The sequence below is a fragment of the Pseudoduganella sp. LjRoot289 genome, assembly GCF_964252925.1.
In the GTDB taxonomy this organism is placed as follows: domain Bacteria; phylum Pseudomonadota; class Gammaproteobacteria; order Burkholderiales; family Burkholderiaceae_D; genus Rugamonas.
Genome location: NZ_CAXUPN020000001.1, coordinates 3,526,166 through 3,637,387 on the forward strand (window position 1 = coordinate 3,526,166; position 111,222 = coordinate 3,637,387).

General features: G+C 65.4%; 106 protein-coding genes, 1 tRNA gene, 1 other RNA gene and 1 pseudogene (2 of these 109 only partly in view). 50 read left to right on the forward strand and 59 right to left on the reverse strand.

All coding sequences use genetic code 11. The features are described 5' to 3' along the window. The 5 genes from ACSQ8Y_RS15000 to ACSQ8Y_RS15020 all read right to left on the reverse strand — a co-directional run. A protein-coding gene (locus ACSQ8Y_RS15000) for an EAL domain-containing protein (protein WP_436267256.1) crosses the window boundary here: on the reverse strand, positions 1-760 show its 5' portion. Its footprint begins 2,873 nt before the window's first position; 760 of the gene's 3,633 nt are visible here — the first part of the coding sequence; it begins with the start codon at positions 758-760; its stop codon lies beyond the left edge, outside the window. Positions 761-789: 29 nt separating this feature from the next. Then, positions 790-1,962 carry an ATP-binding protein gene (locus ACSQ8Y_RS15005; RefSeq protein WP_436267257.1) on the reverse strand — a complete coding sequence of 391 codons (1,173 nt, stop codon included), beginning with the start codon at positions 1,960-1,962 and terminating at the stop codon, positions 790-792. 96 nt (positions 1,963-2,058) lie between these two features. Next, positions 2,059-2,985 carry an esterase/lipase family protein gene (locus ACSQ8Y_RS15010; protein ID WP_436267258.1) on the reverse strand — a complete coding sequence of 309 codons (927 nt, stop codon included), beginning with the start codon at positions 2,983-2,985 and terminating at the stop codon, positions 2,059-2,061. A 7-nt stretch (positions 2,986-2,992) separates the two neighbouring features. Beyond that, positions 2,993-4,756 carry a GMC family oxidoreductase N-terminal domain-containing protein gene (locus tag ACSQ8Y_RS15015; RefSeq protein ID WP_436267259.1) on the reverse strand — a complete coding sequence of 588 codons (1,764 nt, stop codon included), beginning with the start codon at positions 4,754-4,756 and terminating at the stop codon, positions 2,993-2,995. Then, positions 4,756-5,274, reverse strand: a complete 519-nt coding sequence (locus ACSQ8Y_RS15020) for a hypothetical protein (RefSeq protein WP_436267260.1) — start codon at positions 5,272-5,274, stop codon at positions 4,756-4,758. Before ACSQ8Y_RS15020 ends, ACSQ8Y_RS15015 begins: the two co-directional genes overlap by 1 nt. Positions 5,275-5,380: 106 nt before the next feature. On the opposite strand from ACSQ8Y_RS15020, the gene ACSQ8Y_RS15025 reads away from it, so the two are divergent. Beyond that, entirely contained in the window at positions 5,381-6,079 is a 699-nt protein-coding gene (locus ACSQ8Y_RS15025) for an FFLEELY motif protein (RefSeq protein WP_436267261.1), read from the forward strand. Between the two features lie 4 nt (positions 6,080-6,083). Here the strand turns inward: ACSQ8Y_RS15025 and ACSQ8Y_RS15030 are convergent, their stop codons facing one another. Continuing rightward, entirely contained in the window at positions 6,084-6,872 is a 789-nt protein-coding gene (locus ACSQ8Y_RS15030; protein WP_436267262.1) for an RNA methyltransferase, read from the reverse strand. A gap of 169 nt (positions 6,873-7,041) precedes the next feature. On the opposite strand from ACSQ8Y_RS15030, the gene ACSQ8Y_RS15035 reads away from it, so the two are divergent. The 6 genes from ACSQ8Y_RS15035 to ACSQ8Y_RS15060 all read left to right on the forward strand — a co-directional run bounded on the left by ACSQ8Y_RS15035 (position 7,042) and on the right by ACSQ8Y_RS15060 (position 12,806). Then, on the forward strand, positions 7,042-7,824 hold the full coding sequence (locus ACSQ8Y_RS15035) for an inositol monophosphatase family protein (RefSeq protein ID WP_436269830.1): 783 nt from the start codon (positions 7,042-7,044) through the stop codon (positions 7,822-7,824). 208 nt (positions 7,825-8,032) lie between these two features. After that, a complete protein-coding gene (locus tag ACSQ8Y_RS15040) occupies positions 8,033-9,652 on the forward strand; it encodes a DEAD/DEAH box helicase (protein WP_436267263.1) in 1,620 nt (539 codons plus the stop codon). Continuing rightward, on the forward strand, positions 9,544-10,302 hold the full coding sequence (gene hyi / locus ACSQ8Y_RS15045; protein WP_436269831.1) for a hydroxypyruvate isomerase: 759 nt from the start codon (positions 9,544-9,546) through the stop codon (positions 10,300-10,302). Before ACSQ8Y_RS15040 ends, hyi begins: the two co-directional genes overlap by 109 nt. A 99-nt stretch (positions 10,303-10,401) precedes the next feature. Further along, positions 10,402-11,289, forward strand: a complete 888-nt coding sequence (locus ACSQ8Y_RS15050) for a hypothetical protein (protein WP_436267264.1) — start codon at positions 10,402-10,404, stop codon at positions 11,287-11,289. A gap of 10 nt (positions 11,290-11,299) precedes the next feature. Beyond that, on the forward strand, positions 11,300-11,851 hold the full coding sequence (locus ACSQ8Y_RS15055; protein WP_436267265.1) for a hypothetical protein: 552 nt from the start codon (positions 11,300-11,302) through the stop codon (positions 11,849-11,851). A 76-nt stretch (positions 11,852-11,927) separates the two neighbouring features. Beyond that, positions 11,928-12,806 (forward strand): universal stress protein, encoded by an 879-nt coding sequence (locus tag ACSQ8Y_RS15060; protein ID WP_436267266.1) that lies wholly within the window; start codon positions 11,928-11,930, stop codon positions 12,804-12,806. A 21-nt stretch (positions 12,807-12,827) separates the two neighbouring features. Here ACSQ8Y_RS15060 and ACSQ8Y_RS15065 read toward each other — a convergent pair whose 3' ends face one another. Beyond that, the gene (locus ACSQ8Y_RS15065) at positions 12,828-13,190 is read right to left on the reverse strand and encodes a hypothetical protein (protein WP_436267267.1); all 363 of its coding nucleotides are present in this window, start codon (positions 13,188-13,190) and stop codon (positions 12,828-12,830) included. A gap of 242 nt (positions 13,191-13,432) precedes the next feature. Further along, a complete protein-coding gene (locus tag ACSQ8Y_RS15070) occupies positions 13,433-13,999 on the reverse strand; it encodes a hypothetical protein (RefSeq protein WP_436269832.1) in 567 nt (188 codons plus the stop codon). A gap of 143 nt (positions 14,000-14,142) precedes the next feature. Here ACSQ8Y_RS15070 and ACSQ8Y_RS15075 point away from each other — a divergent pair, with 143 nt between their 5' ends. Genes ACSQ8Y_RS15075 through ACSQ8Y_RS15100 form a run of 6 tightly spaced genes read left to right on the forward strand, consistent with a single transcriptional unit; the run spans position 14,143 to position 21,242 of the window. Further along, on the forward strand, positions 14,143-16,725 hold the full coding sequence (locus ACSQ8Y_RS15075; RefSeq protein ID WP_436267268.1) for an EAL domain-containing protein: 2,583 nt from the start codon (positions 14,143-14,145) through the stop codon (positions 16,723-16,725). After that, positions 16,722-17,039, forward strand: a complete 318-nt coding sequence (locus ACSQ8Y_RS15080) for a hypothetical protein (RefSeq protein ID WP_436267269.1) — start codon at positions 16,722-16,724, stop codon at positions 17,037-17,039. The genes ACSQ8Y_RS15075 and ACSQ8Y_RS15080 overlap by 4 nt, the downstream gene beginning before the upstream one ends. A 3-nt stretch (positions 17,040-17,042) precedes the next feature. Then, positions 17,043-17,879, forward strand: coding sequence for an HDOD domain-containing protein (locus tag ACSQ8Y_RS15085; RefSeq protein ID WP_436267270.1), 837 nt, complete (start codon positions 17,043-17,045; stop codon positions 17,877-17,879). 20 nt (positions 17,880-17,899) lie between these two features. Beyond that, positions 17,900-19,360: an ATP-binding protein gene (locus tag ACSQ8Y_RS15090; protein ID WP_436267271.1), complete on the forward strand. Its 1,461-nt coding sequence runs from the start codon at positions 17,900-17,902 to the stop codon at positions 19,358-19,360. Then, positions 19,357-20,724 (forward strand): HD domain-containing phosphohydrolase, encoded by a 1,368-nt coding sequence (locus ACSQ8Y_RS15095; protein WP_436267272.1) that lies wholly within the window; start codon positions 19,357-19,359, stop codon positions 20,722-20,724. Before ACSQ8Y_RS15090 ends, ACSQ8Y_RS15095 begins: the two co-directional genes overlap by 4 nt. Continuing rightward, entirely contained in the window at positions 20,721-21,242 is a 522-nt protein-coding gene (locus ACSQ8Y_RS15100; RefSeq protein ID WP_436267273.1) for a response regulator, read from the forward strand. The genes ACSQ8Y_RS15095 and ACSQ8Y_RS15100 overlap by 4 nt, the downstream gene beginning before the upstream one ends. Positions 21,243-21,257: 15 nt before the next feature. Here ACSQ8Y_RS15100 and ACSQ8Y_RS15105 read toward each other — a convergent pair whose 3' ends face one another. The 3 genes from ACSQ8Y_RS15105 to ACSQ8Y_RS15115 form a co-directional block, all read right to left on the reverse strand. Beyond that, positions 21,258-22,556, reverse strand: a complete 1,299-nt coding sequence (locus ACSQ8Y_RS15105; RefSeq protein ID WP_436267274.1) for an ATP-binding protein — start codon at positions 22,554-22,556, stop codon at positions 21,258-21,260. An 80-nt stretch (positions 22,557-22,636) separates the two neighbouring features. Then, positions 22,637-23,536, reverse strand: coding sequence for a zinc-dependent peptidase (locus ACSQ8Y_RS15110; protein ID WP_436267275.1), 900 nt, complete (start codon positions 23,534-23,536; stop codon positions 22,637-22,639). 112 nt (positions 23,537-23,648) lie between these two features. Beyond that, a complete protein-coding gene (locus ACSQ8Y_RS15115; RefSeq protein ID WP_436269833.1) occupies positions 23,649-24,227 on the reverse strand; it encodes a winged helix-turn-helix domain-containing protein in 579 nt (192 codons plus the stop codon). A 266-nt stretch (positions 24,228-24,493) separates the two neighbouring features. Between ACSQ8Y_RS15115 and ACSQ8Y_RS15120 the strand changes: the two genes are divergently transcribed. The 3 genes from ACSQ8Y_RS15120 (at position 24,494) to ACSQ8Y_RS15130 (ending at position 27,097) form a co-directional block, all read left to right on the forward strand. Next, positions 24,494-24,751: a hypothetical protein gene (locus tag ACSQ8Y_RS15120; RefSeq protein WP_436267276.1), complete on the forward strand. Its 258-nt coding sequence runs from the start codon at positions 24,494-24,496 to the stop codon at positions 24,749-24,751. 308 nt (positions 24,752-25,059) lie between these two features. Then, complete coding sequence (locus ACSQ8Y_RS15125) at positions 25,060-26,106, forward strand: OmpA family protein (protein ID WP_436267277.1); 1,047 nt, start codon at positions 25,060-25,062, stop codon at positions 26,104-26,106. A gap of 85 nt (positions 26,107-26,191) precedes the next feature. Continuing rightward, complete coding sequence (locus ACSQ8Y_RS15130; RefSeq protein WP_436267278.1) at positions 26,192-27,097, forward strand: YihY/virulence factor BrkB family protein; 906 nt, start codon at positions 26,192-26,194, stop codon at positions 27,095-27,097. A gap of 33 nt (positions 27,098-27,130) precedes the next feature. On the opposite strand, the gene ACSQ8Y_RS15135 is transcribed toward ACSQ8Y_RS15130, so the two are convergent. From ACSQ8Y_RS15135 to ACSQ8Y_RS15145, 3 genes are all read right to left on the reverse strand, one after another. Next, positions 27,131-27,718, reverse strand: coding sequence for a hypothetical protein (locus ACSQ8Y_RS15135; protein ID WP_436267279.1), 588 nt, complete (start codon positions 27,716-27,718; stop codon positions 27,131-27,133). Positions 27,719-27,811: 93 nt separating this feature from the next. Beyond that, a complete protein-coding gene (locus tag ACSQ8Y_RS15140) occupies positions 27,812-29,161 on the reverse strand; it encodes an AI-2E family transporter (protein ID WP_436267280.1) in 1,350 nt (449 codons plus the stop codon). A 55-nt stretch (positions 29,162-29,216) separates the two neighbouring features. After that, positions 29,217-29,531: a BON domain-containing protein gene (locus ACSQ8Y_RS15145; RefSeq protein WP_436267281.1), complete on the reverse strand. Its 315-nt coding sequence runs from the start codon at positions 29,529-29,531 to the stop codon at positions 29,217-29,219. Positions 29,532-29,736: 205 nt separating this feature from the next. Between ACSQ8Y_RS15145 and ACSQ8Y_RS15150 the strand changes: the two genes are divergently transcribed. Genes ACSQ8Y_RS15150 through ACSQ8Y_RS15160 form a run of 3 tightly spaced genes read left to right on the forward strand, consistent with a single transcriptional unit; the run spans position 29,737 to position 30,740 of the window. Continuing rightward, positions 29,737-30,180 carry a glycine zipper 2TM domain-containing protein gene (locus tag ACSQ8Y_RS15150; RefSeq protein WP_436267282.1) on the forward strand — a complete coding sequence of 148 codons (444 nt, stop codon included), beginning with the start codon at positions 29,737-29,739 and terminating at the stop codon, positions 30,178-30,180. Between the two features lie 31 nt (positions 30,181-30,211). Beyond that, positions 30,212-30,364: a DUF3309 domain-containing protein gene (locus tag ACSQ8Y_RS15155; RefSeq protein ID WP_436267283.1), complete on the forward strand. Its 153-nt coding sequence runs from the start codon at positions 30,212-30,214 to the stop codon at positions 30,362-30,364. 25 nt (positions 30,365-30,389) lie between these two features. Next, entirely contained in the window at positions 30,390-30,740 is a 351-nt protein-coding gene (locus tag ACSQ8Y_RS15160) for a hypothetical protein (protein ID WP_436267284.1), read from the forward strand. A 69-nt stretch (positions 30,741-30,809) separates the two neighbouring features. Here ACSQ8Y_RS15160 and ACSQ8Y_RS15165 read toward each other — a convergent pair whose 3' ends face one another. From ACSQ8Y_RS15165 to ACSQ8Y_RS15190, 6 genes are all read right to left on the reverse strand, one after another. After that, entirely contained in the window at positions 30,810-31,208 is a 399-nt protein-coding gene (locus ACSQ8Y_RS15165) for a hypothetical protein (protein WP_436267285.1), read from the reverse strand. Positions 31,209-31,221: 13 nt separating this feature from the next. After that, positions 31,222-31,602, reverse strand: a complete 381-nt coding sequence (locus ACSQ8Y_RS15170) for a phage holin family protein (protein WP_436267286.1) — start codon at positions 31,600-31,602, stop codon at positions 31,222-31,224. Between the two features lie 21 nt (positions 31,603-31,623). After that, positions 31,624-31,926 (reverse strand): DUF883 family protein, encoded by a 303-nt coding sequence (locus tag ACSQ8Y_RS15175; protein WP_436267287.1) that lies wholly within the window; start codon positions 31,924-31,926, stop codon positions 31,624-31,626. Between the two features lie 61 nt (positions 31,927-31,987). Beyond that, positions 31,988-32,524: a ferritin-like domain-containing protein gene (locus tag ACSQ8Y_RS15180; RefSeq protein ID WP_436267288.1), complete on the reverse strand. Its 537-nt coding sequence runs from the start codon at positions 32,522-32,524 to the stop codon at positions 31,988-31,990. Between the two features lie 21 nt (positions 32,525-32,545). After that, positions 32,546-33,460 (reverse strand): OmpA family protein, encoded by a 915-nt coding sequence (locus ACSQ8Y_RS15185; RefSeq protein WP_436267289.1) that lies wholly within the window; start codon positions 33,458-33,460, stop codon positions 32,546-32,548. A 65-nt stretch (positions 33,461-33,525) separates the two neighbouring features. Continuing rightward, the gene (locus ACSQ8Y_RS15190) at positions 33,526-33,918 is read right to left on the reverse strand and encodes a DUF4398 domain-containing protein (RefSeq protein ID WP_436267290.1); all 393 of its coding nucleotides are present in this window, start codon (positions 33,916-33,918) and stop codon (positions 33,526-33,528) included. A 140-nt stretch (positions 33,919-34,058) separates the two neighbouring features. On the opposite strand from ACSQ8Y_RS15190, the gene ACSQ8Y_RS15195 reads away from it, so the two are divergent. The 3 genes from ACSQ8Y_RS15195 to ACSQ8Y_RS15205 all read left to right on the forward strand — a co-directional run bounded on the left by ACSQ8Y_RS15195 (position 34,059) and on the right by ACSQ8Y_RS15205 (position 36,780). Continuing rightward, positions 34,059-36,110, forward strand: a complete 2,052-nt coding sequence (locus tag ACSQ8Y_RS15195) for an AsmA family protein (protein WP_436267291.1) — start codon at positions 34,059-34,061, stop codon at positions 36,108-36,110. Positions 36,111-36,224: 114 nt separating this feature from the next. Further along, on the forward strand, positions 36,225-36,536 hold the full coding sequence (locus ACSQ8Y_RS15200; RefSeq protein ID WP_436267292.1) for a BON domain-containing protein: 312 nt from the start codon (positions 36,225-36,227) through the stop codon (positions 36,534-36,536). Positions 36,537-36,567: 31 nt separating this feature from the next. Continuing rightward, the gene (locus tag ACSQ8Y_RS15205) at positions 36,568-36,780 is read left to right on the forward strand and encodes a glycine zipper 2TM domain-containing protein (RefSeq protein ID WP_436267293.1); all 213 of its coding nucleotides are present in this window, start codon (positions 36,568-36,570) and stop codon (positions 36,778-36,780) included. A gap of 94 nt (positions 36,781-36,874) precedes the next feature. Here the strand turns inward: ACSQ8Y_RS15205 and ACSQ8Y_RS15210 are convergent, their stop codons facing one another. Beyond that, the gene (locus ACSQ8Y_RS15210; protein ID WP_436267294.1) at positions 36,875-37,621 is read right to left on the reverse strand and encodes a Crp/Fnr family transcriptional regulator; all 747 of its coding nucleotides are present in this window, start codon (positions 37,619-37,621) and stop codon (positions 36,875-36,877) included. A gap of 136 nt (positions 37,622-37,757) precedes the next feature. Here ACSQ8Y_RS15210 and ACSQ8Y_RS15215 point away from each other — a divergent pair, with 136 nt between their 5' ends. Genes ACSQ8Y_RS15215 through ACSQ8Y_RS15235 form a run of 5 tightly spaced genes read left to right on the forward strand, consistent with a single transcriptional unit; the run spans position 37,758 to position 40,185 of the window. Next, positions 37,758-38,420, forward strand: coding sequence for a glycine zipper 2TM domain-containing protein (locus ACSQ8Y_RS15215; protein ID WP_436267295.1), 663 nt, complete (start codon positions 37,758-37,760; stop codon positions 38,418-38,420). A 37-nt stretch (positions 38,421-38,457) separates the two neighbouring features. Continuing rightward, positions 38,458-38,709 carry a hypothetical protein gene (locus ACSQ8Y_RS15220; RefSeq protein ID WP_436267296.1) on the forward strand — a complete coding sequence of 84 codons (252 nt, stop codon included), beginning with the start codon at positions 38,458-38,460 and terminating at the stop codon, positions 38,707-38,709. A 40-nt stretch (positions 38,710-38,749) separates the two neighbouring features. Further along, positions 38,750-38,896, forward strand: a complete 147-nt coding sequence (locus ACSQ8Y_RS15225) for a lmo0937 family membrane protein (RefSeq protein WP_436267297.1) — start codon at positions 38,750-38,752, stop codon at positions 38,894-38,896. A gap of 14 nt (positions 38,897-38,910) precedes the next feature. Beyond that, entirely contained in the window at positions 38,911-39,588 is a 678-nt protein-coding gene (locus ACSQ8Y_RS15230) for an OmpA family protein (protein WP_436267298.1), read from the forward strand. A gap of 51 nt (positions 39,589-39,639) precedes the next feature. Then, on the forward strand, positions 39,640-40,185 hold the full coding sequence (locus ACSQ8Y_RS15235; protein WP_436267299.1) for a DUF3617 domain-containing protein: 546 nt from the start codon (positions 39,640-39,642) through the stop codon (positions 40,183-40,185). Here ACSQ8Y_RS15235 and ACSQ8Y_RS15240 read toward each other — a convergent pair whose 3' ends face one another. Beyond that, on the reverse strand, positions 40,186-41,022 hold the full coding sequence (locus tag ACSQ8Y_RS15240) for a branched-chain amino acid aminotransferase (protein WP_436267300.1): 837 nt from the start codon (positions 41,020-41,022) through the stop codon (positions 40,186-40,188). 73 nt (positions 41,023-41,095) lie between these two features. Then, on the reverse strand, positions 41,096-42,193 hold the full coding sequence (locus ACSQ8Y_RS15245; RefSeq protein ID WP_436267301.1) for a porin: 1,098 nt from the start codon (positions 42,191-42,193) through the stop codon (positions 41,096-41,098). Between the two features lie 174 nt (positions 42,194-42,367). Between ACSQ8Y_RS15245 and ACSQ8Y_RS15250 the strand changes: the two genes are divergently transcribed. The 3 genes from ACSQ8Y_RS15250 (at position 42,368) to cls (ending at position 47,353) form a co-directional block, all read left to right on the forward strand. Then, on the forward strand, positions 42,368-43,684 hold the full coding sequence (locus ACSQ8Y_RS15250) for an acetyl-CoA hydrolase/transferase family protein (RefSeq protein ID WP_436267302.1): 1,317 nt from the start codon (positions 42,368-42,370) through the stop codon (positions 43,682-43,684). Positions 43,685-43,879: 195 nt separating this feature from the next. Beyond that, entirely contained in the window at positions 43,880-45,955 is a 2,076-nt protein-coding gene (locus ACSQ8Y_RS15255; protein ID WP_436267303.1) for a site-specific recombinase, read from the forward strand. Positions 45,956-45,958: 3 nt separating this feature from the next. Next, a complete protein-coding gene (gene cls, locus ACSQ8Y_RS15260) occupies positions 45,959-47,353 on the forward strand; it encodes a cardiolipin synthase (protein ID WP_436267304.1) in 1,395 nt (464 codons plus the stop codon). Here cls and ACSQ8Y_RS15265 read toward each other — a convergent pair. Genes ACSQ8Y_RS15265 through ACSQ8Y_RS15285 form a run of 5 tightly spaced genes read right to left on the reverse strand, consistent with a single transcriptional unit; the run spans position 47,341 to position 54,907 of the window. After that, entirely contained in the window at positions 47,341-48,588 is a 1,248-nt protein-coding gene (locus ACSQ8Y_RS15265; RefSeq protein ID WP_436267305.1) for a type III PLP-dependent enzyme, read from the reverse strand. The genes cls and ACSQ8Y_RS15265 overlap by 13 nt on opposite strands. Then, positions 48,579-50,417 carry an IucA/IucC family protein gene (locus tag ACSQ8Y_RS15270; RefSeq protein WP_436267306.1) on the reverse strand — a complete coding sequence of 613 codons (1,839 nt, stop codon included), beginning with the start codon at positions 50,415-50,417 and terminating at the stop codon, positions 48,579-48,581. The genes ACSQ8Y_RS15265 and ACSQ8Y_RS15270 overlap by 10 nt, the downstream gene beginning before the upstream one ends. Then, positions 50,404-51,834 carry an MFS transporter gene (locus ACSQ8Y_RS15275; protein ID WP_436267307.1) on the reverse strand — a complete coding sequence of 477 codons (1,431 nt, stop codon included), beginning with the start codon at positions 51,832-51,834 and terminating at the stop codon, positions 50,404-50,406. Before ACSQ8Y_RS15275 ends, ACSQ8Y_RS15270 begins: the two co-directional genes overlap by 14 nt. Further along, on the reverse strand, positions 51,831-53,699 hold the full coding sequence (locus ACSQ8Y_RS15280; RefSeq protein ID WP_436267308.1) for an IucA/IucC family protein: 1,869 nt from the start codon (positions 53,697-53,699) through the stop codon (positions 51,831-51,833). The genes ACSQ8Y_RS15275 and ACSQ8Y_RS15280 overlap by 4 nt, the downstream gene beginning before the upstream one ends. Next, positions 53,696-54,907 carry an ATP-grasp domain-containing protein gene (locus tag ACSQ8Y_RS15285; protein ID WP_436267309.1) on the reverse strand — a complete coding sequence of 404 codons (1,212 nt, stop codon included), beginning with the start codon at positions 54,905-54,907 and terminating at the stop codon, positions 53,696-53,698. Before ACSQ8Y_RS15285 ends, ACSQ8Y_RS15280 begins: the two co-directional genes overlap by 4 nt. A 233-nt stretch (positions 54,908-55,140) precedes the next feature. Here ACSQ8Y_RS15285 and ACSQ8Y_RS15290 point away from each other — a divergent pair, with 233 nt between their 5' ends. Next, complete coding sequence (locus ACSQ8Y_RS15290) at positions 55,141-57,246, forward strand: TonB-dependent receptor (protein ID WP_436267310.1); 2,106 nt, start codon at positions 55,141-55,143, stop codon at positions 57,244-57,246. Between the two features lie 12 nt (positions 57,247-57,258). On the opposite strand, the gene ACSQ8Y_RS15295 is transcribed toward ACSQ8Y_RS15290, so the two are convergent. The 3 genes from ACSQ8Y_RS15295 to ACSQ8Y_RS15305 are packed head-to-tail and all read right to left on the reverse strand — an operon-like array spanning position 57,259 to position 59,742. Continuing rightward, positions 57,259-58,071, reverse strand: a complete 813-nt coding sequence (locus ACSQ8Y_RS15295) for a metallophosphoesterase family protein (protein WP_436267311.1) — start codon at positions 58,069-58,071, stop codon at positions 57,259-57,261. Between the two features lie 11 nt (positions 58,072-58,082). Further along, a complete protein-coding gene (locus ACSQ8Y_RS15300) occupies positions 58,083-58,976 on the reverse strand; it encodes a diacylglycerol/lipid kinase family protein (RefSeq protein ID WP_436267312.1) in 894 nt (297 codons plus the stop codon). A gap of 10 nt (positions 58,977-58,986) precedes the next feature. Continuing rightward, positions 58,987-59,742, reverse strand: a complete 756-nt coding sequence (locus tag ACSQ8Y_RS15305) for a phosphatase PAP2 family protein (protein WP_436267313.1) — start codon at positions 59,740-59,742, stop codon at positions 58,987-58,989. 189 nt (positions 59,743-59,931) lie between these two features. Between ACSQ8Y_RS15305 and ACSQ8Y_RS15310 the strand changes: the two genes are divergently transcribed. Next, positions 59,932-60,156, forward strand: coding sequence for a hypothetical protein (locus ACSQ8Y_RS15310; protein ID WP_436267314.1), 225 nt, complete (start codon positions 59,932-59,934; stop codon positions 60,154-60,156). Positions 60,157-60,169: 13 nt separating this feature from the next. On the opposite strand, the gene ACSQ8Y_RS15315 is transcribed toward ACSQ8Y_RS15310, so the two are convergent. Continuing rightward, positions 60,170-61,069: a LysR family transcriptional regulator gene (locus ACSQ8Y_RS15315; protein ID WP_436267315.1), complete on the reverse strand. Its 900-nt coding sequence runs from the start codon at positions 61,067-61,069 to the stop codon at positions 60,170-60,172. A 104-nt stretch (positions 61,070-61,173) separates the two neighbouring features. Between ACSQ8Y_RS15315 and ACSQ8Y_RS15320 the strand changes: the two genes are divergently transcribed. Further along, on the forward strand, positions 61,174-62,187 hold the full coding sequence (locus ACSQ8Y_RS15320) for a zinc-binding alcohol dehydrogenase family protein (RefSeq protein ID WP_436267316.1): 1,014 nt from the start codon (positions 61,174-61,176) through the stop codon (positions 62,185-62,187). Here ACSQ8Y_RS15320 and ACSQ8Y_RS15325 read toward each other — a convergent pair. After that, the gene (locus ACSQ8Y_RS15325) at positions 62,184-62,747 is read right to left on the reverse strand and encodes a hypothetical protein (protein ID WP_436267317.1); all 564 of its coding nucleotides are present in this window, start codon (positions 62,745-62,747) and stop codon (positions 62,184-62,186) included. The two genes, ACSQ8Y_RS15320 and ACSQ8Y_RS15325, sit on opposite strands and share 4 nt — an antisense overlap. Positions 62,748-62,869: 122 nt before the next feature. Beyond that, on the reverse strand, positions 62,870-63,232 hold the full coding sequence (locus tag ACSQ8Y_RS15330; RefSeq protein WP_436267318.1) for a hypothetical protein: 363 nt from the start codon (positions 63,230-63,232) through the stop codon (positions 62,870-62,872). Positions 63,233-63,381: 149 nt separating this feature from the next. Here ACSQ8Y_RS15330 and ACSQ8Y_RS15335 point away from each other — a divergent pair, with 149 nt between their 5' ends. Together ACSQ8Y_RS15335 and ACSQ8Y_RS15340 are read left to right on the forward strand one after the other, a co-directional pair. Further along, the gene (locus tag ACSQ8Y_RS15335) at positions 63,382-64,059 is read left to right on the forward strand and encodes a LexA family transcriptional regulator (RefSeq protein ID WP_436267319.1); all 678 of its coding nucleotides are present in this window, start codon (positions 63,382-63,384) and stop codon (positions 64,057-64,059) included. Between the two features lie 124 nt (positions 64,060-64,183). Then, complete coding sequence (locus tag ACSQ8Y_RS15340; RefSeq protein ID WP_436269834.1) at positions 64,184-66,199, forward strand: methyl-accepting chemotaxis protein; 2,016 nt, start codon at positions 64,184-64,186, stop codon at positions 66,197-66,199. A gap of 54 nt (positions 66,200-66,253) precedes the next feature. Here the strand turns inward: ACSQ8Y_RS15340 and ACSQ8Y_RS15345 are convergent, their stop codons facing one another. After that, positions 66,254-67,261 (reverse strand): 2-hydroxyacid dehydrogenase, encoded by a 1,008-nt coding sequence (locus ACSQ8Y_RS15345; RefSeq protein ID WP_436267320.1) that lies wholly within the window; start codon positions 67,259-67,261, stop codon positions 66,254-66,256. A gap of 126 nt (positions 67,262-67,387) precedes the next feature. Between ACSQ8Y_RS15345 and ACSQ8Y_RS15350 the strand changes: the two genes are divergently transcribed. Beyond that, entirely contained in the window at positions 67,388-67,831 is a 444-nt protein-coding gene (locus ACSQ8Y_RS15350) for a hypothetical protein (protein WP_436267321.1), read from the forward strand. Between the two features lie 102 nt (positions 67,832-67,933). Continuing rightward, on the forward strand, positions 67,934-68,452 hold the full coding sequence (locus ACSQ8Y_RS15355; protein WP_436267322.1) for a pyridoxamine 5'-phosphate oxidase family protein: 519 nt from the start codon (positions 67,934-67,936) through the stop codon (positions 68,450-68,452). A 7-nt stretch (positions 68,453-68,459) separates the two neighbouring features. Here the strand turns inward: ACSQ8Y_RS15355 and ACSQ8Y_RS15360 are convergent, their stop codons facing one another. Beyond that, positions 68,460-68,804 (reverse strand): YggL family protein, encoded by a 345-nt coding sequence (locus tag ACSQ8Y_RS15360; protein ID WP_436267323.1) that lies wholly within the window; start codon positions 68,802-68,804, stop codon positions 68,460-68,462. A gap of 131 nt (positions 68,805-68,935) precedes the next feature. On the opposite strand from ACSQ8Y_RS15360, the gene ACSQ8Y_RS15365 reads away from it, so the two are divergent. The 3 genes from ACSQ8Y_RS15365 (at position 68,936) to ACSQ8Y_RS15375 (ending at position 72,208) form a co-directional block, all read left to right on the forward strand. Then, positions 68,936-69,184 carry a DUF2158 domain-containing protein gene (locus ACSQ8Y_RS15365; RefSeq protein ID WP_436267324.1) on the forward strand — a complete coding sequence of 83 codons (249 nt, stop codon included), beginning with the start codon at positions 68,936-68,938 and terminating at the stop codon, positions 69,182-69,184. A gap of 389 nt (positions 69,185-69,573) precedes the next feature. Beyond that, on the forward strand, positions 69,574-70,260 hold the full coding sequence (locus ACSQ8Y_RS15370; protein ID WP_436267325.1) for a sensor histidine kinase: 687 nt from the start codon (positions 69,574-69,576) through the stop codon (positions 70,258-70,260). 682 nt (positions 70,261-70,942) lie between these two features. Next, on the forward strand, positions 70,943-72,208 hold the full coding sequence (locus tag ACSQ8Y_RS15375) for a glycosyltransferase (protein WP_436267326.1): 1,266 nt from the start codon (positions 70,943-70,945) through the stop codon (positions 72,206-72,208). 5 nt (positions 72,209-72,213) lie between these two features. On the opposite strand, the gene ACSQ8Y_RS15380 is transcribed toward ACSQ8Y_RS15375, so the two are convergent. From ACSQ8Y_RS15380 to ACSQ8Y_RS15410, 7 genes are all read right to left on the reverse strand, one after another. Further along, on the reverse strand, positions 72,214-73,728 hold the full coding sequence (locus ACSQ8Y_RS15380; protein ID WP_436267327.1) for a tryptophan halogenase family protein: 1,515 nt from the start codon (positions 73,726-73,728) through the stop codon (positions 72,214-72,216). After that, complete coding sequence (locus tag ACSQ8Y_RS15385; RefSeq protein ID WP_436267328.1) at positions 73,725-75,257, reverse strand: tryptophan halogenase family protein; 1,533 nt, start codon at positions 75,255-75,257, stop codon at positions 73,725-73,727. Before ACSQ8Y_RS15385 ends, ACSQ8Y_RS15380 begins: the two co-directional genes overlap by 4 nt. 104 nt (positions 75,258-75,361) lie before the next feature. Beyond that, complete coding sequence (locus ACSQ8Y_RS15390; RefSeq protein ID WP_436269835.1) at positions 75,362-78,811, reverse strand: TonB-dependent receptor; 3,450 nt, start codon at positions 78,809-78,811, stop codon at positions 75,362-75,364. A 119-nt stretch (positions 78,812-78,930) separates the two neighbouring features. Next, positions 78,931-79,947, reverse strand: a complete 1,017-nt coding sequence (locus tag ACSQ8Y_RS15395) for a FecR family protein (RefSeq protein WP_436267329.1) — start codon at positions 79,945-79,947, stop codon at positions 78,931-78,933. Continuing rightward, positions 79,934-80,512 carry an RNA polymerase sigma factor gene (locus ACSQ8Y_RS15400; RefSeq protein WP_436267330.1) on the reverse strand — a complete coding sequence of 193 codons (579 nt, stop codon included), beginning with the start codon at positions 80,510-80,512 and terminating at the stop codon, positions 79,934-79,936. The genes ACSQ8Y_RS15395 and ACSQ8Y_RS15400 overlap by 14 nt, the downstream gene beginning before the upstream one ends. 156 nt (positions 80,513-80,668) lie before the next feature. Further along, the gene (locus ACSQ8Y_RS15405; RefSeq protein ID WP_436267331.1) at positions 80,669-81,082 is read right to left on the reverse strand and encodes a type II toxin-antitoxin system VapC family toxin; all 414 of its coding nucleotides are present in this window, start codon (positions 81,080-81,082) and stop codon (positions 80,669-80,671) included. After that, complete coding sequence (locus ACSQ8Y_RS15410) at positions 81,079-81,330, reverse strand: type II toxin-antitoxin system Phd/YefM family antitoxin (protein WP_436267332.1); 252 nt, start codon at positions 81,328-81,330, stop codon at positions 81,079-81,081. The genes ACSQ8Y_RS15405 and ACSQ8Y_RS15410 overlap by 4 nt, the downstream gene beginning before the upstream one ends. A gap of 374 nt (positions 81,331-81,704) precedes the next feature. On the opposite strand from ACSQ8Y_RS15410, the gene ACSQ8Y_RS15415 reads away from it, so the two are divergent. The 3 genes and pseudogenes from ACSQ8Y_RS15415 to ACSQ8Y_RS15425 all read left to right on the forward strand — a co-directional run bounded on the left by ACSQ8Y_RS15415 (position 81,705) and on the right by ACSQ8Y_RS15425 (position 83,804). Next, a protein-coding gene (locus tag ACSQ8Y_RS15415) for an IS3 family transposase (protein ID WP_436264818.1) occupies positions 81,705-82,957 on the forward strand; the annotation gives its coding sequence in 2 pieces (ribosomal slippage) (positions 81,705-81,984 and positions 81,984-82,957; 1,254 coding nt in all). Between the two features lie 63 nt (positions 82,958-83,020). Next, positions 83,021-83,712, forward strand: a pseudogene (locus ACSQ8Y_RS15420) (IS4/Tn5 family transposase DNA-binding protein); the annotation flags it as partial. Between the two features lie 23 nt (positions 83,713-83,735). Next, positions 83,736-83,804: a hypothetical protein gene (locus ACSQ8Y_RS15425; protein ID WP_436269836.1), complete on the forward strand. Its 69-nt coding sequence runs from the start codon at positions 83,736-83,738 to the stop codon at positions 83,802-83,804. A 103-nt stretch (positions 83,805-83,907) separates the two neighbouring features. Here the strand turns inward: ACSQ8Y_RS15425 and ACSQ8Y_RS15430 are convergent, their stop codons facing one another. The 7 genes from ACSQ8Y_RS15430 to ACSQ8Y_RS15460 form a co-directional block, all read right to left on the reverse strand. Beyond that, entirely contained in the window at positions 83,908-85,089 is a 1,182-nt protein-coding gene (locus tag ACSQ8Y_RS15430) for a hypothetical protein (protein ID WP_436267333.1), read from the reverse strand. After that, a complete protein-coding gene (locus ACSQ8Y_RS15435) occupies positions 85,082-86,233 on the reverse strand; it encodes a nucleoid-associated protein (RefSeq protein WP_436267334.1) in 1,152 nt (383 codons plus the stop codon). The genes ACSQ8Y_RS15430 and ACSQ8Y_RS15435 overlap by 8 nt, the downstream gene beginning before the upstream one ends. A 410-nt stretch (positions 86,234-86,643) precedes the next feature. Next, positions 86,644-86,733 (reverse strand) — tRNA-Ser (locus ACSQ8Y_RS15440). Positions 86,734-86,779: 46 nt separating this feature from the next. Next, positions 86,780-88,807, reverse strand: coding sequence for a putative bifunctional diguanylate cyclase/phosphodiesterase (locus tag ACSQ8Y_RS15445; RefSeq protein ID WP_436267335.1), 2,028 nt, complete (start codon positions 88,805-88,807; stop codon positions 86,780-86,782). A 2-nt stretch (positions 88,808-88,809) separates the two neighbouring features. After that, positions 88,810-89,940 (reverse strand): HDOD domain-containing protein, encoded by a 1,131-nt coding sequence (locus tag ACSQ8Y_RS15450; RefSeq protein WP_436267336.1) that lies wholly within the window; start codon positions 89,938-89,940, stop codon positions 88,810-88,812. Between the two features lie 276 nt (positions 89,941-90,216). Continuing rightward, positions 90,217-90,834: a response regulator transcription factor gene (locus ACSQ8Y_RS15455; protein WP_436267337.1), complete on the reverse strand. Its 618-nt coding sequence runs from the start codon at positions 90,832-90,834 to the stop codon at positions 90,217-90,219. Positions 90,835-90,837: 3 nt separating this feature from the next. Beyond that, positions 90,838-92,232, reverse strand: a complete 1,395-nt coding sequence (locus ACSQ8Y_RS15460) for a cache domain-containing protein (protein WP_436267338.1) — start codon at positions 92,230-92,232, stop codon at positions 90,838-90,840. A 222-nt stretch (positions 92,233-92,454) separates the two neighbouring features. Between ACSQ8Y_RS15460 and ACSQ8Y_RS15465 the strand changes: the two genes are divergently transcribed. The 5 genes from ACSQ8Y_RS15465 (at position 92,455) to ACSQ8Y_RS15485 (ending at position 100,858) form a co-directional block, all read left to right on the forward strand. After that, a complete protein-coding gene (locus tag ACSQ8Y_RS15465) occupies positions 92,455-94,515 on the forward strand; it encodes a carbon starvation CstA family protein (RefSeq protein WP_436267339.1) in 2,061 nt (686 codons plus the stop codon). Further along, positions 94,515-94,715, forward strand: coding sequence for a YbdD/YjiX family protein (locus ACSQ8Y_RS15470; RefSeq protein WP_056405157.1), 201 nt, complete (start codon positions 94,515-94,517; stop codon positions 94,713-94,715). Before ACSQ8Y_RS15465 ends, ACSQ8Y_RS15470 begins: the two co-directional genes overlap by 1 nt. Positions 94,716-94,872: 157 nt before the next feature. Next, complete coding sequence (locus ACSQ8Y_RS15475; RefSeq protein WP_436267340.1) at positions 94,873-97,869, forward strand: response regulator; 2,997 nt, start codon at positions 94,873-94,875, stop codon at positions 97,867-97,869. Between the two features lies 1 nt (position 97,870). Further along, positions 97,871-99,973, forward strand: a complete 2,103-nt coding sequence (locus ACSQ8Y_RS15480; protein ID WP_436267341.1) for a putative bifunctional diguanylate cyclase/phosphodiesterase — start codon at positions 97,871-97,873, stop codon at positions 99,971-99,973. 126 nt (positions 99,974-100,099) lie between these two features. Beyond that, on the forward strand, positions 100,100-100,858 hold the full coding sequence (locus tag ACSQ8Y_RS15485; protein WP_436267342.1) for a hypothetical protein: 759 nt from the start codon (positions 100,100-100,102) through the stop codon (positions 100,856-100,858). Positions 100,859-101,018: 160 nt separating this feature from the next. Here the strand turns inward: ACSQ8Y_RS15485 and ACSQ8Y_RS15490 are convergent, their stop codons facing one another. Genes ACSQ8Y_RS15490 through dnaX form a run of 5 tightly spaced genes read right to left on the reverse strand, consistent with a single transcriptional unit; the run spans position 101,019 to position 106,223 of the window. Beyond that, entirely contained in the window at positions 101,019-102,248 is a 1,230-nt protein-coding gene (locus tag ACSQ8Y_RS15490; protein ID WP_436267343.1) for a CaiB/BaiF CoA transferase family protein, read from the reverse strand. Then, complete coding sequence (recR, locus tag ACSQ8Y_RS15495; RefSeq protein ID WP_436267344.1) at positions 102,248-102,838, reverse strand: recombination mediator RecR; 591 nt, start codon at positions 102,836-102,838, stop codon at positions 102,248-102,250. The genes ACSQ8Y_RS15490 and recR overlap by 1 nt, the downstream gene beginning before the upstream one ends. 3 nt (positions 102,839-102,841) lie before the next feature. Then, on the reverse strand, positions 102,842-103,132 hold the full coding sequence (locus ACSQ8Y_RS15500) for a YciI family protein (protein ID WP_436267345.1): 291 nt from the start codon (positions 103,130-103,132) through the stop codon (positions 102,842-102,844). 1 nt (position 103,133) lies between these two features. Continuing rightward, positions 103,134-103,460: a YbaB/EbfC family nucleoid-associated protein gene (locus ACSQ8Y_RS15505; RefSeq protein ID WP_436267346.1), complete on the reverse strand. Its 327-nt coding sequence runs from the start codon at positions 103,458-103,460 to the stop codon at positions 103,134-103,136. Positions 103,461-103,499: 39 nt separating this feature from the next. Then, on the reverse strand, positions 103,500-106,223 hold the full coding sequence (dnaX, locus tag ACSQ8Y_RS15510; RefSeq protein ID WP_436267347.1) for a DNA polymerase III subunit gamma/tau: 2,724 nt from the start codon (positions 106,221-106,223) through the stop codon (positions 103,500-103,502). Between the two features lie 97 nt (positions 106,224-106,320). On the opposite strand from dnaX, the gene ACSQ8Y_RS15515 reads away from it, so the two are divergent. Further along, positions 106,321-106,983, forward strand: coding sequence for a hypothetical protein (locus ACSQ8Y_RS15515; protein WP_436267348.1), 663 nt, complete (start codon positions 106,321-106,323; stop codon positions 106,981-106,983). Between the two features lie 43 nt (positions 106,984-107,026). Here ACSQ8Y_RS15515 and ffs read toward each other — a convergent pair. Both ffs and ubiD read right to left on the reverse strand, forming a co-directional pair. Continuing rightward, positions 107,027-107,125, reverse strand: an RNA gene (ffs, locus tag ACSQ8Y_RS15520) — signal recognition particle sRNA small type. Between the two features lie 148 nt (positions 107,126-107,273). Then, entirely contained in the window at positions 107,274-108,758 is a 1,485-nt protein-coding gene (gene ubiD, locus ACSQ8Y_RS15525; protein ID WP_436267349.1) for a 4-hydroxy-3-polyprenylbenzoate decarboxylase, read from the reverse strand. 515 nt (positions 108,759-109,273) lie between these two features. On the opposite strand from ubiD, the gene ACSQ8Y_RS15530 reads away from it, so the two are divergent. Then, entirely contained in the window at positions 109,274-110,173 is a 900-nt protein-coding gene (locus ACSQ8Y_RS15530) for a transglycosylase SLT domain-containing protein (protein ID WP_436267350.1), read from the forward strand. Positions 110,174-110,284: 111 nt separating this feature from the next. Here ACSQ8Y_RS15530 and nusB read toward each other — a convergent pair whose 3' ends face one another. After that, on the reverse strand, positions 110,285-110,755 hold the full coding sequence (nusB, locus tag ACSQ8Y_RS15535) for a transcription antitermination factor NusB (RefSeq protein ID WP_436267351.1): 471 nt from the start codon (positions 110,753-110,755) through the stop codon (positions 110,285-110,287). A gap of 28 nt (positions 110,756-110,783) precedes the next feature. Continuing rightward, a protein-coding gene (gene ribH, locus ACSQ8Y_RS15540; RefSeq protein WP_436267352.1) for a 6,7-dimethyl-8-ribityllumazine synthase crosses the window boundary here: on the reverse strand, positions 110,784-111,222 show its 3' portion. The gene runs 50 nt beyond the window's last position; the window shows 439 of its 489 coding nt (coding positions 51-489); the start codon falls outside the window, past its right edge; its stop codon occupies positions 110,784-110,786.

A 111,222-nucleotide genomic window follows, 5' to 3' on the forward strand; every position in this document is an offset into this window, starting at 1 on the left:
CCACGCCCAGCGCCTCGTGCACCGTGCGCAGGATCACGTCCGGGTCGGACGGCTTGGGCAGCACCCAGCGCACGCCGCAGGCCTCGGCCACGGCCATCGCCTCGCGCTCGCGGTAGGTGGCGGTGTAGAAGATGATGGGCACGTGCGCCGTGTCCGGATTGCTGTGCATGCGCGTGACGAACTCGTAGCCGTCCATGTTGGGCATCAGGATGTCCGAAATCACCAGGTCGGGCCGTTCGGCGTTGACCATCTTCAGCCCCTCGGCGCCGTTGGACGCTTCCAGCAGGCGGTGGCCGCCGTAGCCGAGCAAGGTCATCAGGAATTCGCGGTTCAGCACATGGTCGTCGACGATGAGGATGGTGGCGATGTCGGATTTAACCGGGGCCGACTCCTCCCCCGGCAGAAAAGACTCGATCTGGGCGACAAAAGTGTCCGGCTCGATGGGCTTGCCGATGTAGCCGTCGAAGCCGGCCGCCAGCAGCCGCTCGCGGTCGCCCACCATGGCCAGCGCCGTCACCGCCAGCGTGGGGATGGGGCGCAGCGCCGGGTCCTGCTTGAGCTGCGCCACCACGCCGTAGCCGTCCAGCTTGGGCAGGTGCACGTCGCAGATGATCAGGTCGGGCCGCTCGCGCCGCGCGGCGGCCACGCCCTCCTCCCCGTCATGCGCCATCAGCGGTGTATAGCCGAAGGCGTTGAGCAGGTACACCATCAACTCCATGTTGGTCGGGTTGTCTTCAATGATAAGGATGCGTGCGGACACGTTGGCACTCCCGAGTTAATTTAGCGGTACTACGCCTCCAGCGGCACGGCCAGCGTGAATACGCTGCCCGCCCCCTGGCGGCTTTCAAAACTGATCTGCCCGTGCAGCAGGTGGGCCAGGCGCTGGCTCAGATGCAAGCCCAGGCCGGTGCCCTCGAACTGCAGCGCCGGCCCCTCGCCGATCTGGCTGAAGGCCTGGCACAGCATCTGCTGGTGGTCCGGCGCGATGCCGACGCCGGTGTCGCACACGCTGACGGTGGCGCAGGCGCGCCCGTTCACGTCGGCGGTATCGAGTTCGATGCGCACGGCCCCGCTGTCGGTATATTTAATCGCGTTGGTCAACAGGTTCACCAGGATCTGCTGCATGGCGCGGCGGTCGCCGTGCACATTGATGTCGTCGTCGGGGGCGCTGAAGTCAAACTGCAATCCTTTCTGATGGGCTTGCGGCTGGAATACCGGAAGTAGCTCCGAAATGAGCGCGTGGCACTCCAGCGCCTCCATGTTCAACTCCACTTTACCCGAAGCGATCTTGGTCAGGTCAAGCAAATCGTTAATCAGCGCCAGCAACTGGCGCGCGCTGGCCTGCACGGTGCGCAGCTGGCGCTCCTGCTCCGGCGTCAGCGGGCCAGGCAGCCTCATCAGCAGCGTGCCGGCGAAGCCGATGATGGCGTTCAGCGGCGTGCGCAGTTCGTGCGACATGCTGGCCAGGAAACGGTCCTTGGCCAGGTGCGCGTCGCGCAGCTCGCGGTGGCTCTCGCTCAGCTGCTGTTTCAACTGCTGTGTCGATTGCTGTGCCGATTGCTGTGACGATTGCTGTTCCATGCGTTGGCGGCCGGTGGCGAAGCGCACCGCGCTCAGCACCAGCGCATCCCGCCCCGGCCCGGCGGCCACCGCCTTGGCCACGCAGTCCACCGGCAGCGGCGTGCCGTCTTTATGGTGCCACAGCGATTCGTAGTGCGCCTGGCCGTGTTCGAAGACGTGGCGCTCGATCGCGTCGCCGTCGTCGCACAGGCCGGGCGGCAGCAGCATGCCGAGGCGCCGCCCCAGCGCCTCCTGTTCGGTGTAGCCGAACATGGCCTGGGCGCCGCGCGTCCAGCCGACAATGGCGCCGCCCGGCGCGGTCAGGATGACGGCGTCGGGCGATTCTTCCGAAATGAGCTTGGCGAAGTCTATGGGCATCGTGTTGCCTTGGGCTGTGCGCATGCAATAACCATACAGCAAGTGATCGCGCCGATTCTCACCAATAGTCACGAAAATCGCATTGCGCTCGCTCCGCATGTTGCCGCTTACCAATCCAGTCTACCTAACGATACGGGCACTGTCCATTCTGTTGATTTCGTCGAGGATGAAGCGCAGCACGCGGGGGTGCGAACCGAGTTCGACATGGCCGATACCGCCGAATTCGACGTTCCCGGCGCCGCGCAGGCGGGCCGACTCTTGCGGTGCGACGATATTGTCGTGGTGCGACCACAGCGAGGTGATCAGGGCCCGCGTTTGCGGCGTTTCCGAGGCCGCCAGTTCGGCCAGCCAGGCCGAGCCGCGCTGCATCTGGCGCGCGTTCAGGCCCGGGCCGAAGTTGGCCAGCGCGGTGCCGTGGTGCGGCGCGCCGACCGTGATGACGTGCGCCACGCGGGCGTCGCCATAGCGGCGCAGATGGGCGCGCGCGGCCAGCCCGCCCATGCTGTGGCCGACCACGATGGCGCGCGGCTTGCCGCTGGCGGCGCACAGCCGCGCCAGGGCGGCCTCGATCAGCGGCGCGTAGTCGTCGATGCCGGCGCCGATCGGTTCCAGGTCCACTGCCAGCCAGCTCTTGCCGGCGGCGCTCAGGCGCATCGCGAGCCGGGTCCAGTAGCCGCCGTTGCAGCCGTAGCCGTGCACCAGCAGCACGGGCAGGCCCTGCTCGCCACTGGCGATGTGCAAGGTGGTGCGTGGACGCAACATCGTCCACGAGGAAGTCCCCATGGACGAGCTGAATTCGCCCCAGAACAGGCGCAGCCGCCCTCCCAGAGAGAGCGCATGGCCGGCCGGAACGGCGCTGCCGGCACGACGGGCCATGCGGAAATTGTTACTGGAAATTACCATTCTCACCAGCAAGACGCTGGCCAGCGCCAGCAGCAGTCCGGCCGGCCAGCCGCCGGCCGGCCACCAGCCTGCCACCGCGCGGGCGATCGCCAGCCCGGCGATCAGCTGCACCAGCATGATGAGCAGCAGGATGCGGCGGGCCATGGCAGCCTCAAGCTGCCCGCGTCAGCGGAAAGCGCGCCGGTCCGGCTGCCGCGCCAGGCGTCCCGGCATGCGCGGCGACCGGAGCACCGGCAGGCTCGGCGGTGGGCAAGGCGGCGGGCGCCGCCGGGCTGCCTGCCGGCGCCGGGCGCGGCGCCGCTTTGCCGGTCAGCCGCTCGGCCAGCCCGCTGGCCAGCCGCGCCGTGATGCCGTAGATCGACAATTGCGGGTTGGCGCCTATCGAGGTCGGGAACAGCGAGCCGTCGTGCACCGACAGGTTGGCCACGCCGTGATAGCGGCCATCGCCGTCCACCACGCCGCGCCGCGGATCGGCCGCCATGCCGCAGCCGCCCATCACGTGCGCCGACACGACCCGCATCAGCAAATTCTTGAACGGCAGCGCATTGATGGCCTGGCGCGCCCGCGTCCAGCTGGTGTAGCTCTGCGCCAGCTCGTGCACCGGCAGCACGCTGCGCGCCCCGGCCGCGAACTGGATCTCGGCCATGCTCAGCAGGCCGCGCCGCATGCCGTCCCACAGGAAAGGCGTGATGCGGTAGTCGAGCACCGGGGCGCCGCGGCTGTCGAGCGCCACGCTGCCGCCCTGCGCCTCGCCATGGAAGCCGTCGCGCAGCAGCGCCAGCAAGCCTTGCACGTGCGTGAACTGGCGCATCATGGCGGCGTGTTCCTCGCCGAAGCCGGCCATCGTGGTCGACAGGAGCAAGGGGTGCAGCGGCGGCGCCTCCAGCTTGTAGCCGGCCGCTCCGTCGATGGCCTGGGTTTCCAGGAAATGGTCGGAATAGATCGACTGCGGCGCGCCGGCATAGCCGTCCACGCGCTGCTCGAACAGGCCGGACGAGATGATGGTCGGGTGCAAAAAGGTGCGCTTGCCCAGCAGGCCGTACGGATCCGGCGCGCCCGAGCGCAGCAGCAGGCCGGGCGTGTTGATGGCGCCGCCCGCCACCACGTAATGGCGCGCACGCACGGTCACGCGGCGGCCGGTGGGCGCCAGGCCGTCCGCGCTCAGCGCCGTCGCGACGACATGGTCGACCCGGCCGTTCTTGAACACCAGCCGCTCGGCGCGGGCGCGCGTGAGCAAGGTCGCGCCGCGGTCCAGCGCGGACGGGATGGTGGTCACCAGCATCGACTGCTTGGCGTTCGTCGGGCAGCCCATGCCGCAATAGCCGAGGTTCCAGCAGCCGTTGACGTTGCGCCGGATGGCCGCGGTCGGAATGCCCAGCCTGGCGGCCCCGCGCCGCAGCAGATCGTTGTTCTCATTGGGCGGCACGTCCCAGGGCGCGATGTGCAGGCGCTGCTCCATCATGCCGAACCACGGCGCCAGCGCCTCCTGCGTGTAGTCCGCCAGGCCGAACTGGCGCTGCCAGTAGCCCAGCGTGGCCGGCGGCGTGCGGAAGCTGGAGGTCCAGTTGACGGTGGTCGAGCCGCCCACGGTGCGGCCCTGCAGGATGTTGATGCCCTTGTCGCGCGTCTTGCGCGCGCCCGCCTCCTGGTACAGCGCCGGGTAGGCGTCCGCCTCGCGCATCTTGAAGTCGCTGGAGGACTTCAGCGCGCCCTCCTCCATGATAATGACGGTCAGCCCGGCCAGGGCCAGCATCTCGGCCGTCACGCCGCCGCCCGCGCCGCTGCCGATGACGACGACGTCGGCCTCGAAACCGCGGTCCAGGTCCAGCGTGGCGCAGTCCACCACTTTCCAGCCGCGCGCCAGGCCGGCGACGATGGGGTCGGGAATCACATTGCTGCTCGTAGCGGCGTTCATCAGCTCAGCTCCTTGATCGGGCCGGGATAGCCGGTGGCGGCCCAGCTGGCCGGGTCGGCGTACCAGGCGCCCAGCACCAGGTCGTGCAGCGCATGGTAGGCCGTCTGCAGCATCTCGAACCGGTGCGTGCGCCAGCCTTGCAGGAAGGCCGATGCCTGCTCGGGCGTGGTGTCGCGCCAGGCGGGCACACCGGCCAGCAGGCGGCGCGCGGGCGCCAGCGCCAGCAGGCCGAACAGATCCTGCACTTCCTTCTGGGTGCCCAGCGGCAAACTGGCGATGGCCTGCTGCACGCCGTCCACGGTGCGCGCCACGGCGGCGCCGCGCGCGGCGGCCTCCCGCGGCAGCATGGGGCCGACGATGGCCGGCACGACGGCCGCCAGCACCGCGCGCGCCTCGCCGTCCAGCACGTAGCGTCCGAGCGGCGCGGCGCCTTGCACCGTGCGGTACAGCGCCCCGCCCGCCGCCAGCGCCAGCGCGCCCAGCACGCCCGTCTTCAAAAATGTCCTGCGCTTCAACATGTCTCTGATCTTCCCCTTGTTTTTTTCAGTGTACGACAGTCTCGCGCGCCCTTCCGCTGCAAAAAATAGAGCCACCTGTCTACTTCCATCTGGTAAAAATTCACCTATGACAAATGAAAAGACCCTGAGCCCGCTCGAACAGCAGTTGCGCGTAGCGCGGCTGGAGCGCCAGGTCGCCGAGCGCGACCCTGCCCTGCGTTCGGCGCGGCTGGCGCTGAAGGCCTTCCAGGCGGCCCGCCTCAAGCGCAGCCACGCCGACCTGCTGGACTCGCCCGACACCCACCATGCGGTCTTGTTTTTCCTGGAAGAGTTGTACGGCACGCACGACCTGAGCCAGCGCGACACCGACCTGGAGCGCATCGCCCCGACCATGCAGCGCGTGCTGCCGGCCGACGCCCTGCAAACCGTCACCGACGCCATGCAGCTCGACGCGCTGGCCGAGCGGCTGGACACGGCCATGGCCAAGCTGCTGGGCCCGGAGTTCACGGAAGCGGACTACATCGTCGCCTACCGCGCCGCGATGACCCCGGCCGACCGCGCGCGCCAGCTCGACCTGGTGCAGGCGCTGGGCGATTCCCTGAGCCAGCTGGTGCGCATCCGCATGCTGAACGCCACCCTGGTGCTGATGCGCGGTCCGGCCCGCATGGCCGGCCTGGGCGGGCTGCAGCAATTCCTGGAACGGGGATTTTCAGCCTTCAAGCGCATGCAGCGGCCCAAGGATTTCGTTGCCACCATCTGCCGCCGCGAGCGCGCCGTCATGGAGCGCATCTACCAGCGCCACGCGGCGCCGTTCGACCTGCTGTAGCGGTCTATTGGGGGTCTTTGCCCATGATCTTGCGCGCGATGCCGCGCAGGATGTTCACTTCCTCGGTCTCGAGCCGGGTGCGCGAGAACATGCGTTTGAGGCGCGGCATCAGCTTGCGCGGATTGCTCGCGTCGAGGAAGCCGATCGCCACCAGCGCCTGCTCCAGGTGCTCGTACATGGCGTCGATCTGGGTCAGGCTGGCCGCCTCGCCCTGGAAACCGATGCCCGCTGCGGCGGCTTCGGCAGGCTCGGCAGGCGTGGCAGCCATGGCAGGCGCGGCCAGGGCCGCCATGCGGCACTCATAGACCAGCACCTGCGCCGCCTGCGCCAGGTTCAGCGAGGAATAGTCGGGATTGGCCGGAATATTGATCAGCACATTGCACTTTTCCACGATCTCGTTGGGCAGGCCGAAGCGCTCGTTGCCGAAGATCAGGGCCGCGTGCAGCCCGCCGCCGGCCGCCTGCTCGGCGAACTGGCGCGGCGCCAGCACCGGCGGCGAATACTCGCGCAGCCGCGCCGACACGGCGGCCGCGAAGTGTATGCCCTCCAGCGCCTCGGCCATGCTGCCGACGATACGCGCCGAGGCCAGGATGTCCTGCGCGCCGCTGGCGAAAGCGACCGCCTCCTCGTGTTCGAGCGCGCCGTCGAAGCGCGGATTGACCAGCACCAGCTCGCCAAAACCCATGGTTTTCATCGCCCTCGCCACCGAGCCAATGTTGCCAGGACGGCTAGTTTCCACCAGAATTATTCGTAGCCGATGAAAAAGAGTCGCTGTATTTTGAGGCTGCTTCATTTAAAATAGCGCCATTACGCGCGTTCGAGATGGATTCCGGTGGCATTTTAACCAGTCCAACCCGTTCCCGCACCGCTCTTTCTTACAATCGTTCACATGCCAACCTGCCTGGATGCTACGCGCCCGGCGGGCAGCAGCGTTTTTTTAAACGGAAGCTACTATGCACCCAATGCTCAATACGGCGATCAAAGCCGCCCGTCGCGGCGCCGCCGTCATCAACCGCGCCAGTTTCGACCTCGACCGCGTCATCGTCAACGAGAAGCAACACAACGACTTCGTCACCGACGTCGACACCGCTGCCGAACAGGCCATCATCGAGGTGCTGAGCAAGGCCTACCCCGGCCACGGCTTCCTGGCCGAGGAATCCGGCGCATCGGCCAATGTGAACGACGAGAGCGAGTACGTGTGGATCATCGATCCGCTGGACGGCACCACCAACTTCATGCACGGCTTCCCGCAATATTGCATTTCGATCGCGCTGCAGCAGCGCGGCGTCGTCACGCAGGCGGTGATCTACGACCCGGTGCGCAACGACCTGTTCACCGCCACCAAGGGCGCCGGCGCCTACCTGAACGAAAAACGCATCCGGGTCGGCAAGCTGGACCGCATCAACAACGCCCTGCTGGGCACCGGCTACAAGGCCGGCAACCCGGGCGCGCTGACCGAATACCTGAAAATGTACGGCATCATGGCGGAACGCAGCCAGGGCGTGCGCCGCGCCGGTTCGGCCGCGCTGGACCTGGCTTACGTCGCCGCCGGCAAGCTCGACGGCTATTATGAAAAAGGCCTGCAGCCATGGGACATCGCGGCCGGCGCGCTGATGGTGTCCGAAGCGGGCGGCATCATCGCCGAGTTCAACGGCGAGTCCGACTATCTGCACAAGGGCAACGTCATTGCCGGCAGCCCGAAGGTGTTCGGCCAGATGATAGGCCTGCTGGCGGAGTTTGCTTAACTTATAGTCATCGTTTGCGTAACTTTGTTACAAATTAAAGGGGCGGATCGCCCCTTTTCCATTTCCGTATCGCAACTTCAGTGTCCCGAAGCTGTTATACTGCACGGTGCGGCAACTCAACCAGTCCACGGCCGCCACCCCGAGTAAAAACTGATTGCCTCCGACTGGCGCCCAAAAAGCGACGAGCCGATCTTAACTAAAAGTCATCATGTCATTTTCCACCCTTGGTCTGTCCGACGCCATCGTCCGCGCTGTCGCCGACAACGGTTACACCACGCCGACGCCTATCCAGACCCAAGCGATCCCGGCTGTTCTGAACGGCGGCGACCTGCTGGCCGGCGCGCAGACCGGTACCGGCAAGACCGCCGGCTTCACCCTGCCCATCCTGCACCGCCTGTCGACCGACGCCAACGGCGCCAAGCTGAGCAACCGCACCGCCGCCCGTCCGATCCGCGCGCTGATCCTGACCCCGACCCGCGAACTCGCGGCCCAGGTCGAGGAAAGCGTGCGCGTCTACGGCAAGTACACTCATCTGAACTCGGCCGTCATTTTCGGCGGCGTCAGCATCAACCCGCAGATCAAGCAGCTGCGCCACGGCGTCGACATCCTGGTGGCGACGCCGGGCCGGCTGCTCGACCACATGATGCAAAAGACCATAGACCTGAGCAAGGTCGAGATCCTGATCCTGGACGAAGCCGACCGCATGCTGGACATGGGCTTCATCCGCGACATCAAGAAAGTGCTGGCCGCCCTGCCGCCGAAGCGCCAGAACCTGCTGTTCTCGGCCACCTTCTCGGACGAGATCAAGGCCCTGGCCGACAACCTGCTGGACAGCCCGGCCACCATCGAAGTGGCGCGCCGCAACTCGACCGTGGAAGTGATCGCCCAGAAAGTGCACCCCGTCGACCGCGACAAGAAGCACCCCATGCTGTCGCATCTGATCCGCACCCACAAGTGGACCCAGGTGCTGGTGTTTACGCGCACCAAGCACGGCGCCAACAAGCTCGTTGAACAGCTGGGCGCGGACGGCATCGGCGCCATGGCCATCCACGGCAACAAGAGCCAGGCCGCCCGCACCCGCGCGCTGGCCGAGTTCAAGGACAACACGCTGCAAGTGCTGGTCGCCACCGACATCGCCGCGCGCGGCATCGACATCGACCAGCTGCCGCACGTGGTCAACTACGACCTGCCGAACGTGCCGGAAGACTATGTGCACCGCATCGGCCGCACCGGCCGCGCCGGCGCCACCGGCGAAGCCGTGTCGCTGGTCTGCGTGGACGAGCACACCATGCTCAAAGACATCGAGAAGCTGATCAAGCAGACGCTGACGCGTGAAGTGATCCCGGGCTTCGAGCCGGATCCGAACGCGCGCGCCCAGCCTATCCAGCTGCGCAGCGGCGGCGGCGGCCACCGCAATGCCCCGCGCCAGGGTGGCGGCGGCAACGGCGGCCGTGCCAAGCCGGCGGCCGGCGCTGCCGGCGCTGGCAAACCGCGCAGCGCGGGCGGCGGCAACGGCGGTGGCAACGGCGGCGGCGCAGGCCGTGCCCCGGCAGCCCCGGCGGCGGCCGCAGCGCCCCGCGCGCGGCGCCGCCGCACCGCTCGGGCGGCCGCGGCCGCTAAGCACGAAGTCTCGATAAAGGAGGCAGGGTCAATTAAAATATTGACTCTGCCTCCTTTTTTTATGGACGAGCCATGCCCAAGTTCGCTGCCAATCTGTCCATGCTGTTCACCGACCTGCCCTTCCTGGACCGCTTCGCGGCCGCGCGGCAGGCCGGCTTCGACGCCGTCGAATTCCTCTTTCCCTACGCCTACGATCCGGACCAGCTGAGCGAGCGCCTGCACCGCCACCAATTGCAGCTGGTGCTGCACAATATGCCGCCCGGCGACTGGAGCGCCGGCGACCGGGGCATGGCCTGCGATCCGCGCCGGTCCGACGAATTCCGCGTCGGCGTGCAGCAAGCCATCGCGTTCGCGACCGAGCTGGGGGTCACGCGACTGCACTGCATGGCGGGCAAACTGCCCGGCGGCCTGGCGCCGGAGCGCGCCCACGAAACCCTGGTGGCCAACCTGCAGTACGCGGCCGACCGCTGCCAGGAGCACGGCATCCGGGTGCTGATCGAACCCATCAACACCTACGACATCCCGGGCTACTTCCTCAACCGCAGCGGCCAGGCGCTCGACATCATCGACGCCTGCGCGCGCAGCAACGTCTGGCTGCAGTACGACATCTACCACATGCAACGCATGGAGGGCGAACTGGCCAACACCATCCGCGCCTGCCTGCCCCGCATCGGCCACATGCAGCTGGCCGACACGCCCGGCCGCCACGAGCCGGGCACCGGCGAAATCAACTATCCCTTCCTGTTCCAGCTGCTCGACGAGCTGGGCTACGACGGCTGGATAGGCTGCGAATACCATCCGCTGGCCGGCACCGCCGACGGCCTGGGCTGGCTGGCGCGCCAGGGCGCCGGCGGCTGATGCCGCCATCCAATCGCGCCCCTTTGCGCTAGCGCAAAGCCCCGGAATTTGCGCGGAGCAAGATAAGTCCTCACCCCTGGCTGACCGAGGAGAGGACCGATGAAACTGCCCCGCTTTTTTGCAAGCTCGCTTGCCGCCCTGCTGATCCTGCTGGCGATGGCCGTCCTGGGCGGCTGCGCCGGCAATCCCCGGCTGCAGGAGGCGCGCGAATTCGCCGCCGGCTCGGTCAAACTGGGCGGCTACGCCGACCTGACCCAGCGCTTCCGCGACACCTACCAGCGCGAACAGCCCTACCTGTCGGCCGCCGCCGACCAGCGCGAACGCGCGGCCGACGCCGCGCGCCGCGCCGCCTACCCGGACCTGATCGCCATCCACGAGGCGGTGCAGCTGTATATGCAGGCCCTGGGCCAGCTGGCCGACGGCACGCAGTTCGACCTGAAGGAGCCGATCAAGGCCATGGGCGCCGGCATCAAGGCCTGGCCGGACACCGGCCTGAGCGACCGCCACGTGAACGCCTACAGCGGCCTGGCGCGGCTGCTGGCGCGCGCCGCCACCAACGGCTACCAGGAGCGCGCGGTGCACAGCATGGTGCGCGACGGCGACGAGCAGCTGCAAGCACTGCTGGAGGCCATGCAGAACCTGCTGCGCTACTACGACAAGAGCAGCGACAACGAACGCGACATCGTGCTCGGCATGCTGGAGGTCGAGATCGCCTACGCCGACACGCCGCGCGACCGCCTGCTGGCGGCGCTGGCCAAGTCGCACCGCATCGCCAAGGCCAACGAGTACCGCCTGATCGGCCTGCGCCACACGCTGGCGGCCAAGCACGTGGCGGCGGTCGCGGCCGCCCACCGCGCGCTGGCGCAGCACCTGGCGCAGCCGGACAGCCCGGGCGCGCGCAACGCCCAGGCCCAGGCCGTCAGCGAACTGCGCGCCACCAGCGCCGCCCTGGCGGCCGCCTTCCATCATCTTGACCAAGCCGACTAAGGAGAGCGCCATGGATCAGCTGAATACGCAGCCCGGCAACACCCGCGACATCGAAGCGCTGGCCGACAGCCTGACCGCCTGCGCCAACGAGTTGCACGAGCGCATCATGAAAGCCATCCGCCGCAATCCGCCGGGCGGTCCCGGACGCGAGCCGCGGCCCGGCACCGGCGCCGCGGCCCCTGCCGCGGACACCGTCCCCGTCAACGGCACGCTGGAGCACGGCATTTCGCACGGCGCCGCGCAGGCGCTGTTCGAGAACGAGGTGGCGCTGCGCCAGCGCGCCAGCAGCCTGTACCTGGACGCCGCCGTGCTGGCCGCGGCCGGCCTGGGCGTGCCGCAACGCGAACTGCTCGACCTGGTGGCGCTGGCGCGCCGCCGCATCCGCCACGCCAATATCCTGAAGGACGTGATCGGCATCGCCGCCGACATGCTGGGCCTGGCCGCCGCCATCGCCGCCGGCAAGCCGGAGCACCTGGCCGCCGTGCTCGAGAGCATCAAGGAGCGCGGCGCCAGGCTGAAAGAGGAAGGCGGCGGCGAGCGCGGCGGCGAACCGGCCGGCTAGCACGGCCTTGCAGTGTGCCCGCCCGCGCCCGGCGCGGCTTATAATCGGGACCATGCCCCCTGTTTAGGAGCGCAGCATGGCTTTCCGATCGATACTGGTGCACGTGGACGAGGCGCCGCGCGTGGCCGAGCGCATCCGCCTCGCGGTGGAACTGGCGCTGCAGGACGACGGCCACCTGCTGGGCGTGGCCATGACGGGCGTGGCCCGCGCGCTGTACCAGAACGCCATCGTCGACGAGCAAGATCCCAACCTGGCCCTGCACCTGCAGTTCCTGCGCGAGCGCGCCAACCGCGCGCTGGAGCAGTTCGCCCCGCTGGTGCAGCGCCTGGGCCTGCGCTCCTTCGAGCAGCGCGTGGTGGACGACGACGCCGGCGCCGGCCTGAGCCTGATGGCGCGCCACGCCGACCTGGTGGTGATCGGCCAGGCCGATCCCGAACACGTGTCGACGGCCGCCGCCGGCGACTTCCCGGCCCAGGTGCTGACCAATTCCGGCCGTCCGGTGCTGGTGGTGCCCTACGCGGGAGCGCCTCGGCCGGCCTCGGCCGGCGCGCCGGCGCGGCGCATCATGCTGGCCTGGAACGCCAGCAAGGAGGCCGCGCGCGCGGTGCACGAGGCGCTGCCGCTGCTGAAACGGGCCGAGCGCGTGCAAATCGCCATCTTCGACGCCGACACCGAGCGCGCGCTGCACGGCGAGGCGCCGGGCGCGGAACTGCTGCGCTACCTGGGTCGCCACGGGATCGATGCGGAACTGCTGTTGCGCCAGTCGGCGCGCAGCGGCTTGCTGAAGCGGCCGTCGGGCACCGGCGAGGCGCTGCTGTCGCTGCTGGCCGAGGAGAATTGCGATTTGCTGGTGCTGGGCGCCTACGGCCATTCGCGCTTCCGCGAAACGCTGCTGGGCGGCGTCACCCGCACCGTGCTCGAATCGATGACGGTGCCGGTGCTGATGGCGCACTAGGGCGGGGCCGGGCCGGCGGCGTCAGCCGCCTTCCGACCAGGACTGGCTGCGGATCTTGGCCACCTGCCGCTGCGCCAGCCATTTCCACAATTGCAGCGCGTCGGCCTGGGGCGCGCCCGCCATGCGGCGCGGGCTGGCCAGGGCCAGTTCGCAATCGCGGTCCGACCATTCGGCGAAGCAGATGTGGCCGCCGCTGGCCACCTCCACCTCGTACATCAGGCCGTCGTCATAGCCGAAGCGCAACACGGCCGTGCCGGGACCGCCGTCCGGGGCGTGCACCGCCCCGCTGTAGATTTCCGCCAGGGCCGCAGCCAGCTGGGATTCGGTCGGTGCGGCCACGTCGCGGCCGTCCGGGCGAGTCAGCACTACCCATGCCTGTGTCATTGACGCTCCCCCTTCTCAACTCGTTAGCATTCTTCTGGCGAATCATGTACCGGCTTGGACGATCATGCCATGATCCATGTCTAGCATGGTGCTTGAGGACGGCTGTTTGGTATTTTTATTGTAGCAACTTTGGCGCAAGTAATTTGAATATGCGCGGAACAGGCGCGCATGAGGGGGGCAATAGGGGTGCAAGCAGCGCGGCGCAAGCGGGACAGGCTGGCGCCGGTTGTTGATTTGCAACATCAAGCCGGGGGATCGACCAGCGCGGGCAGCGACAAGGGGTTGAAATCGCGCCAGTCGCCGTTTTCGATGCTGCCCTCGGCGCGCTCGATGTGGCTGGCGCCCAGGCGCCGCAGCAGCGCCACCGCGCCGCTGCCGTCGTCGCCATCCGGCAGCGCCACCGCCACCATCATGCCCGACTCGCGCGGCACGAACTGGTTGGCCACGCTGCCCTCCTCCGGCTCGCCGGCCTCCTTCAGATGGCTGAAACTGTACAAGGAACCGACGTGGCCGCCAACCAGCGCGCCGACCACCGGCCCCAGCGGCCCGGCCACCGGGATGGCCGCCGCGCCGATGGCGGCGCCGAGCGCGCCGCCCGCGCTCATGCCCTTGGCCAGGCCGGCGTCGGTCTCCTTGGCGCCGGGCGACTTGTCCTGGTCGCCGCCCAGCGGCAGCACGCCGTGCTGGCCGGCGGGGTTGACGAAGAAGGTGCTGATGCGGTCGGCGGCGAAACCGGCCTCCTGCAGCGCGGCGCGCGCCGAGTCGGTTTCATCTTGCAATTGGAATTGTCCAGCGATAATTGTACTCATCATGTCCTCCTGTCAATGGCGGCGCCCCAGATTGCCGCACCCCGGACCACGCTTCCGTGCGCGCGCGCACACATCGCGCGGCGCGCCGTATAATCAAGCCAGCACCCCGCCGCAGCCGCTTCACTCTCAAGGACCACCGCCTGATGGAATTGGATGCCACGCCTTCGGCCATACTGAAAGACATGCCGGCACTGTCGGCCCGCGCGCTCGCCGCCAGCTCGAATGGCGTGCTGATCACCGACGCGCGCCGGCCCGGCTGCCCCATCATCTACGCCAACCCGGCCTTTTGCCGCATGACCGGTTACGCGGCCGAGGAAGTGCTGGGCCGCCAGTGCAGTTTCCTGCAGGGCGAGGACCGCGATCAGGCCGGCCTGCCCGCGCTGCGCCGCGCCATCGCCCAGCACGAGGACGCGCGCGTGGTGCTGCGCAACTACCGCAAGGACGGCTCGCTGTTCTGGAACGAGCTCTACGTGTCCCCGGTGCCGGACGAGCACGGCGAGATCACGCACCACGTCGGCATCGTCAACGACATCAGCGCGCTCAAGGAGCAGGAGGACCGGCTGGCCTTCCACAGCACGCACGACGGCTTGACCGGCCTGCCCAACCGCAACCTCTTCATCGACCGCCTGCAGCAGGCCGTGCTGCAGGCGCTGCGCCACGGCGACCAGCTGGCCCTGCTGTGCATCGGCATCGACAACCACGCCTTCGTCAACGAAAGCCTGGGCCACGCCGGCGGCGACGCACTGCTGGCCGCCGCCGCCCAGCGCCTGCGCGCCTGCGTGCGCAGCCACGACACCGTGGCCCTGCTGGGCGGCAACGAGTTCGTCGTCATCCTGGGCGAGGTGCAGGGCCCGGGCGATGTGATCCCCGTGTGCGAGAACATCTTCGCCGCGCTGGCGCCGGCCATCCCGCTCGACGGCCAGCAGGTGCACGCCAGCGCCAGCATCGGCATCACGCTGTGCCCGCAGGACGGCAAGGACGGCGCCACGCTGCTGCGCTACGCCGACATGGCGCTGAGCCGCGCACGTGAAATGGGCGGCTCGGCCTACCAGTTCTTTTCCTCCGAGATGAACCACCGCACGCTGGAGCGCATCGGCATGGAGGCGGCGCTGCGCCTGGCCGTGTTCCGCGACGAGCTGCAGCTGCGCTACCAGCCGCTGGCCGACCTGCAAAGCGGGGCCGTGGCCAGCCTGGAGGCGCTGGTGCGCTGGCAGCACCCGGCGCTGGGCCTGATCTCGGCGCAGCGCTTCGTGCCGGTGGCCGAGGAGGCCGGGCTGATCGGCGCGATCGGGGCCTGGGTGCTGCGCCGCGCCTGCCACGACATGCAAAGCTGGCGCGCCGCCGGCCTGGCGCCGGTGCGGGTGGCCGTCAACGTCTCGCCCAAGCAGTTCCGCGACCGCCAGTTCACCACGCTGGTGGCGGCCATCCTCGACGAGTACGGCCTGCCGCCGTCCTGCCTGGCGCTGGAAATCACCGAGGCCGCGCTGCCGCAGGACGCGGCCGCCAGCAGCCAGGTGCTGGCCCAGCTCAAGACGCTGGGCGTGGCGCTGGTGCTGGACGATTTCGGCACCGGCTATTCCTCGCTGAGCAATCTGAAGCGCTTCCCCTTCGACGCGGTCAAGATCGACTGCGCCTTCATCCGCGACATCGTCACCGACAGCGGCGACGCCGCGCTGTCGAAGACCATCATCTCGATGGCCCACCTGCTCGGCATGCAGGTGGTGGCCGAGGGCGTCGAAACGGAGGCCCAGTGCGACTTCCTGCGGCGCCACATGTGCGACCAGATCCAGGGCTATTTCTTCGCCGCCCCGCAAACCGCGGACGAGATGCAGGCGCTGCTGCGCGACGGCCGCGCGCTGCCGCAGCACTTGCTGCGCATCCAGAAGCAGAAGCGCTCGCTGCTGCTGGTGGACGACGAGCAGAACATCGTCTCGGCGCTGAAACGCCTGCTGCGCCGCGACGAGTACCAGATCTACACCGCCTGCAGCGGCCAGGAAGGGCTGGACCTGCTGGCGCGGCAAGAGGTCGACGTGATCGTGTCCGACCAGCGCATGCCCGGCATGCTGGGCGCGGACTTCCTACGCAAGGCCAAGGAACTGTATCCGGACACGATACGCATCATGCTGTCCGGCTACACCGAGCTGCAATCGGTGACGGACGCCGTCAACGAGGGCGCCATCTACAAATTCCTGACCAAGCCCTGGGAGGACGAGCTGCTGCGCGGCCATATCGCCGACGCCTTCCGCCTCAAGGAAATCGCCGACGACAACGAACGCCTGAACCTGGAGCTGCGCACCGTGAACCACGAACTGGCCTCGGCCAACCGGCGCCTGGAGGATGTGCTGCGCCAGAAACAGCAGCAGATCAGCCGCGACGAGATCAGCCTGAACATCGCGCGCGAACTGCTGCAGCACTTGCCGCTGCCGGTGATCGGCATGGACGACCGCGGCATGATCGCCTTCGTCAACGCCGCCGCCGACCACCTGTTCCGGCGCGCCGGCGACCTGCTCGGCAACGAGGCCTGCGTGGTGCTGCCCGAGCTGTTCCCGGAAGAGCAGGCCGCCCCGGCCGGCCTGGCGCCCCCGTCCCATGCGCAAGCCCATTCCCACACCCACCAGACCGACATCGACGGCACCCGCTACGCCGTCGAGGTCTACCCGATGGGCGAAAACTCGGCCTCGCGCGGCAGCCTGATCACCTTGCGCCGCTGCGAGGTGGCGCCATGAGCAGCCTGACCATCGCCATGGACGAGGCCCGCGCCGGCATGATGCTGGCCGAGGACCTGACCGACGGCCACGGCACGGTGCTGCTGCCCTCGGGCGCCGTGCTCAGCGACAGCATGCTGGCCTCGCTGCGCCGGCGCGGCGTGGAAAGCTGCGCCATCGCCGCTCCCGATGCCGGGGACGGGGACGGAGAAGACCCGGCCCAGGCCAGCGCGCGCGCGCTGGAACGCCTGCAGCGGCTGTTCCGCCACAGCGCCGAGACCGAAGCCACCGGCCAGCTGCTGCAACTGCTGGCCACTTACCGCGCACGGAGCTAAGCCATGCTGACCCAGGAAGACGTCGCCCGCAAGGTCCAGAACCTGCCCTCGCTGCCGGACGTGGTGTGCGAGCTGCTGGCCTGCATCGGCCAGGAGGGGCTGGACACGCAGGTGCTGGCCGGCAAGCTCGCGCTCGACCAGTCGCTGTCGGCCAAGACGCTGCGCCTGGCCAATTCCTCCTTCTACGGCATGCCCACGCGCGTGACCACCATCCAGCAGGCGGTGGCGGTGCTGGGGATGCACAACATCCGCACCCTGGTGACGGCGTGCTCGGTGACCGGCAGCTTCCAGGCCGTGGCCGGCAGCCGCTTCGACATGGCCGCTTTCTGGCGCCATTCGGTGGCCACCGCCGCCTGCGCCCGCGCGCTGGCGCGCCACCTGCGCCAGAATCCGGACACCGCCTTCATCGCCGGCCTGCTGCACGACCTGGGCACGCTGGTGCTGGCCACGCGCTATCCGGCCGAGTACGAGCGGGCCGAGGACTACCGGCTGGAGCACGATTGCTACCAGCAGGAGGCCGAGCAGGCCGTGTTCGGCTTCGACCACGCCGGCGTGGGCGGCGCGCTGGCCGCACACTGGCAATTCCCGCAACAGATCCAGCGCGCGGTGGCCTGCCACCACCGCCCGCTGGAACTGGACGCGCCCTCGCTGGCCATGACCGTCCACCTGGCCAACGCCTTCGCCCACGGCCTGGACCTGTCGGGGCGCGAGGACGACCTGGCGCCGCCGGTGACGCAGCAGGTGTGGGATGCCGCCGCGCTGGGCAAGGCGGTCTGCCTGGACGTGTTCGGCGAGAGCGAACGCACTTTCCGCGACCTGTGCCAGATCCTGGTCAATTGAGCAACCGAGACGGAGCCAGCATGCCCGACACCGAACGCCAGCAGAACCACGAGGCCCACGCGGCGGTGGCGCTGTCCGCCTTCCTCGACGGGCACCCGGTGGCCACCTTCGTGCTCGACACCGCCCACACCATCACGCACTGGAACAAGGCCTGCGAACACCTGCTGGGCTGGAGCACCGAGGAAATGGTGGGCACCAAGAACCATTGGCAAGCCTTCTACCCCAAACAACGCGACCTGCTGGCCGACCTCATCATCGCAGGCCTGGACCCGGCCGCCAGCGAGTACTACAAGGAAAAGCACACGCGCTCGGCGCTGATCCCCGGCGCCTACGAGGAGGAGGACTTCTTTCCCAACATCGGCGCCAGCGGCCACTGGCTGCACTTCACGGCCGCGCCGCTGCGCGACGGCAACGGCAGCGTGGTTGGCGCCATCCAGACGCTGCGCGACGTCACCGAGCGCCGCGTGGCCGAGAATGCGCTGCGCAAGGCGCACGACAACCTGGAGCACATCGTCGAGAAGCGCACCGCCCAGCTGGCCGAGGTCAACGAGCGGCTGGAGGACGACATCCGCCAGCGCGAACTGGCCGATGCCGAACTGCGCCGGCGCAACATCGAACTGACCGAACTGAACGCCCAGCTCGGCATGGCGCAGCAGCAGCTGGTGCAGTCGGAAAAGCTGGCCTCGATCGGCCAGCTGGCGGCCGGCGTGGCGCACGAGATCAACAATCCCATCGGCTACATCTTCTCCAATTTCGGCACCCTGCAAAGCTACCTGGGCAACCTGTTCGACATGCTGCAAGCCTACCAGGACGCCGAGCCCAGCGTGGCCGACCCGGCCGTGGCGGAGCGCCTGCGCGCCATGCGCGAGGAGCTGGACCTGGACTTCCTGCGCGGCGACATCCCCTCCCTGATGAGCGAATCGAAGGAAGGCATCGTGCGCGTGCGCCACATCGTGCAGGACCTGAAGGATTTCTCGCGGGTCGACGCCAACCAGGAATGGGTGTGGGCCAATCTGCACCAGGGCATCGATTCCACGCTCAACATCGTCAGCAACGAGGTCAAGTACAAGGCCGACGTGGTCAAGCAGTACGGCGCCATCCCGGACATCGAGTGCCTGCCGCTGCAGATCAACCAGGTGGTGATGAACCTGGTGGTCAACGCCGCCCATTCCATCGGCGGCGAGCGCGGCACGATCACCGTGCGCACCGGCACGGACGACGCCGAGCACGTCTGGCTGGAAGTGCAGGACAACGGCTGCGGCATCGCGGAGGACAATCTGTCGCGCATTTTCGACCCTTTTTTCACCACCAAGCCGGTCGGCAAGGGGACGGGCTTGGGTCTGTCGATGGCTTATGGTATCGTGCGCAAGCACAACGGCAGTATTACGGTGCAGTCCGCGCCCGGCGCAGGCACCACCTTCCGCATGCTGCTGCCGGTGCGACATGAAGACCGCCCTGCCAACAAAGAGTCCCCGCCATGACGCCAGTCCAGTCCTTTGCCGCCCCCGCCACCGCCACCGCCAGCCCCGCTGCGCCCGGCGCGGCGCCCGCCGCCCCACCCACCTTGCTGTGCGTCGACGACGAACCCAACATCCTGGCCTCGCTGCGGCGCCTGTTCCGCGGCAAGGGCTACCGCGTGCTGGTGGCCGAGAGCGGCGCCGAGGGCCTGCAGGTGCTGGAAAACGAGCAAGTCGACCTGGTCATCTCCGACATGCGCATGCCCGAGATGGACGGCGCCCGCTTCCTGGGCCAGGTGCGCGAGCGCTGGCCCGACAGCGTGCGCCTGCTGCTGACCGGCTACTCCGACATCCAGTCCATCCAGGACGCCATCAACTGCGGCGAGATCTACCGCTACATCACCAAGCCGTGGGACGACAACGACATGGTGCTGGTGGTGCGCCACGCGCTGGAGCGGCGCGCGCTGGAGCAGGAAAAGCAGCGCCTGGAAGCGCTCGCGCTGCACCAGAACGAGGAACTGAAAGCGCTCAACCAGAGCCTGGAGGCCAAGGTCGAGGCGCGCACGCAGCAGTTGCAGGTGTCGCGCGACGCCGCGCTGGCGGCGAACGACAAGCTCAAGCAAAATTTCGTCACCACCATCAAGGTCATCGCCAGCATACTGGAGATGCGCGGCGGCGCGCTGTCCGGCCACTCGCGCCAGGTGGCCGACCTGGCGCGCAAGCTGGCCGTGCGCCTGAACCTGAACGCCAAGGAAAGCCAGGACATCTTCGTCGCCGGCCTGCTGCACGACCTGGGCAAGATCGGCTACAGCGACGACATGCTGGCCACGCCGCTGACCATGCTGCACGGCGAGGCGCTGGGCCTGTTCCGCAAGCACCCGCTGCGCGCCGAGCAGCTGCTGATGCCGCTGGAGGACTTGCGCGGCACCGCCGCCATCCTGCGCGCGCAGCTGGAGCGCTTCGACGGCAACGGCTTCCCGGACGGCCTGGCCGGCCTGGCGATCCCGCTCGGCGCGCGCATCCTGGCGCTGGCGGTGGACTACTACAACCTGCAGCAGGGCGCCATGGTGCAGCGCCACCTGCGCGCCGACGAAGCCAGGACGCTGATCATCAACGCCAGCGGCAAGCGCTACGACCCCAACGTGGTCAACGCCTTCCGCCAGGAGATGGACGGCGGCGGCGGCGGCGACGAGGGCGTGGACGTGCTGTCCGGCGAGCTGGTGCCGGGCATGGTGCTGGCGCGCGACCTGGTCAGCCGCGACGGCCTGATGCTGCTGGCGGCCGACCACACGCTGGACGCGCGCATGATCCAGCAGGTGCAGGATTTCGAAGCGAAAAGCGAGGGCCGCCTGCCGATCCGCGTGCGGCCCTTCGCCAAGGGCAAATGATGAGACGCATCCTGCTGCTGGACGACGAGATGAATGTGCTGTTCGCGCTGCAGCGCTCGATGCGCGCCCACCTGGCCATCCCCGACCTGCGGGTCGAGGTCTTCACCAATCCCTACCACGCGCTCGAACGCGTGTGCGCCTGCGAGTTCGACCTGGCGATCTCCGACTTCCGCATGCCGCAGATGAGCGGCGTAGCCTTCCTGCAGGCGCTCAAGGACGTCGCGCCCAACACGGTGCGCATGATGCTGAGCGCCTCGACCGAATTCGAAACCGCCATGAGCGCCATCAACGACGCCCACGTGTTCCGCTTCATCCCCAAACCCTGGAACCTGGCCGACCTGCAGAACAACATCGGCGAGGCGCTCGCCATGCGCGACCGGCTGCTGGCCGAACAAGGGCTGAACGCCCCGCCCGCCGAGCCGCTGACGCCGCAGGAACTGGAAGCCCGGCGCCTGGAAGCCGAGGAACCCGGCCTGCTCAAGGTCAACTGGGGACCGGACGGCTCCATCATCCTGTAGCGGCCGGGCGCGCCCTCAGTGCGCGGACTCGGCCGCCTTGGGCGGCTTGACCGGCAGGCGCACGGTGAAGCGGGTGCCCTTGCCGAGCTCGGAGGCGACCTCTATCCTGCCGCCGTGCTTGGCGACGATGCCGTAGGACAGCGACAAGCCCAGCCCGGTGCCGCTGCCGACCGGCTTGGTGGTGAAGAAGGGTTCGAAGATCCGGTTCAGGTTTTCCTGCGGGATGCCGCAGCCGGTGTCGCCCACCTCCACCCAGACCCAGCCGTTCTCGGCGCCGGTGCGCAAGGTGATGGTGCCGCGCTCCTTGATGGCGTGGCCGGCGTTGACCAGCAGGTTCATGAACACCTGGTTCAGCTGCGAGGCCAGGCATTCGATCTGCGGCAGCGCGCCGTACTGTTTTTCGACCGTGCACTTGTACTTGATCTCGTTGGAGACGATGTTCAAGGTGCTGTCCAGGCCGTGGTGCAGATCGGCCACCTGCCATTCGGTCTCGCCCACGTGCGAGAAATCCTTGAGCGCCTGCACGATGTCCTTGACCCGCTTCAGCCCGTCCATCGATTCCTTGACCAGCGCCGTCACGTCCTCGCGCAAGAACTCCAGGTCGGCCTCGTCGCGGATGGCCGCGATGCGCGCCTGCACCGGCGCCGGGGCCGACGGCGACGACAGGATCTGCTCGTAGGCGTCGACCACGCCGAACAAGGTCGTCACATAGTTCTGCAGCGTGCCCATGTTGGAATTGACGAAGCCGACCGGGTTGTTGATCTCGTGCGCGATGCCGGCCGCCAGCTGGCCTATCGAGGCCATCTTCTCCGACTGCAGCAACTGCTCGTGCGCCTCGCGCAGCTTGGAGATCAGTTCCTGCTGGGCTTGCTCCATCAGCTTGCGGCTGGTGATGTCGGTCAGCGAGCCGATCACCTCCAGCGGGGCGCCGTGCTCGTCGCGGATCAGGCGCAGGCTGTCGTGCATCCACAGGTAGCTGCCGTCGGCGACGCGGAAACGGTATTCGTAGGCGCGCTGGCCCTTGGTAAACACCTCGGCCAGGCTGGAGAAGATGTTGGGCGCGTCGTCCGGGTGGATGTGGTCGAACCAGAAGTTGGGATCGGCCACCATGTCGTCCGGCCGGTAGCCCAGCACATTGAGCGCGTTGTTGCTGACGAAGGTCATCTTGAAGTCGCCGCTGGGCACGGTGCAATAGATGATGGCCGGGGTATTGTCGACCAAATATTGCAGCCGCACCAGCGGCGAGGCCGCCTCGGCGGCCGGCGCGGGCGCCACCGGCGCCTGTGTGAAGAAATCGAACTCCTCGAACTGCATGTGCCCACCCTGGTCTGCGCCGGAAGATGAATCGATTATGCTCTCATTCCACAAGGGAAAGCGCACTGAAGGCGCACTTTTTACCAGCTTGCAATCGCGTAGGAAGCTCCCCTGCCGCCAGCCGGCAGCGGCTGCGGCGCCTCCGCTGCCGGCGGCGCCGGGCGCGCCAGCCACAGCCGAGGATCGACCCGGTAGTATTTGCCGAATTCCTCGAACAGCGCGGCATGCCGTTCGGCCATCTGCCATGGTTTCTCAAAGAAGGTTTCGGTGGCCACGGCGAAAAACTCGGCCGGGCTGGTGGCGCCATAATGGTCCAGCACGCTGTCCTGGCGGCCGTAATAAGCGTCGTAGCGCAGGTTGTCGTAGTCGCGCGACAGCACCGCCGACCAGCTGCGGTAGCTGTCCTTGCTGCCCAGGTAGGGCGCGCCGTTGCTGCTGCCCGATTCGCTGTCGAGCTGGTGCGCGAACTCGTGCAGCACCACGTTGTGGCCGTCGGTCCAGTCGCGGTAGCCGCGCTTGACGTCGGCCCAGGACAGCACCACGCGGCCGTCGTCCCACGATTCGCCCAGCAGGGTCTGGTGGTGGTCGGTCACCACGCCGCCGGCGTCGAGCTGCTTGCGCGGCACCAGGAAGGCGCTCGGGTAGACCAGGATGGTGTGCAGCGCGCGGTAGACCTTGCTGGGCCGGTTCAGCAGCAGCAAACAGGCCTGGCCGGCGATGGTGTAGCGCATCTCCTCATCGACTTGCAGCCCCTCGCAGCCGACGAAGGTCTTCTGGTGCAGGAATTGTTTGACCAGCCGGCGCAACTGCCCGCGCAAGTCCTCGCCCATGCTGGCGTAGACCGGGATGTTGCGTTGCAGGACGGCCTCGGCGGCCTCGGGCCAGGGCCGGGCCAGCGCGCGGCGCAGCCGCCAGCGCGGAAGATACAGCGGCACGGCCAGGGCCAGCGCCACAACAGGTAGCCACAACAATGCGTCCATAGTGCCGTCCATAAGGAAACTCGTGCGTCACAAGTGGGGTTCCTTTCCGACAATTCAATGCACAACAGCCGGAACGCGTTCCGGCTGTTTCCACTGTAGCAGCACCGCCGGCTCAGGGCTGGGCTTTTTGCAGCGAGGTCGGGGCGCCGAACAGGGCGGCCACCAGCGGATCGCGGGTGACGGGGCCGCGGTTGACGCGGATCGCATAGTGGGTGTCGTCGGCCAGGATGTGGAAGTGGCGGCCGGCACCGGCCATCGCCTGCTCGCGCAGGCTGGGGCGCTCCTTGCGCGGCGGCGCGCCTTCGCGCTTGGGCTGCACGATGGCGGCCAGGAACATCTTGACGCGCTCGGGGTCGGGCGTCAGCTGGTAGACCGCCTTGCCCAGGTAAGTGGCCGTGCCTTCGATATAGCGCGCCAGTTCGATCACGCCGGCGTCGCGCAGGTCGCGGATGTATTTGCGGGCGCCGGACGGCGAAAACTTGAGGAACCAGGCAATTTCATCGGCCAGCATTTCGTGCTGCTGCAGCTCGGCGATCAGCTTTTGCATATTTTCGATGCGGCGCAGCGTGGCGGAGGTCGAACGCACCCGCTCGATAGGCGCCAGCGACAAGGCTTTGCGCTCAGGAATCGGACCGGGACGTTCCACCAGCGTCAGCCTTGGTTTGTCAGCAGCCTTCATGGGCTCCTGCATGGCGTGGCCGGAATTTTGGTTGTCTCTGATTGCATGCATTTCAACACTCCTTATAACGATAGGCAGGATTGCGCGGCGAGAGGCCCGACTGCCATGCAGGCCACGCTTTCGTCTACTTCTGGGGTCTAGGATGCCGTTTGCGCCGGTTTCGGTCTGTGCGGCAACGAACATAAGTGAGCAATTCGTCAATTGGGTGCGTTGCCGAACAGATGCGGCCGCCCGCCAACCTTAAGCTGGCAGCATCTTCCACTGAGAAAGGAAACATCATGAAACTCCCCGTCCTGCTGGCCACCCTGGCCGCCGCCCTCACCCTGGCGGCCTGCGAAAAGACCACGGTTAACAACCCGCCGGTGGTGGAAACCCCGACCCCGGCCGCGGTACCGGTTCCCGTGCCAGGCCCCGCGGGCCCCGCCGGCGCACCCGGCACGCCCGGCGCTCCGGGCGAACCCGGCAAACCTGGCGATACCCTGATCGTGGTGCCGGACGCCAAGCCTGCCGACGCACCGCCGCCTCCGGCCCGCTAGGCGCCGCCCGCTCCAGGGCAGGCGCACGTGCTGGCATTCCCAACAAGATTGTTACCCTGATACAATATCCACCGCGCCGCACCATCCTTGGTGAACGGCGCGGTTTCCATTTGACTGCGTGAAGATGCCGCAGTTCACGGCCTGGACTGTCACAAATCGACAACATGTTTGATACCGCGCAAACGTTTGGTGCGCTAGCGCACTGAGCGATGGAACAAACATCCCTAGAGTCCAGTCCAACAGCGCAGCAACAAGCTGGAAACTTCGCCGTATAGGCAGCACCACCCTCAAACAATCGGAGTTTAATTTTGAATAAGACCAATAAAACCGCCATCGTCGCAGCCCTGCTGACCTTGTCCTCGACCGCCGCCCTGGCGCAGGAAGCGGTCATCAACCCGAACTGGTATGTCCAGCCCAGCCTGAGCATCATGGACCAGGACTCGGACTTCGGCGTCGACAAGCAGGGCCATGGGGCCGGCTTGAAATTCGGTAAAGCCCTGAACGAGCAGTGGGACCTGCAGACCGGCTACACCTACGCCCGCAGCCGCGGCAACGGCGAGCGCTATCAGCAGGAAACCCTGGGCGTGGACGCGCTGTACATGTTCTCCCGCAAGACCGTGCGTCCATTCTTCCTGGCCGGCGTCGGCGCCGAGCGTTCGCGCGCCAACCTGCGCAACACCGCGCAGACAGAGAAGTCGTCGCCCTTCCTGAGCGCCGGCCTGGGCTTCCAGTCCGACCTGACCGAGCGCCTGGCGATGCAAGCCGACCTGCGCGTGGTGCACGGCTTCGTGCGCCACAGCCCCTTCCTGGCCACCGGCGCGAGCAGCAACAACGCCTACCTGAACTTCGCGCTGAACTACGCCCTGGGTCCCAAGCCGCAGCCAGCGCCGCCACCGGCGCCGTACGTCGCGCCGGCACCGGCACCGGAACCAGCGCCGGTGGCGCCTGCCCCGGCACCGGCACCGGCGCCGCGCTTCGAGAAGGTCACCATGTCGGCAACCGAACTGTTCGCCTTCGACAGCGCCAAGCTGAACCCGAACCAGCCCAAGCTGGACGAGCTGGCCACGCTGCTGAACAACAACCCGTCCGTCGGCAACGTCACCATCACCGGCCACACCGACCGCCTGGGCTCGGACAAGTACAACCAGAAGCTGTCGGAACAGCGCGCCGAGTCGGTCAAGGCCTACCTGACCGGCAAAGGCGTGGCAGCCACCCGTCTGAACGCCGTCGGCAAGGGCGAGTCCCAGCCGGTGGTTCAGTGCGACAACAAGAAGCGCGCCGACCTGATCAAGTGCCTGGAACCGAACCGCCGCGTTGAAGTGGACCAGGTGACCATCGAACGCCGCGTGAACTAATCGCACGTCCGGTCATCTGACAGACAGGGAAAGGGGCTTCGGCCCCTTTTCCCTTTTCCGGAGGCCTACCACCATGAAACTTGCTATGAAACACCTTCCACCGAAAGTGAAGACGCTGCGCAGCGTGGCCGTGTGCACGGTGACCGAATGGCTGGAGCACAACGCCAGCAGCAAGGGCGCGGCGCTGGCCTTCTACACCCTGTTCTCCATCGCCCCCATCCTGGTGCTGGTGATCGCCATTGCCGGTGCCGTCTACGGCGAGGAGGCCGCCAAGGGCGAGCTCTTCCTCCAATTGCGCGGCCTGGTCGGGCCGCAAGGGGCCGAAGCGCTGCAGCTGGTGCTGGCCGGCGCGCGCAACCACGAGGAAGGCAGGTTCGCCACACTGGTGGCCGGCGCCCTGCTGCTGTTCGGCGCCACCACGGTGTTCGCGGAACTGAAGAGCAGCCTGGACAGCATTTGGCAGTTGCCGCCGCTCAGCAAGGGCACGCTGTGGGACACGGTGCGCACCCGGCTGCTTTCCTTCGGCATGATACTGGTGCTGGGCTTCCTGCTGATGGTGTCGCTCGTGATGAGCGCGGCGCTCGCTTTGCTGGAAAAATACTGGCAGGGCGTGTGGCGCGACGCCACCCTGGTGCTCACCGCGATCAACTGGGTGATCGGCTTCCTGGTGATCGCCGCCATGTTCGGCGTGATCTACAAGCTGCTGCCGCGCATACGGCTGTCGTGGCGCGACGTGGTGATCGGCGCGCTGGGCACGGCGGCGCTGTTCACGCTGGGGAAATACGCGATCGGCGCCTATATCGGCAACAGCGGCGTGGCCAACAGCTTCGGCGCGGCCGGCTCGCTGATCGCCCTGCTGCTATGGGTGTATTACTCGGCGCAGATCTTCTTCCTCGGCGCCGAGTTCGCGCGCCAGTACGCGCTGCAGCTGGGCAGCCTGAAGCACCACCCGCGCGACGAGCACGGCGACCTGCTGCCCGGCCAGCGCTAGCCGGCGGGCGGCCGCTCACCGCGCCAGCGGCAATCAGTGCGGCGCGGCGCGCGCGGCGGCGGCGTGCGTGATATCGAGGCGCCCTTCCCCCAGGCAGCCCGCAACGGCGACCGGCACGGCGCCGGGCCGGTCCACCGCCTGCAGGTGGAACAGCAGCTGCCCGTGCGCCAGCTCGCCCCAGCCCGCCATGGCCAGCTGACCCGAACGGTGCTGTACGATCACATGCACGCTGCAGGCCAGGCCTGGCACCGGCTCGGCCAGCACCACATGGTCGACATGGCAGCCGTCTTCGCCCATCGAACGCGTGACCACCGCGCCCAGCACGGTCGGCTGCTTCAGCAGGTCCGCCATGCTGTCGGGCCGGGTGGCTTGCCGCGACGGGCAGACCACATGCGTGGCCTGTCCGTCGCGCAGGCAAAGCAGATTGTCGGCATCGCACTCCAGAGCAGGGGAGCTGGCGCGCAAGGCAGCCAGCACGGCCTGCGACAACTGCGCGGAGGGCCGCTCCACCGCCAGCGCATGGCCCTCGTGATCGGGCAGCGCCAGCAAGCCATCGGCGCCCGAGAAAATCGGCGCGCTGCGTTTGGCATTGCCTGGCGTGCCTTCGGTAAGGATAGTCATGTTCTTCTCCTGTCATCGGCAACGGAGTGACATTTATACGCCGCAGGCCGGCAAAATTCAAGCGGCAAGACCCACTTTCGCAGCCGGGGCCGGCTACTCCCCCAGCAGTTCGGCCACCGCTTCCATGCCCTCGACGCGCTCGGCCACGACCTTGACGATGACGATCACCGGCACCCCCAGCAGCAGCCCCCACACGCCCCACAGCCAGCCCCAGAACAGCAAGCTGACGAACACGGCGGCCGGGTTCATGCGGGCGATGCGGCCCGTCATCCAGGTGGTGACGAAGGTGCCGACCAGGGTGGCGATGCCGAGCGAGGCGCCGGTCACCAGCAGCACCATCTGCAGCGATTCGAATTGCAGGAAGGCCACCAGGCCGGTCGCGCTGGTGATCAGGAGCGGCCCGAAGTAAGGCATGATGTGCAGCAAGCCGGCCACGATGGCCCAGGCGCCCGCATTCTCCAGGCCGATGGCGCGCAGTGCCATCCACATCAGCAGCGCCAGCAGCACATTGGTCACCAGCAGCATGAACATATAGCTCTGGATGCTGCTGTTGATGTCTTCCAGGATATGCACGGTGACCTTCTTCTTGCTCAGCGACGGCCCGGTCAGCTTGACCAGCTTGCGCTTGAAGGTATCGCCGGCCAGCAGCAGGAAGAACACCAGGAAGATCACCATGGTGGCCTGGCTGACGAAGCCGGCCAGGCCCATCGAGCCGGCCCACACCCAGTCGATCACCTTGATGCCGCCCGAGTCGGCCTGCGCCGGCTTGCGCGCCGCGCGCCTGGGGCTGCCGGACGCGGCCTGTTCGATTTCGGTGGCCACGGCCTGGATGCGCTCCAGCGTGCTGGGGCCGCCGCCGAGTTTGTTCTGCATCAGGCGCGACAGTTTGTGCGTGGCGGCGGGGAGTTCTTCGACGATGTTCTGGAATTCGCCATGCAGCTTGTCGCCGATGACGGCCGAACCGAACAGGATGGCGGCGGTGACCAGCGTGGCGCCCAGCGGGCGCGGCACGCGGATGCGCTCCAGCCAGCAGACCAGCGGATTCAAGGTATAGGCGATGAAGATGCCCAGCAGCAGCGGCACCAGGAAGTGCTTGGCCCACTGCAGCGCGTACAGGAAAGCGACGGTGGCGATGATGCCGAGGGCCAGGCCGCGCGCGTTGACGTGCAGCGGAATGCGGCTGAGGTGCTCGGCTTGCGGGGCCGCTGCGGCATCGGCCGGGGAGCCGGCGGGTTCGTGTTCGGCTTCGGGGTCGGCGGCGGGTTCTAGCGCGGCATCGGCGGCCGCTTGCGGAGCGCCGGGTGCGGCGGCCGGTGTGGCGCCGGGTGTGGCGGACTGTATGGCGGACTGTGTGGCGGACTGTGCAGCGGGTGGCGCTGCGGAGGTTGCGGGATGTGCCGTTGCGGGCGGCTTGCTGGGTGCTTCGTCGGCTGCGTGGATCATGTTGTCTCGATCGCTGCCAGCAACCATCCCCGAAGGGACGGCGCCGGCCGCATGGTTACTTCACGCGGATGTCGTTCTTGACCGCCTTCACGCCCTGCACGCCGCGGGCGATTTCACCGGCTTTGGTGATGTCGCCGGGCTGGGCCACAAAGCCGCTCAGCTGCACGGTGCCTTTGAAGGTCTCGACGTTGATCTCGGTCGATTTCAGCGTAGGCTCGTTGAAAATGCTGGCCTTCACTTTGGTGGTCAGCACGGTGTCGTCGACGTATTCGCCGGCGCCTTCCTTGGTCGGGGTCGAGGCGCAACCCACGACGGCAAACACGGTGGCGGCGGTAAATGCGGCGGTAGCGATTTTTTGAGCGATCTTCATGGTGGTTCTCCTTGGTTGGCGAGTGCTCAACTGAGCAGTCTGCAGTTTCCCCCAGTTCCAGCGCACCATCTGTACGCTAGCGTACACACTACAACTATTTTCATCCCGGGCAACAAACCCAGCCGGGATAAGGCTTCGTGCGTTTCCGCACAGACCCTGCCCTTCCGGCTGGCTATGCTTTAAGCACACTTTTCAGGAGACCGTTATGAAGACCACGCAAACCCTCGCAGCAGTGATGATCGCGGCTTCCGCCCTGATCACAGGCTGTTCCACCAGCAATACGCAGCCGACCAATTATTCCAGCATGAGTAACGACTCCACTTATGGCGTCATCGATTCGATCCAGATCGTGCGTCTCGATCCCGCCACCAGTGGAGTCGGCGCCGTGGCCGGCGGCCTGATCGGCGCACTGGCCGGCAACCAGGTCGGTTCCGGCAGCGGCCGCACGGCAGCCACCGCAGCCGGCGCCATCGGCGGCGCGGTCGTGGGCAACCAGGTCGAACGCAGCCGCAACCAGCCCTACGACGCTTACCAGATCACGGTCCGCCTCGATAACGGCGAGTACCGCACCGTCAACCAGGACAGCGTCTACGACCTGCGCGTGGGCAACCGCGTGCGCATGGTCGAAGGCCGCGTCTACCGTTACTAAACCGTCCCGGAAAAAAATCAAGGAGAACGCCATGGGCACCATTATCCTCATCGTACTGGTCCTGTTACTGATAGGCGCGCTGCCGGCCTGGCCGCACAGCCGCAACTGGGGATACGCGCCCAGTGGCATTACGGCTCTGATCGTCTTGATCCTGCTGTTTATGTTGTTTACCGGCCGGCTCTAGCCTGCCGCCCGTCGAGGAGTCCATCATGAAACGCACCATCGCCATGGCCTTGCTGGCCGCCTGCTGCGCCGCCCAGGCGCAAGTCACCCCGCCCGAAGTGGCGGCCAAGCAAGCTCAGGAAATCAAGCGCGGCGACCCCGCCCGCTGGTCGAAGGAAGACCGCAGCACCGCGCAGCAGATGGCCACGCTGCGCAAGGAAATCAACGCCGCGCTGGCCGAGGCGCGCGCCGGCTGCAAGCAGCTGCCCAGCACGGAACGCGCCGACTGCATGCGGGAAGCGCAAATCGCCTACCGCAGCGACCTGGGCAATATGCGCCAGCAAATCGCCAACGCCAACAACCCGCAGCAGGGCGTGTACGACACCAGCGGCCGCTGATATTCAGCCTGTAAACGAAAAATGCCGCGGACTTCGCGGCATTTTTTGCGTCGGCAAGCACGGCAATGGCTAAGGCTTGCGCCTGGACAGCCACAAGCCGCCCGCCACGGCCAGCGCGCCCACCAGCAGCGCCGGCTTGACGAGACGGCGGCGCGCGATAAAGCCGCCCACTTTGAGCGCGATCGGCAGCGCCCGCGTCAGGCCCATGCCCTTGACCAGGCCGGCCAAGCCGCCCAGACCGGCGCCGCCCTCGCCCGTGGCGCCGCCCAGGCCGCCGAACAGCGACGCCAGGCGGTGCTGCACGACGCCCAGCGCGTGTTCGATGGCGCCATGCACCAGCGCGTCCGGACGCAGCGCGTTGGCCACCTGCGCCCTCGCATGCAACACGCTCACGCGGTACAGTTCGCCTTCGCGCACCAGCTGTTCCTTGGCGGCCGATAATTGCGTACGTTGTTGGTCTTTGCTCATACGGTCTCCCCGGTCACAGCAGCATGTCGCGGTCGGCCTTCAGCTCGGTCATCGTGACCGGCAGCGCCAGCTTGCCCTGCTTGAGCAGGCCGCGCGCCACCATCACCAGCCACAAGGTGAGGACGATGAAAGCGAGCGCCAGCATCAGCAGGATTTTCCAGCCCATCGCTTCCCAGGCCAGATAGACCACGGTGGCGGTGCTGAACGCCACCGCGAACCAGCCGGCCACCAGCGCCAGCGCGAACACGACCGACAGCTGCACCAGATGCTCGCGCACCTCGGACAGCTCCAGCGCGGCCAATTCTATCCGCGACAGTATCAGCCGCGCGGTGTTGCGGCAGACGCCGGCCAGCGAACCGATCAAGCCAGGGGCAGGCGATGCAGGGTGCTCCATGTCAGCTCCTGGCACGCCGAATTACTTGCGGCCCAGGATGACACCGACCAGCAGGCCGACGCCGGCCGCCAGGGCGATCGAACGCCACGGGTTCTCTTTGACGTAGGCGTCGGTCGATTGCGCCACCTGCTTGCCGGCCGCTACCGCGCTCTGCTGCGCCTCGTGGGCCTTCGCCAGCGCCGTGTCCAGCGCGCGCATGCCGCGGCCACGCAGCTCTTCGGCCTTTTCGCCGGTCAGCGCGGTGGCGGCGGTAAACAGGGCCTGAGCGTCTTTGACCAAGGTTTTCACGTCGTTGTTCACGGTACTGATATTATTTTCAAGCATGATGGGCTCCTGTTGTTTTGGTGGGTGAAAAGGTACTACATTAAAGAAAAACCAGTATGTATCATTCCAGCAAGTCGCGCATGTCGTCGGCGTGCTCTTCCTCCACCGCCATGATCTTGATCAACAGCTGGCGCGTGGTGGGATCCGACTCCCCGATCTGGGCGATCATCTGGCGGTACGATTCGATGGCTACCCGCTCGGCGATGAGGTTGGCGCGCACCATGGATTGCACCTCCCCTGACTCATCATACTCGGCATGGCTACGGGCGAGCAATGTTGCTGGATTGAAATCAGGCGAGCCGTTTAATTGAATGATACGCTCGGCCAGCCAGTCCGCGTGTTCCTGCTCTTGCATCGCGTGTTCCAGGAACTCCGCCTTGACGCCGGCGTTGTCGCGCCCGGTCACCGTGTAATAGTGGCGTTTGTAGCGCAGGATGCAGACCAGCTCGGTGGCCAAAGCGCCGTTGAGCATCTCGACGACCGCTGCACGGTCACCCTGGTAGCCTGCCGTGACGGGGCCGTCGGCCAGGTTCTGCGCAGCCGCGCGGATGGCTGCCGTATCGATGCCGGCGGGTGGAGCGAGGGGGGATTCAGCCATGATGTTTCCTTTTTAAAAAGTTCAGCGGCGTTGCGCGACCGGACGGCCGGCGTCGGACACCACGATTTCAACGCGGCGGTTCAGCTGGCGGGAACCGGCCGAGTCGTTGCCGGCCACGGGATAGGCTTCGCCGTAGCCGCGCGTGCTGATGCGCGTGCCTTCGATGCCCATGGCCATCAGCGCGCCGCGCACCGCTTCGGCGCGGCGCTGCGACAGTTCCAGGTTGTGCGCCGAGCTGCCGGTGCTGTCGGTGAAGCCTTCGACCATCACGTTGCGGTCCGGATTCTGGGCCAGCACGTCGGCCAGCTTGCGCAGCGTGCGCTGGCCGCCTTCGGTCAGCTGGGCCTGGTCGGTATTGAACAGCACGTCGCCGAAGGTGACGACGATGCCGCGTTCGGTCTGCTTGGCTTGCAGGTCGGCCAGCTGGGCCGCCAGGGCGTCGGCCTTGGCTTGCGCGTCGCGCGTGGCCGCGGCCTGGCTCTCGGTGGCCATGCGGGCGGCGTCAGCCTGGGCCTTGGCCGTCTCGGCCTGCGCCTGGGCCTGTTCGGCGCCGCGCTTGGCCTGCTCCGCTTCCACGGTGCGCGCCTCCAGGCGGATCTGGTCGCGCTGGCGGGCGGAATCGGCCACCGACGCCTCGGCACCCTTCTGCTTGGCCACTTCCTGCGCGACCGCGATGCGCTGCTTGGCCAGGTAGGCCAGCTTGTCCACTTCGGCCGGGTCATCCTTGCGCGCCGCGGCCTCGTTGGCACGGTCCAGCGCGGCGGTCGCCTGGCGGAATTCCACCGGGGCGTACTGCGCCACCGAAGGATTGTTCTGCGCGGCCATGTAGTCGCCGCGGGTCTGGTCCAGCAAGCTGGTGGTGGTCGGTGCGGAACTGCAAGCGGCCAGGGTGATGGCCAGCGCCAGCAGGGCTGGCTTGAATAGCATTTTGCTCATGATGAAATCCTCTTCTTTTTTAGGCGGGGTTTTAAACGGGGGGTGTATACGGCTTATTTGACGGCTTATTTGACGGTCGTGGTATTGGCACGGTCCAGCTCTTCGCGCAGCACGCGGATATTGTCCTGCAGCGCGTTGGCGGCGGCGCTGGCCTTGGCCGAGTTGGCCTTGCTTTGCGCCAGCGTGGCGTCGGCCTGGGCCTGCGAAGCCAGTTCCCGCGCCTTCGCGTAATCCTTGGCCGCCAGCGCCTGGTTGGCGCGCAGCATTTTTTCGCGGGCGGCGGTCATTTCAGCGGGGGCCAGCTCGGCCGCGCCCGACGAGGTGGCGCTGTCGACCGCCGCGCGCGACACGGCGACATCGGCGGTGGCGGGGGTCTTCTGGCTGGCGCAGCCGGCCAGCGCCAGCAAGACCAGGCCGCACAGGGCGGAAACGGATTGCATACGCAGCGGTGTGCTCATTGTTATTCTCCTTGAAGATATTGATCGTGTAGACGTTATAAGCGTTCTGGCGGCCCCATTCAGTACGGTGCCGCACATAGCACTGCGCATGCGTGGTGTAGGCTGTCCCTATAGCGAAACAAGGTACAGAAAGGCCCGCCATGACCCTGCCCCGCCGAAGCAAAATCGCCCTCGCCAGCGCCGGCGCGCTGATCGCCGTGCCCGCCATCGCCCTGGTCGTGCTGCTGAACGTCGACTGGAACCGCGCGCGGCCCTGGCTCAACGAAAAAACCAGCGAGGCCATAGGCCGTCCCTTCGCCATCCAGGGCAGCCTGGCGCTGACCTGGGAAAAGCAGATCGTCCCCGAACGCGAGCGCAGCTGGCGCGACCGCCTGCCGTGGCCGCACCTGGTGGCCAAGGATGTGCACATCGGCAATCCAGCCGGCATGGCGCCGGCGGAGATGGCCAGCGTGGACGAGTTCTCCTTCTCGCTGAACCCGTTCGCGCTGCTGGCCAAGGAGATTTCCATCCCGGTGCTGCGTTTCGAAGGCCCCACCGTGCTGCTGCAGCGCACGCCCGACGGCGCCAACAACTGGACCTTCGAAAAAAAGGACCGGCCCTCGCCCTGGCGGCTGGACCTGCAGCGCGTGGTGTTCAACAAGGGCACCGTGCACTACAAGGACGCGCTCGCCAAGGCCGACGTGACGGCCAACGTCGACACCCTCAACGCCGATCCGGCCTATGGTGTGGCGTGGAAACTGAAGGGCAGCTGGCACGACGCGCCCGTCACCGGCGGCGGCAAGGCCGGCGCGGTGCTGTCGCTGCGGCAGCAGACCACGCCCTACCCGATCGCCGCCGACGTCACCCTGGGCGGCACCCGCATCGCCGTCGAAGGCACGCTGACCAAGCCCACCGCGCTGGCCGCGCTGGACATGCGGCTCAAGCTGTCGGCGCCCAGCATGGCGCGCCTGTACGGCCTGACCGGAATCGTGCTGCCGGAAACGCCGCCGTTCACCACGTCCGGCCACCTGAGCGCCTCGCTGGGCAAGGACAGCGGCCACTACATCTACGACAAGTTCACCGGCAAGGTCGGCTCCAGCGACATCGCCGGCCACCTCGAATACAAACAGAAGGAAGGCAGCCGGCCGCGCGGCTACCTGAGCGGCAATGTGCAGTCCCACTTGCTGCAGTTCGCCGACCTGGCCCCGCTGGTGGGCGCGGACTCCAACGCCAGCAAGCAGGCGCGCGGCCTGCCCGCGGTGCAGCCGGCCGGCAAGGTATTGCCGGTCGAACGCTTCCGCACCGAGCGCTGGAGCAGCATCGACGCCGACGTGAAGTTCAAGGCCGACCGCATCGTGCGCGAAAAACAGCTGCCCATCGCCAGGCTGGTGACCGACATCCACCTGAAGGACGGCGTGATCGCGCTGACGCCGCTCAACTTCGACTGGGCCGGCGGCACCATGGCCTCGAACGTCAAGCTCGACGGCAGCGGCAAGACCAGCAAGGACGCCATCCGCGCCGAGCTGAAAGCCAGCGCGCGCCATTTGAAACTGAAGGAACTGTTCCCCACGCTCGACGGCCTGAAGGCGAGCGTGGGCGAAATCAACGGCGACGCCTCGCTGAGCGCGACCGGCAATTCGGTGGCCACGCTGCTGGCCGCCTCGAACGGCGAAGTGAAGGCGCTGATCAACCAGGGCAGCATCAGCAAGCTGCTGCTCGAACAGATGGGCCTGAACCTGGGCAATGTGGTGCTGACCACGCTGACGGGCGACAAGCAGGTCAAGCTGAACTGCATGGCGGCCGACTTCGTCGTCAGCAACGGCCTGGCGCAGACCCGCCAGTTCATCGTCGACACCGAGGATGCCACCATCAACGTCGGCGGCAGCATCAACCTGGCCAGCGAGCAACTGAACCTGGTGCTCAAGCCCGACAGCAAAGGCTTGCGCATCATTACGCTGCGCGCGCCGCTGTATGTGAAAGGCACTTTCAAGGATCCGGACGTCAGCGTCGACAAAGGCGTGCTGGCGATGAAGGCAGGCGGCGCGGTGGCGCTGGCGGTGGCCGCGGCCCCGGTGGCGGCGCTGCTGCCGCTGATCAACACCGGCCCCGGCAAGGACAGCGAATGTGCCCGCTTGCTGGCGCAGGCGCGCGTGAAGCCGGTGGCGCCGCCGCCCGGCAAGACGCAAAAACACCTGCCTGCCCGCAAGCAATAAGCCGATGGAAGTGCGGTGGCGAACAGAACATTCAGCGGCGGCGACGTAATCTGCACCTGTCGGCCCCGCGCTGCGCGTCTCCCGGCGCCAGGCGCAACCTTTAAGGAGCACTATATGAAACCCTTGAAATCCCTGCCCGCCCTGCTTTCGACGCTGATGCTCGCCGCCATGGTCGGCTGCGCCTCGACGCCCGTGTCCGAGAGCACCGGCGAATACATAGACGACGCGGTGCTTACCACCAACGTCAAAGCGGCCATGGTGAACCAGCCCGAGCTCAACGCGTCGGAAATCAACGTCGAAACCTACAAAGGCACGGTGCAGCTGAGCGGCTTCGTGTCCTCGCAGGCGGACATCGACAAGGCCGTCGCGGCGGCCCGCAGCATCAACGGCGTCAAAAGCGTCACCAACGACATGCGTTTGAAATGAAGATCCGAAAAATAATCCAAGGAGAAACATCATGAAATCGATACAACACCTCGCGGCCATCGCCGCCATCCTGTCGCTGAGCGCTTGCGCCGGCATGTCCCAGCAAGATAAGAACACGGCGGTCGGCGCAGCCGTGGGCGGCGTCGCAGGCTCCGTGCTGACCGGCGGCAGCACCATGGGTACCGTGGGCGGCGCGGCGGTCGGCGGCGTGATCGGCAACCAGGTCAGCAAACCGCCGCGTTAAACGCGCCCCGCAAAACGAAAGGACTTCTCGCGAAGTCCTTTTTTTCACCCTGCTATTTTCACCCTGCTGTTTTTAGCCTGCCGCCCCCGCTCCGTCACAGGAAAACATTCGCCATGCCGATGCTGCCGGTGTCCTTCACCATCTCGTAGCAGCGGCAGGACACCGCCTCCAGTCCGGCCGAATCGAGGATCTCGATATTGCCGCGGCTGTAAGTGATCAGCTTCTGGTTCTGCAGCGCGCTGGCCGCCTTGGTCACGCCCACCCGCCGCACCCCCAGCGCGTGCGCCAGGAACTCGTGCGTCAGGTGGAACTTCTCGGATTGCAGGCGGTCGCGCGTGATCAGCAGCGAACGCGCCAGGCGCGCCTCCAGCACATGGAAGCGGCTGCACACGGCAATCTGGATCGCCTGCGCCAGCAAGGTGTCGGTGTAGCGGTACAGCAGGCGCTGCAGCGACTCCATGCGGCCGAACTCGGCGCAGAAATCGGCCGCGTGGATGCGGCTCGCGTGCCCGGCGCGCTGCACCACCGCGCGCACCTGCGCCAGCTCGTGGCCCAGCGCCACGGACGCGCCTATCATGCCCTCCCGTCCGACTGAACCGACCTCCAGCGTCATGCGCCCTTCCGCCACGGCCAGCAGGGAAATCAGGCTATCGGAAGGAAAATAAATGTACTGGATGGCCTGGCCCGGCTCGTACAGCACGTCGCCCACTTCCACGTGCACCTGCTCGCACAACGATTCGAGATGCAACAAATCGTCCTCCGGCAAGCTGGCCAGCAGCCGGTTGCCGAAATCGGGCGGCGGCGCCATATTGCTGTGCTCTGTGGTGAAGGTCAGGTTCATTGGGTAGCTTAGGTGGCATTCTGCATCATGAAACACAGCCTAACGATATTGATTTTCCGCGTATGTACGGTGACGCACGGAACCACAAGCGCTGGCCGGGGAAAATCCATGCATCAGTTCAAAAAGGATAAAAATCATGAATACGCCCTCTACCCGCAGCACCCATCCGCTGCTGTTGATCGCCGCCGTCGCCGTCGTGCTGTTCTGCGGCGTCGGCATCGCCGCGCTGATGGGCTGGCTGCCGACTTCCGGTTCGGCCGCCGCGCCCGCCTACACCAGCGCCAGCGGCATGTCCGACAGCAGCCAGCTGGCCGCCGCCAATCTGGCGCGCGAGCCGGTCTACCCGCCCGGCTACCAGCCCGGCCCCGCGCCGTCGCCCGACAACTACGCGGCGCCGCCGGTGCGCGAACCGGTGCGAGATTCCGCTCCGCAGCGCCTGGCGCAAGCCGAGCCCGCCGCGCCCGCCGTCTGCAAGAGCTGCGGCGTGATCGAATCCGTGCGTGAAGTGACCACCCGGGCCCAAGGCACGGGCGTGGGCGCCGGCGTCGGCGCCGTGGTCGGCGGCCTGCTGGGCAACCAGATCGGCGGCGGTCACGGCCGCCAGCTGGCCACCGTGGCCGGCGCGGTCGGCGGCGGCGTGGTAGGCAACCAGGTCGAGGGCAATATGCGCGCCACCCGCAGCTATACCATCCAGGTGCGCATGGACGACGGCAGCCATCGCACCTTCCACCGCAGTTCGCCCGGCTGGCAGTCGGGCGAGCGCGTCCACGTCGTGAAGGGCGATCTGCGCAAGGGATAAACGCTGTACCAGGCTGGTCTACTACAAGGAGAACACGATGGCTAAGCTGCTGTGGGGATGGACCATACCGCTGGGATTGCTGCTGGCGCGCATGGGGTACGACGAAGTGCGTGCGGCCGACAGTGCACAGCCCGAACTGACCGCGACCTTGCTGCTCACCTGCGGCCTGCTCAGCGCCTTGCTCGGCCTCACCGGGATGACCGGCGTGCTGGCCTGGATACCCCGCCCCGGTCGAACACATCGTTTATGTACGGCACCGAACAGAGACGCCGCCGCGCAATCCCGATAATGAAAGCTCCTAATACAGATTGAGACGAGAGGACACTATCATGTTATATACCATCGCTGTCGTACTGATTATTCTTTGGCTGCTGGGCCTGGTGACTTCCTACACCGTCGGCGGCTTCATCCACATTCTGCTGGTCGTGGCCATCATCATGGTGCTGCTGCGCCTGATTAGCGGACGCGGCCTCTAGCACGGAGACAGCCTATGAACCACATCACCAAGCAATCCCTGGCCGGCGCCCTGGCGCTGGCCGTCGCAGTGGCCAGCACCGGCTGCGCCGACATGTCGGCCACCCAGCGCGGCACGGCGACCGGCGCCGGTGCCGGCGCCGCCTTGGGCGCACTGATAGGCGGCACTACCGGCAGCCACAGCAGTGGTCGCACCGCCGGCGGCGCCCTGATCGGCGCGGCTGCCGGCGCCGTGATCGGCAATATCTGGTCGACCCGCATGGAAAACCAGAAGCGCGCCATGGAGCAGGCCACGCAAGGCACCGGCGTTCAGGTCAGCAAGACCGACGACAACCGCCTGCGCCTGGAAATTCCCAGCGATATCTCCTTCGACACCGGCCGCGCCGACATCAAATCGAACTTCCGTCCCATCCTGGATCGCTTCGCCACCACCCTCAACGACAATCCCGCCGCCACGGTCAGCATCATCGGCCACACCGACAGCACCGGCAGCGACACCATCAACCAGCCGCTGTCGGTGGACCGCGCTTCGCATGCGCGCGACTACCTGGCGCAGCGCGGCGTTTCGCCGACCCGCGTGGTGGTCGAGGGGCGCGGTTCGCGCGAACCCATCGCCTCCAACAACGACGACGCCGGACGCGCCCGCAACCGCCGCGTGGAAATCTATGTGGCCGAGCCGCAACCGCGCGGCTAGCTACGCAGCAAGTTGGAGTATGCTGGCAGCTTACGCACACCGGGAGCCGCCATGCAGTCCTACCGTCATCTGATCCCGGCCGCAGCGATTGCGGCCGTTTTCTTTAGTTCCGCCCAGCCCGCCGCGGCGCAAAGCATGCGCCCGGGCCTGTGGGAAATCAGTAACAAGATCCAGTCCGGCAACGGCCAGACCGCCGCCGCCCTGGCCGCCGCGCAGAAGGAGCTGGCCAACATGCCGCCCGAGCAGCGCAAGATGATAGAAGGCATGCTGGCCAAGCAAGGCGTCGGCATGAGCGTGAGCGGCGACGGCGTCAAGATCACCCACTGCGTGACCAAGGAAATGGCGGACAGGAAGGAGTTGCCGACCGGCCAGCAAGGCGACTGCACGTCCAGCAACACGCCTGTTCCCGGCGGCATGAACGTCAGCTTCAGCTGCGTCAAGCCGCCTTCGAGCGGCACCGGCCAAGTCAAATTCCAGGGCGACAGCGCCTACACCATGACGATGGATGTCAACAGCACCGTCAGCGGCAGGCCGGAAAAGATGACGGTGCACAGCGTGGGCCGCCTGCTCAGCCCCGTCTGCCCCGCCGGCAAGTAATCAGGCGTTTTCCATGAAGGCGAAGTACAAGTCGCGCGCCTGGGTGGCCACCGGCCCCACCGGCAGCGCACGGCCTTCGTAGCGCACGCACGGCGTCACCTTGCCGTAGTTGCCGGTGTTGAAAATCTCCACCGCCGTCAACAATTCCTCCGGCTTCACCGAACGCTCCTCGACCGCCACGCCGGCTTCGGCCAGCAGCTTGATCACGCGCGCGCGGGTGATGCCGGACAGGAAGGTGCCGTTCGGCACCGGCGTCACCACCCTGCCCTCGGGCGTGACCAGGAAGAGATTGGCTGTGGCGAACTCGGCCACGTTGCCCGCGCTGTCCAGCATCACCGGGTTCTCGAAACCCTTCTCCTTGGCCTCGCGCAGCGCCTTGGTCGAGTTGGCGTACAGCGCCGAGGCCTTGGCGTCGGTGACCGCCATGTCCGGGTCCGGACGGCGCAGCGTGGACAGGCCGGCCGTGAAGCCGGTGAACGGCGGCATGGCCGCGTCGAACAGGGTCAGCGCGAAAGCCGACTTGTCGGCCACCGGCACCAGCAGGCCGTCGGTGCCGAACACCAGCGGACGGATATACAGTTCGGCATCGGCCGGGAACCTGGCCACGCCCTCGCGCACCAGCTTTTCCATCTCATCCACGCTGAGCGGGCACACCAGGCCGACGCTGGTGGACGAGCGGATCACGCGCTCCAGGTGGGGGCGCAGATCGGGCATGCGGCCGCGCACCGAGCGCGCGCCGTCGAAGACGGACGAGCCGAGCCAGACGCTGTGGTCCATGGCGCCGAACAGCGGCGTATTGCCTTCGGTCCAGCTGCCGTTGAAATAGGTGAGATACATGGGAGGTTCCGAGCGGTTGTTGTACACAGCCTTCGACTGTAGCACAAGGGCTGCGCGCCGCGCTTGGAGGAGGTCAGAACGAATGCCGCAGCCCCAGGTTCACGCCGCTGTTGCCGCGGCCCCGGTCGGTGGCGTTGCCGACGGTGTAGCCGGCGCCGTTCTTGTTCTGGATCCTGGCATAGGCCGCGTACAAGCTGGTGCGTTTGGACAGCGCATAGGTGACGCCGGCGGCGATCTGGTTGGCGTCCTGGTTGGCCGGCGTGCGGTCGTTCTTGCGGATATAGGACACCATGAAGGTGGCCGCCCCCATCGGCACCGCCACGCCGGCCAGGATGTCGTGGCTGTTGGTCGACGGCGTGGGCGCGACCAGCGCGCCGTAGGGGTTGGACGGATCCCAGGGCGAACTGCCGATGCCCCGGTTGACCCCGTACGCCGCGTACAGGATGGCCGACTTCATCATGAAATTGGCCGCCACCAGGGTGTTGCGCGAGGAATAGTCGACCGCCGGCACGACGCCGGTCGCGTCCGACAGGTTGTTCTTGCGCTGGTGCGCCACGCGCAGCACGAAGGGGCCGTTCTCGAAGCCTATGGTGGCGCCGTAGGCGCGGTTGTAGCGCGTGCTGTAAGGCGACTCGCCGAAGCTGTAGATCGCACCGGCGCTCCAGCCGCGCACCACCGGGGTCGAGTACTTGACGGTGTTGTCGTAGCGCCTGGTGGTGTAGCCGGCCAGATTGGTGGCGCTGCCCGCGAGGCCGCCACGGAAGGGGTCGGCGACATCGATCAGCGTCTCGTACTGCAGGTTGTACTGGCGGCCCAGGGTGATCGCGCCCCAGCGGCTCTCCAGGCCGATGAAGGCCTGGCGGCCGAACAGGCGCCCCTCCTCGGAGGCCCCGGTATCGGCGCCCACGCCGGCCTCCAGCGTGAACACGGCGGCCACGCCGTCGCCCAGGGGTTCGCGCCCCGACACGCCCAGCCGCGAGCCGGTCGAAATGCCGCTGCTGACCTTGGTGTTCGCGCAAGCCGTCCCGCAGCCGCGCTCGCTCACCACGCCCGCGTCGAGCACGCCGTACACATTCACGGAAGACTGCCCCTGCGCCAGCGCTGGGAGCGGGCCTAGCAGTGCATAAGCCAGCAAATAAGCCGGCAATGCTGTCCAGAATGCGGTTTTCATGATCGATCTCAAGCGCGGTGACCACTGTATGGAGACAGCATACTGCGCGCCGCGTTGCGGATCTGTGCGCACGCTCACATTCCCGGCTGTTCAATTGTCGTCCGCTTGATATTCATCAATGGGCTTAGGCGTATAGTTGTGTAAAGAGAATAAAACACTGCCTTGGAGACAAAAATGCCCCATCCGACCGCCCAGGCGCGCATTGCCGCCCTGTATGCCAGCAAGCGCATGTCCGCCAGCGACGCCGTCCAGCAGGTGCGCGACGGCGACTTCATCATCGTGCCGTCCGGCGCCGGCGAGCCGCCCACCCTGCTCGCCGAGCTGTCCGAGCAGCGGCGCCGTTTCCGCGACGTCAAGGTGGCGCAAATCCTTGCGCTGCGAAAATACGGCTACTTCGACTGCGACACCGTGCAGCACGTGCGCCACGTCGCCCTGTTCTTCGGCGGCGCCTCGCGCGCGGCCGGCCAGGCCGGTTGGGCCGATTTCATCCCGGCCTACTTTTCCGAACTGCCCAGCCTGATCGAACGCAGCCAAATCCCGTCCGACGTGGTGTTCTCGCTGGCCTCGCCGATGAACGAGCACGGCTACTTCTCGCTCAGCCTGGGCGCCGACTACACCATGGCGGCCGTGCAGAAGGCGCGCGCGGTGGTGCTGGAGGTCAACCCCAACGTGCCGTTCGCGCACGGCCAGTGCCATGTGCACGTGTCGCAAGTGGCTGCGCTGGTCGAAAGCAGCGAGCCCGTGTTTGAAGTCGGCCTGCCCAAGATCGGCCCGGTGCAAGAGGCCATCGGCAAATACGTGGCCGACATGATAGAAGACGGTTCCACCCTGCAGATCGGCTACGGCGGCATCCCCGACGCGGTGGTGATGCAGCTGACCGGCAAGAACGACCTCGGCATCCACACCGAGATGATAGGCGACGGCATCCTCAACCTGGTGGAGGCCGGCGTCGTGACCAACCGCAGGAAGACCTGGCTGCCCAACAAGATGGTGGCCACCTTCGCGCTCGGCTCCAAGCGGCTGTACGATTTCATGCACCACAACCCCATGCTCGAGATGCACCCGGTCAACACCACCAATGATCCCTACATCGCAGGCCAGAACGACAAGCTGATCGCCATCAACGCCAGCCTGCAGATCGACCTGCTGGGGCAATGCGGCTCCGAGAGCATCGGCCACCTGCCCTATTCCGGCACCGGCGGCCAGGTCGACTTCGTGCGCGCGGCGAACCGCTCGCGGGGTGGCAAAGCCTTCATCGTGCTGCCCTCGACGGCCAAGGACGGCACGCTGTCGCGCATCGTCCCCACGCTCACGGCCGGCACCCACGTCACGACCGGCAAGAACGACATCAACTACGTCGTCACCGAATATGGGGTAGCCCAGCTGCGCGGCAAATCGGCCCGCCAGCGCGCCGAAGAGCTGATCGGCATCGCCCACCCCGACTTCCGCGCCGAACTGCGCCAGGCCGCCGCCAGGATCAATCTCTGCTAGCCCCGGGCAAAAAGGGGCCAGGGTTATTTTTTCGAGCAAAAAGGGGCCAGGGTTATTTTTCCCCTCGGGCGGAAATAAATAACCCTGGCCCCTTTTGAGTCGCCTTTCGAGTCGCACGCGCAAATCATAATCCTGGCCATAGCACTTTTACTCCACAGGAAATGTGCGGTCGCAGCATTTGCGCTAGACTAGGGCATGCTTAATATTCTTGAAAGCATCTCCGATGCGACCACCAGCATCGACACGCTGGTTCAACTGTTCAATGCGCTGCGCCCCAAGCGCCCTTCCGATGCGCCCCGGGCCATTGCCAACGTCCGCACCCTGACCCTGCTGCTGCGGGCCGATCCGGCGCGCGCCCTTGCCTTGCGCGACTACGCCCTGCGCCTGCTGACCGCGCGCCGCCACGCCAGCTTGTACACCGAGACCGGGGTGCTGTCGAACGACGGCTTCTTCACCGAACTCAAACGCCGCATCGCCTACCGCGTGCTGCCGCCCGCCCTCGGCGACGAGTACCTGAGCGATGCGCTGGACCAGATCGCCTGCGAACAGACCGACTACCTGTGGATCCGCGCCGTTCCCGCCGCCGACTGGCTGGCGCTGTTCGATGCCATCCTCACCGCCGCGCCCGGCACGCGCAACGTCATGCTGGCCGGCCTGCTGGAGGCGATACGCACGCTGTCCTACCGCGTGGCCGCCATCGGCCTGGAACCGAAGCTGACCAACTTCCACACCGAGATCGAGGTCTTCGACTCCCCGTTCACCGAACAGAACCGCGAAGTGAACGCCTACCTGGACGGCTACCTGCTGCCGGACGGCCGGGCCGGACAGGTCGAGGACGCCAAACACCTGCTGGTCATGCTGGACCAGTGCGACGCCGTGGTCGCGAAAATCCGCAAGAAGGCGCTGGCGCAAGGCACCAGCATCGCGCTGACCTATCTGCTGCTGACCTTGACCCAGAGCGTGGACCGCCTGCGCAAGCTGCTGTTCCTGGTCGACACCTCGGGCGAGCTGCCGAGCGCGCCGACGGTGGACGTGGAAGCGGTGGCGCAGGCCGTCACGCCGCCCCATTTGTCGCCCACTTCGCCGTCCAGCCTGCGCCGCGCCGCCGGCCTGGCCCTGGCGCTGGAACTGATCGAAGCGCACAACAAGAAGTACACGGTGCGCGACCTGCTGGCCGACAATATCCACCTGCTGGCGCGCAACGTCACCGAGAACGCCAGCCGCACCGGCGAGCACTACGTGGCCGACAACCGCGGCCAGCTGCGGGGCATGTTCCTGTCCTCGGCCGGCGCCGGCCTCATCATCGGCTTCATGGCGCTGTTCAAGATCCTGATGGGCAAGCTGCGCGCCGCGCCGCTGGTCGAAGCCTTCCTGTTCAGCATGAATTATTCGCTGGGCTTCATGTTCATCCATTTGCTGCACTTCACCGTGGCCACCAAGCAGCCCGCGATGACGGCCTCGCGCATCGCCACCGGGCTGCAAAGCCGCGACGGCAAATACCTCGACGTCGACAGCATGGCCGAACTGGTCAACAAGGTGTTCCGCACCCAGGTGTGGGCCGTGCTGGGCAACCTCGCCACCGCCATCCCGACCGCCTGGCTGATCGCCATGGCCTGGCAGCGCGTCAGCGGCCAGCACCTGGTGACGCCGGAAAAAGCCATGCACCTGCTGCACGACATCGACCCGGTCGGCAGCCCGGCCCTGCTGTACGCGGCCGTGGCCGGCGTCTGCCTGTTCCTGGCCGGCCTGATTTCGGGCTACTACGACAACAAGGCCTTGTACACGCGCTGGGCCCAGCGCATCTCGCAGCGGCGCGGCCTGGGCCGCCTGATCGGCCAGCGCCGCCTGGACCGCCTGGGCGTCTACCTGGAAAACAATCTGGGCGGCCTGATGGGCAACTGCTACTTCGGCATCCTGCTCGGCACCATAGGCACGGTCGGCTTCCTGGTCGGCCTGCCGATCGACATCCGCCACGTTACTTTCTCCTCTGCCAACTTCGCGACAGCAATTGTTGGACTGGATCACAATGTCACCTGGCAACTGGTGTTGAAGTCCGTATCCGGATTCCTCGCCATCGGCGCGGTCAACCTGCTGGTCAGTTTCAGCCTGGCCCTGTGGGTGGCGCTGCGTTCCCGGCAAGTGCGTTTCCAGCATGGCTTTGCCCTGTTGAAAGCACTGGGACGGCGCTTTATGAAAGCGCCGGTCGACTTCTTCCTTGGCGCCAGGGACACGGCCCCCATATTGCCGGAAGAGTCGATGACCAAGAGATAAATCATGACATGCTCAAGCGCGCGCTGCTGGCTGGCTACCCTCCTGACCTGCTGGTCGCTCGTGGCGTGCGCTTCGCTGCCGACGGTGGAGGCGGACGACGCCAAGGCCAAGGCCGCCGCCATCGCCGCGCCGCGCATCCAGACCGCCACCGGCCAGCTCTCGGCCGGCGGCAGCCAGGCGCTGCTGAAGAAGCGCTGGGCCAAAGGCGCGCTCGACCTGCAGCAGCAGGCCGCGCTGGAGGAAGCCGCCACCGGCGTGCCCCTCATCGCCGGCAACAAGGTGCAGCTGCTGTTCGACGGTCCGGCCACGCTGGGCGAAATGCTGAAGGCGATCGAGTCCGCCAAGAACCACATCAATTTCGAAACCTACATCTTCGACGAGGACGTGCTGGGCAACCAGTTCGCGGACCTGATGCTGAAAAAGGCAGCCGAAGGCGTCATCGTCAACATCATCTACGACAGCGTGGGCACGCTGACCGTGCCGCAGGCCTTCTTCGACCGCATGCGCGCGGGCGGCATCAAGCTGGTGGCGTTCAATCCGGTGAACCCGGCCAAGGTGCGCGGCAACGGCTGGAAGGTCAACAACCGCGACCACCGCAAGATCCTCATCGTCGACGGCAAGGTGGCTTTCACCGGCGGCATCAACATCAGCGACACGTATTCGAAGAGCTCGCCGTTCCGCTCCAAGACCAAGCCGACCGACAAGAAAGACGTCGGCTGGCGCGACACGCACGTCAAGATCGAAGGCCCGGCCGTGGCGGCCTTCCAGTGGCTGTTCATCCGCGCCTGGACCGCGCAGGACAGCGACGACCTGCGCGATGCCGAGTACTTCCCCACTCCCGTGATCGCGGGCGACCGCATCGTGCGCGTGCTGGGCAGCGCGCCGGGCGGCCAATTCGAGATCTTCAAGGCCTACCAGCTGGCGATGCAGGAGGCGAAAAAATCCATCCACATCACCATGGCCTACTTCGTGCCGGACCAGCAGACCCTCGGCGCGCTCAAGGACGCCGCCAGGCGCGGCGTGGACGTGCGCCTGGTGCTGCCCAGCGTGTCCGACAGCGGCGTGGTCTACCACGCCGGCCGCGCCTATTACGACGAGCTGCTGGAAGCGGGCGTGAAGATCCACGAACTGAAGCTGTCCGTGCTGCACGCCAAGACCGCCGTCATCGACGGCGTCTGGTCCACGGTCGGCTCGACCAACCTGGACACGCGCAGCTTCCTGCACAACAGCGAAGTGAGCGTGATCGTGATGGGCGATTCCTTCGGCGCCGAGATGGAGCGCGCCTTCCAGGAAGACTTGCGCAACTCCACCGAAATCAAGCTGGACGCATGGCGCCACCGGCCGTGGAGCATGCGCATGAAGGAATGGTCGGCGCGCTTCATGGACTATTGGCTCTGAGCAGCCGGCAGATACCATTGCTCCGGATGGGCGTGGCGCAGGAAGTCGTGGTGCGAGATGTGCCAGGCGTAGGCGCCCGCCATCGGGAACACCAGCACGTCGCCGCAGCGCACACGTTCAACGCGCGTGTCGTAGGCCAGCACGTCCTTCGGCGTGCAAAGCTGGCCCACCACGCTGACCGCCGCGCCGCGCGCCTCGGGCCGCGCATAGGCGTGCGGCCAGGCGTGCACCGGCATCACCGCGAACGGATGGCTGTGGCCCTGCGCCGGCGGCGTGCGGAAGTGGTGCGTGCCGCCGCGTCCGACCACATAGGTCTTGCCGTAGCTTTGCTTGATGTCGATCACCTCCATCGCATAGTAGCCGCAGCCCGCCGTGATGTAGCGCCCCGGCTCGAAGCGCAGCTTCACGCCCGGCATGCCCTCGGTCTGCAGCAGGCCGTTGAGCTGCCGGCAAAAGGCCGGCCAGTCGAAATGCGCGGCCGGGTCGCGGTAGTTGACGCCGATGCCGCCGCCGACGTTGATGTGGTCTATGCCCAGCCGGTACTCCTCGCACCACTGCCGTACCTGGCGCAGATACGCCGACATCATGCGCAGATGCGCCTCGGCGTCCAGCTGGTGCGACAGCAGGTGGAAATGGAAGCCGCGCAGCTCAAGCTGCGGATAGTCGCGCAAGCGCGCCAGTGCGGCCGGCAGATCGGCCGATGGGATGCCGAACGGCGTCGGCTTCCCGCCCATCATCAAGCGCGTCTCCGCCAGCCCGTCCAGCGCCAGATTGATGCGCAGCAGGACCGGCACGCGGCCCCGCGCCGCAGCGTCGGCGCGCCACTCCCTGTCGCCGTCCACAATGGAGCCCAGCCGCTCGATTTCGTGCAGGCTCTCTAGGTGCACGCCGTCCACCCCCAGTTGCAGCGCGGCACGCAGTTCGCTATCGAGTTTGCCCGGCCCGCTGAAGATGACGGGCATGCGGGGGAAATGCTCCCTTACCCACGCCAGTTCGCCCCCGGACGACACCTCGAAGCCATGCACCAGCGGCGCCAGCGTCTCCAGCACCGGCAGCTCCGGGTTCGCCTTGATGGCGTAAAACAGCTCGCAGCCGGCGGGCAGCGCCCCCATCGTGCGGGCGGCATGGTCGCGCAGCGCGTGCAGGTCGTACACATACGCGCACAAGGGCTCGCCTGCCTGCCGCGCCTGCGCCGCGCGCAAACGCTCGAAAACCGCATCCATCCTCAATTCCATGCCGCCTCCATCATCGGATTGCCAACCGGGACGTAGGTGGTGGCACGGTCCGCGCGCTTGAAGAAGCGGTTCAGCAGATTGGTCTTGCCCGGCAGCGGCGCTCCGGCCAGCAATTCGCCCAGGCGTGCCGCCGAATCGCTGTCGCCGTGCAGCTTCTGATAGCGCTCGATATGGTGCCGCACGACGGCCCACAGGCGCTTGCGCAGCAAGGCGTCGCTGCCCGCCATCTGGTCGATGGCCTCGCAGAAATTATTCACGAACAGGCAGTAGCCGATGCGGTTCCAGCCCAGGTCCGCGCTGTACCAGAGCGCCGAACGCGCCGCTTCGCTGACGCCGGACAGGTCGCCGGCGCTGTAGCGCTCGCGGGTCAGCTTCACGCCCTCGAAGTCGCGCAGGAAAACCTGGCACGGCAAGCCGTCGGCCACGCCCACCAGCACGTTCTGCAGATGCGGCTCGAAGATCAGCCCGTGCTGGAAGTAGCAATACAGCACCGGATACATCAGCTCCTCGACGTAGTGCGAGAACCAGCGCTCGGCCATGGCCGTGTCGCCGGCGCCGGTCGCCGGGGCCGTGGCCGTGGCGCCTCGCGCCTGCGCCACCAGCTCGCGCAGCCGCGCCGCGCCGTGCACGTGGTTGCCGAACAGCGCGCCCGCCAGCAGCGGCACCGCGCCCGGACGCAGGAAATCCTGCCAGCCGCGCCGCAGTATCATGCCGAAAGCCTCGCTGACATCGCGGTCGCCGGCCGCGTCGCCCGACTTCAGGTCCACGCTCATGAAAGCCGGCTCCTCCAGCACCTCCAGTCCCGCGAAGCGCTGCTTCAACGCGGGCATCAGGCCGCGCATGATCTCGCTGACCTGCAGCGCGCCTTCCAGTTCGTAGTGCGCATTCTTGCGCACGCAATTGGTGATACGGATGTTCAGCGAGCACTTGTAGAAATACGCCTGATCCGGATGGTATAGCGTGCGGATGGACGAGGTGGGGAAATAGTCCTCGCCCTGCGGCCCCAGGTAGCGCAGGCGTCCCTGCTTCAGCGCCGACGCCACCAGCGGATGCTCCAGCAAATGGTTGGCCTGCCACGGATGCACCGGCAGCAGCGCGTGGCCGTCGTCCGGCGCAAGGCCGGCGGGCGCCTGCCGCGCGACTATGTCGTCGCAACCCACATCCAGCAAGGAACGCTGCATCAGGAATTCGCGCTGCACGGCGAAATAGTGCAAGGGAAAGCGCGCCCCGGTTTCGGGCGAGTAGCGCAGCATGTCCTGGTGGGACACGCCCTGGCGGCTCTTGGGCGCCGGGTGGAAGGGATGGCCGAACAGCAGCGATTGTTCGGAAGCGATGAACGCGGCCTCCGCTTGCGCCGCGAACGGTCCCGGGTCGGCCAGCGCCAGCACCGAGGCCGTCACCTGCACGCTGTCGCGCATCTGCTGCATCAGTTCCTCATTATGGCCGCTGCCGGTCTGCTGGCCCAGTTCGCGCATCAGCGCGGCAGCCAGCGCTTCCCAATCCAGTATGGACCAGGGCTTGCCATCCACCTTGGCATAGAACGCGGAAGCGTAGCTGAAATTGCCGGTCGCCGAGGGCGCGTCCACCGCCACCATCAAGCGGCCATGGCTGTGCGGCAGCGTAATGTGCAGCAAGCTGACGGCGGCGCCGGTGGCGGTGGCGGCACGCAGCGCCAGCCGCAGCGACTGCGGGCTGTCGTCATGCGCGCCGGGCGCGTCGACGCGCAGGTGGCCGTTGGGCGCCGCCACTTCGCGGCAATAGCAGTTGAGCAGGGTTTCCATGGCGCGGCGCGCCGCGTCGATGTGGGAGTCCGATTTATTTGCTTGCATGTTTACTCCAGAAATTGTGTTGACCAGGACCGCACGCCAGTGCGGCGGCATACACGCCGCACGCCAGCATCACGGCGGCGCCTGCGGCGAAAGGAGCGCGCAGGCCGGCTTGTTGCACCAGCAGGCCGGCGGCCACGCCGGCCGCCACCCCGCCCCATTTGGAACTGCTTTCGAACCAGCCGAAGGTGCGGCCGGCGTTCTCGTGCTTGACCAGGCCGGCGATCAGCCCGTGCAGGGACAGGTAGGCCAGCGTCATGCCCAAGCCCATCAGCAGGCGCCAGGCGCCCAGCAACTGCCAGTCCGCACCGCCGCTCCAGGCCTGGCCCGCGAGGGCCAGCGCCAGCATCGCGCAGGCACCGGCCATCGTCGCCAGCAGATGGCTGCGCCCCAGCCACCGGCTCAGCGGCACGGCGCACAGCAGATAGACCAGATGCGGCAGGCCAAACAGCAAGCCGGCCATTGCGGGCGTCGTCAGCGGCGCATGCACATAGCTGACGAAGTACGGCATCGTGGCGACCACGGCGAATACGAACAGCCATTGCAGCAGATAGATCTGGCGCGCGGTGGCGGCAGCGGCCCCGCTGTCCGCGACCGCCGAATTGCTCCCGGCGGCGCTGCGCGCATCGGCTGCATTGCCAGCATGGACGGCTGCGGCCGTATTGCCGGCTCTGACAGCATGGGCCGCATCCGCCGCGCCGGCCTCTGCCCCCGTCCCTGCCCCTGCCCTCGCCCCTGCCCCTACCCCTGCCCTCGCCTCCGTCCCTGCCCCTGCCCGCATCCTGATCGCGCGCGCGCCCTGTCCCGCGGCCTCGCCGCTGGCGGGCAGCAGCCAGATGCCGGCTGCGGCGCACAGCGGCAGCATGGCCAGCCAGCGGTACAGCTGCAGCGGCGTATCGCTGTGCATCAGCAGCCAGCCCAAACCCAGCGGTGCGGCCACCAGCGCCGCGCGTGCCGACCATTGCATCAGGGTCAGGCTGCGCATCAGCGCCGTGCCGCTGACCACGGTCGCCAGATAGGCGTTGGAGGCCGAGAAGGTGCCGCCCAGCAGGCCTTGCAGCACCAGCGCCGCCACGAAGCACTCGACATTCGGCGCGCAGCTCGCCAGCAGGAAACTGGCCGCCAGCCCAAGCTGGGCGCGCAGCAGCAAGCGCTTCTTGCCATAGCGGTCGGCCAGCTTGCCCCACCATGGGCTGCTGAGTGCCGTGAAGAACGTGGGCACCACATACAGCCAGCCCGCCAGGAAAGGCTGGCCCGCGTGCAGCGAACGCTCCAGTATCAGGGCGAAGAACGGCGGCATGCCCAGCGCCGCGAACGCCGCCACGAAATGGCACAGCATGACGACAGCGATAACGACCCGGGGTTGCGCGCGGCTGGCCGAGGCTGGGCCAAGCGCCGCCGCAAGCTCGACGCCGCTCATGCCATCCTCAGGAAGTTGGGCGCCGTGTGGCCGTAAAACTTGTTCACGTCGTCCGCGCCGGTCTCGGTTTTCTCGGCCAGCGTGGCGGCGATCAACAGGCATTTCAGGTACAGGCGCTCATCCTCGAGCAGCACGCGCCGCGCCAGGGCGGCATCCTCGCCCTCGGCTTCCAGCCGCGACAGGATGCGCTCCACGCACGCCCGTACCCGTGCATACAGCGCTGCCGGTTCGCGCTGCAGCGCCCCGGCGTAGCGCTCGGCCAGCGCGGCGATATTCAGTTGCAGCGTGATGGTGATGAACATCTGCGCCAGCGGCAGCTCGTCGTCCACGCTGATGCGGCTGTCCTGCAGATCGGCCAGATGCACCGCCAGGTCCGGCCAGCGCCGCGCCAGCTCGCCGGTGTAGATGCGCGCCGCGTCGTTATCCTTCAGCAGCAGGCGCAGACGCTGCTCGCCGTCGCGCAGCACCAGCACCGAGTTCTGCTGGTTCGATTCCAGCGCCACGCCGTAGCGCAGCCACAGCGTCAGGTGCAAGCCGAGGGTCAAGTCCAGATAGTCGTCGAAGAAGGCCAGCAGATCGCCGCCGTAATAACGCCCGGCCAGTTCCTGCGCCACCAGGCCGCCCCCGGGTGCGGCAGCCGCCAGCGCCGCGATCGCGACCACGTCCGAACCCTGCAGCGCCGCATCCGGATAGCGCCGCAGGATATAGCCGAGGAACATGCGGTGGTCGGCATGCGCGCCTGCCCGTTCGTCGGTCAGCAGCAGCCGCCGTGCATAGGCCGGCTCGCGCGCGGCGATGGCGCCCAGCAGCATTTGCACGCTATGGCCGTCGCGGATGGTGCTCGGCTTGATGGTGCGGATATTCTTGGCGCCCAGCGTGCGTATCGTCAGCGGCACCTTGACGTGCCACTCAGGCGCGTCCAGCAGCACCACGGTGCGTACCGACAGTGTCGGCGCCACCGCCAGCCAGGGCAGCGGCGCGGGGAGCGCCTGCGCCGCCAGCCCGCAGCCTTCCAGCATGGCATTGAGCTGCTCGCCCCAGACGAAGGGATGCACCGGCAGCAGCGCGTGGCTGGACGCCAGGTGCGCTGCCAGGCCCACGTCCTCGAAGCGCGGCCAGGCCGCCGGCCAGGCCGATTCCGGCTCGCCGCTGGCGTGCACCAGCTCGCGCGGCAGCGCCAGCCAGCGCAGCCGGAACGACTGCTGGCTCTCCGGGCCGTAGGCCTCCAGCGCGGCGGCGTCGAAACCGAGCTTGGCGCGCGCCGTTGGATACAGCGGGTGATCATGGAAGGCCGCCAGCCTGTCGTGATACAACAGCGACGCCTGCCAGTCGCGCCCGATATCGCGTCCCTTGTCGTTCCCAACGGCGCGCTGGAGCGCCGTGTCCGTGCGCAGCGCACCGAACCAGCGCTCGCGCACGTCGTCGGCGATGCGGCGCTGTTCGGCCGCCAGCTTGCACTCGCCGGCAAAATCCCTGAACAAGGCCTGCGCCGACGGCGCCAGGCCTTGCGCGAAGCACGCCAGGATCTCGTCCAGCGTCAGCAGCTCGGTGTAGCGCACGTCCTCCTGCCACAGCAAGGGCGCGGCCGTGCTGCGCCACTGCTGCATGAAGTGCGCGGGCTGCACCGGTATCCACAGCACCCCGCCCTGGAAATGCGGCAGCCGCAGCCACTGCGCGCCGGCCGGCCGGGCGCGCGCGCCCGGATAGCCGGCCAGCTGCCCGGCGTCCGCCACGCTGGCCTGGCTCACGCAACCGCGCACGTCCTCGCGCAGCAGGGCGTCCAGCACGCGCTGGCGGATGTAGCTGTCCTCTTCCCGCATATTGACCGCCGCGCTCAGCACGCGCAATGCAGCGCCGCGCCTCATGCTGCGATCTCCCATGCCAGGCTGGCGCTGACGCGGTCCATGGCCTGCGCCAGGCGCTGAGGATCGCTGCCGGTGCCGCGCAGCACGCCGAGGTAGTCCTTGTTCGAATTGCTGAGCCGGATATTGTCGCCCGGCGCGCGCAGCGGCTGGTAATGCCACTGCACGCCGTCGTCGTCCCCGGCGCGGAAGGCGGCCGGCGACGCGTTCAGGCGCCCTTCCCCGGACGCGGTGAAGTAGCGTATCAGCGCGGCGTTGCCGGCGAGCTTCAGATCTGGCAGCGGCTGGCCCAGGTACAAGCGCAGCACGGTTTCAAACAGCGCGATCTTGAGCGTGTCCTGCAGCAGGAACTCGCGGTAGTCGCCGATGTTGCGGTAATTGATTTCGATCAGGCGCGGGCCGCCCGCGCTCATCACGAACTCGGTGTGGCAGGCGCCGAAGCCGATGCCGAAGCGCTCTATCATGCCCACCACCTGCGCTTCCTGCCGCGCCGTCAGGCCGGTGCCCCAGCGCGCCTCCAGTTCCACGAAATACGGCGGCGCCGACAGGCTGACCTGGAAGCCGCCCAGCACGCACAGGCGCTGGCCGTCGCCCAGCGTCTCCAGCGTGTACAGCGGGCCCGGGATGTATTCCTCCAGCAGCAAGGGCGCGCCCGCCTGCGACTGCCACACGGCGGCGCACTGCGCGTGCAGTTCGGCCGCGTTGGCCGCCAGCGTCACCTGCTGGCTGGCCACGCCTTCGCGCGGCTTGACGATGCAAGGGAACGGCGTTTCGTCCGCCAGGCGCTCCAGGTCGTCCGGCCCGCACGCGAGCGCGAACCACAAGGGGTCCAGGCCCTCCTCTTTCAGGTGGGCGCGCATCTCGGCCTTGTTCTTGGCGCGGTAGGTCACGTGCCAGTCCTTGTGCGGCAGGCCGTAGTAGTCGGCTGCGATGGCGGTGCTGGTCTGCAGGTGGTCGCTGTTGGAAAACACGGCGGCCGGCGCCGAAGCGCGCGCGCTCAGCGCGTCGATCACGGCCAGCGGATTGAACACGTCGCAGGCGACGATATGGTCCGGATAGGCCGGCAGGCCGGGCTGGTTGAAATGCTTGTGGTGGGCGTCCGCATGGTCGCTGAGCAGCACCACGTTCAGGCCCAGGGCCTTCGCTGCGGGCAGGAAACCCAGGTTGACGGAGTCGGTGGGCACATGGGCCAGGATGATCAAGTCTTGCATCGTGTTCCTCATTGAGTGGACGAATGACTTGCTGGCGGCGGCTGGCTGGGATGCAGCGATTCTATATTGAATGAGAATCATTATCAACAAAAAGTTTGCATTCAGCTCATATTGCTGGAATGAATAATATTGTGGATCTGCGGAATAAAAGGCATAATGAATGCAAATCATTCTCATTCAGCCAGCCGCCGCCAGCCGATCCCCAATATCTGACGCATTCAGAAGGAACCCGTATGGCTATGAAGAAAACCCCGCTGGCGCTGCTGCTGGCATTCGCCTTTCCGATCTACGCCCAGGCAAGCGGCAGCGACGACGCCGAACCGGTGATGCAGACGGTGACCGTCACCGGCGCCGCCGAGGCCGATCCCGGCTACAACGCCGCCAAATCGTCCAGCGCCACCAAGACCGACGCGCCGCTGCGCGACATTCCTCAAACCGTCAACGTGATTCCGCAGGCGCTGCTGCGCGACCAGGGCGCCCGTTCGCTGCAGGACGCACTGAAGGCCGTACCGGGCGTCGGCCTGTCCACCGGCGACGGCCAGCGCGACCAGGTCACCATCCGCGGCTTCAGCGCCATCGCCGACCAGTTCATCGACGGCATGCGCGACGACGCGCTCTACTTCCGCGACCTGTCCAACATCGAGCAGCTGGAAGTGGTGAAAGGCCCGGCCGCCGTGCTGTATGGACGCGGCTCCTCCGGCGGCCTGATCAACCGCGTCACCAAAAAGCCCGGCATCGACGTCAACGAAGTGACCTTGCAGGCCGGCAGCTGGGCGCAGAAGCGCGGCCAGTTCGACATCGGCCGCAAGGCCAATGACAGCGGCGTGTCCTTCCGCGTCACCGGCGCCGTCGAGGACGCCAACGGCTACCGCGACCAGCAGTTCCTGGAGCGCGAGGCGCTGTCGCCGTCGGCCAAGTTCAAGCTGGGCGCGGCCACTACCCTGCTGGTGCAGGGCGAATACCTGCGCGACAAGCGCGTCACCGACTTCGGCAACCCGGCCTACCAGGGCAGCGTGGTGGTGACCCGCCCCGGCGCCTATTACGGCGCGGCCAACGCCAGGGACTTCGACTACACGGAATCGCGCGTGCACGCGCTCGGCTTCGTGCTGGAGCACGCCTTCAGCGATACGCTCAAGCTGCGCAATGCCTTCCGCTACTTCGACTACAAGCTGGACCGCAACAACACGCTGGTGGGTTCGGTCAACGAAGCCGCCAGGACCGCGTCGCTCACGCGCGGCAACGTCGCGCGCGACGAGGACGGCTATTTCAACCAGACCGAACTGGTGCAAAAACTGACCTTGGGCGGCATCCGGCAGGAACTGCTGTACGGCGTCGAGGTCGGCAAGCAGAACAAGGAACAGCTGGTGCGCTCGCAAGCGAACGTGGCCACCATCTCCCTGTTCAACCCGGTCTCGCCGGTGGTGCCGTTCACGGCCGGCGGCGCGCCCACCGCCAACAGCCTGTCCGAGTTCAACGTCAGCAGCGCCTACGTGCAGGACCAGCTGACGCTGTCCGAGCACTGGAAGGCGCTGGCCGGCGTGCGCTACGACCGCTTCGAGCAGGAGACCGTGGACCGCCGTCCCAACCAGCGCAAGCTGGCCCGCACCGACGGCAACTGGAGCCCGCGCGCCGGCCTGGTCTACCAGCCATCCGACAGCCAGTCCTACTACGCCTCGTTCAGCAAGTCCTACCAGCCGTCCGGCGAGACCTTCGCGCTGGCCGCCAACAATGCCGAGCTGGCGCCCGAGGCCACCGTCAACAAGGAAGTGGGCGCCAAGCTCGACCTGTTCGACGGCCGCGCCTCCGTCACCGCCGCCGTGTTCCGCCTGCAGCGCGACCACATCAAGGCCACCGACCCGGCCACCAGCCGCATCATCCCGATGGGCACGCAGCGCACCGACGGCGTGGAACTGACGTTCGCGGGCACGCTGGGCGACGGCTGGCAAGTGTGGTCCGGCTACTCGTGGCTGGACGCGGAAATGATCGCCTCGATCGCCAGGGACGACGGCCAGGCCGTGCAGGGCAAGCGCCCTACGCTGACGCCGCGCCACAGCGCCAACCTGTGGTTCAGCAAGGACATCGCCAACGGCTTCGGCGCAGGCGCCGGCCTGAACCACGTGGGCGCGCGCTTCGCCAACCCGGGCAACACGGTCACGCTGCCGGGCTACACCACGGTCGACGCGATGGCCTACTACCGCGCCAAGTCGATGGAAGTGCAGCTGAACCTGATGAACCTGCTCGACCGCGACTACATCGTGGCCGGCCACGGCTCCAGCAAGCACCTGAGCATGCCGGGCGCGCCGCGTTCGGCGCAGCTGACGTTGCGCTACCGCTTCTAAGGAAGACAGGCGCTAGCGCGTCGACTCCCACACATCGCCGTTGCGGCGAAACAGCTCGGTGCTGGCCAGTTCGAATATGCCCAGCCCGCCCTGCCAGCTGTAGCGTTCCACCGTCAGCTGGTCCTTCTCGACCCGGATGGCGTTGAAGGAATTGTTCTCGCCGCGCTTGCGGGTGGAGGTCGCCGTGCCGGCCTGCACCACCAGCGCGGCGTAGCCGGCGATCTTGTAACGGTGCGCGCTGTTGCCCGCGTGGCTGGAATGCAGGTGGCCGGCCAGCAGCAAGTCCACGCCGCAGCGGGCGAAAGCCTGCATCGCCATCGGCGCGCGGTCCACCAGCTCGTCCTCGTCGAAATGCTCGGGCAGGTCGAAGGGGTGGTGCGTGACGACCACGTGGGTCAACCCCTCGGGCAGCGCGTTGAAGCGCTCCTGCAGGCGGCCGATCTGCTCACGGTTGACGCGCCCGTCCTTGAAGGTCAGCGAACGCGCCGTGTTCAGCCCGAGCACGGCGATTTCATCGTCCACATATTCCGGCGCCAGGTCGGCCGTCACGTGGCGCCGGTATTTCACCAGCGGCGTGAAAAAGCGCGCCACCACGTTGTAGAGCGGGATGTCGTGGTTGCCCGGCACCACGATCTGCGGCCCGGGCAAGGTGTCGAGCCAGGCGCGCGCCTGCTTGAACTGCTCGCTGCGCGCGCGCTGCGTCAGGTCGCCCGACACCACCACCACGTCGGGCCGCAGCGACTCGACACAGGCCTTCAGCGGCGCCAGCAACGCCTCGTCGACACGGCCGAAATGCAAGTCAGACAGGTGCACCAGGGTACGCATGGCCTTCTCCTTTATTTAGGTACGATCACGATCAGTGCGCCTGCGCGCATGCGGTAGGACAGCGGCGTTTGCATGACGGTCACTTCGCCGTCGGTGGCCACGCGCAGCCGCCTGTGGTGCGTGTCGATCACCAGCTCGGACGCCAGCAGCACGTCGAAATCGCGCTGCTGCGCCAGCGTGCCGGTCAGCGCGTGCCAGGCCAGCCGCACCAGGCCGAGCCGGCTCGGGCGCTGCGCCACGTACAGGCTCAGCATGCCGCCGTCGAGCCGGGCGCGCGCGCCGATGTTCAATCCCTGCATCCGATACGCATTGTTACCGATGAAAACGAAAGGGGTGCGCCGCGCATGCTCCTCGCCGTTGACGCGCAGGCGCACGCTGAGGAAGGGATAGCGCCGCAGGGCCGACAGCGCGGCCCAGGCGAACGCCAGCCACTTGCCGCGCCCCAGCCGGCTCTGCTGCCGCTCGCGGTCGCGCACGATGTCCGGATACAGGCCGAGGCTGGAGTTGTTGAGGAAAATGCGGCCGTTGACCTCGCCCACGTCCACCCGCGCGTGGCCGCCGGTGGCGATGTTGGCGACCGCCAGGTCCAGGTCGAGCGGGATGCCGAGGTCCTTGGCGAAATGGTTCAGCGTGCCCAGCGGCAGCACGCCGTAGGCCACGTCGGTTCCAGCCAGCACCGAGGCCACCGCGTTGATGGTGCCGTCGCCGCCGCCCGCCACCACCAGGCGCGCGCCGGCCGCGACCGCGGCTTGCGCGGCCGCTATCATCTCGGCGCCGCTCTGCGCCAGGGTGATGGCGGGGTCATAGCCGTGCGCGGCGAAGCGCGCCCGCAGTTGCTGCGAGAAATCGGCGCAGTAACCCAGTCCGGCGCCGGCGTTGACGATGACGGTGACAGGGATGGCCACGGCCCTGCCCTCAGCCCAGCCGGCCGGCTTGCGCCAGCCTGCGGCGGCGCAAGGTCGAGCAGGCGGTGATGCACACGGCCAGCCAGCCGCAGCCCTCGGCCATCGCCGCCAGCACGTCGCTCGGATAGTGCGCGCCCAGGTAGATGCGGCTGGTCGCCGCCAGCGCCACCATCAGCACCGACGCGCACACCAGCGCCGCGCGCGTGCGCCAGCGCTGCGCGCCCATCACCGCGTAGCTGGCCAGCAGGCCCCAGAACAGCGTGGCTGCCACCGTATGGCCGCTGGGGAAGCTGTAGGTTGGCAGGCTCAGCATCGGTTCCTCGAACACCGGCCGCGCGCGCTGGTAGATGTGCTTGAGCGCCACGTTCAACAGCATGCCGCCCGGCACGGCGAGCACCAGCGCCAGCAGCCAGTAGCGCGCCTCCTTGCGCCAGAAGTACAGCCCGGCCAGCGCCACCAGCATGCCCATCCCGGCCACGCTGTGCAGATGCGTCAGCAGCCACATGAAGCTGGTGTAAGGCTCGCGCGCGTGGCCGTGCATCCAGTCCGACACGTGCTGGTCGAAGGCGGCCACGCCGTCCTGTTCCGCCACGTTCTCCGCCACTTCGGCGAAGACGGCGACGGCACACGCCATCAAGGCGGCGCCGGCGGTCAGGTGCAAGCCGAATTCGCCACCGGGCGTCAGGCGTGCTTCGACAAAGCGCAGCAGTTTCGATGTGGCGGAACGGGTCAAGATGAGCATGCTCCAGATGTCGGATTCATGCATGGTAACGCCTGGAGGCGAAACGGGTCGGTTCATTGCCGCACCGGGCGGCTGCTCAAAAAAACCACAGTGATAAAAATCCACTGCATTTTCATACAGTACTGTGTTTTTGATCAGTAGTTATGATACAGTGGCATCACTGAAGCGCATAAACACCCACAGACACCACTTAACTGACCCAAAGGAAGAATCATGACTACATTGAATAGCGGTTTCGGCTCCCGTTTCGGCCTGGAATATGCCCCGATGTCTTTCCTGGTGCGCTTCGGCAAACGCGAGGTGCTGGTGTGCCGCGACTTCCGCAAGCGCTTCTACGCGGTCAACCCCATCCTGGAATGCGACACCGGCGTGCAAGCGGGCCACCTGGAGATCCTCGTACTGCGCCGCTGGCTGCTGATCCTGTCCAAGGCCCACTAAGCGCCGGCCTTCCTTACATCTGCTCGTACTGGGCGCGCAGGAAGTCGCGCAGTTGCAGCACCGTTGGCGTTACTTGCGAGCGGTGCATGCACACCAGATGCAGCGGCGCGGGTTCGCCCACGAAGTCGGGCAGCAGCACCTGCAGCCTGCCCCCGCGCAGATCGTCCGACAGGTCCATCTTCGATTTGTAGGCGATACCGAGCCCGGCCACGGCCCAGCGCCGCACCAGGTCCGCATCGTCGGCGCAGCGGTTGCCGCGCACGGCCACCGTCACCGGCGCGGCAGCCTCGGGCGGATGGAAGGTCCAGTTGTTGTGGATCACCTCGTCCAGCGCGTAGCACAGGCAGTTGTGGCGCGACAATTCGTCCAGCGACGCCAGCCGGCCATGCTTGCGGATATAGTCCGGCGAGGCCACCAGCACGCGCCGGTTGTCGGGTGCGATCGGCATCGCGATCAGGGTTGAGTCCTCCTGTCTGCCGTAGCGGATGGCCAAGTCCACCGGCTGCCGGTACATATCGGCCTGCCGGTCGCTGACGCTGATCTGGTAATGCACGCCCGGATACAGGGCCTGGAATTTGTCCAGCCAGTACAACAGGATGTTGCGGCCCAGATCGGACGGCATGGCGATCTTCAGCGTGCCGCCGGGGAGCTCCTTGGCCTGCATCAGCGTGTCGTGCCCCTCCTTCAACAGCCGCAGCGCCTCGCGCGCGTGCACCAGGTAACGCTCGCCCTCGTCGGTCAGGCGCAGCGAGCGCGTGGTGCGCGCGAACAGGCGCAAGCCCAATTCCCCTTCCAGCCGTTTCAGGCCCGCGCTGGCCAGCGCCGGAGAAATCTCCAGGCTGCGCGCGGCTGCCGACAAGCTGCCCCGGTCCGCCGTGCGCACGAATACCGCCAAATCATCCAGCCGCAGCATTATCTTCAATTCCTTGAAAGTGTTTCACTATCGCGCCTCTTTTTCGCCGTTGTGAATTAAGTGATGATACTCCCATCGCGCAACCAAGCTACAGGAGCAGCACCATGAAAGCCGTCGCCTATCGCGCCTCCCATCCGATCGATCACCCCGAGGCGCTGATCGACGTCGAACTGCCGGCCCCGGTCGCCGCCGGCCGCGACCTGCTGGTCGAAGTGAAAGCCGTGTCGGTCAATCCGGTGGACACCAAGGTCCGCAAGAATGTCGCCCCGGCCGGAGGCGAACTGAAAGTGATCGGCTGGGACGCGGCCGGCGTGGTCAAGGCAGTCGGCCCGGACGTGACGCTGTTCAAGGTGGGCGACGAAGTCTGGTACGCCGGCTCGCTGACCCGCGCCGGCACCAACAGCGAACTGCACCTGGTGGACGAGCGCATCGTCGGCCGGAAACCGAGGATCCTCGATTTCGGCCAGGCCGCCGCCCTGCCGCTGACCGCCATCACCGCCTGGGAACTGCTGTTCGACCGCCTGCAGGTGAGCCGCGACAAGACCGTGACCGGCAAGTCGCTTCTGGTCATCGGCGCGGCCGGCGGCGTCGGCTCCATATTGGTGCAGCTGGCGCGGCAGTTGACCGGGCTGAACATCATCGCCACTGCATCCCGCGCGGACACGGCGGCATGGGCGGCGGAGCTGGGCGCGCACCATGTGATCGACCACAGCAAGCCGCTCGACGCCGAGATCAAGCGCCTTGGCCTGCCGCCGGTGACTTACGTCGCCGCGCTCAACCAGACCGACGCGCACTTTGCCGCCATCGCCGAACTGATTGCGCCGCAAGGCAAGCTGGCCCTGATCGACGACCCGGCACAGCTCGATGTGGGCAAACTCAAGCGCAAAAGCGTATCGCTGCACTGGGAATTCATGTTCACGCGCTCGATGTTCGAGACCGAAGACATGGCGCAACAGCACGCGCTGCTGGACGAGGTGGCCCGGCTGGTCGATAGCGGCGTGCTGAAGAGTACCCTGGGCGCACGCTACGGCGCCATCAACGCCGCCAATCTGAAGCGCGCGCACGCGCTGTTGGAAAGCAACCGGGCCAAGGGCAAGATCGTGCTGGAAGGGTACTAGAAACCCTGCACCTGCGCCCGGACCAGCGCTTGCGCTTGCGCACATGCCTGTTCCCGCTCCTGCTCCTGCATATGGCGCAGCAACTGCAGCGCTAGGCGGTCATGCTCGGCGAGCACGTCCTGCAGCAAGGTGGCCGAGTCATAGGAATCGGTCAGCAGCCTGACCAGGCTTTCCTGCAGCCGCGCCAGCCGGCGCGAGCTGTAGCCGACGCTGCCGAACAGCCGGCTCACGTCCAGGCAGATGTCGCGCAAGTCCGCCAGCGTCCGCTTGGTGACCTCGATATCGTCGCGCAGGGACTGGTTGATGTCGATCAGTTCAGTCGCCGCCTCCTGCCTCGCGCACAATTCCTGCACCGAAGCCAGCCAGGCGCGGATGCGCAAGGCGATGCGCTCGATGCGCGCCATCTTGCCATGCATCGTGTAGCAGTACTGCAGCGCCAGCATCCAGTAAGGCAGCCGCAGCAAAAAGTGCGGCATACCCGCAGCGCGCAAGCGCTGCTCCAGCTTTTTGAGTCTCGACAGCATCGTACAGATGCCGCGGTTCACCGGGTGCGGACGCATGATGGCAGCCTCCGAAAATGACGCGCGCAAGATGCGCCGCGCAGCATCCCCAGTATAGTCACGCCGCCACGGCTCGGGGCGCCTGCCGGTTTGATCTGGAACAAACTCCGAACGCCTCGTCATCACTGCCCTCCGACGTAGCGGCGCAGGCGCTTCAGGCCGGCCGGGATCAACACCTGGGCCGCGATGCCGAGGCCGGCGCCGCCGGCCAGGCGCAGGAAATCGCCCACGCTGTTCAGCCAGGGGAAGTAATGCAGCGCCGCCACCGCGATCACCGGCGCGAAGAAACCCGCCAGCAGGGCCGAGCCGGCCACGGTGCCGGCGATTTTCAGCGCCGGCATCGGCGGCAGGTAGGACAGCGACACCAGGCCGCCGAAAAGACCCGCCAGCAGCGCATCGTACTGCACGCCGAATACCGAGCCGCTGAGCGTGATGGTGGCTGCGGCGATGGCTATCGACACGGTCGAGCTTACAGGTTCAGCCATGGGTTTTCCTTTCCTTTATTTTTTGCACTTCCACAATATATACGAGAATGGATAGCCACTCAATGCTCGAATGGATAATTTGTTTGCCCTAATTTATACGCGGATGTATAGTTCGCGTCATGGACATCTCTAGCCGGCTGGAATCAGCCATGAAAGCAGCGGGTTACGGGTCGCAGAGCGCGCTATCGCGTGCTTCCGGCGTGCCGCAACCGACCATCAACCGCATCCTCAAGGGCGTCGGCAAGAAGGGACCGGAAGCGCACACCCTGGTGCAGCTGGCGGCCGCCTGCCACGTCACGTTCGAGTGGCTGCACGAGGGCACAGGCCAGCGCGAGCGCAACAGGGCGCCGCCCGGCGTGCTGCCGGCGCAATATACGCCGGTGATGGTCGCGCCCGAAGACGACGCGCGTTTCTACCAGATCCAGAAGGTCAAGCTGCGCCTGTCGGCCGGCATCACCGGCTTCGCGGTGGAGCCGGAAACCCACGACGGCAGCACCTTGAGCGTGCCGCGCCACTGGGCCGACCGCAACGGCTTCAATCCCGAACGACTGATCGGCATCAAGGTGCGCGGCGAAAGCATGGAGCCGTCGCTGTATGAGGACGACCTGGTGATCATCAACACGGCCGACAACCAGCCGGTTGACGGCGTCGTGTTCGCGGTCAATTACGAGGGGGAGCCGGTGGTCAAGCGCATGTCGCGCGACGCGGGCCAGTGGTGGCTCACGTCGGACAATCCGGACCAGCGCAAATACCACCGCAAGGTGTGCCGGGCCGGCGATTGCATCATCATAGGCCGCGTGGTGCGCAAGGAGAGCGACCGCATTTAGCGTGCCTCGCACGGACGGGCACGCAAACAACAGGAATCCTCGTATTCGCAAAGAATTAGGCTTAGAATCAATTCAAAGAGTTGCATCTAAAAAAGTCATAGACCTCAGGGGGATCATCGTGAACATGCACGCAATGCTGGACAAGCTACTGCTATGGCAGAAGTTTATTATTCTCAGCGCCATCGCCTTGGTGCTGGCCGCCATACCGACCGTGCTCTACTTGCAAGAGGCCGACAAGACGCTGGACTCGGCGCTGACCGAATCGGCCGGCCTGCCGCCCACGGCCACCATCCTCAAAGTCGTCCAGCTTACCCAGCAGCACCGCGGCCTGTCCGCGCTCGCGCTGGGCAACATCCCCGGCGCGCAGGAAAAACGCGACGCCAAACAGCGCGAGGCCGACGAAGCCTATGAAAAGATGGACGCCATGGTACGCAGCTTCGGCAACAAGGCGATCGAGGCCGCTTGGGAAGTGCCCAAGCGCGACTGGGCCACCCTGCGCGCGCAGGTGAGCAGCCGCGGCATTACCGTGCCGCAAAGCTACGAGGCGCACACCGCCCTGGTGCCCAAGCTGTTGATCGTCAACGACCTGACCGCCGACTTGTTCGGCCTGAGCCTGGATCCCGACCTGGACAGCTACCAGCTGATCCAGTCCATGTACTACCAGCTCCCCTACCTGACCGAGGAGACCGGCAAGATGCGCGCCAAGGGCGCCGGCCTGCTGGTGAAAAAGGACGTGACGACCGAAGACCGCATGACCTTGGCCGCCATCGTCGCCCGCGTCCACGACCGCCTGGCGCAGACCGCCAGCGCCTACGACAAGGCCGTGGCGGCCAATCCCCTCCTGAAGGTCAAGCTCGGCGACCTGTGGCGCGACGCCCAGGACCAGGCCGAGAAAACCATGCAGCTGGCCAGCGAGCAGATCGTCAAGGCCGAGACGCTGAGCTACCCCTCCACCGACTACGTGGTGCTGACCACCAAGGCCATCGACGCCCAGTTCACCGTCAACCAGGCCGCCAGCAAGCAGATCGAAGCCATGCTGGCCGCCAAGGTCTCCAGCCTGCGCTCGACGCGCTGGATGATGATAGGCACCATGCTGGGCCTGATCCTGCTGGCAGGTCTGATCGCGCGCATGATCGCACGCTCCGTCAGCGTGCCGCTGCAGGACGCGGTGCGCATTTCGCAGCGCATCGCCGAAGGCGACCTGACCGCGCAATTCAATCTGGAAGGCGGCAGTGAAACGGCGCAACTGATGCGCGCGCTGAAGAATATGAACGACAGCCTGGTGACCATCGTCGGCCGCGTGCGCGGCAGCATCGACACCATAGGCCATGCCTCCACCGACATCGCCAGCGGCAACTCCGACCTGTCCTCGCGCACCGAGGCGCAAGCCTCGAACCTGGAGGAAACGGCGGCCTCGATGGAGCAGATCACCTCCACCGTGCGCCAGAGCGCCGACAATGCGCGCCAGGCCGATGAACTGGTCAGCAGCGCCACGGCCGTGGCCAGCAAGGGCGGCCACGTGGTGGCGCAGGTGGTGCAGACCATGGGCGCGATCAACGACAGCTCGCGCAAGATCGTCGACATCATCGGCGTCATCGACGGCATCGCCTTCCAGACCAACATCCTGGCCTTGAACGCGGCCGTGGAGGCGGCGCGCGCCGGCGAACAGGGACGCGGTTTCGCGGTGGTGGCGTCCGAAGTGCGCAACCTGGCGCAGCGCAGCGCCAGCGCGGCCAAGGAGATCAAGGACTTGATCAACGACAGCGTGCAAAAGGTCGACAGCGGCAACGTGCTGGCGGCCGACGCCGGCAAGGCCATGAGCGACGTGGTCGACAGCGTCAAGCGCATCACCTCCATCATGTCCGAGATCGTGCTGGCGGCGCAGGAGCAGAGCACCGGCATTGAACAGGTGAACCAGGCCATCACGCAGATCGATGAAATGACGCAGCAGAACGCGGCGCTGGTGGAGCAGGCGGCGGCCGCCTCGGAGAGTTTGAAACTGCAGGCCAGCGCGCTGTCCCAGGCGGTGGCCGTGTTCACCTTGAACGAGGAGGACGAGCGCACCCTGACCGGCGAGCAGCGCCTCGCCGTGCGGCCTTCGGCGCGCAAGCTCGCGCTGGTCAGCCGCGCCAGGGCATAGGCAATTAACGAGGACTCCCTTGCCTATCGCCGGCCGCCGCCGCATCGAGTCCGCTCAGACGGTTCCGGCCACGACGTTGGGACACGGCCTGCCGGCCAAATGGTCGGCCAGGTTGCCGAACGTGGTTACGGCGATTTCGCGCATCGCTTCGATGGTGAAAAAGCCCTGGTGGCCGGTGACCAATACGTTGGGAAAGGTCAGCAGACGCTGGAACACATCGTCGGCTATGATGTCGGCCGAATGGTCGTGGAAGAACAGTTCGCTCTCCTGTTCGTACACGTCGATCGCCAGCGCGCCCAGGTGGCGCGACTTGAGCGCATCGATGACGGCGCAGGCATCCACCAGCCCGCCGCGCGAGGTATTCACCAGCATGGCGCCCGGCTTCATGCTGGCCAGCGCCGCTGCGGCGATCATGTGGCGCGTGCCTGGCAGCAGCGGACAATGCAGGGACACGATATCGGACTGCGCCAGCAGTTCGGGCAGCGCCACCGTTGCCCCGAACTGCGCGTAGCCCGGCAGCGGCGCCGGATCGTGCCCCAGCACGCGGCAGCCGAAACCATGGAAAATGCGTGCGGCCGCCACGCCGATCTTGCCCAGGCCGATCAGCCCCACGGTTTTGCCGTGCAGATTGCTGCCGAGCAGCCCGTCCAGCGCGAAGTTCCCCTCCCGCACACGGGCGTAGGCGCGATGCGTGTTGCGGTTCAGCGTGAGCACCAGCGCCAGCGTGAACTCGGCCACCGCTTCCGGCGAGTAAGCCGGCACCCGCGCCACGAACAGTCCCAGCCGCGCCGCGGCGGCCGCGTCCACGTTGTTGAAACCGGCACAGCGCAGCAGCACGGCGCGCACGCCCTGCCCGGCCAGCGCGTCCAGCACGGCTGCGTCGAGCACATCGTTGACGAATACGCACACTGCGCCGCAGCCTTGGGCCAGCGCCACGGATTCCAGCGACAGCGCCTCGGCGTGGTACTGCAGCGTTACCGCGCCATCCGCATGGCGGCGCTGCAGCGCTTCGTCCAGGAAGCGGCGGTCATAAGGCTGGGCGCTGAACACGGCAATCTTCATATATGACTCCGGGGTGGTCGGCATTTAAATTCATTACGGCAACTTGGTTTGCTCATGGGTAAATGGTGACATAATGATGCCCGCTGTGGAAAGTTTAACCTTCGTACCCGATCACTGCATCGCTTCATGACCTACGCATCAGACACACAAGCATTGCTGGACCAGCGCCTGAAAACGACCGGCTGGCAGATCGCCCAGACGGTCGCGCTGGGCCTGATGGCGGCCTGCCTGGCGCTGTTCGGCCAGGCCTGCCTGGCGCGCGCGCGCCCCATCTTCCCCTTCATCGACCAGAACTATGCCGCCTGGCAAAGCGGCTACACGCTGGTGCTGCTGGTGATCGGCGTGGTGTGGGTGGTGGCCATGCTGCAGAAAATCAGTTTCTTCCAGGATTGCCTGCAGCGACTGCGCATCCAGCAGCGGCTGGACGAACAATACGCCATCCGCGCGCAAAAGGCGGAAGAAGCGCGGCTGGCGAAACAGGCGGCGCACGCGGATGCCGCGGTCGCCAAGGCGCTGCCGCTGGCCGCCCGTCCCGACCCGGCCGCCCGCAGCAACAAGTTCGACTACTAAAAGCCGCAGCGGTTAACCAGCACACATACCGCTGACGCAAAGCGACTTAGCATCTCCCTGGACGGACCAGGCATCACGCCAGTCCACCCCAGGGAGAATACGATGGACAGCATCAAGCACAAGCAGCCTGAACACAACCGCCAGGACCTGACCGGTCCGGACGCGGTCAAACGCATCCAGACCGTGGTCGATGAAGCCAAGGCCGGCTTCTTCTGCACCGAGCACCGCGTTGTTCCGATGAGCCCGCTCAAGGTCGACGAAGGCGGCAGCCTGTGGTTCCTCAGCGCCGGCGACAGCCACCACAACCGTGACATCGAAAGCAACCCGGCGGTGCGCCTGTTCTTCCAGGCCTCGCACCATTCCGGTTTCCTCTATTTCGACGGCCACGCCGCCATTTCGCGCGACGCGGCCATGATCAAGGAACTGTGGAACTTCAAGCTGAAGACCTGGTTCACCGAGGGTGAACACGACCCGCGCATCACCGTCATCCAGGTGAAGCCGGCGCAGGGCTACTACTGGGACAACAAGCATGGGGACGCCGTCGCCGGCGCCAAGATGCTGGCAGGCGCCGTGGTGGGACGGACGCTGGACGATTCGATCGAAGGGACGCTGCGGCTGTAGGCGCTAGTCAGCCCCAGCCGTACCAGGCGTCGCGCAGTTCGCCGATCTCGACGTCCTTGAACTTGCTCTGGCCGGCCAGCCAGGCGCGCACCAGTTCGCGGTGGCTTTCCTCGACTTTGCCGTAGGCCTTGCCGGACACCACGAAGCCGTTGAAATCGTCGCCCATGCCGCCGCCGTAGGCCAGGCCGTTCGCCTCCACCGCTTCGATGAAGCTGTGCAGCAAGACGTCGCTCTCGGCTTCGCTCAGGCCGGCCGCCAGCTTGGCGGTGACCATGAAACCCATTTCCTGGAATTCGCCCAGGTGCATTTTCTTGCGCTGGCGCCGGTTGGCGCGGTGCAGGGATCGGCTCATATTGTGCTCTTGTGGGTGGTAAAGCCGAATTGTCGCATGCCGCTTGGCCTTGCCGCTACGGTTGACGCCGCAGGTTTGAAAGTGCCGCAAAAAAACGCTATGATTTAGTCATCATTATTCCTGCGCTCATCATGCGATTTCAAACCGGAGATGTGGTCAGGCTGAAGACCGGCGGCGCCGACATGGAAGTGCTGTGCACGGCGCAGCGCTACCCTTTTCCCGAGGGGGAAGCCGAGGCTGTCCTGTGCATCTGGGAAGACACCCATTTCCGCTTCGAGAAGGCCTTTCCGGTGGCCTCGCTCGACATTGTAAGCCGTGCCAGCGCCTGGCCGCTGCATGGGCCGGAGCGGTATGCCCGGCCTGCCGGCCCCGCCACCTGAACGCGTCCCTGCGCCTCCCCGCCCACGTCACCCATGTTCCGAACTGCCCCAAGGCCGCCCCCCGCCGCGGCCTGCGTCGCAGGCCCATATTTGCCAGCGAGAAATGTTTATTATTAACCACGCTGCGCTGCAACATAACCGTGCTTTTTTGGTTGGTTGTTATACAATATTTAATCAGATTTCAGCACCCAAGGACAGGCATGATCCATAAGAGCAAGACAGGGTGGCGGTGGACCTCAACGGCGGATGCTGCGGCGTTGCTGTGGTCCCAGCAACACCTGCGCCGGCGCAGCCAGCCCGATGGCGGAAATCCATCGCCGGGTCATTGCCGCCGCGAAGGGCTCGCGATTGGGCGCCGCGCGACCGACTACACGAGCTCCTATGAGCAATTGCGCGACCTGTCCGCTGCATTGCAACTTACACGGGAAGAAGAGCGGGCCCATATCGCGCGCGAACTGCATGACGACCTGGGCCAATTGCTGGCGACCCTGCGCGTCGACCTCAGCTTGCTGCTGCAGCAGCCCTTGCGCTCGCTGCAGGCTCAGCGCCAGTTGCACAGCATGGACGAGTTGCTGCAGCAGGCCTTCACCACGCTGCGCCGGATTGCCACCGACCTGCGTCCCGCCGCCCTGGACGAAGGCGGCCTCTACTACGCACTGCAGACCCTGCAGGAGGAATGGGGACGACGGCACGGTATTGCCTACCACCTCGACGCGCGGGAGGACGAGCTGATCCTGGACGACAGGTACAGCACCGCCGTGTTCCGCATCGTTCAGGAATCACTGACCAACATCGCCCGCCACGCCGGCGCCACCGAAGTGCTGATCTCGGTGCGCAAACGCGGTCATGCACTGCGTGTGTATGTGGAGGACAACGGCACCGGGATTGCGCCCACCGACCTGGACAAGCCGCATTCTTTCGGCCTGATCGGCATGCGCGAACGGGTATGGGCGCTGAACGGCGATATCGCCATCGGCAGCCTGGCCGACAGCACAGACGGCCACGGCACCCGCATCGCTATCGAACTGCCCCTCCCGACAGCGCCGTCCGACGCCATATTGAAGCCCACGGGCTGAAGCGCGGTGGTACATATTGACGTATATCAAAACAGCCCCATCGACCTGCTAATGCTGAGCCGGCGCATGGTACCTTCTGATATTTCTCATTGAAGATACTTTCATATGGAACGCAGGTGCAACCGCCAAATGGAAGGGGCTATTAATGCCGCCCAATCCAAACTTACTCCCTCCGACCACAAGGAATGCGTCCGCATCTTGATTGCCGCTCAAGTTCCCTTGGCAATCATTTCCCGCGTAATATTCCTCCCCCATCGAAGCCGGACCAGGGACCGCAGGCAAGACAAGGCGATGACGATGGTCATCAACAGGGCCTTGGGCATACTGTATTGCTCCAGTGAAGAAGACGCCCGCTCCTATTTGCAGCTCAGGCAGGTTCCCTCCCCACTCGTCCAAAGAACGCTGTATGACAGCCCCCATCGTGCCCTTTGATGCTCCACAATATTTCTCGCTGGAATAGTTTATTCTCGCAGCATTTCAGCGCGCGTCTTTGATTAAAATCAAATACCAATAGGAATTAGTTCTTTCCTGGAACGCCAGTGCGCCGGCCCCGGCGGCATGCCGGACCATCTCCAGCCGAATCCAGCCGAATCCAGCCGAAAACGGAGCCATACGCTACAATCTTGCCAAAATAAAAACACAACCGCGTCACAACCATCGCGAGGCAAGCTTGAAAATAGGTATGCAAACTTGGGGCAGCCATGGCGACATCCGCCCCTTCCTGGCGCTCGCCGAAGGCCTGCAAGCGGCGGGCCATGAAGTCACCCTGCTGATCACCTGCGTCGACAGCGCCGCCTACGATGGCATCACCTCAGCCCGGGGCGTCAAGATCGCCGTGCTGGCTTCGCCGGTCATGAGTGCCGAGGATGCCGACACCTTTGGCCGGACGGCCTACAAGACCCGCAATCCCATGGCGCAAATGGCGAAGATATTGCGCATGTGCTTCGATCCGGCCGAGGACGCCATGTTCGACGCCGCCCGCAAGCTGAGCGCGGACGCAGACCTGTTGATAGGCCACTACTTCATGCATCCGCTACAGATCGCCGCGGAGCAAGCCGGCAAGCCTTACATCAGCGTACTGCTGTCGCACGCCGCCGTGCCCAGTGCCTTTAAAAACCCGCTCGGCACGCGCTCTATCGGCAAGACCGGCAATCGCATGCTGTGGTGGCTGACCAAGGCGGCCCTGAACAGCGTGCTCAGGCCGTATTCGAACCGCCTGCGCCAGCACCACGGCATGCCGCTGGTGGACGACGTGGTCACGCAGGTATGGATGTCGCCGAAGCTGACGCTGGTGGCCGTCAGCCCGCAGATATGCGAGCCGCAGGCGGACTGGCCGGCATCGGCACGCGCTTGCGGTTTTCTGGACATGCCGAACTTCGCGCTTGAAGGCAGCATTCCGGATGCGCTGGCAGCGTTCCTGGAAGCCGGTGATGCGCCCTTCTACATGACGCTGGGCAGCTGGATGCCCAAGGACATCCCCACCCAGAGCAGCACCCTGCGCCTGCTGACGGACGCGGCACGCCTGGCGGGATGCCGGGCGATTATCCAAAGTCATTCGTGGCAGGAGTGCGGCTTCAAGTCCTGCGAGCAGGTGCTCTACGTCAATGCGGCACCGCACCATGCGGTATTCCCGCATTGCCACGCCGTCGTGCATCACGGTGGCGCCGGCACGACGCAATCGGCAACGCTGGCGGGCAAGCCGTCCGTTGTCGTGGCGCACATCAGCGAGCAGGAGCATTGGGGCCTGGAGTTGCGGCGCATGGGTATCGCCGGCAAGCCCACCAGGCGGTATAGCGTGACGGCGAAAGCGTTGGCGAAACGGATCGCCCTGGTGCGGAACACGCCGGGGATGCAGATCAAGGCCCAGGCGGTCGCCAGTGCGATGCGGCAGGAAAACGGGGTCGCCGAGGCGGTCAGGCTGGTGGGGCAGGCGTTCGGGCAGGCCTGAAATGTCTACCTGGCGGCCAGCAGGCGCTCGATGTATGCCGCGTGATCGGGCATTGCATGGGCTGCCGCCTGGATGCCGGTACGCAGGCGCTCAAAATGCAAGCGCACTGCCTGCTCGTCGAGCAGATCCACCATCGGATTGTGACGCTCCGGCAGCACGCCCAGGCCGAGCAATACGGACAGGTAGGACAACTCGGTGAAGCCGCCAGGATCCGTCTGTGCGATCAGCCCGCTCGAGCGGAAAAGTTCGATCTGGTGCTGCAGCGCATCGGGGATCTCGGCATCGCGGCACCAGCGCCAAAACTCGGAGTCCGTGCGCCGGTTGATCTTGTAGTGAAGGATGATGAAGTCGCGAATCGACTCGTACTGTTGAGCCATCAGGCGGTTGAACTCGCCTGCTAGATGCGCGCTGCAGTCGCGGTCCGGGAACAGCTTGATGAGCCTGCCCACGGCCGACAAGATGAGCTGGATGGCCGTCGATTCCAGCGGCTCCAGGAAGCCGGCTGAAAGCCCGATGGCGACCACATTCTTCACCCACATGCGGCGACGCCTGCCGGTGGTGAAGCGCAGCCCTCGCGGCGCATCCAGCGGCGCGGTATCGACCGTCCGCAGCAGCACCTGCTCGGCCTCGGTATCGGTCGTGAAATCGCTGCAGTAGACGTGACCGTTTCCGATGCGGTGCTGCAGCGGGATGCGCCATGTCCAGCCAGCCGCATGCGCCGTTGAAAGCGTGTACGGCGCCAGGCTGGGGGCGCTTGCGCTCGGCATGGCGATCGCGCGGTTAACCGGCAGCCAGCGGCTCCAGTCGTCAAAGCCAGATTCCATCGCCCCTTCGATGAGCAGCGCGCGCTGCCCTGAGCAGTCGATGAAGAGGTCGCCGCCGATGCGGCGGCCATCGGACAAGGTGACCGACTCGACAAAGCCATCCTGGGCGCGCAGTGTCACGTCGACGATGGTGCCCTCGATGCGCTGCACGCCACGCTGCACCGAATAGTCGCGCAGGAAGGACGCGAAAAGTGCGGCGTCGAAGTGGTAGGCGAAAGCATAGCTGTTGGTGTATGGCGGCGGCAAGCCGCCGGGCGGTGTGAAGCGGTTCCGGCGCGCCATTTCGGTGACCAGCGACCATTGCTCGTGCGAGCCCATGCCGCCGGCACGGTGCAGGCGCAACCAGTGGTGGAGGGCTGGCGCGTCGGCCATCGATGGACCGAACTCGCCGAAACCGTGGAAGAAGCGGTTGCCGATGTGCCCCCAATCCTTGAATTCGATGCCAAGCTTGAAAGTGGCCTTCGTGCGGCGCAAGAACTCGGTGTGATCCAGCCCCAGCGCCATCGTATAGCTGTGGATGTTGGGCATGGTGCCCTCGCCGACGCCTATCGTGCCAATCTCGGCGGACTCGAGCAGCACGATCTCGCACGGCTCGCGCGCGTCGCGCCCCAGGCGCTGGATGAGCGGCGCGGCGGCCATCCAGCCTGCGGTGCCGCCGCCGACGATGACGATCTTGCGGATGGCGTTGTCATTCATAGCGGGCCGTTCACGTTTGGAGCCAGGCAATATTGCTCGATGTAGGCCTCATGGCTCATCTGCGCCCGGGCCGCGTCGTCGATGAGTCCGCGCAGCCCCCCCAGTAGCGGCTTGAAGCGGGCGGCGTCGTACATCTGCGCAAGCGGATCGATGCGCTCTGCTTGCAGCAGTTGGCCGTTGAGCACAGCCAGCCAGCTGGCCCGGCTGAACAGTTCCACCTGGTCCTGGACGTGCACCCTTCCCGACGCGCGATAGTGCTCGATGCGCTCCTGTATCGCGTCCGGCACCGTCATCTCGGCGGTGTGCCGCCACATGGGCGCATCGGTTCTCTCGTTCAGCTTGTAGTGCAGGATGACGAAGTCGCGCGCGCGCTCGTAGGACTCCTGGATGCAGCGGTTGTACTCGGCAGCGAAGAGCGGATCGCAGCTGCGGTCGGGGAAATTGATGAGCAGCTGGAAGATCGCGTCCTGCACAAAATGGATAGACGTCGATTCCAGCGGCTCGAGAAAGCCGCTGGACAGGCCGATCGCCACGCAGTTCTTGTCCCAGGCCTTGCGGCGTCGCCCCGCCCTGAAGCGTATCAGGCGCGGCTCTGCCAGCGCAGGAGCGTCCAGGTTCTGCACCAGACGGTCGAGTGCAAGCTGCTCGGACATGTAGGCGCTGGAGAACACGTGGCCATTGCCGGTGCGATGCTGCAGGGGGATGCGCCACTGCCACCCCGCCTCATGCGCCGTGGACTGCGTATAGGGCCGCAGCGGGCCCTTCCTTTCAGTCGGCACTGCGTAGGCGCGGTCGCACGGCAGCCAGTGCTGCCAATCCTCGAAGCCGGCCTTCAAGGTCTCCTCGATCAGCAAGCCTCTAAAACCGGAACAGTCGACGAAGAAGTCCCCGCCAACCTCTCGTCCGTCTTCGAGACGGACGCCAAGAATGAAGCCTGATTCGGGATGCTGCCGCACCTCGACGATGCGCCCTTCCGTGCGCGCGACCCCCATGCCCTCGGCATGCTTGCGCAGGTGGGCGGCATACAAGCCGGCATCGAAGTGGTAGGCATAGCCGACCCTGGAGAGCAGCGAACGTGCATCGGCGGCCGGGCGGCAGAAGCGGCCGTGCCGGGCCAGGCGCCAGGCGATCGAGTAGTCGTCGAGCGGCGTCTGGTCGCCGGTCTGCCGCGCCCGCAACCACATCTGGTGGAAGGGCAGCAGGTCCGGGCCGTCCGGAAACTTGCCGAAGGGATGGAAGTAGCTGTGCCCCAGGCGGCCCCAATCGCGGAACTCGATGCCCAGCTTGAACGTTGCGCGGGTCTCGCGCATGAACTCATGCTCGTCCAGTCCCAGCATGCGATTGAAGGCGACGATCGGTGGAATCGTGGCCTCGCCAACGCCCACGGTCCCGATGTCGTCGGATTCAACCAGTTCGACGCGGCACTGGCCGGCCTTCGACAGCACGGATGCCAGCAGCGCAGCCGTCATCCAGCCCGCCGTACCGCCGCCAACAATGACAATCTTGCGAATTAGACGCTCGTCACTCATAGAACCACACCTCGGAAAGGAAAAAGGGCCTCGCGGATATCCGCGAGGCCAGCAGCCAACGCGCTAGCGTTAGCCCAACGAGCGGGCCGCTCGAGGCGCTATCATCAATAGCTGCCCTGAACGCCAAGCATGATACGGCGACCATAGCTCGGGTTGTCGACGATCAGGTTTTCCGCGAAGGCCCATTTCCTCGGCTGTTCGTTCGTCAGATTGGTGCCCTCAAGATAGATCGACACCTTGGGCGCGATCTCATAGGCAATGCGCGCATCGATCTGCTTGTAGGCCGTCTGGTAGGCCGGAACGAAGGGAACGAATTCGTTGGTCGGCCAGCTCACCTCGTACATCGGCGTAGCAAGATACGCCTTGCGCTTGTTGAACGCGACGCGCGCCGAGAACCCGTTCTTCTCGTAGAAACCGACGAGGTTCATCGTGTCGCTCAAGCCTGGCAAATTCACGTCGTGGGGGTCGAAGTTGTTCGGATTGTAGTGCTTGTTGCTGCGAACGATAGTGGTGTTGACGTCAAAACCGAAGCCGCTGTCGAAGGCCTGCGTCCAGCCGAGCGTGCCGCCATGGACTTTGACCGATCCCGCGTTCACCGGCATGGACACTGTGAAGGTATTGTAGATCGCTGGCTGCACAGAGGGAATGACCACATCCGTCTTCTCGGTGGTCGGGAAACCAGTGACGTTCTTAAAGAACAGGTCAATATGCAATGAGGCCTGCTTGCCGTAGTACCACTCGGCACCCATGTCGAAATTGGTCGACTTGATGGGCTTCAGATCCGGGTTGCTGTTGGATGTGGCCTCCCGGTGCTGAATGCCCAACGAGCCGTAACTAAACCGGGGCACCAGTTGCCCCAACTCAGGACGGGTCATGGACTTCGACGCCGCGGCACGAAGCACGACATCGTCCGTCGGCTCAAACTTAAAGTTGAGCGTCGGCAGAACGTCAAGATATGAATTGCTTGACGTCACGAACTGATTTCCAGCCGGCCCGTCCCCGTAGGTGGGGAGTAAGCTATTAAAGGGCGGCAACCCCGAAGTATCCGGTGTCAGGTTGACGAGCACCTGGGCCCAACCACCAGCTGTGGTTCGGGTCCGGGTGACGCGCACACCACCGACCAGCGTGGCGTTACGGCCAGCCACGTCAAAGTTCCATGAAGCATCGGTGTAGATGGAAGCAATCTTCTCCTGAACCGCATAGCCGGGGTCGCCGCCGTTGGTAGGCACGGTCCCGATCTGTTGCGCCGCATAGGGATCCCCACCGTTTGCCGCGGCGGCGGCATTGAATGCCGCCAAGCTTGCTTTTAACTTGTCCAGGCCTCCAATGGACTGATTACAAACGGCAGGATTCGCCACGCATGAGGACAGCACCGCATTCTGGATGCTCGGACTCAGATAAAGCTGATTGACCCCCGCATTGTTGAAGACGAAGGTGCGCGTATCCGAACTTGCGGGCTGGCCGAAAAGCGAAGCGCTCGGGGCGTACACCCTGCTCACAACCGAATCGAACTGTTCTTTCGTGAGTTTAAGCTTGAGGTCATTCGCCGTTCTCCAGAACAAGTTCGCTATACCCGAGGGCGTGTAATAGTTCTGGTTTTCCTTCTTGCCGACCTCCGCATGCACGCCAGTACGCAGCTTCAGTTCGGGCGTCAACCGATGGTCCAGCATTAAGCTGAATTGCGTCTGGGACGCATCCAGATGGGAGCCGCTGTTATAGTTGTTCTGCATGCTCATGGTGCCGAAGTTCTCCGGCGCCAATGCTGAATCCGCGCTGTTGGTGATATACGCTTGTCCACCCGGCCCCACGACATACGTGTAGGGGCCTGGCAAGGTACTCACCATGCTGCGGCGCTGATTCTGGTCGGCGCCGAAGTTGTTCGTCTCAGCCTTGCTGTAGGAGAAGTCGCCGGTGACCGTGGTAAACCGCGAAGGTTTCCACTTGCCGTTCAAACCCAGCATCTGGGTCTTCGTCGGGCGATGATTGAGCTCGTTATTCGCAAACGGGCTCCCTCCCCCGCTGCCGGACGACAACACGCCGTTCGGCCCGACGACCGTCTTGCTGTTGGCCTTCAGGAAGCCCATGTAGCGATTGACCTCGTCATCGGTAAAGTTGTCGCCCCACTTGCTCAGACCGGCCTTGAGGCCGGCGAAGGTCAGGTCCGCGGGTGGCATGAAGTAGTTCCAGTTTGCCGTCTGATACAACTGCGTGTCGACATTGAACCCGGAGTACAGGTAGTCGGCGACAAACTCGAGCTCGCTGCTCGGCTTGTACTGCACGCTGCCGTACAAGCCCTTGCGCTCGCGCTTCTCGAATGTTGAAGTCCTGTCGAACTCCTGCGGATACAAGCCCTTCCCTTTGAGCCCGAAGGTGTCCGCCATCCAATAACCCGGGTGGTTCTCGAGGCCCGGGATCACCTGGCCCGGCAAGCCGGTGTCAACCACGAAGCCCCCGCTGACACCGCAGCAGCCGTTATTGGCGTTATAAGTGGCAGTGTTGCGCTTCTGGTAGGACAAACCCAGTTGCACACCAAGCGTGTTGTTGAGGAAGGTGTCGGACACCGTCAGGCCGAGGTTAGGCGAGTTTTTCCCACTGTTGCCTTCGCGATTGCCCTCAAGACGGCCGGCGAAGTGAAAGCCCGGGTGTTCCAGTGGCCGGGAGGTCCGCGCATCCACAGTGCCACCGATGCCCCCCTCAGGCAGATAGGCTTCTTGCGTCTTGTAGACATTGATGCCGCCTATCAGTTCGGAGGCGATGGTGTCGAACGCAAACGAACGCGTGTTTTCAGTCGTCGCGATGCGCCGCCCATTGAACAGCACGGTGTTGTACTGCGGGCCGAAGCCGCGCAAGGTGACATAGCGTCCCTCGCCACCATCACGATCAATCGCCACACCGGGCACGCGTTGCAGCGCCTCAGCAAGGTTCTTGTCCGGCATCTTGCCGATGTCCTCGGAACGAATCGCTTCCACCATCACGTCCGCATCGCGCTTGGTCTTGATACCCGCCGCGTAGGCAGCGGCAATACCGCTCCCCGTGACCACGACAGTCTCCAGCACGTTGCCGTCGCGCTTGGAAATGGCCTGCTCGCTGTCCTGCGCCATCGCCGGACTGGCGCTGCCCAGCGCCAGCATGACGGCACAGCAGGTCGCGCTCCTTTGCATTGGAATTGCATTGTTCATCATTGTTATACATTCCTTGGTTGAGTCGTTCGGATTTTCTGCACGTGGATTCCTTATCGTCGTCGGCATAATAAAAACGGCTCCGCTCGTATTTACCCGACTGATAAGGCAAGTCCCGGAGAGCAGCTTGTCCAGCGCCTCGGAGGCCAGCAATTCCCCACGCACTTCCGGGGTCTTGACGCCTGCGAGATGTTCTCCGGAAGCCAATACATTCATTCCCGCCTGGCGTGCAAACTCGGTGATCGAGTTGGCTGCCGGACCTGCGGTGATATGGAATGGCTTGCGGATTTCCTGGGCATTGGCGGCCTGAGGCAGAGCGATAATGCTCATGCTCAGGACAACAGCGGCTGTACTACCGCAATGATGTTTGTGCATCACGCGTCTCTCCTCCTGGACTAACCCCGTACTTCGCCAGAGCTATCTTGCTCCGTTACTGATACGACGAATGACAATCTTTTTTCCTACGACTCAACAGAACTTTCTTTCTCAACACCTTAACCGCGGGCACTCCCGCCATTGCCCTTCTTGCCGTCAACGCCGTGCGCGTCGCCGATCATGATCTTGTCGGCGGTGATCACGATCGGCACGTCGAGGAAGGTGCTCACGTCCTTCGCGAACAGTTCGGGCGCATCGATCTGATACTGCCCTACCAATTTCCGGTTCCACAGTTGAGGGTCGACGATGATGATTTTCCTCGGGCTGTAACGATTGAAGTCGGCAACCGCCTCACTGAGCGTTTGATTATTAAAGATCAATTTCCCCTCCCTCCAAGCGAGTTTTCGCTCGACTTCACGCGGCTGCCGAGCGACTGAAATTTCCGTGGCATGCACGTCCACAAAGGCATGTTCGCCAGCCGTCAGCAGGCGCTTTTGCGCGCTGCCGTCCTTGCTCCAGACTTCGACCGTGCCTTCCGTGACGAGTACCTCGGCGCCATTCGCGTAACGGCGCACGCCAAAGGCCGTGCCGACAGCGCGCACCAGCACTTCGCCCGTGTCGACGATGAAGGGCTTGCTCTTGTCCTTGGCCACTTCGAACCACGCCTCGCCGCGCGTCAGGCTCACCTGCCGTTTCTGTTGCGTCAGCCGCAACTCGATGCGGCTGCCGCTGTTGATCGTCGCCACGGATTTGTCGGCCAGCGGCACCTTGCGGAACTCGCCTTTCGCGGTCGTCAGGACGGCCCGGTCCGGCGCGGCACGCAACACGGCCGCAACCGCCAGCGCGGCGATTCCGGCGGCGGCGCCGCCGGCCTTCATGAATGTCCGCCTTGAGTTGGCCTGGTTCCACGAGGCGCCGGCCCACTCGAGCGCAAGCCGTTCCAGCCGCGGGCGCAAGGTTTTCTGAATCTGCGCCTGGTCGAGCGCCCGGTTGATCGCCCTCGCGCGCAGGTAGGCACCCTGATGGCGGATATCGGCCGCGTACCAGGCGTCGAAGGCCGCGCGCTCGGCATCGTCCAGCGCGCCCCTGGTCTGGCAGATCACCCACTGCAGGGCTTCGTTATCAATCGTTGACATGGTTTTTCTTGACGGCGGATTGGATGTTGGCGCGGGCCCGGGTATCGTCATGCACGCCGACCCGGGCGATCATGTCCGAAATGAGTGTCATGCCGCGCATTACTTCCTTCTCAACAATTCCTTCGGAAATTCCCAGGGTTTCGGCGGTCTCGATCTGGGACAGTCCATAGATGCGGCGCGCCCGGAACACTTCCTTGCAGCGGTCGGGCAGGTTGGCGATCAGGCCGATCACCCAGCGCAGCTCGGCCCGTGCCAGCGCCACGCGCTCCGGCGACGGCGCACTGTCGGCGATCTCGAGCGCGTCCAGATTGGCCACCGCCTCGATGCTGACAATGGCGTCGCGGCGCATCCGGTCGATGACGATGTTCTTGCTGATCCGCACGAGGAAACCGCGCGGTTCCCGCACATGGTCCATGCTGGCCATCTGGAGCACCTTGTAATAGGTCTCCTGGATCACGTCGTCGACCTCGGCCGGGCTGGCGCAGACGCGGCGCAGCATGCTCCGCAGCTCTGCCTCGAACGGCAGAAAATTCGACGTTACCCATTCAACAACATCTTCATCCATAAGCAGTTCAGCCCCCCCATACAGAGTATGACGAACGGGAACGGATTTTCCTACGGCAAGCTGCGTTGCCCGGAAAGCGGATGGGGTAGTGTCGCGAAATTGGTGCGCGACAGGGTCAATTGACCGTTGGGTCGGATTTCAATCAACGCCAACGCGTCAGCAAGTCCAAGGGTTAATCACATCCAGCCCAAGATCGGCAAAGTCCCGAACATTTCGGGTCACCAGGCTCAGCCCGTAATGTGCGGCGGTCGCTCCAATCAAACTGTCTATAGCAGGCACCGGGCGTCCCGCAGCTGCAACCATGCGCCCCCAGCGGTCCGCTACTTGGGTGTCAACAGGGAGAATGCGGCCAGTGAAAAATACGGGCAATTCTGTCTCCAGCCAGTCCAGCAGGGCCGCACGCCGGCCTGCATCGGTCACACCTTCAACACCTTTGCGTAGCTCACCAAGCGTCAGCACGCTAAGGTACAAGGTTGAAGCCGGGCGCTGGGCCATCCAGTCTATAACGCGATTGTTTGGCGCTTTCCGGCGCAACTCCGACAACACATTGGTGTCGAGCAGATAGCTCAAAGATCCACCTCACGCGTGACACTTGGATCACGCTCGAAATCGATTTCTTCGAGCCCGTACAGCGGAGACTGGCGCATGAACTCGACGAGCGATTGCTTACTACCTGACAAACTCTCGAATGCTGACCGTGACAGCACCACCGCCACTGATCGCCCATGTAACGTAATGTCTTGTGGGCCTTCACTTTCAGCGAGCTTCACTAGCTCGGATAACCGTGCTTTCGCCTCTTGCATTTGCCATGTGTGCATAAAATCTCCTCGACAATTCTGACTAGTCTAGTCAGACTTTAGCAGGTACCCTGTAAATTGCCTAGCCCCTGTACCGGAAACCTACCGGGGTCATGGCCGATAGGTCCAGGAAACGTGTCATCGTTCAGTCCTCCCCATTTGCGCGCACCGGCATGATCTGGCCACACGCTGCGTCATCAGTTGGCCACTGAGATTGGTATAACTCGTTCCATTACATACATCTCGGCGGGATGCCCTGATCGCCGCCCAAAAGCTGTTTATATTCAATAAGTTACGAAGCCCCTTGTAAGCTTGATCGATTTCGCGTTTACTTATAGTGGACCCCGAGTTTGAGACGTTGGTTTAAGCTGTTGTCCTCGATAGGATGAGAGCAAATGGCAGAAGGCAAAAAACGCAGGGTACATACGGCAGAGTTCAAGGCCAAGGTCGGACTGGAAGCGGTACGCGGGGTAAGGACGGTGACGGAAATCGCGCAGGAGTTCGGCGTGCATCCGGTGCTGGTGGGGCAATGGAAAAAGGAAATCCTGGAGAACGCCGGGGCCTTGTTCGACACCAAACGCGGTCCGAAACCGATCGATGAAAGCAGCCCGGAGGACAAGCTGTACGGCGAGATCGGGCGGCTGAAAATGGAAGTGGACTGGCTTAAAAAAAAGCTGGGGCCGTGAGCCAACAGGCGCGCTTTGGCTGGATCGAACCCGAGCACGCAAAGCTGCCGCTGACACGCCAATGCGAGCTGGCCGGTGTGCCGCGCGCGACGGTGTACCGGCGGATCGATGCGGCAACCCGGCAGGCGTGCGAGGACGAGGACGACCTGAAGCTGCGGGCGCTGATTGACGAGGAGTACACCCGCCGGCCTTTTTACGGCAGCCGACGCATGACGGTGTTCCTGCGCGCAGCGGGCCATGAGGTCAACCGCAAGCGCGTGCAGCGCCTGATGCGCAGCATGGGGCTGGCGGGTATGGCGCCGGGGCCGAACACGAGCAAGCCGCACCCGAAGCACAAGGTCTATCCGTACCTGCTGCGCGGTGTGGCGGTAACGCGGCCGAACCAGGTGTGGTCGACGGACATCACCTATATTCGGCTGGCGCGGGGCTTCGCCTATCTGGTGGCGGTCATCGACTGGTACAGCCGCAAGGTGCTGTCCTGGCGCATCAGCAATAGCATGGACGCGTCGTTTTGCGTGGACTGCCTGGAGGACGCCTTGCGCCACCACAGAGGGCCGGAGGTGTTCAACAGCGACCAGGGCTCGCAATTCACCAGCACGGCTTTTACCGATGTGCTTAAGCGTGAGGGCGTCACCATCAGCATGGATGGACGTGGCCGGGCGCTGGACAACATCTTTGTCGAGCGGCTGTGGCGGAACGTGAAGTACGAGGATGTGTATCTGAATGGGTACGTCAACATGGCGGAGTTGACGGTGGGATTGGCGCAATACTTCGCGTTCTACAACGCGCAGCGCCCGCACCAGGCGCTGGGCTACCAAACGCCCAGCCATGTCTACAGCGCCGGTGTTGGCGGCGGTGCATTGATCGTCGACAGGTTTGGTGACGATGACGATAAGCCGCAGGACAAGAGAAATACGGGGCAGCGCCGGGCAGCTGACGAGGTGGAAATGGGCACAGCTTAAATTAACCGGCAAAGTGTCTTGACTGACGGGTCCACTTTAACTCTCGTCTTTTGGGCGGAGCACGTGAGCGGAAAACCTGCAGCACAGAGATGGACTGACGAGGAATTTACAGACCTGGATCTTGGCGATGCCCGCCTCAACAACAGGGCGAGAAAATTGATGGAAACCTTCGCGGCCAAGCCGACGGCCAGCATTCCCGAGGCGTGCGACAACTGGACAGAGACGCACGCTGCCGACCGATTCCTGTCCAATCCGGAAGTGACATGGGACGGCATCCTGGCACCGCGTTGGGCGCGCACCGTGGAGCGCATGCGCACGCAAAAAGTGGTGTTGTGCATCCAGGACACGACCGAACTGGACTTCAACGGCCAAGAAATTGCAGGCCTCGGGCCGCTGAACTACGAAGCGCGGCGCGGCATGTACATGCATCAGACCTATGCGGTGTCGCCGGAGTGTGAACCGCTGGGCTTGCTCGATGGCTGGATGTGGGCGCGCGAACTGCGGGACGCCGACGGCCCCCAGCGCCCAGCGAGCGTAAAGGAAAGTGAGTGGTGGGTGGAGGGCTACGAGCGCGTCGCCGAGTTGGCGGCGCAGCTGCCCGATATCCGTCTGGTGTACCTCGCCGACCGCGAGGCAGACATAGCAGCGATGATGCGGCAGGCGTACTGGGTGAAATCAGCTTTCTGATGGAGGGACGCGGCAAGCAAAAGGCGCGACCGGTGCGCCAACAAGTATGGACCAGGCGCGTCAGCCTCCTGGTATCAATGAGGTCTTGCGCATGGTCGCGCGTGTCGGCGGCTTCCTCGCACGGAAACACGACGGTGAACCGGGCGTCAAAACGATTTGACGAGGACTTCACGATGCTCAGGTTTCCGCTCAAACAATCAGGGTGTTACGCGAAATGAGCGTGTTACAAAGCTGAGTTGTGTGTAATGGAATGAGTTAAAGCTTCAACTCAGAAGATAGCCTTTGGATAGCTGCCACGCAAACCAATGTGCTATGACAAAGCACACGCCAAGGATTATGCGTACCGCAAATATAACGCGTTCCTGATCAGTTACTCGGTCGCGTAACGACGTAAAGACGTCCTGAAACATTTCCAACACGATCTCATAATCCGCCCTCATCTTGTCTTCTTGACGGTCGATTTCCCCCTTTAACACATCCAGCGTCTTACCTTGGTTTCGACACAAAAGAAGAAACAATACCGAGAATATCCACGCGCCGACTATTACTGCAACATTGGCAAGAAATATAGCTTGCTGATCTTTCAATACAGGTTTCAACTGTGTCGCCACCACAACTGTGGCCACTGGTATCGAAAGGAGTTGATTTTGAATATCACTGAAAGCCTTATGGATTTTCCCGGTATAGTCGACTTTCCAAGCCTGGAGTTCATCACGGACTTTATCATACGAAAAATTTGCTAGAAAAAGCTTGTACCCGTCAGAAAATTTATCGGTCAGCTCAGATAATTCAAGCAGCAGCGTACGGAAGCGCCTGCCTACCGCGACTCCCTCCAATAATCCCATTGCTGCTTCTGCAAGTATGGCCAACTTAGCCTCCTTATGGGCATCATCGGGTAACACAAACAGATCAAGAATTTTATTGATTGCATCCACATTGGCACTTGCCAATTCCCCAGCAGTGTAATCCACCGGAACAGGATACTTGCCGCCTTTTATAAAAACGAGATCCCCCCGATCTTTATCGAGGTATGCAGCGCACTTACTCAGCAATTCGATCAATTCCAATACTTTACGATAGCGCAGTACCGCGTCTGGCGGATTTTCATCGGCTTTAGAGTAGCCTTCTCTAATGAGGAAGTAATTCTTCGGCTCGATGAAGGCGACACGTCGCATCCGCAGAAAGTCCTCAAAATTCCGCGCCAGGTACCCCAGCGATATCTTAGGAGGTTCCACTAGCAGACGAATGACATCCCCGATATTTATATTATCTGGATCGTCATCGGCAGTAATTCCAGAATCATCTATATTACTTTCATGCAAAGCGACATTTAGGGCATCAACTACTGCCTCATCCACGACCTTTACAGATGCGCTTTTCCCATCCGCCGCAAATTGGCTTGCGCGGTAAATAGTCAGCAAATGGGAAAAGGCAACCTTATTCATCTTCTTCTTCGTCTTTAATTTCCTTACGGAGTCGTTCTTTCAGTTCTGCAGGCAAATTGTAAAGCGTCAACGATTCATCATCATTGAAGACAACATCACCATCCAACATCGCCTTACGTGCAAATTTAACTTCCCAAGCTTTTGTCTTGCCAGCGAACTGCACAAAAGCTTTCAGCGCGCGCTTGTCAGGGACAAATCCATCCGACAGTTTTAGCTCTTCACGCCCCATTACCTGCATAAGTGCAGGTGGATTGCCAGGCCAGAGCTCGTTAGCGAACGTCTGAAGATCAATCGGATCACCGGCTTTATTCAACACGCTACAGATCTCATAAGCCTTGCTGAAAAAATCTGATCGCTGCTTATCCTCCATGCCTGACTCTGAAGCAAAGATATCAAGCGCCGCTTTCAGCGTGCGAGTTTCAGCGGAATCGGTGATGCTGCTATCGCACCCCAAGAATAACTTAAAGTAGCCAGAAACCTCGTTGCTTCGCCCTTTTAGAAAACTAAGGTACTTGTCTCCGCCCTTTTGCCACTCATTTAGGTCGATCCGTCCGGCAAAACGAAAGCCCTTCAAATCTAGGATCGCTGTGTCGGCAAAGTCCTTATCGTTCCCCAGCGCCGCCCCCCACTCCTCAGTGACAATCGCTACCAACAGCTGATATATGCCTTCATGATAGATGTAAGCAAATACCACGTGGCCGCCACCAGCAGCGGTTTTCGACGCCCTGGTGTGGAGCGTCTTCATCATTGCCTCGGTCAGCCCCATGAAATCGATCGTCTTCGTCTCGTAGAACTGCCTTACAAATTGCTGCACCGGGAAATTGACCTCATCGGCCTCGAACTGGCCATGTGCCTTCCCGGAACGCTTTGCGTACTCTCCAACGAGCCGACCAACAACCTTCGATGTGGTTGCGGTTATATTTAGCTCTGCCTTAGAGCACTCCACGCTGAATGCTCCTCCCGCCATCCTCAGAAGGTCGTGAACTACTGCGTTGAGTACCAGTGCCTTGACTTCCAGCTGAATTTCCACTTCAGGATTTGCCGCCATAACAACACCTAGGGTTAAAAAAACATCATCTTCCCCCCAAACGATGTTCCCGGCAAGAAATAAATATACTGTATTTATATACAGTATATCAAACATGAGGAAATTGTGCTCGCTGCACGGTTGCGGAAACCGCTTCCGCAACTACGCATGATGCAGGCAAAAATTGATGCGCGAGCAGGGTAACAAAAGGGCCGTCACAAAAAAATAGCGCGACGGGGTCGGGTCTGGCATTCGGACACGAGCTCGGCCGTAAACTGCCGCCGACTTCGGATGCGGTAGGGAACGCTGGGGGTGGGACTTCGGGTAGCCCAGAACCTGAAGTGGGGCCACGAACGCGCGCCCTCGGCGCGCGGGGCTGCGCGCGAAGCGCGCAGCAGATGGCCGATTCGGAGAGCTACGCGCTGGTAGGCGCGAGAGCTTCGAATCTCACACGCAGGGCGCGCAGGCGCCCTGCTCGCTTCCGCCAGGCAATAAAAAACCGCCCAGAGGGCGGTTTCTTTATTTCCTGGCGGAAGCGGTGAGATTCGAACTCACGAACAGTTTAACCCGTCGGCAGTTTTCAAGACTGCTGCCTTCAACCACTCGGCCACGCTTCCTGAGTGCCCGCATTATACAGAAATCACCCCTCTCTGGGCAAAACTGTCACTTGGGCAGCCAGTCTTCCCTGAGCGCTTTTTCGAACTCGCCTGCCGGCAGCGGCTTGGAGAACAAGTACCCTTGCACTTCGTCGCATCCGCTGTCTTTCAAAAACGCGAGCTGCTCGACCGTCTCCACCCCTTCGGCTATCACTTTGTGCTTGAGCTGCTGGGCGATGCTGATGATGGTGCTGGCGATCGCGCAGTCGCTGGCGTCCAGAGGTATCCCGGTGGTGAAGGAGCGGTCTATTTTCAATGTGTCGATCGGGAAGCGCTTGAGGTAGGACAAGCTGGAATAGCCGGTGCCGAAGTCGTCCAGCGACAGAGTCACGCCCAGCGCCGTGATCCGGTCCATGATGCCGATCACGCGGTCGATATTGTGCATCAGCGTGCTTTCGGTGATTTCCAGCTCCAGCCACGACGGCTCGAGCCCGTAGCGCTGCAGGGTCTCTTTCACCCGCCCCGGCAAGGCGGAGGTGAATTCGCGCGCGGAGACGTTGACGGCCAGCCGGATCGGCGGCAAGCCGGCCTCTTTCCACGCTTGCGCCTGCGCGCAGGCCGCTTCGAGCACCCATTCGCCGACCTGCACCACCAGACCGGTGGCTTCGGCCAGGGGGATGAATTCGGCGGGCGGCACCAAGCCGCGCTCGGGGTGGCGCCAGCGCACCAGCGCTTCGGCGCCGATGATACGGCTATCGGCAATGGAGAACTTGGGCTGGTAGTGCAGCTCGAGCTGGCCGTTGCCCAGCGCTTGGCGCAGGCCGGATTCGATCCGCATCCGCTCCTGCATGCCTTGGTTCATGTCGTGGCTGTAAAAAGCGATGTGCTCGCCTTCGGCGTCGCTGCCTTGCTTGGCGCGGTACATGGCGATGTCGGCCAGCCGCAGCAGTGTCTCGGCGTCGGCGCCGTCTTGCGGGTAGACGCTGATGCCGATGCTGGCGCCCACGCGCAAGTCGTGCCCTTCGATCATGAACGGTTCGTTCAGCGCCACCAGCAATTTGTGCGCGACGCGGCTCGCTTCGTAGTGCTGGCCGATGTCGAACAGGCCGACGGCGAACTCGTCGCCGCCCAGCCGCGCCACCAGGTCCTGGTCGCGCAGCACCACGCGGAAGCGCGCGGCGACTTCTTGGAGCAGGCTGTCGCCGACCGCCCGGCCCAGCGTGTCATTGATCAGCTTGAAACGGTTGAGGTCGATGAACAGCACGCAGCCTTGCAGCTTGCCGCGCTGCGCCACCGTCAGCGCCTGGTCGACCAGCTTGGTCAGCAGGGTGCGGTTGGGCAGGCCGGTCAGGGCGTCGTAGTAGGCCAGGTGGTGGATGCGCTCTTCGGCCGTCTTGCGCTCGGTGATGTCGGTCAGGTAGGCGATCATGCCGATCGGCTTGCCGTCCTTGTCGTGCAGCGAGGACAGGGACAGGCTGGCCCAGAACGCTTCGCCGGACTTTTTCCTGCGCCGCACTTCCATCAGCCGTCCGCCGTTTTCGAGAAAGGCGTCGTGGAAGCCCATGTCCTCGTCGTCGTACAGGAACAGGATGTTGCGCCCCACCGCTTCCACCGGGGTGTAGCCGAACAGGCGCTCGGCGCCCTTGTTCCAGCTGGTGATGAAGCCGTTCATGTCCATCGTCAGCACGGATTCGTGAATCTGGTCGAGGATCTGGGACTGGTGCTGCAGCTGCGCTTCGACCTGCACATAGGCGTGCGTGCTGCGCTGGGCGATGGAGTGCACTTGCAGCACGCTGGCGGCCAGCGCGGCCAGCCCGGCCAGGTGCTGGCGCTGGGTGTCGGTGTACTCGCTGCGGCCGGCCACTTCGAAACGGCCGAAGTACTGGCCGTCGAACCGCACTTCCTGCACCAGCGCGCCCTCGTAGGCCTCGCGCGGCTCGCAACCGGCCGCCGTGTAGCGCCCCAGCGGGCTGCCGACGACGTCGCGTGCGATGCGGCCCAGCTCTTCGGCGAGGGCCGCGCCGCGCAGCCGCAAGACCGCGTCGCATAGTGCGGCGCTGCTGCCGAGGAAGTCCGAGACCGGATGGGCTAGCATGGCTACAGGTTCCTGCTCACCTGGATCGCCCAGTGGCATGCCAGCAGCAAGCTGCGCCAGTGGGTTTCGTGGTCGATGCCCAGGTCGTGCAGCGCGCTGCTGTCGGGCATGTCGTGCTCGACGAGCTTGAGCATGTCGCCCATGGTGCCGGTCCGGTCCAGCAGCGCCATGACGACGTCCAGGTCCAGGCTGAGCGCGCTGACGATGTCGGTCATCGGCATGTCGAGCAGCACGTCAAGCAGCGAGAACACGCCGGCCACGAAGGCCATGTCTTGCTGGTCGCGGTCGGCGCCGCGCGCCTTGGCCAGCGCTTCCATGCGCGCCGCGCGCACCGCCGCCAGCGGCAGCAGCGCGTTGCCGCCGCCGTCTTCCTGCTGGCGCGCGTACAGCAGCAGTTGCAGCCAGCGCTGCAGCTGGCGCCGGCCCAGCACATTGATGGCCTGGCCGAAACTGTGGATGGTCGATTTCGGCGCGAACGCGGCGGAGTTCACCACCTTGAGCAGGTGGTAGGCCAGCGCCGGGTCTTGCTTGAGCAGGATTTCGAGCTCGCGCGAATCGGCGTCGCGCGCGAGCAGGCCCAGCAGCGCGAGCAGGCGCTTGCGCGAGGTGCCGTCGGCCACGCTGTTGTGGCGCTCCGGGTGGCGCGCGAAGTCGCCGCTGAACAGGGTGAAGCCTGCCGCGCGGCACGCTTCAAGGCGGGCCTGGCTGTCCACGTTGAGCGCCAGGTGCGGGCCGGCCATGGTCAGCATGGTCAGCTCGCTGGGCAGCGTGTCGGCGCAATCGTAGGCCAGGCTGCGCATGCCGCACTGGCCCGCGTGCACGCCCGCCTCGCCCTCCACCATGAGGCGATAGCCGGCTTCGGCCAGCCGCTTGCATTTGGCCTGCACCTCGGGCTGGGCGCACGCCACGGCGGGGATACGGATGATGGTGCGGCCGGACGGCAGGAAGGCGAGCTGGCTGACGTCGAACTGCGACAGCTCGGGCAGCGCGACGATGTAGTCGAGCGGCGCCAGCGCGGCGCCGAGGTCGGGGTAGCCGAACACGCTCTGCAGCGCCGCCAGGACGGCGCCGGCGTCGGCCTGCGCGGAAACTTGAAACGACAGGGCCACCCACTCGTTTTGAGCGTTGGACACCGCTTTGAGGCCCACCAGAGGAAATGGGCTTGCTTCAGACAAAGACATCAGTATCTCGGTGTGGGTCGTGCGTGCAATAATAGAACAAATATTGATTCAAGGCAATTTCACCAGCCGCCGGATGACAACGCCTGCAGGCAGTGCAATAATGACAATAATCAATTTCCGTTAGCCGGGAGCAGGAATATAGCAGAAATTGCCGATTGGACAGGTTACGCACGCTAGAGTGCGTGCTCGGATAACCACAAAGTCCGCGCCCGGCGGCCGCTCCGGACGCTATTGGGTGTCGTTGGCGAACTGGACGGCATAGCGGATCAGCTCGGCCTGCCCTTCGATGCCGAGCTTGCGCTTGATGTTGAGGCGGTGCGTTTCCACCGTGCGCACACTCAAGTCCAGGTCGCGCGCGATCTGCTTGTTGGACTGGCCGTTGGCGATATGCAGCAGCACTTGGTGCTCGCGCGAGGTCAGCTGGGCGTCCACGTTCTGCGGCTTGGACAGCTGGCGCGCCAGGGCGGCGCTGTAGTAAATGCCGCCGGACATCACCGTTTCGATCGCGACCACGATGTCCTTGCCGGGCGCGTCCTTGAGCACGTAGCCGCGCGCGCCGGCCTGGATGGCTTGCGACACGTATTCGAGCTTGTCGTGCATCGACAGGATGAGCACGGCGATGCCGGGGAACTGGGTCTTGAACTGGGCCGTCGCTTCGATGCCGTTGCCGCCGCGCATATTGATGTCCATCAGCACCAGGTCGACGTCGCAATGGCGCGCCTGTTCCAGCGCGTCCTGCGCCCCGCCCGCCTCGGCCACCACTTCGAACTGGGGCACGGCTTCCAGGCGCGCGCGCAGGCCGTCGCGCACCAGGGGGTGGTCGTCCACCAACAGGATCTTGATCATGGTTCAGCTTTCATTCGATACATGGGCCAGCAGGATGGTACCGGCCGGCGAGGAAGTGATGGAAAACTGGCCGCCGATGGCTTCCATGCGCTCCATCATATTGCGCAGGCCGATGCCGCGCTTGGGGTGCACGGCGATGCCGTCGGCGTCGAAACCGTGGCCGTCGTCGCTGATGCGCAGGGTCACCGCGCGCTGCGCGCCGCTCAGGCTGATGTCGATGTGGCCGGCGCCGGCGTGGCGTTCGATATTGGTCAGCGCTTCCTGCGCGATGCGGAACAGCACCGTGTTGGCCACCTCGGGCAAGTCTTCGGTGCTGCCTTCGGCCGTGAACCGCACCGGGATGGCGCTGCTCAGGCGGAATTCCTCGGCCAGGTGGCTGAGCGCGGCGGCCAGTCCCAGGTCGTCCAGCAGCGCCGGGCGCAGGTTGTGCGAGATGCGCCTTACCTCGCCCAGCACGTTGTTGAGCTGCTCGGCGGCGTGCTCGAACACGGCCTGCGCGGCGGCGCACTGGACCGCCCCGGCGCCCGGCCCGTCCCCCTTGCTCCCATTGTGCAGATTGCCCAGCCGGATGATGCCGGCCTCGATCTGCAGCTTGATCGACACCAGCCATTGCGAAATGCCGTCGTGCAGGTCGCGCGACAGCCGCGCCCGCTCCTCTTCCTGCGATTCGACCACGCGCTGCGCCAGCGCCTTGAGCTTGGCGTCGGCCACGCGCAGTTCGCTGATGTTGAGCGCCACCCCGGCCCCGGCCACCACCAGCGCGGCGGCGATGGCGATGGCGGCCATCCACAGCATGGTGCTCTGGATGTTGGCGCGCTGCTGGGTGTCGACCTTGGCCAGCGCGCGGTCGACGTCGTCCAGGTAGATGCCGGTGCCCAGCATCCAGCCCCAGTCCTTCATCAGCACCACGTAGCCCAGCTTGGGCGCGGGCTTGTGGCTGGACGGCTTGACCCAGTAGTAGCGCTCGAAACCGCCGCCCTCCTGGGCCCGCTTGAGCAGGCGCTGGATGGTGGGCGTGCCGTTCTGGTCCTTCAGCTCCCACAGGTTCTGCCCCACCAGCTCGGGCTGGCGCGGGTGCATCAGCGCATTGCCCTGCAGGTCGTAGATGAAGAAGTAGCCGTCGTCGCCGAAGCTGAGCGAACCGAGGATGCGCTTGGCCTCGTCCATCGTGGCCTGGTCCTTCAGGCCGGACTTGTACAGCCGCGCGATGGAATGCGATGCCAGGGTCACGTAGTGCTCCAGCTCGGCTTCCTTGCTGGCCAGGTAGGCTTGCTGGATGGTGTCGCGCTGCTGCTGGGCCAGCGTGTTGGCCTGGTGCCGCACAGCCAGCGCAATGGCGCACAGCGCCAGGATGAGCGGCGTGATGGCCAGGAAAATGACTTTTTGGCGCAACTTCATGTCTAAGCTTTCGGGCGTGGCTTGGTTGGTTGGCCAGCGTGGTGCTTGCTGCTGCTCGCTTGGCGACTGCCAGAATTGTACGTGGCCGGGGCCGCCTTGCGTTAGGTAGTAGTACGTAGTCTATCTGCGTAGTGCTGCGCTTGTGGCAGATATGCGCTTCCTGAATACTGACCATAAGCTGTGCACAGTCGCAGCATCCATCACTAATCTCGGAGGACAACCATGCAAGCTCTCTTACGCAAGCTCGGCTGGGCGGCGGTATCGCTGGCCGGCGCCGGCGCCCTGGGCTTCGTCGCGCTCAAGCGCGGCGAAGCCATCAGCGCCATCTGGATCGTCGTCGCGGCGGTCTGCGTCTACCTGATCGCCTACCGCTTCTACAGCCTGTTCATTTCCAGCAAGGTCATCAGCCTGGACCAGGGCCGCATGACCCCGGCCTACAAGTTCAACGACGGCCTGGACCACGTGCCGACCAATAAATACGTGCTGTTCGGCCACCACTTCGCCGCCATCGCCGGCGCCGGTCCGCTGGTCGGCCCGGTGCTGGCCGCGCAGATGGGCTACCTGCCCGGCATGCTGTGGATCCTGGGCGGCGTGGTGTTCGCCGGCGCCGTGCAGGACTTCCTGGTGCTGTTCATCTCGATGCGCCGCGACGGCAAGTCGCTGGGCGACCTGATCAAGTCCGAGCTGGGCCCCATCCCTGGCAATATCGCACTGCTGGGCACCTTCATGATCATGGTCATCATCCTGGCCGTGCTGGCGCTGATCGTCGTCAAGGCGCTGACCGGCTCGCCGTGGGGCAGCTTCACCGTCATGGCCACCATCCCGATCGCGCTGCTGATGGGCGTCTACACCCGCTATGTGCGCGTGGGCCGCATCGGCGAGGTGTCCGTCATCGGCTTCGTGCTGCTGATGCTGGCCATCGTCGGCGGCCAGGTCGTGCAGGAAAACCCGGCCCTGGCGCCGATGTTCACCTACACCGGCACCGAGCTGACCTGGATGCTGATCGGCTACGGCTTCATCGCCTCCGTGCTGCCGGTCTGGCTGCTGCTGGCGCCGCGCGACTACCTGTCCACCTTCCTCAAGATCGGCACCATCTGCGGCCTGGCGCTGGGCATCGTCATCGTCGCCCCCTACCTGCAGATGCCGGCCACCACCAAGTTCATCGACGGCAGCGGCCCGGTCTGGGCCGGCAATCTGTTCCCCTTCCTGTTCATCACCATCGCCTGCGGCGCCGTGTCCGGCTTCCACGCGCTGATCTCCTCCGGCACCACGCCGAAGATGATCGAGAACGAAGCCCACGCCCGCTTCATCGGCTACGGCGCCATGCTGATGGAATCGTTCGTCGCCATCATGGCGCTGGTGGCCGCGTCCACCATCGACCCGGGCGTCTATTTCGCCATGAACGCGCCGGCCGCGCTGCTGGGCACCACGCCCGAGTCGGCCGCCGCCGTGATTTCCGGCTGGGGCTTCCACATCACGCCGGACGTGCTGGTGCAGACCGCCAAGGACGTCGGCGAGCACTCCATCATCTCGCGCGCCGGCGGCGCGCCTACCCTGGCGGTGGGCATGGCCCAGATCCTGTCGAACGTGGTCGGCGGCAAGGCCATGATGGCCTTCTGGTACCACTTCGCCATCCTGTTCGAGGCGCTGTTCATCCTCACCGCCGTCGACGCCGGCACCCGCGCCGGCCGCTACATGCTGCAGGACTTGCTGGGCGCCTTCGCGCCCTCGCTGAAGGATTCGCGCAACACCGTCGCCGGCCTGCTGGCCACCGGCCTGTGCGTGGCGGCCTGGGGCTACTTCCTGTACCAGGGCGTGGTCGATCCGCTGGGCGGCATCAACACGCTGTGGCCGCTGTTCGGCATCGCCAACCAGATGCTGGCCGGTATCGCGCTGATCCTGGCGACCTGCGTGCTGTTCAAGATGAAGCGCGCGCGCTACGCCTGGGTCACCATGGTGCCCACCGTCTGGCTGCTGCTGTGCACCTTGACCGCCGGCTACCAGAAGATCTTCGACGCCAATCCGAAGATCGGCTTCCTGGCGCACGCGGCCAAATACTCGGCCGCAATCGCCGAGGACAAGGTGCTGGGCCCGGCCAAGTCGATGGCGCAGATGCAGCAGATCGTCTTCAACGACTACCTGGACGCGTCGCTGGCCGGCTTCTTCATGGTCGTCGTGCTCAGCGTGCTCGTGTTCGGCGTGCGCACCGCGCTGGTCGCCCGCGCCAATGCCAAGCCGACCACCATGGAAAGCCCGATGATGCCGCTGCCTGCGGGGCAGTAATGTTCCAGGAACTGGTCCAGGCCGGCCGCTACCTCGGGCAAAGCATGCGCCTGATGGTCGGCCTGCCCGAATACGACACCTACGTGGCCCATCACGAAAAGACCCACCCGGATCTGCCGATGATGAGCTACGAGGAGTTCTTCCGCGAGCGCCAGGAAGCGCGCTACGGCGGCGCCGGCAAGCGCGGCGGCTGCTGCTAAGTTCCCTCCCCCAAGCCCCGTGCTCCCCACGGGGCTTTTTCTTGGCCGCGCCGCATGCTGGCTTAGCGCAGCATACCCGCCACAAGTTAGATCCATATCAACGTGCCCGATTCCCTTCCAGTTATATTTTTCCTAACGGAATGATCAGGATAGGCACATGCTCAGCTTCGAACGCTCCGGTTTAAGCCGGAAACTCACCATCATCAGCGCGCTGTCGACCGGCAGCGCCCTGCTGCTGGCGTTCGCCGCCTTCGCCGCCACCCATGTGCTGAGCCAGGTGGAGCAGGAACAGCGCCTGCTGTTCACGCTGGCCGGCACCTTGGCGGCCAACAGCGAGGTCGCGCTGCTGTATGTCGACCCGGCACAGGCGGCGCAGGTGCTGGCGCGGGCCCAGTTCGAGGGCCGCGACGATATCCGCCAGGTGGCGCTGTTCGATCGCGACGGCAAGCTGCTGGCGCGCAGCAGCCCGCAGCAGGACGATGCGCCGCCGCCGGCGGACTTGACGCCGCGCGCGCTGGCCGAACTGGGCAAGGCGGGCGCGGCCAGGCTGGGCGGACCGCTGTGGGCGCCCGGCCTGCGCCAGTACCGCGGCGTGCACTTCCAGCAGGACCAGGTGGGCGCGGTGATGATAGAGGCCGGCCTGCCGCATATGTGGCTCGCCGTGCTGCAGAATCTGCTGGCCGGCGCGGCGGCGGCGCTGCTGTCCTTCTTCACGGCGCTGTTCCTGGCGCGCCGCTTCCGCGACAATATCGCCGAGCCCATCGCCGGCCTGATCGCGGCGGCGCGCCAGACCGCCGACGGCCAGCCCGGCGCGCCGGTGCTGCACGAGCGCAGCGACGAGCTCGGCGCGCTGATCGACAGCTTCAACGACATGCTGGTGCAGATCGCCAACCGCGACGCCAAGCTGGCGCAGTACCGCGACCAGCTCGAGCGCCAGGTGGGCGTGCGCACCGAGCAGCTGGAGAAGGCCAAGAACGCGGCCGAGTCCGCCAGCCAGGCGAAGAGCAACTTCCTGGCCACCATGAGCCATGAAATCCGCACGCCCATGAACGGCGTGCTGGGCATGACCGAACTGCTGCTGGCCTCGCCGCTCAGCGAGCAGCAGCGCCACTACACCAGCATGGTCAAGCGCTCCGGCGAGCACTTGCTGGTGATCATCAACGACATCCTGGACTTTTCCAAGATCGAGGCGGGCAAGCTGACGGTCGAGTACATCCACTTCAATTTCCGCGAACTGCTGGACGATATCGACAATGTCTTTTCGCCGCAGGCGCAGGCCAAGCGCATCCAGCTCGAACTGGCCATTGCCAACGACATCCCGGTCGCCATTTGCGGCGACCCGAACCGGCTGCGCCAGGTGCTGTTCAATCTGCTGGGCAATGCCATCAAGTTCACCGAGACCGGCAAGATCACGCTGCGGGTGCGCGTGGCCAGCGAGGACGCGCAAACGGTCGGCCTGCGCTTCGAGGTGCACGACACCGGCATCGGCGTCTCGCGCGAGGCGCGCAGCCGCATCTTCGACTCCTTCTCGCAAGCCGACGGCTCGACCACCCGCAAGCACGGCGGCACCGGACTGGGCCTGGCCATCTCCAAGCAGCTGGTTGAGCTCATGGGCGGCACGATCGGCATCGACCATGCTTTAACGCAAGGCTCCATCTTCTGGTTCGCCGTACAGTTCGACAAGCGCCGCGTCGATGACGACGGCGCGTCGTTCAACCAGAACTTCGCCTTGGGGATGCGCGCCTTGATCGTCGACGAATACCATGACGGCCGCCTGCTGCTGGAACGCCAGCTGGCGCGCTGGCAGTTGCACAGCGACAGCGCGGACGGCGCCGAGGCCGCGCTGCGCTTGCTGCACGAGGCCGCCGCGCGCGGCCAACCCTACGACGTGGCGGTGCTCGACATGGACTTGCGCGGCAGCAGCGGCCTGATGCTGGCCGCCGAGATCAAGGCCGATCCGGCCATCGCGGCGGTGCGCGTGCTGCTGCTGAGCGACGAGCGCCATGCGGCCGACCCGGTGCAGCGGCGCGAGGCCGGCGTGGCCTTTCAGCTGATCAAGCCGCCGCGCGCCTGCGACCTGTACGACTGCATCGTGACGCCGGTGCGCGCCAGCGAAGGCCTGCGGCCGGCGACGCCGCAACCGGCCCGCATGCCGCCGCCGCGCGGCCGGCGCGGCAAGGGCGGCGGTGCCGGGCGCAAAGTGCTGCTGGCCGAGGACAACGCGGTCAACGTGGAAGTGGCCTCGGCCATGCTGGAAGGCCTGGGGCTGGACGTCTGCCGCGCCGCCAACGGCGCCGAGGCGCTGGACGCGGTGCGCGGCGGCCATTTCGACCTGGTGCTGATGGACTGCCAGATGCCGGTCATGGACGGCATGGCGGCCACCGCCGAAATCCGCCGCCACGAACAGCAGCACGGCAGTCCACAGCGGTTGCCGGTGGTGGCCATCACCGCCAACGCCATGCCCGGCGACCGCGAAAACTGCCTGGCGGCCGGCATGGACGATTACCTGAGCAAGCCCTTCACGCAGCAGGGCCTGGGCGAGATGCTGGCGCACTGGATCACCTTGCCGCTGGCCAGCGCGCTGCGTGAATCCGATGCCTGCGCCGACAACTATGCCGATAGCCATGCCGAGCACGGCGTGGCGATGCTGGTGGACGACATGGCCGCGCCTGCAGCGCCTGCAGCACCCAAGCGCGCCGCCGCGCCGGTGCCGCCGTTGCAGGCGGCGCCAGGCGCGCCGGCCGGCGCCGCCTGCCCGGCGATCCCGGCCGGGCAGGCCGCCCCTGCGGCCGGCAGCGCCATCAATCCGCAGGCGCTGGCCAGCATCCGCGCGCTCAGTCCCGGCAAGGGCGGCACGCTGCTGAAGCGGGTGCTGCAAGCCTTCCTGAACGACACGCCCAAACATCTGGCGGCGCTGCGGCAAGCCGTGACGGGGCCGGGCAACGGCGCCGATGCCATGCGGCGCACCGCGCACAGCCTGAAGTCGAGCGCGGCCAATGTCGGCGCCGACACCCTGGCCCGGCGCTGCAAGGAACTGGAACAACTGGCAAGCGCCGGCCTGGCCGATGGCGCGCTCCCCCTGCTCTCCGGCATGGAGCGGGAATTCGACGCAGTGCGGCAAGCGCTCGTCGCAATCCTAGAGAAGGAAGCATGACATGGCAGCGCTCCACTCCCCAAAACGCGGCACCGTCCTGGTGGCCGACGACGATCCCGTGATGCGATTGCTGATGCTGGAAATGCTGGCCCAGGTGGGCCTGGACGCCATCGAAGCGGAAGACGGCCCGGCCGCCATCGCCTGCTTCCAGAACTGCGCGCCGGACCTGGTGCTGCTGGACGTGGACATGCCCAATATGGACGGCTTCGCGGTGTGCCGCGCCATCCGCGCACTCGGCGCCACCGCGCCCATCATCATGGTCACCGGCGGCGACGACCTGGAGGCGGTCACCCACGCCTACGAGGAAGGCGCGACTGACTTCGTCTCCAAGCCGATCAACTGGCCCATCCTGGGCCACCGCGTGCTCTACGTGCTGCGCGCCAGCGACGCCATCGCCCGGCTGCGCCTGGCAGACGCCCACAACCGCGCCGTGCTGGCCGCGATTCCGGACACCTTTTTCCGCCTGGACCGCGACGGCGTCTATCTCGACTACGAGCAAGGCCACGAAGCCGGCGCCGCCTTCCAGGCCGACCAGTGCGTGGGCCGCCACGTCGGCGACGTGCTGCCGCAGCACATCGCCGAACACCTGCTGGAGCAGAGCCGGGCCGTGCTGGAAACCCAGCACATCCACTCCTTCGACTACGAGTTGCAACTGGGCGCAGGTGTGGACCAGGTGCGCCACTTCGAGGCCCGCCTGGTCAGCACCGGCGCCGGCGACGTGCTCGGCCTGGTGCGCGACATCAGCGAGCGCAAGCGCGCCGAGGAGCAGATCCGCCGCCTGGCCTATTGCGACAGCCTGACCGGCATCCCCAACCGGCAGGCTTTCCTCGAACTGCTGGAACGCGAGCTCGTGCATTCTCGCCAGGCGGGCACGAAGTTCGCCGTGCTGTTCCTGGACCTCGATTCCTTCAAGCGCATCAACGACACGCTGGGCCACAACGTCGGCGACCTGCTGCTGCAGGTGGTGTCGGAGCGCCTGCGCGAGACCATACGCCCGAGCGACGTGGTCACCCACAACCATCTGGCGCGCCTGGGCGGCGACGAGTTCACGATTTTGATACCCGACCTGGAGCGGGTGGACAACGCGCTGGCGGTGGCGCAGCGCGTGAAGGACGCGATGCGCCGCCCCTTCCTGCTGGACGGCCATGAAATCTTCGTCACCGCCAGCATCGGCATTTCGCTGTACCCGGAGGACGGCGAGGACAGCGAATCGCTGCTGAAATACGCCGACACCGCCATGTACCATGCCAAGAACTGCGGCAAGAACAACGCCAAGCTGTACAGCTCGTCGCTGACGATGCAGATCATGAGCCACGTCAAGCTGGAAGTCGGCTTGCGCAAGGCGCTGCAGAACAACGAGCTGTATCTGCTGTACCAGCCTCAGATCGACGTGCCCACGTCGCAGATCGTCGGCGTCGAGGCGCTGGTGCGGTGGCGCCATCCCGAGCACGGCATCATTCCGCCCAACGACTTCATCCCGCTGGCCGAGGAGACCGGCCTGATCGTGCCGATCGGCGAATGGGTGCTGCGTACCGCCTGCAGGCAGGCGAAGGCCTGGCAACAGACTTGCCGCCGCGCCATCCGCATGGCGGTGAATCTGTCGGCGCGCCAGTTCAAGGACGAGAACCTGACGCAGATCGTGCTGTCCGCGCTGGGAGACAGCGGCCTGGAACCGCGCCTGCTGGAGCTGGAGCTGACCGAAGGCACGCTGATGGACGACGCGCGCGCCACCATGGTGATGCTGGAGCAGCTGCGCGGCATCGGCGTGCTGTTGTCGATCGACGACTTCGGCACCGGCTACTCGTCGATGAGTTATCTGAAACGCTTCGACGTGCGCGCGCTGAAGATCGACAAGAGCTTCATCAGCGGCCTGCCGCAGGATACCGAAAACGCCGCCATCACGCGCGCCATCATCGCCATGGCGCATGGGCTGAAGATGATCGTCGTCGCCGAGGGCGTGGAGACCGACGAGCAGCTGACCCTGCTGGAACAATACGGCTGCGACATGGCCCAGGGCTACTTCCTCGGCCGCCCGTCGCCGCACGATGCCATCACCCAGATGCTCACCGTCCAGCGCGCCCCGAGCACGCCGGCCACGCCTTAAAGCGTCGCTTTTCTTGACAGCGCGCGGCGCGCGGCAAGCCGAGGCCGCGCAAGTGCTTGTTTTTGTGGGGTTCGTACTTTGCAGGCACTGAATATGCAGCTTCAGCAGCATATTCGGGAGGACATCATGGCAATCTGGCCAAGCGCAACGCAGGTAGTGCTGGGGCTGCCTGTTATCGAGCACGTCGGCGGCAAGCTGATCGTCACCCCTGAAATCATCAACGCCGGCGGGTCGGCCATCAGCCACTTGATGTGCCACGACATCACGCTGGGCTGCGCGCGGCGGCTCGCTCCGCCGCACGGCTACCCGGTGGTGCTGGGCGAGGTCGAGCGCAGCGGCGTGGCGCGCCTGACGGCAGCCTTCGCCGCCGCCGGCATGCTGCCCGGCGCGCAATACCTGCTCACGCTGCGCGGCAGCTACACACTCGATCATATCAGCTTCCCTTTGGGACTGACGCGCTACGTCCAGGTACCGCCGCCCTCCCCCGCAACCGCCCGGCCGCCGCTGCGCGCGCGGGTGGCCAGCGCGGTCTGCACCGACTTCTGGAACTACGAGCTGGTCAACGAAGAAGCGGCGGGCAGCGCGCTGCACATCGTGCGTTTCACGCTGCGCCTGGCCGCGCCCATCACGGTGACGGGCATCCCGATGGGTTGGACCATGGAAACGGATTCGAACAGCTATGTGCTGTGGTCGGCACTGCAGCAGGACCGGCCGGCGCCCGGCCAGATCGCGCCGGGCCGCTCACTGAGCGGTTTCCAGCTGATGAGCCCGCACACCCGCTCGGAGGCCGCCCCCAGCGCGATCACGGCATGGGACCATGGCAACGGCCGCCCCGGGCCGAACGTCGAGGATTACGCGGTCGTTCCCTATCGCTACGGGATGTAAGCAGCCGGCGGCAATCAGTCCCGCGCAGGCGTAATCCGGCGGCCTGCCATTCCCGCGCACGCGGGAATCCGACGCTCTGTCATTCCCGCGCACGCGGGAATCCATACTTTGCTTGCTCGTCGGCGAACTATGGACCGCATCGCCGATGCCGAATGACAGGCTACAGCACGCCGTCGCCGCGCAGCGCGGCGATGTCCGCCGCGCTGTAGCCGAGTGAAGCGAGCACTTCATCGTTGTGCTCGCCCAGCGCCGGCCCCAGCCAGTTGGTGTGGCCCGGCGTTTCCGACAGTTTGGGCGACACGGCCGGCAGCTTGACCGGGGTGCCGTCGGCGAAATAGTGCTGCTCGAACATGCCGCGCGCAAGGAACTGCGGATCGCTCATCATGTCGCGCACCGAGTAGATTTTCCCGGCCGGCACATCGGCCGCCTTCAGTACGGCCAGCGCCTCGTCTATGGTCAAGGTGTCGCACCAGGCCTGGATCGCGCCGTCGATTTCCGCCGTGCGCTGCACGCGGCCGTCGTTGCGCTCCAGCTGCGCGTCGCCCGCCATGTCGATGCGGCCCATGGCCAGCATCAGCCGCTTGAAGATCGCGTCGCCATTGCCGGCGATGACGATGTTCTCGCCGTCCCTGGTCGTATAGGTATTGGACGGCACGATGCCGGGCAAGGCGCCGCCGGTGCGTTCGCGCACCACGCCCGCATGGTCGAATTCCGGCACCAGCGATTCCATCAGATTGAACACCGACTCGTACAACGCCACGTCCACCATCTGGCCCTGGCCCGCTTCGCGGCCGCCGGTGGCGTCGCGGTGGCGCAGCGCCATCATGGCGCCGATCACGCCGTGCAGCGCGGCCACCGAGTCGCCGATCGACACGCCGACGCGCACCGGCGGCCGGTCTGCGTGGCCGGACACATAGCGCAAACCACCCATCGATTCGCCGATGGCGCCGAAGCCGGGCAAATCCTTCATCGGCCCGGTCTGTCCGAAGCCGGACAGGCGCACCATGATGACGGACGGCTTGACAGCCTTCAGCTGCTCGTAGCCCAGCTCCCACTTCTCCAGCACGCCGGGCCGGTAGTTCTCGACGATGATGTCGGCCTCCAGCGCCAGCTGGCGCGCGATGGCGCGGCCGCGCGCGTCCTTCAGGTTCAGCGTGATGCTTTTCTTGTTGCGCGACTGGACCGACCACCACAGCGAAGTGCCGTCCTTCAGCACCCGCCATTTGCGGATCGGATCGCCGTCGCCGGGCGTTTCCACCTTGATCACCTCGGCGCCGAATTCGCCCAGCATGCGGGCGCAGAACGGCCCGGCGATCAGCGTGCCGAGTTCGAGGACTTTGATGCCATGGAGGGGGCCAGTTGTCGGCTTGGATGTCGATTTGTTTTCCACTATGTCGCTCGTCTATCCAGCATGGCGCGCGCGATGGTGCCCGCGTCCACGTATTCAAGCTCGCCGCCGACCGGCACGCCGCGCGCCAGCCGGCTCACCGTCAGTCCGCGCGCCTTCAGCATTTCGCTGATGTAGTGCGCGGTGGCTTCGCCCTCGTTGGTGAAATTGGTGGCCAGCACCACCTCGCCGACCACGCCGTCGTTGGCACGCTCGACCAGTTTTTCCAGATGGATGTCCTTGGGGCCGATACCGTCCAGCGGCGACAGCCTGCCCATCAGCACGAAGTACAAGCCCTTGTAGGTCAGGGTCTGCTCTATCATCATCTGGTCGGCCGGGGTTTCGACCACGCACAGCATGCGCCTGTCGCGCTGCTCGTCGCGGCAAGTGCCGCAGATCTCGTCCTCGGTGAAGGTATTGCACAGCGCGCAGTGATGCACCGCCTCGACCGCCTGGAACAGCGCGCGCGACAGCATGGACGCGCCTTCGCGGTCGTGCTGCAGCAGATGGTAGGCCATGCGCTGCGCCGATTTCGGTCCCACGCCGGGCAGGCGGCGCAAGGCCTCCGTCAGGAATTCCAGCGATGTCGCCATGGATCAGCCTTGCTTGAAGGCGCTGAGGATGTCGGCCGTCATGGTCGGCACGAACTCGGTGATGGCGTAGCTGGCGGCGCCGGCCTCGTTGAAGGGGTCGAGTTCGATCACCGCCTCAATGTCGGCCCGGCTGTCCGCCGTGGCGATGATGATGCCGCCGGTGCGCGGCACCATGCGGCCGGACATCAGGAACATGCCATTGTCATACTGCTCGCGCAGGTACTCGCGGTGCGCGGCCAGGAGCTTGTCGATCTCCTCGGCCGGCTTCAAATACGTGAGCGCGATGATGAACATATCAGAAAGGCATCTTGAAGCCGGCCGGCAGGTTCATGCCCGAGGTCAGGCCCGCCATTTTCTCGGCGGACGTCGCTTCGGCCTTGCGCACGGCGTCGTTGAAGGCAGCGGCCACCAGGTCTTCCAGCATGTCCTTGTCGTCGGCCAGCAGCGACGGGTCGATCGACACGCGCTTGACGTCGTTCTTGCAGGTCATCACGATCTTGACCAGGCCGGCGCCCGACTGGCCTTCGACTTCGATCGAACCCAGCGCGTCCTGCGCTTTTTTCATGTTGTCCTGCATTGCTTGCGCCTGCTTCATCAGGCCAGCCAGTTGGTTTTTCATCATGGTGATGTTCTCCGTAGAAGTATAAGTAAATGCGGTGAATTAATGTGCGGGGGCGCCAGGCGGCGGCACGATGGAGCCCGGCACGACAAAGGCGCCGAATTCGCGGATCATGCTTTGGATAAACGGGTCGCCGGCCACGGTTTCCTCGGCGGCGCGCTGGCACGCCTCGCGGTGCGCCTGCGCCTCGGCGTTGGCGGTATACCAGGTCGGACCGAGTTCCGTTTCCACGCGCACCGGGCGGCCGAAACGTTCGGTCAGCGCCTGTGTCAGTTTCTCTACATTGGGCGGCGTGCGCCAGGTTTCAATCGGCACGCGCAGGTGGAATTGCGCGCTCGCAGTGCCGTCGGCGATGCAGGCGATCAGTTCGGCCTGGGTGGCCAGTTGCTGAGCCACGCCGCGCAGCGGCAAGCGGGCCGACAAGGCGGGCCAGTTGCCGTCCCAGTCCAGCTCGGGCACGGGCGTGACGACATAGGCGTGGGGCGGCTTGGCCGGCGCAGGCGCCGGGCGCGGCGCGAAGGTCGGCTGCTGGCCTTGCTCTGCCTGGCTTTGACCTTGCTGCGCTTGGCCTTGCTGTGCCTGGCCTTGCGGCGCTTGCCGGGCTTGCTGCTGACCATACTGCTGGCCATGCGGCGCGTCGGCCGAGCCGGAGGCGGGCATGGCGCTGTCGTCGGAGAATTCGGTCACCCAGGGCGGCAAGTCGTCATCATCGCTTGGCGCCGCGGGACGCGGCACGGGCTGATGCTGCGGGACGGCCTGCTGAGGTGCGCTTCGCATAGGCGCTTCCATCACGGTCCCTCCCATGGCGGCCGCTCCCATCTGGGGGCGGCCATCATCCCATGGCGCGGACGGGTTCTGCGCGGGTGCTGGCCGAATCGGCGCGGCCGGCGCAGCCGTGGCAGCCGTGGCAGGTGCGGCAGGTGCGGCAGGTGCATCTTCCCACGGCGCCAACGGACGCGCAGCGGCAGGCTCGGCCATAGCCGGCGGCGCAGGCGGCGCTGGCTGCACACCAGCAGCTGGCGCAGACGCGGAGTCGGCGGATGGCACTGGAGCTGCCTGTGCAGGCGGCGCCATTGCCGGGCGGCTGCTGACCGGTTTCTGGCCGGACGCCGCGCGGGCGGCCTCTAACGCTGCCTGGATCGCGGCACGCGCCGGACTGAGCGGCGCACCGGAGGTTTGCGGCTGGGCCGATGCCGATGCGGCTGGCGCTGACGAGGCGGCAAAGGCCTTGTCGGGCGCTGCTGGCGCTGGCGCGGCGGCAAAGGCCTTGCCGGGCGCTACAGGCGCTGGCGCGCCCGCGTTGCCGGGCGCGCCGGGTGCAGCAGGCGCACCGCCGCCGTATGCAGGTGGGGCGGCGCGCTGTGCCAAAGCGGCGGCATCGGGACGCGGCGCCATCGCGGAGATGTCGGAACGCGGCGCGGCAGCGGCCGCATCGGCACGGGCCATGGCGGCGGCCCCCGCCACCACGGCTGGCGGCGCGACGGACATATGGCTGGCGGCGGAAACGGAGGCGGCGCGCGCCGGCGCCCCGCCCTGCTGCGCCCCCATGCCGGCAGCAGCAGCGCCGCCGCCGATGGCCAAGCCGGCCGCCGCAGCAGCGGCGCGGGCAGCGCCCGGACCGCGCGCTACCGCAGGCGCGGCTGCCGGTACACCTTCGGCGCCACCGACGCCGGGGCGAAAGGCCAGCATGCGCAGCAGGGTCATCGAGAATCCCGCGTACTCATCCGGCGCCAGGCCCAGCTCGTTGCGGCCGTGGACGGCGATCTGGTAATACAGTTGCACTTCTTCCGCGTCGAACGCGGCCGCGAGGCGCACGATGTCCGCATATTCAGGCAGGTCCGACGGCACCGCCGACGGCACCGTCTGCGCCAGCGCGATCCGGTGCAGCAGCGTGCCCAGATCCTGCAAGGCGCCGTTGTACGACAGGCTGCGCGTGGCCATCTCGTCGGCCACGGCCAACAGGTCCGCGCCGTCCTGGTTGGCCAGCGCATCGAGCAGGCGGATCAGGTAAGACTGGTCCAGCGCGCCCAGCATGCCCTGCACCGCGTCCAGGGTCACTTCGCCGGCGGCGTAAGCGATGGCCTGGTCGGTCAGCGACAAGGCGTCGCGCATCGAACCGTGCGCGCCCTGTGCCAGCAGGCGCAGCGCCGGCTGCTCGAAGGTGATGCCTTCCTGCCCCAGGATATTGTCCAGGTGGCTGATGATGTGGCCCGGCGGCATCTGTTTCAGGTTGAACTGCAGGCAGCGCGACAACACGGTCACGGGTATCTTTTGCGGATCGGTGGTTGCCAGGATGAACTTGACGTGCTCCGGCGGTTCCTCCAGCGTCTTCAGCATCGAGTTGAAGGCGTGGTTGGTCAGCATGTGCACCTCGTCGATCATATAGACCTTGAAGCGCGCATTCGACGGCGCGTACACCGCCTGCTCCAGCAACTGCGCCATTTCATCGACGCCCCGGTTCGACGCCGCGTCCATCTCTATATAGTCGACGAAGCGGCCGCCGTCGATGGCGGTGCAGGCTTCGCATACGCCGCACGGGGTCGCAGTGATGCCGCCGTTGCCGTCCGGGCCGACGCAGTTGAGCGATTTGGCCAGGATGCGCGACAGCGTGGTCTTGCCGACGCCCCGGGTGCCGGTGAATAAATAGGCGTGGTGCAGGCGGCCACTGTGCAGCGCGTGCGTCAGGGCGCGCACGACGTGCTCTTGGCCGACGAGCGTTTCAAAGTTCCGGGGACGGTATTTGCGGGCGAGGACTTGATAGGACATGGCAGCGATTTTACCGTAGATAGGCGATGCTGCGGTCAACATTAGACATGCGACATGACTTCGCTTACACTTTTGCTTTTCTTTTAACTGTTGCCAAATGAGAAAATTCGCCCTCTCCCTGCTGCTAACTTTGCCGCTGCTGACCCACGCCGAAGACCGCGAATGGGCGCCCTATAAAAAGATCATCGAATCGGCCAAGCTGGACAAGTTCTACAGCCTGCCACTGGCCGAGCGCGACAAGGTCAAACTCTACACGCGCTTCGTGCCGCAGAACGAGGCCATCCCGGCCGGCAGCCTGAAGCTGACCGTGGTGCATTCGGAAGGCAAATGGCCGTTGCCGCTGGACGAGCAAGGCCGCGCGCTGCTGGTGCCGAACGCCAAGTGGATCGCCGAGGACGCCAAGATCTGGACCAACCAGCCCAAGGGCGAGAAGGCCGGCATCGGTTTCGAGATCATGGCGGCGCTGCCGGAGACGCCGCAATGGCACTACGCCAGCGTGATGGGCAGCGTGGCGCAGTCGAACGCGGCCATCGACAAGGTGGCGGGCGCGCTGAGCCTGTTCGCGCCGACGATGAAAGTGGTGATTTTCAAGTTCCGCAAGCCGGCCCAGCTGCTCATCCAGGCCAAGGGCGGCGACAAGCGCTACGCCAGCGACGGCAAGCACCGGATCAAGCTCAAGGTGGACAAGGCCCTGCTGGCCGAGGACCCGATGGTGACGCTGACGGAGCAGCCCTTCGAAGCCGAAGTGGACGGCGAATAAACCGGCGGACGAAAAAAAAAGCTGCGTAAGCAGCTTTCTTTAAAGAGGCGAGCCTGATCTGCGGCACTTGCGGTGAATAGCTGTGGCTGCTTCGTTCCCGACCTGACCAGGTTGGCCATGCCGCAATGCGCAGGGGCCCGCCGGCTGCAATTATAACCGCTCCACGCAATTCTGCCTAATGCGGCCGCGCGCCAATAAGCAAGCTGTGCCGCACTCGGGACTGGCGGCGACGCCGAGTCCCCGAATGCGGCTCAGCCTGGCTGATTTCACCCGCACGATTACAGGCCCGATTACAGGCCCAGTTCCTGCCAGATCTGGTCGACGCGGGCTTTCACCTCCGGCGCCATGGCGATGGTGGCGCCCCACTCGCGCGTGGTTTCGCCCGGCCACTTGTTTGTGGCGTCTATGCCCATCTTGCTGCCCAGGCCGCTCACCGGCGAGGCGAAGTCCAGGTAGTCGATCGGCGTGTTGTCGACCAGGGTGGTGTCGCGGGTCGGGTCGACGCGGGTCGTGATGGCCCAGATCACCTCGTTCCAGTCGCGGATGTTGACGTCCTCGTCCACCACCACGATGAACTTGGTATACATGAACTGGCGCAAAAAACTCCAGACCCCGAACATCACGCGCTTGGCATGGCCGGCGTACTGCTTGCGGATCTGCACCACCGCCATGCGGTAGCTGCAGCCTTCGGCCGGCAGGTGGAAGTCGACGATCTCGCTGAACTGCTTTTGCAGCAGCGGCACGAACACCTCGTTCAGCGCCAGGCCCAGCATGGCCGGCTCGTCCGGCGGCTTGCCGGTATAGGTGGAGTGGTAGATCGGGTCGCGCCGCATCGTGATGCGGTCGATGGTAAACACCGGGAAAGAGTCCTGTTCATTGTAATAGCCGGTATGGTCGCCATACGGCCCCTCCAGCGCGTGCTCGTAGCCGCTCGGGTGGTTCTCGTCCGGATAGATGTGCCCCTCGAGCACGATCTCGGCCGACGCCGGCACGCGCAGTTCGCTGCCGATGGCTTTCACCAGCTCGGTGCGGCTGCCGCGCAGCAGCCCGGCGAACTGGTATTCGGACAAGGTATCCGGCACCGGGGTCACCGCGCCCAGTATCGTGGCCGGGTCGGCGCCCAGCGCCACGGCGATCGGATACGGCTGGCCCTTGGTCTGGATGGCGTGCTCGCGGAAGTCCAGCGCCCCGCCCCGGTGCGCCAGCCAGCGCATGATGACCTTGTTCGGCCCCAGCACCTGCTGGCGGTAGATGCCCAGGTTCTGGCGCTTCTTGTTCGGGCCCTTGGTGATCACCAGGCCCCAGGTGATCAGCGGCGCCACGTCGCCCGGCCAGCAGTGCTGGATCGGCAGGCGCGACAGGTCGACATCCTTGCCCTCCCAGACGATTTCCTGGCACGGCGCGCCGCGCAACTCTTTCGGCGACATGTCCCACACGGCTTTCACCAGCGAGCCCATGTCCATCAGATCCTTGAAGCCCTTGGGCGGCTCCGGTTCCTTCAGCCGCGCCAGCACATGGCCGATCTTGCGCAGTTCGCTGGTGTCCCTGGCGCCCATGCCGAGCGCCACGCGGCGCTGGGTGCCGAACAGATTGCCCAGCACCGGCATGCTGTGCCCGGTCGGATTCTGGAACAGTAAAGCCGGTCCGCCGGCCCGCAACACGCGGTCGCAAACCTCGGTCATCTCCAAATGCGGCGAAACGGGCGCCAAAACAGTCTTTAGTTCGCCCATTTTTTGCAACTGGGCAATGAAATCACGCAAATCGGAATATTTCATACTTTTTTACTTTTTTTTCTCTTCAGACCCGCTGGACGAGGTTTTTCGGTCAAGTGGTTGATTTTATTGGTTTTTGCTAGTTTGCAAGCAAAAAAGCTAGATTCATAAGTTATAAAGAACGGCCGTGTTAGTATTGACGTGATATAAAACGGCTTCTACAATTTGCCTACTTGAAGAGGATATGGTCAGTTAGCCAACTTTAGCACTGCTAACATCTGCTAACCGCCGTCACTCATTCATTCACGGAGTCGGGGCTCCACATGACATTTTAAGGAGTGTTTTCAAAAGGCGTCTGCCTTACCCCCGAAAAAAGTTGTATTGCGACTGTTTACAAGAAGGCCTCCAGCATACGCTCCAGGCAGTAACAGCTCAGGCAAGCAATGATGGCGTCCGGCGCGCGCTCACGGCGGCTTCGGACGAATGATATTTCTGATGCACGGCATTGGCACATCAATCTGGCTGCGTTTTTGCGCGGCGGGGATGCGCTCGTTACGGACATTTCAGGGGAGTTCTGAATGACTAATCGTTTCATCTCGGTAGCCGGCGCTACCCGTCAGCTGGCGCATGCCGCCACTGGCCTGGCAAGCTCGCGCGTTTCCGTGCGCAGCGTGCTGACCACCGCACAACACACTTTGACCGTTTTCGGCGTCAGCGCCCTGGTCATGATTGCCGTCCTGTATGCCCGTCCCGACCTGGCCCAGGCCCTGAGCAAGAGCCTGCTGCAAGAACCGGCCGCCGCGCTGGCCGTCACGGCCCCGCCGCTGCACGAACTGATGGAAGGCCCCGCCAACGGCACAGCGGCCGCCGACAAGGCCATGACGCCCGAGGAAAAGGCCATGATGGGCACCCGGAAGCAGCAGCAATGGGTCACCTCCTGGCTGTCCAAGCGCTACCGCGTGGCTGGCGACGCCGCCGACATGCTGGTGTCGACCGCCTACCTGACCGCCAGCGAGATCAAGCTGGACCCGCTGCTGATCCTGGCCGTGATGGCCATCGAATCGGGCCTGAACCCCTTCGCGGAGAGCCCGATGGGCGCGCAGGGCCTGATGCAGGTGATGTCCAAGATACACCATGAGAAATTCCAGGAAATGGGCGGCGTGCAAGCCGCGCTGAACCCGGTCGCCAATATCCGCGTCGGCTCGCTGATCCTGAAGGATTACGTGACCCGTGGCGGCTCCGTGGAAGCCGGCCTGAAGACTTACGTGGGCGCCGCCGCCTTCGAGACCGACGACGGCTACGGCTCGCGCGTGCTGGCCGAATACCGCCGCCTGAAGCAGGTTTCGGCGGGCAAGAAGGTACCCACCACCAACCCGGTGATGGCGGCCGCCCCAGCCACCACCAAGCAGGTTGAAGCGGCTGTGGCCGCCACCACCGTGGCCGCCAAGCTGCCCGATTCGCAGCTGGCCGGCCTTTAATCGGCCGCCGATAGCAAAAAAGCCGCGTGAGCGGCTTTTTTTACGTCCTGCGTTTTACGTCCCCCGTCCGGCATTTGCCGCTGCTGCCGGCGCCGGCAGCAGCGCAAACCGTCAGCGCTTCTTGTCGTTCTCGACTTCTTCCGGACGCAGGCGGCCGGCCAGCTTGTCCAGCACGCCATTCACGTACTTGTGGCCATCGATGCCGCCGAAGGACTTGGTCAGCTCCACCGCTTCGTTGATGACGACGCGGTAAGGGATTTCCAGGTTGTTCTTCAGCTCGAACGCGCCCAGCAGCAGCACGCCGTGCTCGATCGGCGACAGCTCGGACACGCCGCGGTCCACCAGCGGCGCAAAGCTCTCGCGCAGCGCCTGGCAGTCCTTGATGGCGCCGTACAGCAAATGCGTGAAGTGCTCGCCGTCCGCCTTGTCGAAACCGTGCGCGGCGCGGATGTTGTTGACGATGGTGGTGGCGTCTTCGTTGTTCAGCAGCCATTGGTACAAGCCCTGCAGCGCGAACTCGCGCGCGCGGTGACGCGGCGTGCGGTTCTTGCTCGGGTTGGCGTGTAGTGATTTGTCGGTCATGATTTCCTGCCTGTTCTTATTGCTACTATTATTCGTCGTCGCCGCCGTCTTGCTGGAGTTCTTCCAGCGCGATCGACAGGTTGGCCATTTCCACGGCCACGCGGGCTGCATCGGCGCCCTTGACGGCCATGCGCACTTCAGCCTGCTCGTCGTTTTCGGTGGTCAGCACGGCGTTGGCGATCGGGATGCCGAAGTCCAGGCCGATGCGCGTGATGCCGGCGCCCGACTCGTTCGACACCAGTTCGAAGTGGTAGGTTTCACCGCGGATGATGGCGCCCAGCGCGATCAGCGCGTCGAACTGCTGCGACTCGGCCAGCTTTTGCAGCACAAAGGGGATCTCCAGCGCGCCCGGAACGGTCACGTGCAGCACGTCCTCGTCGGCCACGCCGAGATGCTTCAGTTCGGCCAGGCAGGCCGACAGCAGGCCGTGGCAGACGTCTTCGTTGAAGCGCGCTTGAACGATACCG

Coding starts and splice junctions, on each gene's coding strand:
- ACSQ8Y_RS15445 (WP_436267335.1), bottom strand. CDS start 88,807: ATGCTAGCCCATCCGGTCTCGGACTTCCTCGGCAGCAGCGCCGCACTA.
- ACSQ8Y_RS15175 (WP_436267287.1), bottom strand. CDS start 31,926: ATGCTTGAAAATAATATCAGTACCGTGAACAACGACGTGAAAACCTTG.
- ACSQ8Y_RS15455 (WP_436267337.1), bottom strand. CDS start 90,834: ATGATCAAGATCCTGTTGGTGGACGACCACCCCCTGGTGCGCGACGGC.
- ACSQ8Y_RS15190 (WP_436267290.1), bottom strand. CDS start 33,918: ATGAGCACACCGCTGCGTATGCAATCCGTTTCCGCCCTGTGCGGCCTG.
- ACSQ8Y_RS15070 (WP_436269832.1), bottom strand. CDS start 13,999: ATGAGTACAATTATCGCTGGACAATTCCAATTGCAAGATGAAACCGAC.
- recR (WP_436267344.1), bottom strand. CDS start 102,838: ATGGCGACATCGCTGGAATTCCTGACGGAGGCCTTGCGCCGCCTGCCC.
- nusB (WP_436267351.1), bottom strand. CDS start 110,755: ATGACCGACAAATCACTACACGCCAACCCGAGCAAGAACCGCACGCCG.
- ACSQ8Y_RS15310 (WP_436267314.1), top strand. CDS start 59,932: ATGACTACATTGAATAGCGGTTTCGGCTCCCGTTTCGGCCTGGAATAT.
- ACSQ8Y_RS15385 (WP_436267328.1), bottom strand. CDS start 75,257: ATGAGTGACGAGCGTCTAATTCGCAAGATTGTCATTGTTGGCGGCGGT.
- dnaX (WP_436267347.1), bottom strand. CDS start 106,223: ATGTCCTATCAAGTCCTCGCCCGCAAATACCGTCCCCGGAACTTTGAA.
- ubiD (WP_436267349.1), bottom strand. CDS start 108,758: ATGAAATATTCCGATTTGCGTGATTTCATTGCCCAGTTGCAAAAAATG.
- ACSQ8Y_RS15505 (WP_436267346.1), bottom strand. CDS start 103,460: ATGATGAAAAACCAACTGGCTGGCCTGATGAAGCAGGCGCAAGCAATG.
- ACSQ8Y_RS15265 (WP_436267305.1), bottom strand. CDS start 48,588: ATGGAATTGAGGATGGATGCGGTTTTCGAGCGTTTGCGCGCGGCGCAG.
- ACSQ8Y_RS15180 (WP_436267288.1), bottom strand. CDS start 32,524: ATGGCTGAATCCCCCCTCGCTCCACCCGCCGGCATCGATACGGCAGCC.
- ACSQ8Y_RS15185 (WP_436267289.1), bottom strand. CDS start 33,460: ATGAGCAAAATGCTATTCAAGCCAGCCCTGCTGGCGCTGGCCATCACC.
- ACSQ8Y_RS15465 (WP_436267339.1), top strand. CDS start 92,455: ATGCAAGCTCTCTTACGCAAGCTCGGCTGGGCGGCGGTATCGCTGGCC.
- ACSQ8Y_RS15235 (WP_436267299.1), top strand. CDS start 39,640: ATGCAGTCCTACCGTCATCTGATCCCGGCCGCAGCGATTGCGGCCGTT.
- cls (WP_436267304.1), top strand. CDS start 45,959: ATGACATGCTCAAGCGCGCGCTGCTGGCTGGCTACCCTCCTGACCTGC.
- ACSQ8Y_RS15215 (WP_436267295.1), top strand. CDS start 37,758: ATGAATACGCCCTCTACCCGCAGCACCCATCCGCTGCTGTTGATCGCC.
- ACSQ8Y_RS15095 (WP_436267272.1), top strand. CDS start 19,357: ATGACGCCAGTCCAGTCCTTTGCCGCCCCCGCCACCGCCACCGCCAGC.
- ACSQ8Y_RS15330 (WP_436267318.1), bottom strand. CDS start 63,232: ATGGCTGAACCTGTAAGCTCGACCGTGTCGATAGCCATCGCCGCAGCC.
- ACSQ8Y_RS15245 (WP_436267301.1), bottom strand. CDS start 42,193: ATGAAAACCGCATTCTGGACAGCATTGCCGGCTTATTTGCTGGCTTAT.
- ACSQ8Y_RS15315 (WP_436267315.1), bottom strand. CDS start 61,069: ATGCTGCGGCTGGATGATTTGGCGGTATTCGTGCGCACGGCGGACCGG.
- ACSQ8Y_RS15220 (WP_436267296.1), top strand. CDS start 38,458: ATGGCTAAGCTGCTGTGGGGATGGACCATACCGCTGGGATTGCTGCTG.
- ACSQ8Y_RS15320 (WP_436267316.1), top strand. CDS start 61,174: ATGAAAGCCGTCGCCTATCGCGCCTCCCATCCGATCGATCACCCCGAG.
- ACSQ8Y_RS15275 (WP_436267307.1), bottom strand. CDS start 51,834: ATGAGCGGCGTCGAGCTTGCGGCGGCGCTTGGCCCAGCCTCGGCCAGC.
- ACSQ8Y_RS15400 (WP_436267330.1), bottom strand. CDS start 80,512: ATGGATGAAGATGTTGTTGAATGGGTAACGTCGAATTTTCTGCCGTTC.
- ACSQ8Y_RS15200 (WP_436267292.1), top strand. CDS start 36,225: ATGAAACCCTTGAAATCCCTGCCCGCCCTGCTTTCGACGCTGATGCTC.
- ACSQ8Y_RS15410 (WP_436267332.1), bottom strand. CDS start 81,330: ATGCACACATGGCAAATGCAAGAGGCGAAAGCACGGTTATCCGAGCTA.
- ACSQ8Y_RS15195 (WP_436267291.1), top strand. CDS start 34,059: ATGACCCTGCCCCGCCGAAGCAAAATCGCCCTCGCCAGCGCCGGCGCG.
- ACSQ8Y_RS15100 (WP_436267273.1), top strand. CDS start 20,721: ATGATGAGACGCATCCTGCTGCTGGACGACGAGATGAATGTGCTGTTC.
- ACSQ8Y_RS15025 (WP_436267261.1), top strand. CDS start 5,381: ATGACAAATGAAAAGACCCTGAGCCCGCTCGAACAGCAGTTGCGCGTA.
- ACSQ8Y_RS15360 (WP_436267323.1), bottom strand. CDS start 68,804: ATGAGCCGATCCCTGCACCGCGCCAACCGGCGCCAGCGCAAGAAAATG.
- ACSQ8Y_RS15010 (WP_436267258.1), bottom strand. CDS start 2,985: ATGGCCCGCCGCATCCTGCTGCTCATCATGCTGGTGCAGCTGATCGCC.
- ACSQ8Y_RS15305 (WP_436267313.1), bottom strand. CDS start 59,742: ATGCATGAATCCGACATCTGGAGCATGCTCATCTTGACCCGTTCCGCC.
- ACSQ8Y_RS15230 (WP_436267298.1), top strand. CDS start 38,911: ATGAACCACATCACCAAGCAATCCCTGGCCGGCGCCCTGGCGCTGGCC.
- ACSQ8Y_RS15390 (WP_436269835.1), bottom strand. CDS start 78,811: ATGCACAAACATCATTGCGGTAGTACAGCCGCTGTTGTCCTGAGCATG.
- ACSQ8Y_RS15055 (WP_436267265.1), top strand. CDS start 11,300: ATGGATCAGCTGAATACGCAGCCCGGCAACACCCGCGACATCGAAGCG.
- ACSQ8Y_RS15020 (WP_436267260.1), bottom strand. CDS start 5,274: ATGTTGAAGCGCAGGACATTTTTGAAGACGGGCGTGCTGGGCGCGCTG.
- ACSQ8Y_RS15365 (WP_436267324.1), top strand. CDS start 68,936: ATGCGATTTCAAACCGGAGATGTGGTCAGGCTGAAGACCGGCGGCGCC.
- ACSQ8Y_RS15255 (WP_436267303.1), top strand. CDS start 43,880: ATGCTTAATATTCTTGAAAGCATCTCCGATGCGACCACCAGCATCGAC.
- ACSQ8Y_RS15475 (WP_436267340.1), top strand. CDS start 94,873: ATGCTCAGCTTCGAACGCTCCGGTTTAAGCCGGAAACTCACCATCATC.
- ACSQ8Y_RS15485 (WP_436267342.1), top strand. CDS start 100,100: ATGGCAATCTGGCCAAGCGCAACGCAGGTAGTGCTGGGGCTGCCTGTT.
- ACSQ8Y_RS15470 (WP_056405157.1), top strand. CDS start 94,515: ATGTTCCAGGAACTGGTCCAGGCCGGCCGCTACCTCGGGCAAAGCATG.
- ACSQ8Y_RS15345 (WP_436267320.1), bottom strand. CDS start 67,261: ATGAAGATTGCCGTGTTCAGCGCCCAGCCTTATGACCGCCGCTTCCTG.
- ACSQ8Y_RS15280 (WP_436267308.1), bottom strand. CDS start 53,699: ATGAGGCGCGGCGCTGCATTGCGCGTGCTGAGCGCGGCGGTCAATATG.
- ACSQ8Y_RS15090 (WP_436267271.1), top strand. CDS start 17,900: ATGCCCGACACCGAACGCCAGCAGAACCACGAGGCCCACGCGGCGGTG.
- hyi (WP_436269831.1), top strand. CDS start 9,544: ATGCTGTTCACCGACCTGCCCTTCCTGGACCGCTTCGCGGCCGCGCGG.
- ACSQ8Y_RS15105 (WP_436267274.1), bottom strand. CDS start 22,556: ATGCAGTTCGAGGAGTTCGATTTCTTCACACAGGCGCCGGTGGCGCCC.
- ACSQ8Y_RS15295 (WP_436267311.1), bottom strand. CDS start 58,071: ATGCGTACCCTGGTGCACCTGTCTGACTTGCATTTCGGCCGTGTCGAC.
- ACSQ8Y_RS15270 (WP_436267306.1), bottom strand. CDS start 50,417: ATGCAAGCAAATAAATCGGACTCCCACATCGACGCGGCGCGCCGCGCC.
- ACSQ8Y_RS15135 (WP_436267279.1), bottom strand. CDS start 27,718: ATGACTATCCTTACCGAAGGCACGCCAGGCAATGCCAAACGCAGCGCG.
- ACSQ8Y_RS15050 (WP_436267264.1), top strand. CDS start 10,402: ATGAAACTGCCCCGCTTTTTTGCAAGCTCGCTTGCCGCCCTGCTGATC.
- ACSQ8Y_RS15080 (WP_436267269.1), top strand. CDS start 16,722: ATGAGCAGCCTGACCATCGCCATGGACGAGGCCCGCGCCGGCATGATG.
- ACSQ8Y_RS15140 (WP_436267280.1), bottom strand. CDS start 29,161: ATGATCCACGCAGCCGACGAAGCACCCAGCAAGCCGCCCGCAACGGCA.
- ACSQ8Y_RS15325 (WP_436267317.1), bottom strand. CDS start 62,747: ATGCGTCCGCACCCGGTGAACCGCGGCATCTGTACGATGCTGTCGAGA.
- ACSQ8Y_RS15150 (WP_436267282.1), top strand. CDS start 29,737: ATGAAGACCACGCAAACCCTCGCAGCAGTGATGATCGCGGCTTCCGCC.
- ACSQ8Y_RS15340 (WP_436269834.1), top strand. CDS start 64,184: ATGCACGCAATGCTGGACAAGCTACTGCTATGGCAGAAGTTTATTATT.
- ACSQ8Y_RS15170 (WP_436267286.1), bottom strand. CDS start 31,602: ATGGAGCACCCTGCATCGCCTGCCCCTGGCTTGATCGGTTCGCTGGCC.
- ACSQ8Y_RS15160 (WP_436267284.1), top strand. CDS start 30,390: ATGAAACGCACCATCGCCATGGCCTTGCTGGCCGCCTGCTGCGCCGCC.
- ACSQ8Y_RS15350 (WP_436267321.1), top strand. CDS start 67,388: ATGACCTACGCATCAGACACACAAGCATTGCTGGACCAGCGCCTGAAA.
- ACSQ8Y_RS15120 (WP_436267276.1), top strand. CDS start 24,494: ATGAAACTCCCCGTCCTGCTGGCCACCCTGGCCGCCGCCCTCACCCTG.
- ACSQ8Y_RS15085 (WP_436267270.1), top strand. CDS start 17,043: ATGCTGACCCAGGAAGACGTCGCCCGCAAGGTCCAGAACCTGCCCTCG.
- ACSQ8Y_RS15430 (WP_436267333.1), bottom strand. CDS start 85,089: ATGAATAAGGTTGCCTTTTCCCATTTGCTGACTATTTACCGCGCAAGC.
- ACSQ8Y_RS15155 (WP_436267283.1), top strand. CDS start 30,212: ATGGGCACCATTATCCTCATCGTACTGGTCCTGTTACTGATAGGCGCG.
- ACSQ8Y_RS15380 (WP_436267327.1), bottom strand. CDS start 73,728: ATGAATGACAACGCCATCCGCAAGATCGTCATCGTCGGCGGCGGCACC.
- ACSQ8Y_RS15375 (WP_436267326.1), top strand. CDS start 70,943: ATGCAAACTTGGGGCAGCCATGGCGACATCCGCCCCTTCCTGGCGCTC.
- ACSQ8Y_RS15035 (WP_436269830.1), top strand. CDS start 7,042: ATGCTCAATACGGCGATCAAAGCCGCCCGTCGCGGCGCCGCCGTCATC.
- ACSQ8Y_RS15145 (WP_436267281.1), bottom strand. CDS start 29,531: ATGAAGATCGCTCAAAAAATCGCTACCGCCGCATTTACCGCCGCCACC.
- ACSQ8Y_RS15240 (WP_436267300.1), bottom strand. CDS start 41,022: ATGTATCTCACCTATTTCAACGGCAGCTGGACCGAAGGCAATACGCCG.
- ACSQ8Y_RS15115 (WP_436269833.1), bottom strand. CDS start 24,227: ATGCAGGAGCCCATGAAGGCTGCTGACAAACCAAGGCTGACGCTGGTG.
- ACSQ8Y_RS15355 (WP_436267322.1), top strand. CDS start 67,934: ATGGACAGCATCAAGCACAAGCAGCCTGAACACAACCGCCAGGACCTG.
- ACSQ8Y_RS15015 (WP_436267259.1), bottom strand. CDS start 4,756: ATGAACGCCGCTACGAGCAGCAATGTGATTCCCGACCCCATCGTCGCC.
- ACSQ8Y_RS15165 (WP_436267285.1), bottom strand. CDS start 31,208: ATGAGCAAAGACCAACAACGTACGCAATTATCGGCCGCCAAGGAACAG.
- ACSQ8Y_RS15500 (WP_436267345.1), bottom strand. CDS start 103,132: ATGTTCATCATCGCGCTCACGTATTTGAAGCCGGCCGAGGAGATCGAC.
- ACSQ8Y_RS15530 (WP_436267350.1), top strand. CDS start 109,274: ATGACTAATCGTTTCATCTCGGTAGCCGGCGCTACCCGTCAGCTGGCG.
- ACSQ8Y_RS15130 (WP_436267278.1), top strand. CDS start 26,192: ATGAAACACCTTCCACCGAAAGTGAAGACGCTGCGCAGCGTGGCCGTG.
- ACSQ8Y_RS15435 (WP_436267334.1), bottom strand. CDS start 86,233: ATGTTTGATATACTGTATATAAATACAGTATATTTATTTCTTGCCGGG.
- ACSQ8Y_RS15460 (WP_436267338.1), bottom strand. CDS start 92,232: ATGAAGTTGCGCCAAAAAGTCATTTTCCTGGCCATCACGCCGCTCATC.
- ACSQ8Y_RS15210 (WP_436267294.1), bottom strand. CDS start 37,621: ATGAACCTGACCTTCACCACAGAGCACAGCAATATGGCGCCGCCGCCC.
- ACSQ8Y_RS15060 (WP_436267266.1), top strand. CDS start 11,928: ATGGCTTTCCGATCGATACTGGTGCACGTGGACGAGGCGCCGCGCGTG.
- ACSQ8Y_RS15075 (WP_436267268.1), top strand. CDS start 14,143: ATGGAATTGGATGCCACGCCTTCGGCCATACTGAAAGACATGCCGGCA.
- ACSQ8Y_RS15110 (WP_436267275.1), bottom strand. CDS start 23,536: ATGGACGCATTGTTGTGGCTACCTGTTGTGGCGCTGGCCCTGGCCGTG.
- ACSQ8Y_RS15480 (WP_436267341.1), top strand. CDS start 97,871: ATGGCAGCGCTCCACTCCCCAAAACGCGGCACCGTCCTGGTGGCCGAC.
- ACSQ8Y_RS15005 (WP_436267257.1), bottom strand. CDS start 1,962: ATGCGCACAGCCCAAGGCAACACGATGCCCATAGACTTCGCCAAGCTC.
- ACSQ8Y_RS15065 (WP_436267267.1), bottom strand. CDS start 13,190: ATGACACAGGCATGGGTAGTGCTGACTCGCCCGGACGGCCGCGACGTG.
- ACSQ8Y_RS15395 (WP_436267329.1), bottom strand. CDS start 79,947: ATGTCAACGATTGATAACGAAGCCCTGCAGTGGGTGATCTGCCAGACC.
- ACSQ8Y_RS15205 (WP_436267293.1), top strand. CDS start 36,568: ATGAAATCGATACAACACCTCGCGGCCATCGCCGCCATCCTGTCGCTG.
- ACSQ8Y_RS15335 (WP_436267319.1), top strand. CDS start 63,382: ATGAAAGCAGCGGGTTACGGGTCGCAGAGCGCGCTATCGCGTGCTTCC.
- ACSQ8Y_RS15290 (WP_436267310.1), top strand. CDS start 55,141: ATGGCTATGAAGAAAACCCCGCTGGCGCTGCTGCTGGCATTCGCCTTT.
- ACSQ8Y_RS15040 (WP_436267263.1), top strand. CDS start 8,033: ATGTCATTTTCCACCCTTGGTCTGTCCGACGCCATCGTCCGCGCTGTC.
- ACSQ8Y_RS15250 (WP_436267302.1), top strand. CDS start 42,368: ATGCCCCATCCGACCGCCCAGGCGCGCATTGCCGCCCTGTATGCCAGC.
- ACSQ8Y_RS15515 (WP_436267348.1), top strand. CDS start 106,321: ATGAGAAAATTCGCCCTCTCCCTGCTGCTAACTTTGCCGCTGCTGACC.
- ACSQ8Y_RS15225 (WP_436267297.1), top strand. CDS start 38,750: ATGTTATATACCATCGCTGTCGTACTGATTATTCTTTGGCTGCTGGGC.
- ACSQ8Y_RS15285 (WP_436267309.1), bottom strand. CDS start 54,907: ATGCAAGACTTGATCATCCTGGCCCATGTGCCCACCGACTCCGTCAAC.
- ACSQ8Y_RS15030 (WP_436267262.1), bottom strand. CDS start 6,872: ATGAAGCAGCCTCAAAATACAGCGACTCTTTTTCATCGGCTACGAATA.